General features: G+C 67.3%; 98 protein-coding genes, 2 tRNA genes and 1 pseudogene (1 of these 101 running past the window's edge). 39 read left to right on the forward strand and 62 right to left on the reverse strand.

The window, feature by feature from the left end; translation table 11 throughout:
* Window positions 1–85 precede the first annotated feature (85 nt).
* On the forward strand, window positions 86–1,069 hold the full coding sequence (locus tag DX912_RS00265) for a magnesium transporter CorA family protein (RefSeq protein ID WP_115840470.1): 984 nt from the start codon (window positions 86–88) through the stop codon (window positions 1,067–1,069).
* Between the two features lie 68 nt (window positions 1,070–1,137).
* Here DX912_RS00265 and DX912_RS18265 read toward each other — a convergent pair whose 3' ends face one another.
* Window positions 1,138–1,818 (reverse strand): DUF4142 domain-containing protein, encoded by a 681-nt coding sequence (locus DX912_RS18265; protein ID WP_181902646.1) that lies wholly within the window; start codon window positions 1,816–1,818, stop codon window positions 1,138–1,140.
* Between the two features lie 44 nt (window positions 1,819–1,862).
* Window positions 1,863–2,096: a hypothetical protein gene (locus tag DX912_RS18270; RefSeq protein ID WP_181902647.1), complete on the reverse strand. Its 234-nt coding sequence runs from the start codon at window positions 2,094–2,096 to the stop codon at window positions 1,863–1,865.
* Between the two features lie 336 nt (window positions 2,097–2,432).
* On the opposite strand from DX912_RS18270, the gene DX912_RS00275 reads away from it, so the two are divergent.
* Window positions 2,433–3,053: a DUF892 family protein gene (locus DX912_RS00275; RefSeq protein ID WP_115840472.1), complete on the forward strand. Its 621-nt coding sequence runs from the start codon at window positions 2,433–2,435 to the stop codon at window positions 3,051–3,053.
* 67 nt (window positions 3,054–3,120) lie between these two features.
* Here the strand turns inward: DX912_RS00275 and DX912_RS00280 are convergent, their stop codons facing one another.
* Entirely contained in the window at window positions 3,121–3,762 is a 642-nt protein-coding gene (locus DX912_RS00280) for a response regulator (RefSeq protein WP_115840473.1), read from the reverse strand.
* A gap of 159 nt (window positions 3,763–3,921) precedes the next feature.
* Between DX912_RS00280 and DX912_RS00285 the strand changes: the two genes are divergently transcribed.
* From DX912_RS00285 to cueR, 5 genes are all read left to right on the forward strand, one after another.
* Entirely contained in the window at window positions 3,922–4,326 is a 405-nt protein-coding gene (locus DX912_RS00285; protein ID WP_115840474.1) for a CopL family metal-binding regulatory protein, read from the forward strand.
* A gap of 97 nt (window positions 4,327–4,423) precedes the next feature.
* Window positions 4,424–6,256, forward strand: a complete 1,833-nt coding sequence (locus tag DX912_RS00290) for a copper resistance system multicopper oxidase (RefSeq protein WP_115840988.1) — start codon at window positions 4,424–4,426, stop codon at window positions 6,254–6,256.
* Window positions 6,253–7,173: a copper resistance protein B gene (locus DX912_RS00295; RefSeq protein ID WP_115840475.1), complete on the forward strand. Its 921-nt coding sequence runs from the start codon at window positions 6,253–6,255 to the stop codon at window positions 7,171–7,173. Before DX912_RS00290 ends, DX912_RS00295 begins: the two co-directional genes overlap by 4 nt.
* A gap of 127 nt (window positions 7,174–7,300) precedes the next feature.
* A complete protein-coding gene (locus DX912_RS00300; protein ID WP_115840476.1) occupies window positions 7,301–9,724 on the forward strand; it encodes a heavy metal translocating P-type ATPase in 2,424 nt (807 codons plus the stop codon).
* A 17-nt stretch (window positions 9,725–9,741) separates the two neighbouring features.
* A complete protein-coding gene (gene cueR, locus DX912_RS00305) occupies window positions 9,742–10,281 on the forward strand; it encodes a Cu(I)-responsive transcriptional regulator (RefSeq protein WP_115840989.1) in 540 nt (179 codons plus the stop codon).
* Between the two features lie 223 nt (window positions 10,282–10,504).
* On the opposite strand, the gene DX912_RS00310 is transcribed toward cueR, so the two are convergent.
* From DX912_RS00310 to ppsR, 4 genes are all read right to left on the reverse strand, one after another.
* Window positions 10,505–10,580, reverse strand: a tRNA-Glu gene (locus tag DX912_RS00310).
* A 33-nt stretch (window positions 10,581–10,613) separates the two neighbouring features.
* Window positions 10,614–10,689: transfer RNA gene (locus tag DX912_RS00315), tRNA-Ala, on the reverse strand.
* Window positions 10,690–10,737: 48 nt separating this feature from the next.
* A complete protein-coding gene (locus DX912_RS00320) occupies window positions 10,738–11,250 on the reverse strand; it encodes a DUF1249 domain-containing protein (RefSeq protein ID WP_115840990.1) in 513 nt (170 codons plus the stop codon).
* A 136-nt stretch (window positions 11,251–11,386) separates the two neighbouring features.
* Window positions 11,387–12,208: a posphoenolpyruvate synthetase regulatory kinase/phosphorylase PpsR gene (gene ppsR, locus DX912_RS00325; protein WP_115840477.1), complete on the reverse strand. Its 822-nt coding sequence runs from the start codon at window positions 12,206–12,208 to the stop codon at window positions 11,387–11,389.
* Between the two features lie 189 nt (window positions 12,209–12,397).
* Between ppsR and ppsA the strand changes: the two genes are divergently transcribed.
* Both ppsA and DX912_RS00335 read left to right on the forward strand, forming a co-directional pair.
* A complete protein-coding gene (ppsA, locus tag DX912_RS00330) occupies window positions 12,398–14,782 on the forward strand; it encodes a phosphoenolpyruvate synthase (RefSeq protein ID WP_115840478.1) in 2,385 nt (794 codons plus the stop codon).
* Window positions 14,783–14,871: 89 nt separating this feature from the next.
* Complete coding sequence (locus tag DX912_RS00335; RefSeq protein ID WP_115840479.1) at window positions 14,872–15,918, forward strand: mechanosensitive ion channel family protein; 1,047 nt, start codon at window positions 14,872–14,874, stop codon at window positions 15,916–15,918.
* A 3-nt stretch (window positions 15,919–15,921) separates the two neighbouring features.
* Here DX912_RS00335 and orn read toward each other — a convergent pair whose 3' ends face one another.
* Window positions 15,922–16,497, reverse strand: coding sequence for an oligoribonuclease (orn, locus tag DX912_RS00340; protein ID WP_115840480.1), 576 nt, complete (start codon window positions 16,495–16,497; stop codon window positions 15,922–15,924).
* Between the two features lie 86 nt (window positions 16,498–16,583).
* On the opposite strand from orn, the gene DX912_RS00345 reads away from it, so the two are divergent.
* Entirely contained in the window at window positions 16,584–17,066 is a 483-nt protein-coding gene (locus DX912_RS00345) for a DUF2721 domain-containing protein (RefSeq protein ID WP_115840481.1), read from the forward strand.
* A gap of 15 nt (window positions 17,067–17,081) precedes the next feature.
* On the opposite strand, the gene tadA is transcribed toward DX912_RS00345, so the two are convergent.
* On the reverse strand, window positions 17,082–17,600 hold the full coding sequence (gene tadA, locus DX912_RS00350; RefSeq protein ID WP_115840482.1) for a tRNA adenosine(34) deaminase TadA: 519 nt from the start codon (window positions 17,598–17,600) through the stop codon (window positions 17,082–17,084).
* A gap of 205 nt (window positions 17,601–17,805) precedes the next feature.
* On the opposite strand from tadA, the gene acnD reads away from it, so the two are divergent.
* The 3 genes from acnD to prpF all read left to right on the forward strand — a co-directional run bounded on the left by acnD (window position 17,806) and on the right by prpF (window position 22,347).
* A complete protein-coding gene (gene acnD, locus DX912_RS00355) occupies window positions 17,806–20,418 on the forward strand; it encodes a Fe/S-dependent 2-methylisocitrate dehydratase AcnD (RefSeq protein WP_115840483.1) in 2,613 nt (870 codons plus the stop codon).
* A gap of 61 nt (window positions 20,419–20,479) precedes the next feature.
* Window positions 20,480–20,929, forward strand: coding sequence for an SRPBCC family protein (locus DX912_RS00360; RefSeq protein ID WP_115840484.1), 450 nt, complete (start codon window positions 20,480–20,482; stop codon window positions 20,927–20,929).
* A gap of 230 nt (window positions 20,930–21,159) precedes the next feature.
* Window positions 21,160–22,347: a 2-methylaconitate cis-trans isomerase PrpF gene (gene prpF / locus DX912_RS00365; RefSeq protein ID WP_115840485.1), complete on the forward strand. Its 1,188-nt coding sequence runs from the start codon at window positions 21,160–21,162 to the stop codon at window positions 22,345–22,347.
* Window positions 22,348–22,416: 69 nt separating this feature from the next.
* Here prpF and guaA read toward each other — a convergent pair whose 3' ends face one another.
* The 3 genes from guaA to folD form a co-directional block, all read right to left on the reverse strand.
* Window positions 22,417–23,982, reverse strand: a complete 1,566-nt coding sequence (gene guaA, locus DX912_RS00370; protein ID WP_115840486.1) for a glutamine-hydrolyzing GMP synthase — start codon at window positions 23,980–23,982, stop codon at window positions 22,417–22,419.
* 127 nt (window positions 23,983–24,109) lie between these two features.
* Entirely contained in the window at window positions 24,110–25,567 is a 1,458-nt protein-coding gene (gene guaB / locus DX912_RS00375; RefSeq protein ID WP_115840487.1) for an IMP dehydrogenase, read from the reverse strand.
* A gap of 328 nt (window positions 25,568–25,895) precedes the next feature.
* Entirely contained in the window at window positions 25,896–26,801 is a 906-nt protein-coding gene (gene folD, locus DX912_RS00380) for a bifunctional methylenetetrahydrofolate dehydrogenase/methenyltetrahydrofolate cyclohydrolase FolD (protein WP_115840488.1), read from the reverse strand.
* A 110-nt stretch (window positions 26,802–26,911) separates the two neighbouring features.
* On the opposite strand from folD, the gene DX912_RS00385 reads away from it, so the two are divergent.
* Together DX912_RS00385 and DX912_RS00390 are read left to right on the forward strand one after the other, a co-directional pair.
* Complete coding sequence (locus DX912_RS00385) at window positions 26,912–27,223, forward strand: DUF1244 domain-containing protein (RefSeq protein ID WP_115840489.1); 312 nt, start codon at window positions 26,912–26,914, stop codon at window positions 27,221–27,223.
* Window positions 27,220–27,999, forward strand: coding sequence for an alpha/beta hydrolase (locus DX912_RS00390; RefSeq protein ID WP_115840490.1), 780 nt, complete (start codon window positions 27,220–27,222; stop codon window positions 27,997–27,999). Before DX912_RS00385 ends, DX912_RS00390 begins: the two co-directional genes overlap by 4 nt.
* Before the next feature lie 4 nt (window positions 28,000–28,003).
* On the opposite strand, the gene moeB is transcribed toward DX912_RS00390, so the two are convergent.
* From moeB to ndk, 10 genes are all read right to left on the reverse strand, one after another.
* Entirely contained in the window at window positions 28,004–29,140 is a 1,137-nt protein-coding gene (moeB, locus tag DX912_RS00395) for a molybdopterin-synthase adenylyltransferase MoeB (RefSeq protein WP_115840491.1), read from the reverse strand.
* A gap of 17 nt (window positions 29,141–29,157) precedes the next feature.
* Window positions 29,158–30,375, reverse strand: coding sequence for a molybdopterin molybdotransferase MoeA (locus DX912_RS00400; protein ID WP_115840492.1), 1,218 nt, complete (start codon window positions 30,373–30,375; stop codon window positions 29,158–29,160).
* Entirely contained in the window at window positions 30,372–30,977 is a 606-nt protein-coding gene (gene mobA, locus DX912_RS00405; RefSeq protein ID WP_115840493.1) for a molybdenum cofactor guanylyltransferase, read from the reverse strand. The genes DX912_RS00400 and mobA overlap by 4 nt, the downstream gene beginning before the upstream one ends.
* A 363-nt stretch (window positions 30,978–31,340) precedes the next feature.
* The gene (der, locus tag DX912_RS00410) at window positions 31,341–32,741 is read right to left on the reverse strand and encodes a ribosome biogenesis GTPase Der (RefSeq protein ID WP_115840494.1); all 1,401 of its coding nucleotides are present in this window, start codon (window positions 32,739–32,741) and stop codon (window positions 31,341–31,343) included.
* Between the two features lie 218 nt (window positions 32,742–32,959).
* Complete coding sequence (bamB, locus tag DX912_RS00415; protein WP_115840495.1) at window positions 32,960–34,159, reverse strand: outer membrane protein assembly factor BamB; 1,200 nt, start codon at window positions 34,157–34,159, stop codon at window positions 32,960–32,962.
* Complete coding sequence (locus tag DX912_RS00420) at window positions 34,159–34,791, reverse strand: YfgM family protein (RefSeq protein WP_115840496.1); 633 nt, start codon at window positions 34,789–34,791, stop codon at window positions 34,159–34,161. The genes bamB and DX912_RS00420 overlap by 1 nt, the downstream gene beginning before the upstream one ends.
* A gap of 105 nt (window positions 34,792–34,896) precedes the next feature.
* Window positions 34,897–35,700, reverse strand: a complete 804-nt coding sequence (locus DX912_RS00425; protein ID WP_115840497.1) for a helix-turn-helix domain-containing protein — start codon at window positions 35,698–35,700, stop codon at window positions 34,897–34,899.
* On the reverse strand, window positions 35,697–36,533 hold the full coding sequence (gene pilW, locus DX912_RS00430) for a type IV pilus biogenesis/stability protein PilW (RefSeq protein ID WP_115840498.1): 837 nt from the start codon (window positions 36,531–36,533) through the stop codon (window positions 35,697–35,699). The genes DX912_RS00425 and pilW overlap by 4 nt, the downstream gene beginning before the upstream one ends.
* An 18-nt stretch (window positions 36,534–36,551) precedes the next feature.
* Window positions 36,552–37,682 carry a dual-specificity RNA methyltransferase RlmN gene (gene rlmN / locus DX912_RS00435; RefSeq protein ID WP_233433446.1) on the reverse strand — a complete coding sequence of 377 codons (1,131 nt, stop codon included), beginning with the start codon at window positions 37,680–37,682 and terminating at the stop codon, window positions 36,552–36,554.
* A 132-nt stretch (window positions 37,683–37,814) separates the two neighbouring features.
* Window positions 37,815–38,240, reverse strand: a complete 426-nt coding sequence (gene ndk / locus DX912_RS00440; RefSeq protein WP_115840500.1) for a nucleoside-diphosphate kinase — start codon at window positions 38,238–38,240, stop codon at window positions 37,815–37,817.
* 255 nt (window positions 38,241–38,495) lie between these two features.
* Here ndk and DX912_RS00445 point away from each other — a divergent pair, with 255 nt between their 5' ends.
* The 4 genes from DX912_RS00445 to DX912_RS00460 all read left to right on the forward strand — a co-directional run bounded on the left by DX912_RS00445 (window position 38,496) and on the right by DX912_RS00460 (window position 43,449).
* Window positions 38,496–39,116, forward strand: a complete 621-nt coding sequence (locus DX912_RS00445; protein ID WP_115840501.1) for a TetR/AcrR family transcriptional regulator — start codon at window positions 38,496–38,498, stop codon at window positions 39,114–39,116.
* Window positions 39,117–39,167: 51 nt separating this feature from the next.
* Window positions 39,168–41,543 (forward strand): 3-hydroxyacyl-CoA dehydrogenase/enoyl-CoA hydratase family protein, encoded by a 2,376-nt coding sequence (locus DX912_RS00450; RefSeq protein WP_115840502.1) that lies wholly within the window; start codon window positions 39,168–39,170, stop codon window positions 41,541–41,543.
* 24 nt (window positions 41,544–41,567) lie between these two features.
* Window positions 41,568–42,776 (forward strand): acetyl-CoA C-acyltransferase, encoded by a 1,209-nt coding sequence (locus DX912_RS00455; protein ID WP_115840503.1) that lies wholly within the window; start codon window positions 41,568–41,570, stop codon window positions 42,774–42,776.
* Between the two features lie 220 nt (window positions 42,777–42,996).
* Window positions 42,997–43,449: an outer membrane lipoprotein gene (locus tag DX912_RS00460; protein ID WP_115840504.1), complete on the forward strand. Its 453-nt coding sequence runs from the start codon at window positions 42,997–42,999 to the stop codon at window positions 43,447–43,449.
* 71 nt (window positions 43,450–43,520) lie between these two features.
* On the opposite strand, the gene DX912_RS00465 is transcribed toward DX912_RS00460, so the two are convergent.
* From DX912_RS00465 to cmk, 10 genes are all read right to left on the reverse strand, one after another.
* Window positions 43,521–43,856, reverse strand: coding sequence for a tRNA-binding protein (locus tag DX912_RS00465; protein WP_115840505.1), 336 nt, complete (start codon window positions 43,854–43,856; stop codon window positions 43,521–43,523).
* Complete coding sequence (locus DX912_RS00470; protein ID WP_115840506.1) at window positions 43,853–45,157, reverse strand: NAD(P)/FAD-dependent oxidoreductase; 1,305 nt, start codon at window positions 45,155–45,157, stop codon at window positions 43,853–43,855. The genes DX912_RS00465 and DX912_RS00470 overlap by 4 nt, the downstream gene beginning before the upstream one ends.
* A 96-nt stretch (window positions 45,158–45,253) precedes the next feature.
* Window positions 45,254–46,153 (reverse strand): UTP--glucose-1-phosphate uridylyltransferase GalU, encoded by a 900-nt coding sequence (galU, locus tag DX912_RS00475; RefSeq protein ID WP_115840507.1) that lies wholly within the window; start codon window positions 46,151–46,153, stop codon window positions 45,254–45,256.
* Window positions 46,153–48,063: a polysaccharide biosynthesis protein gene (locus DX912_RS00480; RefSeq protein ID WP_115840508.1), complete on the reverse strand. Its 1,911-nt coding sequence runs from the start codon at window positions 48,061–48,063 to the stop codon at window positions 46,153–46,155. The genes galU and DX912_RS00480 overlap by 1 nt, the downstream gene beginning before the upstream one ends.
* A gap of 39 nt (window positions 48,064–48,102) precedes the next feature.
* Entirely contained in the window at window positions 48,103–49,071 is a 969-nt protein-coding gene (locus DX912_RS00485) for an MraY family glycosyltransferase (protein WP_425477885.1), read from the reverse strand.
* Window positions 49,072–49,077: 6 nt separating this feature from the next.
* On the reverse strand, window positions 49,078–50,256 hold the full coding sequence (gene lapB / locus DX912_RS00490) for a lipopolysaccharide assembly protein LapB (protein ID WP_115840510.1): 1,179 nt from the start codon (window positions 50,254–50,256) through the stop codon (window positions 49,078–49,080).
* Between the two features lie 3 nt (window positions 50,257–50,259).
* Window positions 50,260–50,523 carry a lipopolysaccharide assembly protein LapA domain-containing protein gene (locus DX912_RS00495; RefSeq protein ID WP_181902648.1) on the reverse strand — a complete coding sequence of 88 codons (264 nt, stop codon included), beginning with the start codon at window positions 50,521–50,523 and terminating at the stop codon, window positions 50,260–50,262.
* A 104-nt stretch (window positions 50,524–50,627) separates the two neighbouring features.
* On the reverse strand, window positions 50,628–50,930 hold the full coding sequence (locus DX912_RS00500; RefSeq protein WP_115840512.1) for an integration host factor subunit beta: 303 nt from the start codon (window positions 50,928–50,930) through the stop codon (window positions 50,628–50,630).
* A 144-nt stretch (window positions 50,931–51,074) separates the two neighbouring features.
* On the reverse strand, window positions 51,075–52,763 hold the full coding sequence (gene rpsA, locus DX912_RS00505) for a 30S ribosomal protein S1 (protein ID WP_115840513.1): 1,689 nt from the start codon (window positions 52,761–52,763) through the stop codon (window positions 51,075–51,077).
* 196 nt (window positions 52,764–52,959) lie between these two features.
* Complete coding sequence (cmk, locus tag DX912_RS00510) at window positions 52,960–53,652, reverse strand: (d)CMP kinase (protein WP_115840514.1); 693 nt, start codon at window positions 53,650–53,652, stop codon at window positions 52,960–52,962.
* 201 nt (window positions 53,653–53,853) lie between these two features.
* Here cmk and ykgO point away from each other — a divergent pair, with 201 nt between their 5' ends.
* The 9 genes from ykgO (at window position 53,854) to DX912_RS00555 (ending at window position 60,616) form a co-directional block, all read left to right on the forward strand.
* A complete protein-coding gene (gene ykgO, locus DX912_RS00515) occupies window positions 53,854–53,979 on the forward strand; it encodes a type B 50S ribosomal protein L36 (protein ID WP_010342887.1) in 126 nt (41 codons plus the stop codon).
* 216 nt (window positions 53,980–54,195) lie between these two features.
* Window positions 54,196–54,525, forward strand: a complete 330-nt coding sequence (locus tag DX912_RS00520) for a hypothetical protein (protein ID WP_115840515.1) — start codon at window positions 54,196–54,198, stop codon at window positions 54,523–54,525.
* 4 nt (window positions 54,526–54,529) lie between these two features.
* A complete protein-coding gene (locus DX912_RS00525) occupies window positions 54,530–55,585 on the forward strand; it encodes an agmatine deiminase family protein (RefSeq protein ID WP_115840516.1) in 1,056 nt (351 codons plus the stop codon).
* 173 nt (window positions 55,586–55,758) lie between these two features.
* Window positions 55,759–55,920: a hypothetical protein gene (locus DX912_RS18275; RefSeq protein WP_181902649.1), complete on the forward strand. Its 162-nt coding sequence runs from the start codon at window positions 55,759–55,761 to the stop codon at window positions 55,918–55,920.
* Between the two features lie 72 nt (window positions 55,921–55,992).
* Window positions 55,993–56,880: a carbon-nitrogen hydrolase gene (locus DX912_RS00535; protein ID WP_115840518.1), complete on the forward strand. Its 888-nt coding sequence runs from the start codon at window positions 55,993–55,995 to the stop codon at window positions 56,878–56,880.
* Between the two features lie 196 nt (window positions 56,881–57,076).
* Window positions 57,077–57,634: a GNAT family N-acetyltransferase gene (locus DX912_RS00540; protein WP_115840519.1), complete on the forward strand. Its 558-nt coding sequence runs from the start codon at window positions 57,077–57,079 to the stop codon at window positions 57,632–57,634.
* Window positions 57,635–57,684: 50 nt separating this feature from the next.
* The gene (locus DX912_RS00545; RefSeq protein ID WP_233433424.1) at window positions 57,685–58,308 is read left to right on the forward strand and encodes a TetR/AcrR family transcriptional regulator; all 624 of its coding nucleotides are present in this window, start codon (window positions 57,685–57,687) and stop codon (window positions 58,306–58,308) included.
* A 165-nt stretch (window positions 58,309–58,473) separates the two neighbouring features.
* A complete protein-coding gene (locus tag DX912_RS00550) occupies window positions 58,474–59,259 on the forward strand; it encodes an alpha/beta hydrolase (RefSeq protein WP_233433425.1) in 786 nt (261 codons plus the stop codon).
* 151 nt (window positions 59,260–59,410) lie between these two features.
* The gene (locus DX912_RS00555; RefSeq protein WP_115840521.1) at window positions 59,411–60,616 is read left to right on the forward strand and encodes a TraB/GumN family protein; all 1,206 of its coding nucleotides are present in this window, start codon (window positions 59,411–59,413) and stop codon (window positions 60,614–60,616) included.
* A 21-nt stretch (window positions 60,617–60,637) separates the two neighbouring features.
* On the opposite strand, the gene DX912_RS00560 is transcribed toward DX912_RS00555, so the two are convergent.
* The 4 genes from DX912_RS00560 to DX912_RS00575 form a co-directional block, all read right to left on the reverse strand.
* Window positions 60,638–61,474, reverse strand: coding sequence for a DUF817 domain-containing protein (locus DX912_RS00560; RefSeq protein ID WP_115840522.1), 837 nt, complete (start codon window positions 61,472–61,474; stop codon window positions 60,638–60,640).
* 162 nt (window positions 61,475–61,636) lie between these two features.
* Window positions 61,637–64,750 carry an efflux RND transporter permease subunit gene (locus tag DX912_RS00565; RefSeq protein ID WP_115840523.1) on the reverse strand — a complete coding sequence of 1,038 codons (3,114 nt, stop codon included), beginning with the start codon at window positions 64,748–64,750 and terminating at the stop codon, window positions 61,637–61,639.
* A 12-nt stretch (window positions 64,751–64,762) separates the two neighbouring features.
* Window positions 64,763–68,236 carry an efflux RND transporter permease subunit gene (locus DX912_RS00570; protein ID WP_233433426.1) on the reverse strand — a complete coding sequence of 1,158 codons (3,474 nt, stop codon included), beginning with the start codon at window positions 68,234–68,236 and terminating at the stop codon, window positions 64,763–64,765.
* A 15-nt stretch (window positions 68,237–68,251) separates the two neighbouring features.
* Window positions 68,252–69,385, reverse strand: coding sequence for an efflux RND transporter periplasmic adaptor subunit (locus tag DX912_RS00575; RefSeq protein WP_115840524.1), 1,134 nt, complete (start codon window positions 69,383–69,385; stop codon window positions 68,252–68,254).
* A gap of 299 nt (window positions 69,386–69,684) precedes the next feature.
* Between DX912_RS00575 and DX912_RS00580 the strand changes: the two genes are divergently transcribed.
* On the forward strand, window positions 69,685–70,086 hold the full coding sequence (locus tag DX912_RS00580) for a c-type cytochrome (RefSeq protein WP_115840993.1): 402 nt from the start codon (window positions 69,685–69,687) through the stop codon (window positions 70,084–70,086).
* An 8-nt stretch (window positions 70,087–70,094) separates the two neighbouring features.
* A complete protein-coding gene (locus DX912_RS00585; RefSeq protein ID WP_115840525.1) occupies window positions 70,095–70,550 on the forward strand; it encodes a c-type cytochrome in 456 nt (151 codons plus the stop codon).
* A gap of 166 nt (window positions 70,551–70,716) precedes the next feature.
* Here the strand turns inward: DX912_RS00585 and DX912_RS00590 are convergent, their stop codons facing one another.
* The 12 genes from DX912_RS00590 to DX912_RS00645 all read right to left on the reverse strand — a co-directional run bounded on the left by DX912_RS00590 (window position 70,717) and on the right by DX912_RS00645 (window position 82,015).
* On the reverse strand, window positions 70,717–71,430 hold the full coding sequence (locus tag DX912_RS00590) for a YiaD family glycine zipper/OmpA-like lipoprotein (RefSeq protein ID WP_115840526.1): 714 nt from the start codon (window positions 71,428–71,430) through the stop codon (window positions 70,717–70,719).
* Window positions 71,431–71,534: 104 nt separating this feature from the next.
* The gene (locus tag DX912_RS00595) at window positions 71,535–72,953 is read right to left on the reverse strand and encodes a WS/DGAT/MGAT family O-acyltransferase (RefSeq protein WP_233433427.1); all 1,419 of its coding nucleotides are present in this window, start codon (window positions 72,951–72,953) and stop codon (window positions 71,535–71,537) included.
* 112 nt (window positions 72,954–73,065) lie between these two features.
* Window positions 73,066–74,502 (reverse strand): cryptochrome/photolyase family protein, encoded by a 1,437-nt coding sequence (locus DX912_RS00600; RefSeq protein WP_115840528.1) that lies wholly within the window; start codon window positions 74,500–74,502, stop codon window positions 73,066–73,068.
* Window positions 74,503–74,582: 80 nt separating this feature from the next.
* On the reverse strand, window positions 74,583–75,695 hold the full coding sequence (alr, locus tag DX912_RS00605) for an alanine racemase (protein ID WP_181902650.1): 1,113 nt from the start codon (window positions 75,693–75,695) through the stop codon (window positions 74,583–74,585).
* A 173-nt stretch (window positions 75,696–75,868) separates the two neighbouring features.
* On the reverse strand, window positions 75,869–76,210 hold the full coding sequence (locus DX912_RS00610; RefSeq protein WP_115840530.1) for a glycine zipper 2TM domain-containing protein: 342 nt from the start codon (window positions 76,208–76,210) through the stop codon (window positions 75,869–75,871).
* 71 nt (window positions 76,211–76,281) lie between these two features.
* Complete coding sequence (locus DX912_RS00615) at window positions 76,282–76,512, reverse strand: KTSC domain-containing protein (RefSeq protein ID WP_233433428.1); 231 nt, start codon at window positions 76,510–76,512, stop codon at window positions 76,282–76,284.
* Between the two features lie 73 nt (window positions 76,513–76,585).
* Window positions 76,586–77,998: a replicative DNA helicase gene (locus DX912_RS00620; protein ID WP_115840532.1), complete on the reverse strand. Its 1,413-nt coding sequence runs from the start codon at window positions 77,996–77,998 to the stop codon at window positions 76,586–76,588.
* A gap of 195 nt (window positions 77,999–78,193) precedes the next feature.
* Entirely contained in the window at window positions 78,194–78,502 is a 309-nt protein-coding gene (locus DX912_RS00625) for a hypothetical protein (protein WP_115840533.1), read from the reverse strand.
* Window positions 78,503–78,667: 165 nt separating this feature from the next.
* The gene (rplI, locus tag DX912_RS00630) at window positions 78,668–79,120 is read right to left on the reverse strand and encodes a 50S ribosomal protein L9 (RefSeq protein ID WP_115840534.1); all 453 of its coding nucleotides are present in this window, start codon (window positions 79,118–79,120) and stop codon (window positions 78,668–78,670) included.
* 151 nt (window positions 79,121–79,271) lie between these two features.
* The gene (gene rpsR, locus DX912_RS00635) at window positions 79,272–79,502 is read right to left on the reverse strand and encodes a 30S ribosomal protein S18 (RefSeq protein WP_031372470.1); all 231 of its coding nucleotides are present in this window, start codon (window positions 79,500–79,502) and stop codon (window positions 79,272–79,274) included.
* Window positions 79,503–79,525: 23 nt separating this feature from the next.
* Window positions 79,526–79,948, reverse strand: coding sequence for a 30S ribosomal protein S6 (gene rpsF, locus DX912_RS00640; protein ID WP_115840535.1), 423 nt, complete (start codon window positions 79,946–79,948; stop codon window positions 79,526–79,528).
* 261 nt (window positions 79,949–80,209) lie between these two features.
* A complete protein-coding gene (locus DX912_RS00645) occupies window positions 80,210–82,015 on the reverse strand; it encodes a DUF885 domain-containing protein (protein WP_115840536.1) in 1,806 nt (601 codons plus the stop codon).
* A gap of 137 nt (window positions 82,016–82,152) precedes the next feature.
* Here DX912_RS00645 and xth point away from each other — a divergent pair, with 137 nt between their 5' ends.
* From xth to DX912_RS00670, 5 genes are all read left to right on the forward strand, one after another.
* Window positions 82,153–83,079, forward strand: a complete 927-nt coding sequence (gene xth / locus DX912_RS00650; protein ID WP_233433429.1) for an exodeoxyribonuclease III — start codon at window positions 82,153–82,155, stop codon at window positions 83,077–83,079.
* Window positions 83,080–83,160: 81 nt separating this feature from the next.
* Window positions 83,161–83,742 carry a BON domain-containing protein gene (locus DX912_RS00655; RefSeq protein ID WP_115840538.1) on the forward strand — a complete coding sequence of 194 codons (582 nt, stop codon included), beginning with the start codon at window positions 83,161–83,163 and terminating at the stop codon, window positions 83,740–83,742.
* Window positions 83,743–83,961: 219 nt separating this feature from the next.
* Window positions 83,962–85,827: an ABC transporter ATP-binding protein gene (locus tag DX912_RS00660; RefSeq protein ID WP_115840539.1), complete on the forward strand. Its 1,866-nt coding sequence runs from the start codon at window positions 83,962–83,964 to the stop codon at window positions 85,825–85,827.
* Between the two features lie 71 nt (window positions 85,828–85,898).
* Window positions 85,899–87,095, forward strand: coding sequence for a PQQ-dependent sugar dehydrogenase (locus tag DX912_RS00665; RefSeq protein ID WP_115840540.1), 1,197 nt, complete (start codon window positions 85,899–85,901; stop codon window positions 87,093–87,095).
* A 180-nt stretch (window positions 87,096–87,275) separates the two neighbouring features.
* Window positions 87,276–87,710, forward strand: a complete 435-nt coding sequence (locus tag DX912_RS00670) for a nuclear transport factor 2 family protein (protein ID WP_115840541.1) — start codon at window positions 87,276–87,278, stop codon at window positions 87,708–87,710.
* A gap of 3 nt (window positions 87,711–87,713) precedes the next feature.
* Here the strand turns inward: DX912_RS00670 and DX912_RS00675 are convergent, their stop codons facing one another.
* Entirely contained in the window at window positions 87,714–88,262 is a 549-nt protein-coding gene (locus DX912_RS00675) for a DUF488 domain-containing protein (protein ID WP_233433430.1), read from the reverse strand.
* A 106-nt stretch (window positions 88,263–88,368) separates the two neighbouring features.
* Here DX912_RS00675 and DX912_RS00680 point away from each other — a divergent pair, with 106 nt between their 5' ends.
* Window positions 88,369–89,178 (forward strand): ferredoxin--NADP reductase, encoded by an 810-nt coding sequence (locus tag DX912_RS00680; RefSeq protein ID WP_115840543.1) that lies wholly within the window; start codon window positions 88,369–88,371, stop codon window positions 89,176–89,178.
* A 1-nt stretch (window position 89,179) separates the two neighbouring features.
* Here the strand turns inward: DX912_RS00680 and DX912_RS00685 are convergent, their stop codons facing one another.
* From DX912_RS00685 to DX912_RS00700, 4 genes are all read right to left on the reverse strand, one after another.
* Window positions 89,180–92,464 (reverse strand): hypothetical protein, encoded by a 3,285-nt coding sequence (locus DX912_RS00685; RefSeq protein ID WP_147298531.1) that lies wholly within the window; start codon window positions 92,462–92,464, stop codon window positions 89,180–89,182.
* Between the two features lie 145 nt (window positions 92,465–92,609).
* A complete protein-coding gene (locus tag DX912_RS00690; protein ID WP_115840545.1) occupies window positions 92,610–93,092 on the reverse strand; it encodes a glutathione peroxidase in 483 nt (160 codons plus the stop codon).
* 281 nt (window positions 93,093–93,373) lie between these two features.
* Entirely contained in the window at window positions 93,374–95,698 is a 2,325-nt protein-coding gene (locus DX912_RS00695) for a TonB-dependent receptor (RefSeq protein ID WP_425477886.1), read from the reverse strand.
* Between the two features lie 318 nt (window positions 95,699–96,016).
* Window positions 96,017–98,083: an amidohydrolase family protein gene (locus DX912_RS00700; protein ID WP_233433431.1), complete on the reverse strand. Its 2,067-nt coding sequence runs from the start codon at window positions 98,081–98,083 to the stop codon at window positions 96,017–96,019.
* A gap of 166 nt (window positions 98,084–98,249) precedes the next feature.
* Here DX912_RS00700 and DX912_RS00705 point away from each other — a divergent pair, with 166 nt between their 5' ends.
* Window positions 98,250–100,460 carry a M3 family metallopeptidase gene (locus tag DX912_RS00705; RefSeq protein WP_115840547.1) on the forward strand — a complete coding sequence of 737 codons (2,211 nt, stop codon included), beginning with the start codon at window positions 98,250–98,252 and terminating at the stop codon, window positions 100,458–100,460.
* A gap of 74 nt (window positions 100,461–100,534) precedes the next feature.
* Here the strand turns inward: DX912_RS00705 and DX912_RS00710 are convergent, their stop codons facing one another.
* The 5 genes and pseudogenes from DX912_RS00710 to DX912_RS00730 all read right to left on the reverse strand — a co-directional run bounded on the left by DX912_RS00710 (window position 100,535) and on the right by DX912_RS00730 (window position 108,636).
* The gene (locus tag DX912_RS00710) at window positions 100,535–100,933 is read right to left on the reverse strand and encodes a hypothetical protein (protein WP_147298532.1); all 399 of its coding nucleotides are present in this window, start codon (window positions 100,931–100,933) and stop codon (window positions 100,535–100,537) included.
* Window positions 100,934–100,990: 57 nt separating this feature from the next.
* Window positions 100,991–102,301 carry a glycerophosphodiester phosphodiesterase family protein gene (locus DX912_RS00715; RefSeq protein WP_220340742.1) on the reverse strand — a complete coding sequence of 437 codons (1,311 nt, stop codon included), beginning with the start codon at window positions 102,299–102,301 and terminating at the stop codon, window positions 100,991–100,993.
* Window positions 102,302–102,397: 96 nt separating this feature from the next.
* Complete coding sequence (locus tag DX912_RS00720; protein ID WP_115840549.1) at window positions 102,398–103,279, reverse strand: DUF72 domain-containing protein; 882 nt, start codon at window positions 103,277–103,279, stop codon at window positions 102,398–102,400.
* A pseudogene (locus tag DX912_RS00725) lies at window positions 103,276–103,950 on the reverse strand (UdgX family uracil-DNA binding protein); the annotation flags it as partial. The gene DX912_RS00720 and the pseudogene DX912_RS00725, both read right to left, overlap by 4 nt.
* A gap of 132 nt (window positions 103,951–104,082) precedes the next feature.
* Window positions 104,083–108,636, reverse strand: coding sequence for a DEAD/DEAH box helicase (locus DX912_RS00730; RefSeq protein ID WP_425477867.1), 4,554 nt, complete (start codon window positions 108,634–108,636; stop codon window positions 104,083–104,085).
* Between the two features lie 145 nt (window positions 108,637–108,781).
* Here DX912_RS00730 and DX912_RS00735 point away from each other — a divergent pair, with 145 nt between their 5' ends.
* A complete protein-coding gene (locus DX912_RS00735; RefSeq protein ID WP_115840552.1) occupies window positions 108,782–109,618 on the forward strand; it encodes an NAD-dependent protein deacetylase in 837 nt (278 codons plus the stop codon).
* Window positions 109,619–109,853: 235 nt separating this feature from the next.
* On the opposite strand, the gene DX912_RS00740 is transcribed toward DX912_RS00735, so the two are convergent.
* On the reverse strand, window positions 109,854–111,293 hold the full coding sequence (locus DX912_RS00740) for an amino acid permease (protein WP_115840553.1): 1,440 nt from the start codon (window positions 111,291–111,293) through the stop codon (window positions 109,854–109,856).
* 175 nt (window positions 111,294–111,468) lie between these two features.
* Here DX912_RS00740 and DX912_RS00745 point away from each other — a divergent pair, with 175 nt between their 5' ends.
* Window positions 111,469–112,026 carry a DUF2939 domain-containing protein gene (locus tag DX912_RS00745; protein WP_115840554.1) on the forward strand — a complete coding sequence of 186 codons (558 nt, stop codon included), beginning with the start codon at window positions 111,469–111,471 and terminating at the stop codon, window positions 112,024–112,026.
* 2 nt (window positions 112,027–112,028) lie between these two features.
* Here the strand turns inward: DX912_RS00745 and DX912_RS00750 are convergent, their stop codons facing one another.
* The 3 genes from DX912_RS00750 to DX912_RS00760 all read right to left on the reverse strand — a co-directional run.
* A complete protein-coding gene (locus DX912_RS00750; protein ID WP_115840555.1) occupies window positions 112,029–112,946 on the reverse strand; it encodes a 5'-nucleotidase in 918 nt (305 codons plus the stop codon).
* A gap of 69 nt (window positions 112,947–113,015) precedes the next feature.
* Window positions 113,016–113,786, reverse strand: coding sequence for an NAD kinase (locus tag DX912_RS00755; RefSeq protein ID WP_115840556.1), 771 nt, complete (start codon window positions 113,784–113,786; stop codon window positions 113,016–113,018).
* A 286-nt stretch (window positions 113,787–114,072) separates the two neighbouring features.
* Window positions 114,073–115,343: the 3' end of an NAD-glutamate dehydrogenase gene (locus DX912_RS00760; protein ID WP_115840557.1), read on the reverse strand. It continues 3,769 nt past the right edge of the window; only the last 1,271 of its 5,040 coding nucleotides appear in the window; the start codon falls outside the window, past its right edge; its stop codon occupies window positions 114,073–114,075.

Consider the following 115,343-nt stretch of genomic DNA (forward strand, 5'->3'; position numbering starts at 1 on the left):
ATGCAGGCTGGTCGGCCGCGGCGCTGTCACGCCGGAGCGACGTCGCGGGAAGCAGATTCATGGCGTCGTCACTTCCGTTACCGCCATGCAGGAACCCGCCGGCACGCTGGATATCCGTCGTTTCGAGAGCAGCGGAAGCGTCCACACGATCGAGCTGGGCGAGGCAAGCCTGGACGATCTGACCGAAGACCAGCTGCTGTGGATCGACCTGGAAGGCGGCAGCGAGCCGACCATTACCGATGTGCTCGGGCGGCTGGGGATCGACGACGAGGTCGCGGCCTGGTTCCTCGACCGCAGCGCGATGCCCGAACTGCGCGTGCGCAACGGCTGGTTCTTCGTGCGCGTGGTCGCGGTGCGCAACGATGGCGAGCTCGCCTATAACGGGACGGTCCTGGCGATCCTGGCCGGTCGCAATTTCGTGATCACGTCGCACAAGGACCCGGTGGACTTCCTGACCAAGCTGCGTGAGCGCGAATCGCACGATTCCGGCCTGGGCATGCTCGGCGCGGACAGCTTCACCGCGTCGCTGCTGGACTGGCACGTCAATTCCTATTTCGACGCGGTGGCCGATTTCGAAAGCGCCGACGAGCGCCTGGAGACGGACATCCTCGACGATCGCCATGGCGAATGTCTGCACAGCCTGCGCGGCCTGCGCAAGGCGGCATCGCGATTGCGACGGATGCTGTCGGCGCATCGCGGCGTGTTCGCCGCGATCGCGCGGCCGGACTTCCGGCCCGGCACCGACGGCGAAGTGAACCGGCACTTCCAGACCGTCGACATGCATTTCCAGCGCGCCATGGAAGCGGTGGAGAACGCACGCGAGGTGGTGATCGGCTCGTTCGAACTCTTCAGCAACCAGACTGCGCTGCGCACGAACGCGATCATGCGCGTGCTGACCATCCTGGCGGCACTGATGGGTGGGTTGGCGGTGATCGCGGGCGTGCTGGGAATGAACTTTGAAGCGCCCTTCTTCAAGACCGGCCTGACGGGATTCGTCATCGCCGTTTCGCTCATGACCGGGCTGGCGCTGGCGGGACTCGCACTGGCGTGGTGGCGAAAGTGGCTGTGAGTCCATGAAGAAGCGGGAACGGCGTGGCGCCGTTCCCGCTCGCGAGAGACGGCCGTTGTCGGCGACCGTTATTGCGCAGCGCCGCCGAGCTTGCCCTGCAATGCCCTGCCGCGCTCCAGGTGCATCGCGACGTGTTCGCGCGAGGTGGTGAGGAACGCACGGATGTTGTCGTCGGTGGCGGCCGGCAGCAGGCGCGTGTCGATGAGCGTCAGCGCGTCCTGATGGCCCTTCACCATCGCATCGACATAGGCCTTCTCGTACTCCTTGCCGGACTTCTGGTCGAGCGTCGACAGATCCGAGCGGCCCTTCTCCTCCAGCGCCGTCACTTCGGGGCTGCTCTCGTTCGGATTGAGCTTCTTGCCGGCTTCGAGGTTCTTCGAATGCTCGCGATGCAGCATGTCGGCGTATTGGGCCACCTCGCCCGTCACCTTCTTGCTCTTGGCCTGCTCGGCGGCGGCGACTTCATGCTTGTCGACGGCGCCGACCAGGGCCACTGCGTCGGCCTGCGTCAGTGTGCCCGCAGCCGGGACGCCAGCAGCGGGGGCGGCCGGATCGTTCGCCACCGCGCTGGTGGCGTCGCCCGTGGTGCCGGTGGTGTCGGCGGGCTTTTCGGTCGGATCGGGGGCGTTCGCCTGCGGGCCCGAAAGCGCGGTCGAATCCGGATTGGCGTCGTTCTCGTCGCGCTTGCAGCCGGCCAGCGCCAGCATGGCGATCGAGATCGCGAGGGAGAGCTTCAATGCATGGTTCATGTCGATTTCCTGTCGGTGGTTGCTACAAGGCGGGAGCGAGGCGATCAATGCAGGCGGAGCGATCCGTCGATGCGCGTGAACAGGCTTGCGCGTTCCCACGCGGCGCGTACGTCGGGCTCGACCTCTTCCCACGACAGTCCCGTCGCCTGCTCGTACGATTTCCACAGCACCGACGCGGCACGTTCGGCCGTCGTCCAGTCGGCGCCATAGATCTCGCGCGCACCTTCGCCGATGACGGCGACCAGCTGCTCGTAGCTGACCATTCGAGTGACGGCCATGGCTGTCCTCCCGCGATGCCTCGCAACGCAACGCGTGGCCCGCGCTGCTTGTATCCATGTCACCGCAAGTGTCATGCCATGGCGGCAAGCCGCCGTGCCGGCCTCGACGGCGCATCGGCGCGAAAAACCTTCCGGGCGCGCGCAGCAATTCGCCTGTTCACGGCATGCACGTGAGCTTCACGTGTGCCAATCGCGACTGAAGAAGACTGAATTCGATGCGCGCGGCACACACGAACGCAGAGCACGTTCCAACGATGCGCTGCACGATTCTTCACGAAATCTGGCTGCGCCAATTCCTATAAGGGACGGACGCTTTCAACGACAGGAATCCGTCCAATGGCACGTACGTCGAACTTCGATCAGGCCCAGGTCCACGAACTGCTGCTGCAGGCGCTGGAGACCGAGCGCGGCGGCATCCAGGTCTACACCGCGGCGATCAAGGCCGCACAGAACGAGGACCTCAAGAAGGAATTCCAGGAATACCTGGAAGAAACGCGGACGCACGAGGAAATCCTCACGCGCGTGTTCCAGCAACTGGGAATGGACACCGAAGAGCAGAGCCCCGGCCGCAGGGTCGTCGCGCACCAAGGCCAGTCGCTTGTCGCAGCCATCGAGATGGCGATCGAGAGCGCCGAGCCTGCCGCCGCCGAAATCGTCGCCGCCGAATGCGTGGTGCTCGCCGAAACGAAGGACCACTCGAACTGGGAGCTCATCGGCCAGGTCGCGCTGAAGGCGAAGGCCGAATATGCGGACGCGCTGAAGCAGGCCTATCAGGCGGTCGAGAAGGACGAGGACCATCACCTCTACCACACCAAGGGCTGGGCACGTGAGCTGTGGATCCAGTCGCTCGGGTTCCCTGCCGTGCTACCGCCCCCGGAAGAGGTCAAGCAGGTCGAGACCGCCATCGGTGCCGCGCGTGCCGAGCAGGCCCGCGACGAGATGCTGAAGCGGCATTGAGTCCACCCGTCGCGCAACGAAAAACGGCCGGAAAATCCGGCCGTTTTTCATCTACGCGTAAGCGGGCTCAGGCCCCGAGGCCGTGCTCGCGCGCGTAGGCGTAGAACTCCAGGTCGCTTTTCACTCCGAGCTTGCGCATCGCCTCGACCTTCTGGCTGCTCACGGTCTTTACGCTGCGGTTGAGCTGGCGTGCGATCTCCGACACCGTGTGCCCCAGCGCGAACAGACGCATCACTTCGGCCTCGCGCTTGGACAGCGCCGTCGTCGAATCGGGACTTTCGCCCTGCACCGAATCGATCTGCTTGCGCACTGTGGCGCTCAAGTAACTGCGGCCAGCCGTAGCGGCGGTCACCGCCGTCGGCAGTTCCTTCATCGCATCCGATTTGCTCACCACGCCGCGCACGTTGCCCAGGCGCGCGATGTTGTTGAGCACGCCGGGGTTGGCCAGCTGCGTCAGCACCACGATGCCGAGCTCGGGCCAGCGACGCCCGATCAGCTGCAGCAGGCTCAGGCCGTCGGCCGCCTGCTCGCCCGGCATGTTGAAGTCGGTGACCAGCAACTGGCAGGCGGTGCCGTCCAGCACGCGCAGCAGTTCGTCGGGCGAGGTCGCCTCGGCGACGACGCGAAAACCCGGACTCTGCTCCAGCAGCGCACGCACGCCACTGGACACGATCGGGTGGTCATCGGCGAGAACGATATGGAAAACCAAGCGGGCACCTCAGCTTCGATCGCAACGGAGCTTCACTTCCGGCCGCCGTGGGCGGTGTCCGGTGGCGGCCGCTGCCGGCCCTCGCATCCGGCCGGAGTATATACCCGCCCGTTCAGGCATCGTGATCCCGCATTTCATCAATCAGGCTAGACTGTTTCCATGCGTCGCATCGCGTTCCGCCTGCTCCTGTGCCTGATGCTCGTCCTGAACGGGATGGGCTACGCCGTGGCGGGCACGCAGATGAACATGACGCATGTGGCAATGGCGGTCGCGGCGTACGAAGCCGCCAACAACCCGCCGTGCCACGAGGCCGCGCCGGTCGAAACGGTCGCCGGGATGGCGCATTCGCACGACGCGCAGATGGCCGATGCGTCCGATCCGGGCGTTCCTTCGTGCTGCCAGTCCTCGCAGTGCAACTGCGATTGCCTCCAGCACGCCACGGCGGCCATGTCCGTCGTCGCCGTTCCCGCCGATGCGCCCGCGGGTGCCGACATCGCGCAACCGCGCGTCGTGAACCGCATCGCGCCGCCGCTGCCGAATCTGCTCCGACCTCCCATCGCCTGACTCCGGGCGCGCCCTGGCGCGCCGATCCCGCCGCGTGCGCGAGCGGTCGCCCTGACCGCCATCGCGCCGCATCCCGATGATCTGCACGGAGCAGTCCATGACATCCGATGTTTTTCGCCGTCGCGCGGCTTCGCCGTCGCGACGACGTTTCGTCACCGGCCTGGCGGCCGGGGGCGTCGCCACGGGCGCGGGCCTGTGGCATCTGCCGGGTACGGCCGTCGCGGCACCGGCGCATTCCCCCAACGTGCTCACCGGCACGCAGTTCGACCTGTCGATCGACGCCTCGCCGGTCAACTTCACTGGCCGCACGCGTCCTGCGGTCACCGTCAACGGCTCGCTGCCGGCGCCGATCCTGCGGTGGCGCGAAGGCGACACCGTCACGCTGCGCGTGGCCAACCGCCTGCCCGTGCAGAGCTCGATCCACTGGCATGGCCTGGTCCTGCCCGCCAACATGGACGGCGTGCCGGGCCTGAGTTTCGACGGCATCGGTCCGGGCGAAACCTTCACCTACCGCTTCGACATCCGCCAGTCCGGCACGTACTGGTACCACAGCCATTCGCTGTTCCAGGAGCAGGCCGGCCTCTACGGCGCGATCGTCATCGACCCGCGCGAACCGGCGCCGTACGCGTTCCATCGCGAACACGTCGTGCTGCTGTCGGACTGGACCGACCTGGGACCGGCCGCGCTGTTCCGGCGCATGAAGAAGATGGCCGGCTACGACAACTTCCATAAGCGCACCGTCGGCGACTTCTTCGACGACGTGTCGCGCGATGGGCTGTCGGCCACGCTGCGCGACCGCGGCCAGTGGGGGCGCATGCGCATGACGCCCACCGACCTGTCCGACGTCAACGCGAACACCTACACCTACCTGCTCAACGGCACCGCGCCGTCGGGCAACTGGACCGGCCTGTTCCGCAGTGGCGAGAAGGTGCTGCTGCGCTTCATCAACGGCTCGGCGATGACCTATTTCGACGTGCGCATTCCCGGCCTGAAGATGACCGTCGTCGCCGCGGACGGCCAGTACATCCATCCGGTGACAGTCGACGAGTTCCGCATCGCGGTGGCCGAAACCTTCGACGTGATCGTCGAACCCTCCGGGCAGGACGCGTACGCGATCTTCGCCCAGGACATGGGCCGCACCGGTTACGCGCGCGGCACCCTCGCGGTGCGCCACGGGCTGGAAGCGCCGCTGCCCGCGCAGGATGCGCGCCCGATCCTGACGATGGACGACATGGGCCACGGCGGGATGGCCGACGCCGGCATGGGGCACTCCGGTTTGAAGCCCGGCGCCAAAGGCATGGAAGGCGGCTGCGGCGCGAACATGGGCATGAAGGGCATGGAAGGCGGTTGCGGCGCCAACATGGGCCACGACATGGCCGGCATGGACCACGGCGGCGACATGCAGTCGCATCCGGCAAGCGAGCGCGGCAATCCGCTGATCGACATGCAGACGATGTCGCCGACGCCGAAGCTCGACGACCCCGGCATCGGCCTGCGCGACAACGGCCGCACCGTGCTCACCTACGGCGCGATGCGCAGCCTGTTCGACGATCCGGATGGCCGCCAGCCCTCGCGAACAGTCGAGCTGCACCTCACCGGGCACATGGAGAAGTTCGCCTGGTCGTTCGACGGCCTGAAGTTCATGGACGCCGAACCGCTGCGCCTGAACTACGGCGAGCGCATGCGCATCGTGCTGGTCAACGACACGATGATGACGCACCCGATCCACCTGCACGGTATGTGGAGCGACGTCGAGAACGAGAGCGGCGAGTTCCACCTGCGCAAGCACACCGTCGACATGCCGCCGGGCACGAAGCGCAGCTATCGCGTGCGTGCCGACGCGCTCGGCCGCTGGGCGTACCACTGCCACCTGCTCTACCACATGGAAGCCGGGATGATGCGCGAAGTGCGCGTGGAGGAACGCGCATGACCGGCCTCCGTTCCCTGCTCGCCTGCGCGCTGTCGCTGGCGCTCGCGCCCGCGTGGGCGCAGGACCATTCGCACCACCATGCGCCGCCGCCCTCCGAACCGAAGGCAACGGCCACGCACGATCACGCATCGATGGACCATGCCGCGCATCAGCAAGGCGCGGTGGATCACGCCGCGATGGGCCACGGCACGCCCTCGCAGGCTGCGCCCGTCGAGCCGATACCGACGCTCACCGACGCCGACCGCGCCGCGGCGTTCCCCGACCTCGCACACGGCATGCACCACGCGCCGGAGCGCAACAGCTTCGTGATGTTCGATCGGCTGGAAGCGGTCGATCTGGACCACGGCCGTGGCGAAGCGTGGGAAGCGCAGGCGTGGATCGGTTCCGACCTCAACCGCCTGTGGCTTCGCAGCGAAGGCGAACGCGAACGCGGCCACACCGAAGCGGCCGACCTGGAAGTGCTCTACGGCCGCAGCGTCACGCCGTGGTGGGACGTCGTCGCCGGCCTGAAGCACGACTTCAAGCCCGGCCGCTCGCGCGACTGGGCCGCGTTCGGCGTGCAGGGACTGGCGCCGTACAAGTTCGAAGTGAGCGCGACGGCCTACCTCGGCGAAAGCGGCGCGACGGCCGCGACCGTGGAGGCCGAATACGAGGTGCTGCTGACCAACCGGCTGATCCTGCAGCCGCGCGTGGAAGTGGAAGCGTTCGGCAAGGACGATCCAGCGCGTGGCATCGGCTCCGGCCTGTCCACGGTCGAAGCCGGATTGCGCCTTCGCTACGAGTTCACGCGACGGTTCGCGCCCTACGTCGGCGTCGCGTGGGAACGCGCGTACGGCGGAACGGCCGATCACCGTCGCGACGATGGCGAAGCGGTCGAGGACACGCACCTCGTTGCCGGCGTGCGGCTCTGGTTCTGACCATGTGCGACACGACGCACCGCCGACCCGCCCTGCCCCGCACCCGGTGTGGCGGGCGGCGGTGCGTTGACCTTCCCACCATGGGAAGGCCCACGCTGCCTCCATCGAATCGTCGAATGGAGTCCGCATGAATACCGCCGCCACCGCCGACCTGCGCCTGCCGATCGCCGGCATGACCTGCGCGTCGTGCGCAGGCCGCATTGAACGCGCGCTCGCCGCCGTTCCAGGCGTATTTCGCGCCGAGGTGAACCTCGCGACGGCGACCGCCAATGTCGCCACCGACGGCAAGGTCGGCGCGACCGTCCTCGCCGATGCCGTCTCGCGCAGCGGATACCGCGTGCCCGAGCGCACGCTCGACCTGGCGATCGGCGGCATGACCTGCGCCTCGTGCACGGGCCGCGTCGAGAAGGCCTTGCGCGCGGTGCCGGGCGTGATCGACGCCAGCGTCAATCTCGCGACCGAACGCGCCCAGGTGCGCGCGTTGCCGGATGTTTCTGCCGACGATCTCATCGCTGCCGTCGCGACCGCGGACTATCGCGCGCATTTGCCGGATGCCGACATCGCTGCCGTGACCTCCACCGAGTCGCGTGACGCCGAAGCGGACAAGGCTGACGCGCGTGAACGCCGCCACCTCTGGCTCGCGCTCGCGTTCTCGCTGCCTCTGGTGCTGCCGATGCTCGCGATGCCCTTCGGCGCACACCTGGCGCTGCCGGGCTGGGTGCAGTTCGCGCTGGCCACGCCGGCGCAGTTCTGGCTGGGCGCGCGCTTCTATCGCGCCGGCTGGGGCGCGCTGAAGGCGCGCAGCGGCAACATGGACCTGCTGGTCGCGCTCGGCACGAGCGCTGGCTACGGATTGAGCGTCTGGCACCTGATCGCCGGCGGCCATCGCGCCCCGCTGTATTTCGAAGCGTCCGCGGTCGTGATCGCGCTTGTGCTGCTCGGAAAGTGGCTGGAAACGCGCGCGCGCCGCCAGACGACGGCCGCGATCCGCGCCCTGCAGGCGCTTCGTCCGGCCACCGCGCGGGTTCGTCGCAATGGCGTGGAAACCGACCTGCCACTCGCGCAGGTCCGCGTCGGCGACGAGGTCGTCGTGCGGCCCGGCGAACGCATTCCCGTCGACGGTCGAATCGTGGAAGGACGCACGCACGCCGACGAATCCATGCTGACGGGCGAGTCGTTGCCGGTCGCGCGTTCGGAAGGCGACCGCGTCACCGGCGGCGCGGTCAACGGCGAAGGCCGCGTGGTGGTCGAAACCACGGCTATCGGGGCGGAAAGCGCGCTGGCGCGCATCATCCGGCTCGTCGAGGACGCGCAGGCGAAGAAGGCGCCGATCCAGCGCATCGTCGATCGCGTCAGTGCCGTGTTCGTACCGGTGGTGATCGCCATCGCCTTCATCACGCTGCTGGGTTGGGGACTGACGACCGGCGACTGGAGCGGCGCGCTGCTCAACGCCGTCGCGGTGCTCGTCATCGCCTGCCCTTGCGCCCTCGGACTCGCGACGCCCACGGCCATCATGGCCGGAACCGGCGTCGCCGCGCGCGCCGGCATCCTGATCAAGGACGCGCAGGCGCTCGAAACGGCGCAGCGCATCGCCATCGTTGCCTTCGACAAGACCGGAACGCTGACGCAGGGCAAGCCGACTCTCGTCGAAGCGATCGCGCTTGATGGCGACACGTCGTCGCTGCTCGCGCACGCCGCCGCGGTGCAGCGCGGCAGCGAACACCCGCTCTCGGCGGCCGTGATGCAAGCCGCGGGCGAGGCGCCGTCGCTCGTCGCGAGCGACATCCGCGCGGTACCGGGGCGCGGCGTGCGCGGAACGATCGGCACCTACGACGTGCTCATCGGCAGCGAGCGGATGATGCGCGAGGCCGCCGTCGATCTGGCGCTGCTGTCCGCGCGCGCCGAAACGCTGCTTGCCAGCGGGCATACGGTGTCGTGGGTGGCGGTCGCAGAACGCGAACAATCCCCTCGCCTGCTCGGCCTGCTCGCCTTCCGCGACACACCGCGACCGGGTGCGCGCGAGGCCATTGCACGACTGCACGGACTGGGCCTGCGCACGGTGATGGTCTCGGGCGACCAGGAAGGCGCCGCGCGCGCCATTGCCGCGCAGCTCGGCATCGACGACGTGCGCGCCAACGTGCTGCCCGAAGAAAAGGCAGCGACGATCGAACGACTGCGCAGCAACGGCGTGGTGGCGATGGTCGGCGACGGCATCAACGATGCGCCCGCCCTGGCCGCGGCCGACGTCGGCATCGCGATGGGCAGCGGCACCGACGTCGCGATGCACGCTGCCGGCGTGACGCTGATGCGCGCAGAACCGGCGCTGGTCGCCGACGCCATCGGGATCTCGCGCCGGACCACGCGAAAGATCCACCAGAACCTCTTCTGGGCCTTCATCTACAACGTCGTCGGCCTTCCGCTGGCGGCGTTCGGACTGCTCGACCCGGTGATCGCCGGCGCTGCGATGGCGTTTTCGTCCGTCAGCGTCGTCACCAACGCCCTGCTGCTGCGCCGCTGGCGCCCGCATCGCCTTTTGAACTCGCACGATTGAATCGCAAGGAGCCGACCATGCCCCGGATGCCAAGACCCGAACTCGCCGACGCACGCCAGCAGGGCCTGCACAACATCGGCGAAGCCGCGCGGCACAGCGGCGTCAGCGCGAAGATGATCCGGCACTACGAAAGCATCGGCCTGATCCCGCCGCCCAATCGCACGTTCGCCGGGTATCGCCTCTACAACGATGCCGACCTGCACCGGCTGGGCTTCATCCGTCGCGCGCGCGGACTGGGGTTCTCGATCAAGCAGATCGAAGCGCTCCTGGGGCTCTGGGACGATCGCTCCCGCGCGAGCGCCGAAGTGAAACGTCTGGCGGAATCGCACGTGGACGAACTGGCGACGAAGATCGCCGAGATGCAGGCCATGCAGCGGACGCTGCAGGATCTTGCGCGCCGCTGCCACGGCGACGACCGACCGGACTGTCCGATCCTGGAGGATCTGGCGAAGACGACCGACGCACGCGATGCGCATTTGCCATCGCGCCACGAACCGGACGATGCGCCGCTTTCGTTCGAAGCGGGGAACCAGCTGCGCCGCGTGGGTGGGCGTTGATCCCGGATCGGAGTATTTGCAGGCATTGCGGAGTGCAGGAAGGCGCTGGATCCCCGCTTTCGCGGGGATGACGACGCTGGTCTCGGCTGATCGAACTCCGGCTCGTCTCGTCTCGTCCCAAATCCCGAACCGCGAATCCCGACGCACGAATCGCGATACGGAAAACCAGACGCCCACAACGAAGCAGGGCCCCGTTTCCGGAGCCCTGCTGCGTTTCACTATTTGGCGTCCCCACGGGGATTCGAACCCCGGTCGCTACCGTGAAAGGGTAATGTCCTAGGCCTCTAGACGATGGGGACAAAACTGGTTTTTCAGCATCATCTCCGAAGAGATGGTGGAGCCAGCCGGGATCGAACCGGCGACCTCCTGCATGCCATGCAGGCGCTCTCCCAGCTGAGCTATGGCCCCACGTGCTGCTGGAAAGACGAAAATTCTAGCGGGCGTTCAGCGATGTCGTCAAGCGTTCGCTGCCAGATTTTTTTCGTCGCGTCCGCCGGTGCTGGTACCGGCGTCAACGGGGCGCAATGTTGCCACACCATGTCCCCGCTCCGCTAGATACTCGAGCCACTTTCCAAGAAACGTGTTCATCCGCGTGCGGTGGTCGAGCACTTCCGCCGCGGGCGGGTACATGCCGATGACGTCCTGCCAGCGACGCCCGACGTAGCAATTGGTGACCTCGAGCTGCCGCGCATCGTGGTACAGCCGCAGATATGCCGAAGGATCCTGCTCCCCGGTGACCGGATCGCGCATCGCGTACGTCAGACGCAGCTCCGTGGTGTACGGATGGCGTTCGATCACGTCCAGCTGCAGGTCCAGTCCGTCGCCGACGCTGGAGTGGTATGTGCCGACCGCCAGCGCCTCCGACGGAAACAGGCGCGCGAAGCGGACATGGTTTTCGGCATACAGCCCCATTAGCCAGCCGAAGCGGCTGAGGCGGGGAATGCGTGCTTTGCGGGTCGCGAGAGACATGGGCATGGGCATCGATATGGAGTCGATGCTACACGGCACAACCTCCCCGCGGCAGCGTTGACGCACGCCGGTGGCAGGCATACGGTAAGGGTTCCTCGCGAGCGCGTTTTCCGGGGTTTTCCCGCTACGCCGCCGTTCAGAACATCTCGCGATGGATCCCCAGCGTGGTCAGGACCTTGCTCGAGATCTCCTCGATCGAGGTATTGGTCGTGCTCAGGGTCGAAATCCGCTCCGCACGGAACATCGCCTCGGCCGCCGCGACTTCCCGCTTGCAGGTTTCCAGCTGGGCATAGCGGGAGTTCGGCCGGCGCTCCTGGCGGATCTGCTGCAGCCGGACCGGATCAATCGTCAAACCGAAGAGCTTGTTGCGATACGGCCGCAGGCGCGGCGGCAGGCGGTCGTGTTCCAGGTCTTCCTCGGTCAGCGGGTAGTTCGCCGCGCGCACGCCGTAATGCAGCGCCAGATACACGCAGGTCGGCGTCTTGCCCGCGCGCGATACCGCGACCAGCACAAGGTCCGCGTCGTCGTAGTTGATGGCTTGGCCGTCGTCGTGCGTCAGCGCGAAATTCATCGCGTTGATGCGCCGGTGGTAGGTGTCGAAATCCACCATGCCGTGCGCCTGGCCGATGCGGCGTTCGCGCGTCTGTTCCAGCTCGCGCTCCAGCGGTTCGATGAAGGGCGCGAAGACGTCGAGCATCAGCGCGCCGCTTTCTGCCAGCGCGTGGCTGACATCGACGTCCATGCACGAGTTGATCACCACCGGGCGAACACCGTACGACTCCGCGGCGACGCGGATCTTCTCGCCCACTTCACGCGCGCGCTCGACGCTGTCGACGAACGGGATGCGGTCGGTCACGAAGCGCGTCTGGGTGAACTGGGTCAGCAGACTGTGGCCGATGGTCTCGGCGGTGATACCGGTACCATCGGATACGTAGAAGACGGGACGCACGCCGGCCATCGGTTTTCTCCTGAACTGGGCGTTCACAATACAAAAAACGCCGATGAATCAAGCTTGTCTGCCCCCGGCGCCCGGGCGATCATATCCGGATCGCTGCGCGTCACGCGCCTGGGCGCGCCGGCCTTGTTCCGCCATTCCTTCGAATCGCTTGCTGTCCTTGCCTGCTGTAACTGCCTGGAGATCGCCCGCTTGAACGAGAACATCCTCTGGCTGCACGCGCTGCGCCTCACCGATCTGGCCCGCGTCGGCGGCAAGAACTCCTCGCTCGGCGAGATGATCGGCAACCTCGCGAACCTTGGCGTGTCGGTCCCCGGCGGCTACGCGACCACTGCCGAAGCCTTCAAGGACTTCATCGCGCATAACGACCTGCACCAGCGCATCTACGACAAGCTGGCGACGCTCGACGTCGAGGACGTCAACGCGCTCACCGCCGCGGGCGCCGAGATCCGCAGCTGGGTGATCGACGCCCCGCTGCAGCCGGAGCTGGATGCCGACATCCGCAAGGCCTACAAGCAGTTGTGCGACGAAAACGGCGGCGGCGACGTCGCCGTTGCCGTTCGTTCCTCCGCCACCGCCGAAGACCTGCCCGACGCGTCCTTCGCCGGCCAGCAGGAAACCTTCCTCAACGTCACCGGTGCCGACGACGTCGTGCACAAGGTCAAGGAAGTCTTCGCTTCGCTCTACAACGACCGCGCGATCGCCTACCGCGTGCACCACGGCTTCAAGCACGAGGACGTGTTCCTCTCGGCCGGCGTGCAGCTGATGGTGCGCTCGAACGTCGGCTCCTCCGGCGTGCTCTTCACGCTCGACACCGAATCGGGTTTCCGCGATGTCGTCTTCATCACCTCCAGCTATGGCCTGGGCGAGATGGTCGTGCAGGGCGCGGTGAATCCGGACGAGTTCTACGTCTACAAGCCGACGCTGCTGCAGGGCAAGCAGGCCATCCTGCGGCGCGGCATGGGCGCCAAGCAGCTGCGCATGGTCTATTCCGACACGCCCGGCGAGCGCGTGCGCACCGAGGAAACGCCGGCGGATCTTCGCAACACGTTCTCCATCAGCGACGAGGACGTGCACGAACTCGCGCGCCAGGCGCTGACGATCGAGAAGCACTACGGCCGCCCGATGGACATCGAATGGGCGAAGGACGGCGTGAGCGGCAAGCTCTTCATCGTGCAGGCGCGACCGGAGACGGTGAAGTCGCGCGGCCATGCCACGCAGATCGAGCGCTACCAGCTCACCCAGCGCGGCGAAGTCGTATGCGAAGGCCGCGCAATCGGCCAGAAGATCGGCACCGGCGTCGCGCGCGTCGTGCGCTCGCTGGCCGACATGAACCGCGTGCAGCCGGGCGACGTGCTCGTGGCCGACATGACCGATCCCGACTGGGAGCCGGTGATGAAGCGCTCCGCCGCGATCGTCACCAACCGCGGCGGCCGCACCTGCCACGCGGCGATCATCGCGCGCGAACTCGGCGTGCCGGCCGTCGTCGGCACGGGCAACGCACTGGACACGATCCAGGACGGCCAGGAAGTCACCGTCAGCTGCGCCGAAGGCGATACCGGTTTCATTTACGCCGGCACCCTGCCCTTCGAGCGCCACGTGGCCGACCTCGACAAGATGCCCGAGGCGCCGCTCAAGGTGATGATGAACGTCGCCAACCCCGAGCGCGCATTCGACTTCGCGATGCTGCCGCACGCGGGCGTGGGCCTGGCGCGCCTGGAAATGATCATCGCCAGCCACATCGGCGTGCATCCCAAGGCGCTGCTGGAATACGACCAGCAGGATGCCGCGACGAAGAAGAAGATCGACGAGAAGATGGCCGGCTACGCCAGCCCGGTTGATTTCTACGTGGACCGCCTGGCCGAAGGCATCGCGACGATCACCGCGTCGTTCGCGCCGTATCCGGTCATCGTTCGCCTGTCGGACTTCAAGTCCAACGAGTACGCCAACCTCATCGGCGGCTCGCGCTACGAGCCGCATGAAGAGAACCCGATGATCGGCTTCCGCGGCGCCAGCCGTTACGTCGATCCGAGCTTCACCGAGGCGTTCGCGCTGGAATGCCGCGCGGTGCTGAAGGTGCGCGAGCAGATGGGCCTGACCAACTGCTGGGTGATGATCCCGTTCGTGCGCACGCTGGAGGAAGGCCGCAAGGTCGTCGAGGTGCTGCGTTCCAATGGCCTCGAACAGGGCAAGGACGGGCTGAGGATCATCATGATGTGCGAAGTGCCGTCCAACGCGCTGCTCGCCGACGAATTCCTCGAGATCTTCGACGGCTTCTCGATCGGCTCCAACGACCTGACGCAGCTCACGCTGGGCCTGGACCGAGACTCCGGCATCGTCGCCAAGCTCTTCGACGAGCGCGATCCGGCGGTGAAGAAGCTGCTGTCGCTGGCGATCAAGTCCGCGCGTGCGAAGGGCAAGTACGTCGGTATCTGCGGCCAGGGCCCGAGCGACCACCCGGATCTGGCCGAATGGCTGATGGACCAGGGCATCGAATCAGTGTCGCTCAATCCTGACACCGTGGTCGACACGTGGCTTCGACTGGCGAAGGCCAAGGCGAAGAAGGCTGCAGCCTGACGGCTCGCGCTGTACCCTGCGATGAGCCATCGACGCCCCGCTTATGCGGGGCGTCGTATTTTGTAGACGTTCACGCACATCGCGCATCCATGCGCGTTCGCAAGGAGGTTGCTTTGCTCGCCGATCCGAAGACCCAGGCCGAAGTGCAGGATTCGCTGTCGAACCTCACGCGCCAGTTCGACCCTGACGTGCCGTTCCACTTGATGACTGCCGAGCAGTTCTGGGGCTGGGCGATGGACGTCGGCATTAAGCTCGGCGGCGCGTTGCTGGTGTTCTACATCGGCATGCACCTGGCGAAGTGGGCCGTTCGCGCGGCGGGCCGGGCCTTGACTCGCGCGCATGTCGAACCGACCTCGTCGCAGTTCATCGGTCGCGTGCTCTACATCGCGCTGATGATCGTGCTGCTGCTGGCGATCCTGCAGGGCTTCTTCGGGGTGGCGCCAACGTCGTTCATCGCGATCATGGGCGCTGCGGGCCTGGCGATCGGCCTGGCACTGAAGGACTCGCTGTCGAACGTCGCCTCCGGCGTGATGCTGGTGACGCTGAAGCCGTTCCGCGTGGGCGACGTGGTGCAGATCGGCGGCAGCAGCGGCACGGTGGAAATGGTCCGCATCTTCCAGACCCAGCTGCGCGGCGCGGACAACCAGACGATCGTGCTCCCGAACAACCTGATCACCACCGCCCCGATCATCAACCTCACGCCCGACACGCGCCGTCGCATCGAACTGGTCATCGGCATCAGCTACGAGGACGACATCGACGTGGCGCGCGCGGCGATCATGGACATCATGCAGGCCGACAAGCGCATCCTAGACACGCCTGCGCCCGACGTCGTCGTTTATGAACTGGCCGACATCGCGGTGCGCCTGGGCGTGCGCTGCCACGTGAGCAACGCCGACCACTTCGCGACCAAATGCGATCTCAACGAGCGCATCAAGAAGGCGTTCGACAAGGCCGGCATCAGCATCCAGCAGGCGCAGCGCGACATCCGTGCGCAGCGGCGTGTGCTCGAAGCGGTCCAATCCTCGGCAGCCAGCGCGGCCGGCGTTACCGATACCGCGCAGTCGTCACCCGATCAGCAATCGCCGAGCCCGTCGCCCTCGCCCGACCAGCAGTCGCAGCCGGACCAGCGCTGAGGCCTACTCGTGCGCGTCGCCGCCGAGGCGACCCATGAAGCCGCGGTAGTGGCGCAGTTCGGCGATGGAGTCGCGCACGTCGCTCAGCGCGGTGTGGCGGGCGTCCTTGTTGACGCCGGCCAGCACATCGGGCGCCCAGCGGCGCGCGAGTTCCTTGATCGTGCTGACGTCGAGGTTGCGGTAGTGGAAATGCTTCTCCAGCCGCGGCATCAGGCGATGGAGAAACCGGCGATCCTGGCAGATCGAGTTGCCGCACATCGGCGACTTGCCCGCCGGCACCCAGTTCTGCAGGAATTCCAGCGTCTGCTGCTCCGCCTGGGCGATGTCGACGCGGCTGTCGAGCACGCGCTGCCACAGGCCCGAACGGCCGTGCTGGTTGCGGTTCCACTCATCCATCGCTTCGAGGCGCGACAGCGGATGCGAGATCGCGAGTTCCGGGCCTTCGGCCAGCACGTTGAGCTGCTTGTCGGTCACCACCGTGGCGATCTCCAGGATGGAATCGCGATCGGTATCCAGACCCGTCATTTCGAGGTCGATCCAGATCAGGTGTTCGTCGTTCGGAGAAGGGACGGCCGCCATGCGCTCGCACTGGAATGAGGACCGGCGCATCATACAGCCAGCCCGCCCCGCGGCTTCGCGCCGCGCTCACGGAACGGAAACGCTACATGCCCTCGCCCGTCGCGATCGATCCCACGCACTACGCCGTCGTCTCGGCGATGATCACCCCGGCGTTCTTCCTCACCGCCGCCAGCTCCCTGCAAATCTCGTCGAACAACCGCCTCGCGCGTGTCGTCGACCGGATGCGCGCGGATATCGAGATCCTGCGCGGCCTCCCGCAAGGCCCGGCGCGCGTGGAGCAGGAAGCGCGCATCGCGACCCACCGGCAGCGTTCGTACCTGGTGCTCGCCGCGGTGCGCATGCTCTACGCCTCGATCAGCGCCTTCGTCGGCACGAGCCTGGGCATCGCGGTGGACGCCTTCTTCGGCTACCGGCTTGACCTGGTGCCGACGGGACTGGCGGTCGTCGGCGTACTGCTGATGTTCGCCGCGTCGGTGTGCCTGGGTTACGAGGCGACGCTGGGCCTGCGGATGCTGGATCGCGAATTGAACGAGCAGCTGGCGAAGGACCGACTCGAAGTGAAGGAGTGAGGTCGCGCGAGCGCCCTACTCTTGCGGCGCCGCAGGCGCGCCCTTGCCCCGCTTGCTCCTGAAATACGCCGTCAGCTTCGCGCCCGATTCCTCGCCCAGCACGCCGCCGGTGACCTGCACCCGGTGGTTATGGCGCGGATCGGCGAGCAGGTCGAACACGCTGCCGGCCGCACCGGTCTTCGGATCGCTCGCGCCGTACACGACCCGGGCGACGCGTGCGTGCACCATCGCCATCGCGCACATCGCGCACGGCTCCAGCGTCACGTAAAGCGTCGAGCCGAGCAGCCGATGATTGCCCACGCGCAGGCCGGCCTCGCGCATCGCCACGATTTCGGCGTGCGCGGTGGGGTCGCGCAGCGTGATGTTGCGATTCCATCCCTCGCCCAGCACCTGCCCGTCGGCGGACACCAGCACCGCGCCCACCGGGATCTCATCGTCCTCGCGCTGCGCGCGTTCGGCCAGCGCCATCGCGTGGCGCATCCAGCGCACGTCCGTGTCGTCCACGGGCTGCGCGTTCGTCGTTTCCTGAACCATCGCGACAGGATGCCCGAGGCCGCGCGGCCGTGCCACGTCGCATCGGGATTTCGGGCACGTCATGCCGTATTCGATCAGCCTTCACGCGCCTGAAACCGCTAAAATTGGCGTTCCCCGCGCCTGCGCGGACAGCCAGCCACCGACGGCCCCGCGCCACGGCCGCCCGCCACTCCAGGACCGCGCTTCGTCCATGAATTCCACGCCCATGAATTCCCAACACCGCAAACCGCTTCCCGGCACGTCGCTGGAGTATTTCGACGCGCGCGAAGCGGTCGAAGCCATCCAGCCCGGCGCTTGGGCCGGACTGCCCTACACCTCGCGCGTGCTGGCCGAGAACCTGGTGCGTCGCTGCGATCCGACCACGCTGGTCGCGTCGCTGAAGCAGCTCATCGAACGCCGCCGCGACCTCGACTTCCCTTGGTTCCCGGCGCGCGTGGTGTGCCACGACATCCTCGGCCAGACCGCGCTGGTCGACCTCGCCGGCCTGCGCGACGCCATCGCCGACCAGGGCGGCGATCCGGCGAAGGTGAACCCGGTCGTGCCGGTGCAGCTGATCGTCGACCATTCGCTCGCCGTCGAATGCGGCGGCTACGACCCCGATGCGTTCGCGAAGAACCGCGCCATCGAGGATCGCCGCAACGAAGACCGCTTCCATTTCATCGAGTGGACCAAGCGCGCGTTCGAGAACGTCGACGTGATCCCGCCGGGCAACGGGATCATGCACCAGATCAATCTGGAGAAGATGTCCCCGGTCATCCAGTCGCAGGGCGGTGTCGCGTTCCCCGACACCTGCGTCGGCACCGACAGCCACACGCCGCACGTCGATGCGCTGGGCGTCATCGCGATCGGCGTGGGCGGCCTGGAAGCGGAGAACGTCATGCTCGGCCGCGCGTCGTGGATGCGCCTGCCGGACATCATCGGCGTCGAACTCACCGGCAAGCGCCAGCCGGGCATCACCGCCACCGACATCGTGCTCGCGCTGACCGAATTCCTGCGCAAGGAAAAGGTCGTCGGCGCGTACCTGGAGTTCCGTGGCGAAGGCGCATCGAGCCTGACGCTCGGCGATCGCGCGACGATCTCGAACATGGCGCCCGAGTACGGCGCAACCGCGGCGATGTTCTTCATCGACAACCAGACGCTGGAGTACCTGCGACTCACCGGCCGCGACGACGCGCAGGTGAAGCTGGTGGAAACCTATGCGAAGACCGCAGGCCTGTGGGCCGACGACCTCGCGCACGCGCAGTACGAGCGCACGCTGACGTTCGACCTGTCGAGCGTCGTGCGCAACATGGCCGGCCCGTCGAATCCGCACAAGCGCCTGCCGACGTCGGATCTCGCCGAGCGCGGCATCGCGGTGAACCTCGACGCGGCGCTCGCGCAGGAGGCGCAAGGCCTGATGCCCGATGGCGCGGTGGTCATCGCCGCCATCACCAGTTGCACGAACACCAGCAATCCGCGCAACGTCATCGCCGCCGCGCTGCTGGCGCGCAATGCGAACGCGCGCGGGCTGACGCGCAAGCCGTGGGTGAAGACTTCGCTTGCCCCGGGTTCCAAGGCCGTGCAGCTGTACCTGGAAGACGCGAAGCTGCTGCCGGAACTGGAGAAGCTGGGCTTCGGCATCGTCGCCTTCGCCTGCACGACGTGCAACGGCATGTCGGGCGCGCTGGATCCTGCGATCCAGCAGGAAATCATCGATCGTGACCTGTACGCGACGGCCGTGCTGTCGGGCAACCGCAACTTCGACGGCCGCATCCATCCGTACGCGAAGCAGGCTTTCCTCGCCTCGCCGCCGCTGGTGGTCGCCTACGCCATCGCAGGTACCGTGCGTTTCGACATCGAACGCGACGCGCTGGGCCTGGACGCCGACGGCAAGCCGGTCACGCTGAAGGACATCTGGCCGAGCGACGAGGAAATCGACGCCATCGTCGCGCAGAGCGTGAAGCCCGAGCAGTTCCGCCGCGTGTACGAGCCGATGTTCAACATCCGCGTCGAACACGGCGAACGCGTGAGCCCGCTGTACGACTGGCGCCCGCAGAGCACCTACATCCGTCGTCCGCCGTACTGGGAAGGCGCGCTGGCCGGCGAGCGAACGTTGCGCGGCCTGCGTCCGCTGGCCGTGCTCGGCGACAACATCACGACCGACCATCTGTCGCCCTCCAACGCGATCCTGATGAACAGCGCGGCCGGCGAATACCTGCACAAGATGGGCCTGCCGGAAGAGGACTTCAATTCGTACGCGACGCATCGCGGCGACCACCTCACCGCGCAGCGCGCGACGTTCGCCAATCCGACGCTGGTCAACGAAATGGCCGTCGTCAATGGCGACGTGAAGAAGGGATCGTTGACGCGCATCGAGCCGGATGGCCAGGTCGTGCGCATGTGGGAAGCGATCGAGACCTACATGGAGCGTCGCCAGCCGCTGATCATCATCGCCGGCGCCGATTACGGCCAGGGTTCCTCGCGCGACTGGGCGGCCAAGGGCGTGCGCCTGGCGGGCGTCGAAGCCATCGTCGCAGAGGGTTTCGAGCGCATCCACCGCACCAACCTGATCGGCATGGGCGTGCTGCCGCTGGAGTTCAAGCCGGGCTTCAACCGCACCGTGCTGCGCATCGACGGCACCGAGACCTTCGATGTGACCGGCGAGCGCAAGCCGCGCGCCGACCTCACGCTGGTCATCCACCGCCGCGACGGCGAGCGCGTGGAAGTGCCGGTCACCTGCCGTCTAGACAGCGACGAGGAAGTGTCGATCTACGAAGCCGGCGGCGTGCTGCAGCGCTTCGCGCAGGACTTCCTGGAATCCTCGGCGCGCGCGGCCTGATCGCCGCGCCGGTTCCGCTTTCGCGACACGCACCTCTTCCCACCACGCAAGGAGTAGCGAAATGCCCGGAACCGTCACCCTGCACCGCGTGATCCGCGCGCCAGCCGAACGCATCTACCGCGCCTTCATCACGCCGGCGGCGATGGTGAAGTGGCTCCCGCCGCATGGCTTCACCGGCGAAGTGCACGCGATGGACGCACGCGTCGGCGGCAGCTACCGCATGTCGTTCACCAACTTCGGCACCGGTGGCAGCCACTCCTTCGGCGGCACGTACCGCGAAATGGTGCCCGGCGAGAAACTGCGCTACGACGACCAGTTCGAGAATCCCGACATGCCCGGCACGATGGAAGTCGACGTGACGCTGAAGACCGTCATGTGCGGCACCGAAGTGAGCATCGTCCAGAAGGGCATTCCGGACGCGATCCCGGTCGAGTTCTGCTACCTCGGCTGGCAGGAGTCGCTGGAGATGCTGGCGAAGCTGGTGGAGCCCGAGATTCCGGACGGGGCGTGATGCATCCGGCTGTCGCTCCGATGCCGGCTGTCATTCCCGCGAAGGCGGGAATACATCCTTCCGCGGTATCAAGACCTCCGAATGGCGTGATCCATCGGATGCATGGATCCCCGCCTTCGCGGGGATGACAGCTTCAAGCGGCGTGGCTTCAAGCGGCGACGCAGCCTCAGACAGCAAGACAGCTTCAGATCGCACGACATCCTCAAACAGCAACGCGGAACGAACTACCCATGACCCACGCCCCCCAGATCCGTATCCCCGCCACCTACATGCGCGGCGGCACCAGCAAGGGGGTGTTCTTCCGCCTCGACGACCTGCCCGAACGCGCGCGCGTGCCCGGCAATGCGCGCGATGCACTGCTGATGCGCGTGATCGGCTCGCCTGATCCGTATGGCAAGCACACCGACGGCATGGGCGGCGCGACGTCGAGCACGAGCAAGTGCGTGATCATCTCGACGTCGTCCCAGCCCGGGCACGACGTCGATTACCTCTACGGCCAGGTGTCGATCGACACCGCCTTCGTCGACTGGAGCGGCAACTGCGGCAACCTCAGCTCGGCGGTCGGGCCGTTCGCCATCGCCAACGGCCTCATCGATCCGGCGCGCATTCCGCGCGACGGCGTCGTCACGGTGCGCATCTGGCAGGCGAACATCGGCAAGACCATCGTCGCGCACGTGCCGGTCACGAACGGCGAAGTGCAGGAAACCGGCGACTTCGAGCTGGACGGCGTGACCTTCCCGGCAGCCGAGATCGAGCTGGAATTCCTCGATCCGTCCGACGACGGCGAAGGCGGCGGCGCGATGTTCCCGACCGGCAACCTCGTCGACGACCTCGACGTTCCCGGCGTGGGGACGTTCAAGGCCACGCTGATCAATGCGGGCATCCCGACGATCTTCCTCGATGCGTCGGACCTGGGCTTCACCGGTACCGAGCTGCAGCCGGCCATCAACGACAACCCGAAGACGCTGGCGATGTTCGAGACCATCCGTGCGCACGGCGCGGTGCGCATGGGGCTGATCGAACGCATCGAGCAGGCGGCCAAGCGCCAGCACACGCCGAAGGTCGCCTTCGTCGCGCCGGCGCAGGACTACACCGCCTCCAGCGGCAAGCACATCGCGGCCGCTGACATCGACCTGCACGTCCGCGCATTGTCGATGGGCAAGCTGCATCACGCGATGATGGGCACGGCGGCGGTGGCGATCGGCACTGCGGCGTCGATTCCCGGCACGCTGGTTAACCTCGCCGCGGGCGGCGGCGAACGCGAGGCGGTGCGTTTCGGGCATCCGTCCGGCACGCTGCGCGTGGGCGCACAGGCCCGACTCGTGGACGGCCAGTGGACCGTCACCAAGGCGATCATGAGCCGCAGCGCGCGCGTACTGATGGAAGGCGCGGTGCGGGTTCCGGGCGATTCGTTCTGACGTCGGGCCAATGCGGATAAGAAAAGCCCCGCTTTCGCGGGGCTCTTCATTTGCCTCATCGGCGCAGGATCACTCCCACTCGATCGTCGCCGGCGGCTTGCCGCTGATGTCGTACACCACGCGCGAGACACCGCGCAATTCGTTGATGATGCGGTTGGACACGCGACCGAGGAAGTCGTAAGGCAGGTGCGCCCAGTGCGCGGTCATGAAGTCGATGGTTTCCACCGCGCGCAGCGCGATCACCCATTCGTAGGCACGCGCGTCGCCGACCACGCCCACCGACTTGACCGGCAGGAACACGGCGAATGCCTGGCTCGTGCGGTCGTACAGGTCGGCCTTGCGCAGCTCGTCGATGAAGATGTGATCGGCACGCGCCAGCAGTTCGGCGTATTCGCGCTTCACTTCGCCCAGGATGCGCACGCCCAGGCCCGGGCCCGGGAACGGATGGCGGTAGACCATCGCGCGCGGCAGGCCGAGTTCGACGCCGAGGCGACGCACTTCGTCCTTGAACAGCTCGCGCAGCGGTTCGACGAGGCGCAGCTTCATGTCTTCCGGCAGGCCACCGACGTTGTGGTGGCTCTTGATGACGTGCGCCTTGCCGGTCTTGCTGCCGGCCGACTCGATCACGTCCGGGTAGATCGTGCCCTGCGCCAGCCACCTGGCGTTGGCGAGCTTGGCCGACTCCTCGTCGAAGATCTCGACGAACAGGTTGCCGATGATCTTGCGCTTGGCTTCGGGATCCTCGACGCCGGCCAGCGCCTTGAAGTAGCGGTCGGCGGCGTTCACGCGCACGACCTTCACGCCCATGTGCTCGGCGAACATCGCCATCACCTGGTCGCCTTCGTTCCAGCGCAGCAGGCCGGTGTCGACGAACACGCAGGTGAGCTGCTCGCCGATCGCCTTGTGCAGCAGCGCGGCGACGACGGAGGAATCCACGCCGCCGGACAGGCCGAGGATCACCTCGTCCGAGCCGACCTGCTCGCGCACGCGCGCGATCTGGTCCTCGATGATGTTCGCCGCGGTCCACAGCGTCTTGCAGCCGCAGATGTCGGCGACGAAGCGGCGCAGCAGCGTCTGGCCCTGCTTGGTGTGCGTGACTTCCGGATGGAACTGGACGCCGTACCAGCGCTTGTCCTCGCGGGCCATCGCGGCGACGGGGATGCGGTCGGTCACGGCGGTGACGGTCCAGCCCGGCGGCGCCTTGGCGACGTGGTCGCCGTGGCTCATCCACACGTCGATGCGCGGCTCGCCGTCGTGGTCGGTCAGCCCGCCCAACAGCGCGTCGTGCGCGACGAGTTCGACTTCAGCGTGGCCGAATTCGCGCGCGTCGGCCGCTTCGGTCGCGCCGCCCAGCTGCGCGGCGAGCGTCTGCATGCCGTAGCAGATGCCCAGGATTGGCAGGTTCGAATCGAAGACTTCCTGCGGGGCGCGCGGCGCACCTTCCTCCGTCGTCGATTCGGGACCGCCCGACAGGATGATGCCCTTCGCACCGAACGCCGCGATCTCCGCCGGATCGTGGTCCCACGCCCAGATTTCGCAGTAGACGCCGATCTCGCGGATGCGGCGGGCGATCAGCTGCGTGTACTGCGCGCCGAAATCGAGGATGAGGATCTTGTCGCTGTGGATGTTGGTCATTGATGGCGTTCGGTTGTGATGTCCTTGCCGTCCATGGCGTCACGCATCGGCTTCGGAACGCCCGGCCCGGCCGTCCATGGCCGGGCGTTCGCATGCGCGCGAGCCAGTGGCTCGCGAGCGCGCATGCTCACCCGGCGCGATAGTTCGGCGGTTCCTTCGTGATCTGCACGTCGTGCACGTGGCTCTCGCGCGCACCGGCGTTGGTGATGCGCACGAAGCTCGGCTTCTTGCGCATGTCCTCGATGCTCGCGCAGCCGACGTAGCCCATCGTGGCACGCAGGCCGCCGGCGAGCTGATGCACGACGTTGCGCAGCGGGCCGCGATACGGGACGCGACCTTCGATGCCTTCCGGCACGAGCTTGTCGGCGTCCGAGGCATCCTGGAAATAGCGGTCCTTCGAACCCTGCTCCATCGCGCCCAGCGAACCCATGCCGCGGTAGCTCTTGTAGCTGCGGCCCTGGAACAGTTCGACTTCGCCCGGCGCTTCCTCGGTGCCGGCGAACAGGCCGCCGATCATCACCGTCGAGGCGCCGGCGACGATGGCCTTGCCGATGTCGCCCGAATAGCGGATGCCGCCGTCGGCGATCAGCGGGATGCGGTCCTGCAGCGCTTCGGCGACCATCGCCACCGCGGTGACCTGCGGCACGCCCACGCCGGCGACGATGCGCGTGGTGCAGATCGAGCCCGGGCCGACGCCGACCTTCACCGCGTCGGCGCCGTTGTCCATCAGCGCGAGCGCGGCGTCGCCGGTGACGATGTTGCCGCCGATCACCTGCAGCTGCGGGAAGTTCTTCTTCACCCAGTTGACGCGATCGAGCACGCCCTGCGAATGACCGTGCGCGGTATCGACCACGACCACGTCCACGCCGGCCGCGGCGAGCGCTTCCACGCGCGCCTCGGTGTCGCCGCCGACACCCACGGCCGCGCCGACCAGCAGGCGTTCGCTGGTGTCGTAGGCCGCGTTGGGGTTGTCGGACTTCTTCTGGATGTCCTTCACGGTGATCAGGCCGCGCAGCTCGAAGCCGTCGTTGACCACCAGCACCTTCTCGATGCGGTGTTTGTGCAGCAGGCTCAGGACTTCCTCGTCGGTGGCGCCTTCGCGCACCGTCACCAGGCGGTCCTTCTTGGTCATGATGTGGCGGACCGGATCGTCGAGTTTCTTCTCGAAGCGCATATCGCGACTGGTGACGATGCCCATCAGCTGGCCGCCTTCCACCACCGGCACGCCGGAGATGTTGCGCGCGCGGGTGAGCTTGAGGACTTCGCCGATGGTCGTGTCGGGCCCGACGGTGAAGGGCTCCTTGATCACGCCGGCCTCGAACTTCTTGACCTGCGCGACCTGCGCCGCCTGGGCTTCCAGGCTCATGTTCTTGTGGACGATGCTGATGCCGCCGAGCTGGGCCATGGCGATGGCCAGACGGGCTTCGCTGACGGTGTCCATCGCGGCCGAGAGGATCGGCAGCCGGATGTTCAGGTCGCGGGTGAGTCGGGTGGTGAGCGAGACGTCCTTGGGCAGGACCGTCGAGTGGGCCGGGACGAGCGAAACGTCGTCGTAGGTCAGTGCTTCAGCCTGGATGCGCAGCATGGGCGGGGGCCGGGAGGCGGATGAAGCGCGTTATTGTAACGCTTTCGGCGGTCTCTACGCCTTTGTCGCATCGGACGTGTCGTTCTACGGACGGTGCGGGACGCGCTTGACGCGATTTGCTTCGCAAATCACGTCCCACACGTGCTCCATACCCGCCCCTCGCGGCTCCGCCGCGACCGCCCCTAACTTAGGGGCTGGGGCAAAAGCCCGGCTTCGTTCGCCACTGCTGCCTCGCTTTTGAGCCCCTCTCGCTACGGGAGAGGGGTCGGGGTGAGGGGCAACGAAGCGAAAGCGTAACCGGTCGTCTCAACCGAGCAGCGCTGCGCGACTACTTCACCGCGTGCCACCCCTGCCCCGAATCCGCCGCCTCCGCCGCTTCCAGCGTGTTCTGCATCAGCGTGGCGACGGTCATCGGGCCTACGCCGCCCGGGACCGGCGTGATCCAGCTGGCGCGCTGGGCGGCCGCTTCGAAGCCGACGTCGCCCACCAGTCGGCCGTCATCGAGGCGGTTGATGCCCACGTCGATCACCACCGCGCCCGGCTTCACCCATTCACCCGGGATCAGGCCCGGGCGACCCACCGCAACCACGAGGATGTCGGCGTTGCGGATGGAGGCTTCGAGGACCTCGGGCGGCGTGAACTTGTGGCAGCTGGTGACGGTGCAGCCGGCGATCAGCAGCTCCAGCGCCATCGGCCGGCCTACGTGGTTGGAGACGCCCACGATCGTGGCGCTCTGGCCGCGCACCGGGCGGTCGGTGTACGCCAGCAGCGTCGTGATGCCCCGCGGCGTGCACGGGCGCAGGCCGAACTGGCGCAGCGCGAGGTGGCCGACGTTCTCGGGATGGAAACCATCCACGTCCTTGCGCGGGTCGATGCGGTGAATCAACTCGGTCGCGTCGCGACGGTCCGGCAACGGGAGCTGCACCAGGATGCCGTGCACGTCGGGATCGGCGTTGAGCGTGTCTATCAGCGCCAGCAGCTCCTGGTTGCCCGTGTCGGCCGGCAGGTCGTAGTCGATCGCGCGGATGCCCACTTTCTGCGCCGCACGCCGTTTGTTCTTCACGTAGACGCTGGACGCCGGATCGTTGCCGACCAGCACGACCGCCAGCCCCGGGCGCGACTTGCCGGAGGCGACGCGCGCGTCGACGCGGCTCTTGAGCGTATCGAGCAGGTCTTCGGCGATGCGCTTGCCGTCGAGAATGCGGGCCGGAGCCTGGGTCGTGGAGACGGTCATGCCTTGGGCTGGAGTACATTCGGGCCGGGCATTATCGCTCAAGCCATCCCGGAAGGCCGGCCCATTCCGCAGGCTCCCGACTCCCCCGCTCCGGAACGAAGACAGTCCCCATGACCGAACCCGATTTCGAAACCACCCAGATCGAGGCTGCTGCCTTCCGGCGCCTGCTCCAGCACCTGCTCCAGGAACGCCCCGACGTGCAGAACATCGACCTGATGATCAACGCCGGCTTCTGCCGCAACTGCCTGGCTGACTGGTACCGCGAGGCCGCCGAGCATCGCGGCATCACGATGACGAAGGACGAGGCGCGTGAGGTGATCTACGGCATGCCGTTCGCGCAGTGGAAGGCGCAGCACCAGCGCGAGGCGACGCCCGAGCAGGTGGCCGCATTCGAGGCGGCGCAACGCCGTCACGCGCAATGAGCTTCGTGCGCCGCCAGTGGCTGGGCTGGGCGGCGCTGCCGGTCATCGGTTATGCCGGCATCGTCGCATGGCTGTTCTCCAAGCAACGCGACCTGATCTACCTGCCCGAAGGCACGCGCATCGACGTCGCGCAGACCGACTTCACCCTGGCGCGTGACGACGTCCAGCTGCACGGCTGGGTGCTGCATCCGCAGGCGTCGCGACCGGTGATCTATTTCGGCGGCAATGCCGAAGGCATCCAGCACCGGCGCGAGATGCTCGACCGCCTGCTGCCGGATCGTCCTGTGTACCTGGTGTCGTACCGCGGCTATGGCGCCAGCGGTGGCGTGCCGAGCGAAGCCGCGCTGCTCGGCGACGCGCTCGCACTGTTCGACGAAGTGCGTTCGCGCCATCCGAACCAGCCCATCGCGGTGATCGGCTCCAGCCTCGGCAGCGGCGTTGCCAGTTACGTGGCGAGCCAGCGCGACGTGTCGCAGCTGGTGTTGATCGCCCCGTTCGACAGCCTCGCCGCGGTCGCGCGGGTGCACTATCCGGCCTTGCCGATCCGCTGGATCCTTCGCGACCGCTTCGATTCGATCGACCGCCTGCGCGGCTACGAGGGCGACGTCATGGTCATACGTGCCGCGCTCGACACCGTCGTGCCGCCGGCCAACACCAACCGGCTGATCGCCGCGCTGGGCAAGCCGCCGAAAGTCGTCGACCTGCCGCAGGCCGGGCACAACACGATCAGCGGCAATCCGGAGTTCGAACAGGCGCTGGCGGACTTCCTGCGCTGACGCGTCAGGCCGCGCAGAATTTCGCGTAGTCGATGTAGCCCGGAAAGTCGCGTCCGGCAGCGCACACCGGGCAATCCGGATCGGCCGACAGCCGCGTTTCGCGGAACCGCATTCCCATTGCATCGAAGTGCAGCAGCCGACCCGCAAGCGGCTCGCCGATGCCGAGGATCAGCTTGATCGCCTCGGTCGCCTGCAGCAGGCCGATCACGCCTGGCAACACACCCAGCACGCCGGCTTCGGCGCAATTGGGCGCCGCTTCCGGCGGCGGCGGCTCGGGAAACAGGCAGCGATAGCACGGCGCATGGCCGCGGCGGCGGCCGGCATCGAACACGCTCACCTGCCCTTCGAAACGATGCACGGCGCCGTAGACCAGCGGCTTGCCGAGCTTCACGCAGGCGTCGTTGAGCAGGTAACGCACGGGGAAGTTGTCGGCGCCATCGACGACGACGTCGGCCCCTTCGATCAGCCGCTCGACGTTTGCGGCGGTGATGCGCTCCTGGAACGTCTCGATGTTGACCGTCGGATTCAGCGCCGCCAGCGCGATCCTCGCCGATTCGACCTTCGGCACGGCGATGCGGTCTTCGGTATGGAGGATCTGCCGCTGCAGGTTGCTGCGATCGACGATGTCATCGTCGGCCAGCACGATCGTGCCCACTCCCGCGGCGGCCAGGTAGAACGCCGCCGGCGAGCCGAGTCCGCCCGCGCCGACCATCGCGATGCGCGCGGCCTGCAGTTTGCGCTGCCCGGCTTCGCCGACTTCCGGCAGGCGCAGGTGACGCGAGTAGCGGTCGTAGAAATCGAAGTCGCGTTCGTCGCGGGCGACCGGCAGGCCTTCGGCGATCCAGCGCGTCGTGCCGCCGTCGACCGACGCCACGCGCGTGTAACCGGCGGCAATAAGCGCCTGCGCGGCCTTCATCGAGCGCGCGCCCGATTGGCAGATCACCAGCACGTCGGCGTTGCGGTCGGGAAGCGCGGCCTGGGGATCGGCTTCCAGATCGCCGCGCGCGATGCCGAGCGCGCCTTCGGCGAAGCCCGTGGCGCGTTCGTGCGACTCGCGCACGTCCACGATCACCGCGCCGTCGCGCTGGCGTCGCAGGGCGTCGGCGGGGGCGATGATTTCGATCCGGGAGGCAGTGTTCATGGCCCGATTATCCCCCCTCACGCGTAACGCAGGATCTCCACGACGGTGCCGGCCGCCAAACGCTGCGGTCCATCCGGTACCACGATCAACGCGTTGGACTCGCCAACCGCGCGCAAGCGATGGGAGCCGACCGCGGGATTCGGATCGGCGCGCAGCACGCCGTGTTCGTCGCAGAACACCGTGGCACGCTGGAATTCGCGGCGAGCGTGGGATTTTTCGATCGGCGCGACGAGCTGCGCGCGCTCGGCCGGGCGCGGTTCCGTGCGGCCCTGCAACGCGTCGATGAGCGTGCGGCCGAAACCCAGGAACGTCGCGAACACCGACACCGGATTGCCCGGCAACGCCAGCACGCGCGCCTGGTCGAGACTGCCGAACAGCACCGGCATGCCCGGCTTCATGCGCACCTTCCAGAAATGCACTTGGCCGAACTGCTGCACGACCGCCGGGATGTGGTCCTTCTCGCCCGCCGAAACGGCGCCGCAGGTGACGATCAGGTCGAACGCGCAGCCCGCATCGCGCAGCGCGATCTCCACCCGTTTCGGATCGTCGGGCAGTCGCGGCCACGCAGTCGGTTCCAGGCCTTCGGCGCGCAGCAGGCCCATGAGCAGTTCGCGATTGCTGTCGTAGATCTCGCCGGGCGCGAGCGACAGCCCGGGTTCGACGAGTTCGTCGCCGCTGCTGAACACCGCCACCGTCGGCTTGCGGAACACCGTGAGCGACGGCACGCCGAGCGATGCGGCGAGCGACACGCGCGCAGGCGTGAGGCGCTTGCCGGCCTGCAGCACGCATTCGCCAGCCCGCACGTCCTCGCCTTCGCGGCGCAGGTTCGCGCCGGCATCGGGCGGCGTCAGGACAACCACGCGGTCACCGTCGACGCGCGTGTTTTCCTTGATGACGACGGTATTGGCACCGGCCGGCATCGGCGCGCCGGTGGTGATGCGCACGCATTCGCCCTCGCCCACGCGGATCTCGCGGGCGCGGCCGGCGAACTGTTCGTCGATCAGGCGCAGCGTCGTCTCGCCTTCGCGGAGATCGGCATGGCGCAGCGCGAAGCCGTCCATGGCGCTGTTGTCGAACGGCGGCAGCGCAATGGGCGCATGCACGTCGGTGGCGAGGATGCGCCCGTGCGTGCGCGACAGCGGCAGGGTTTCGGTATCGAGGCGGTGCTTTGCCGCGACGTCGCGGACGATCGCGACGGCGTCGTCGAAGGCGAGCTGGATCGGGAAGTCGGTCATGCGGGGGAGTCGGTTTCGCCGGGCACCGCGCCGGCGGCGGCGAGGTCCTGCGGCGTGTTGAGGTTGCCGAAGCGTACGCCGTCCAGTCGGACGGCGACCATGCGCAGATGACGTTGCAGCGAATGGATCGCCAGGTCGTTCGCGGCGATGGCGCGCGCCGCGGCCTCGCGCAAGGATGCCGTGGGCCATAGCGCGACGAGCGGCTGCGGGCCGTCGTCGTCCACGGCGTATGCGCCGTGCGCGCTCGCGGCGGCACTCAGGCTGGGGACGAGGCAGTCGTTCACGCCGACCAGATCGACGGGGAGCGTCAGCAACCACGGCGTATCACAGGCGGCGGCGAGCGCATCGAGGCCGGCGAGCGGGCCGAGATCGCCGTCGTGGCGATCGGCCACGGCGCGAAGGCCGAGGCGCTCGTAGCGTTCGCGGCAACGGTTGGCGCTGATCAGCGTGGCGCTGGTTTCGGATGCGAAACGTCGCCGCCAGCGCTCGACCTGCGCGACGCCGTCGCGCTGCAGCCAGGCCTTGTCGATACCGCCGAGCCGGCTCGCGCGGCCGCCGGCGAGGATGCCCAAGGTGATGTCGCTGGCGGGGATGGGCGGCATTCGGGGAGTTTAAGGCCCCGCCGGCTGTCGTCCTGGAGTACTAAGGGTTCCGATTCGGGCCTTGGTCGGACGACGGCGCTGCAAACGCAGGCGCGCTGCGCGCGGAAGCGTTACAGGCCTGGATCCCGGCCTTCGCCGGGATGACGCAACCGCGCTGCGCCTGAAGCGTTACGGGCCTGGATCCCGGCTTTCGCCGGGATGACGCAACCGCGCTGCGGCTGAAGCGTTACGGGCCTGGATCCCGGCCTTCGCCGGGATGACGCAACCGCGCTGCGCCTCAAGCGTTACGGGCCTGGATCCCGGCTTTCGCCGGGATGACGCAACCGCAAAGGCGTTGGCGCCTGGCGCCAACGCGCGGTTGCGTCACTTGCCCTTCTTTACGTGGCGGATCATGCGGCGCTTCTTCGCGACCTGCCGCTCGGTGAGCACGTTCTTCTTGCCTTCGTACGGATTGGCGCCTTCCTTGAACACGAAGCGCACCGGCGTGCCGACCAGCTTGAAGCGCTTGCGGAAGAAGTTCTCGAGGTAGCGCTTGTAGCTGTCGCTCAGCGTGCGAAGGCGAGTGCCGTGCACCACGAACGTTGGCGGATTGTTCGCCGCCGGGTGTGCGTAGCGAAGCTTGGCGACGTGACCGCGCACGGTCGGCGGCGGGTTGGTTTCGTATGCGACTTCCAGCGCCTTGTTGACTTCGCTGGTGCTGAATTCGTGCGTGGCGGAAGCATGCGCGCGATGGATCGCTCGGAACAGCTCGCGCAGGCCGGAACCGTGCTTGGCGCTGATGCGCACCGCTTCGGCCCATTCCACGAAGCCCAGCTTGCGCGTGAGCAGCGCTTCGGCCTGCTGGCGCTGGTAATCAGTCAGGCCGTCCCACTTGTTGACGGCGACAACCAGCGCGCGGCCGGCGTCGAGCGCCAGGCCCAGCACGGTCGCATCCTGGTCGGTGATGCCCTCGGATGCGTCGAGCATCACCACCGCCACCTGGCACTGCTCGATAGCCTGCAGCGTCTTGACGATAGAGAACTTCTCCACCGCCTCTTCCACGCGCGCCTTGCGGCGTACGCCAGCGGTATCGACCAGCCGGTACAGCCGGCCGTCGCGCTCCATGTCGATGGAAACCGAATCGCGCGTGGTGCCCGGCACTTCGGAGGCGATCATCCGCTCCTCGCCGAGCAGGCGGTTGACCAGCGTCGACTTGCCCACGTTCGGGCGGCCGATGAAGGCCACGCGGATGCGCGACGGATCGGTGTCCAGTTCGGTCGCCGTGCCCTCTTCCGGCACGCGCTTGAGCACGGCGTCGATCAGCTCGTCGATGCCCTGGCGGTGCGCCGACGACACGGCGATGACGTCGGTGATGCCGTAGCGGGCGAACTCGTTGATCGCGGCCTGCGCGTCGAGGCCGTCGGTCTTGTTGACCACCAGCATCGCCGGGCGCGCGGTCTTGCGCAGCCAGGCGAGGATGTCGTCGTCCAGCGCCGAGGCGCCTTCGCGGCCATCGACGACGAACAGCACCAGGTCGGCTTCCTCGGCCGCCGAACGGGCCTGCCGCGCGGTGGCGCCGGCCAGTCCTTCGTCCTCCCCGGCGATACCGCCGGTGTCGACGATGGCGAACGGGCGCTTGCCCTCCGGCCGCGCCACGCCGTAGTTGCGGTCGCGCGTGACGCCCGGCTGGTCGTGGACCAGGGCGTCGCGGGTGCGCGTCAGCGCGTTGAACAGCGTGGATTTTCCAACGTTGGGACGGCCAACGAGGGCGACGAGCGGAAGCATGCTGGGAACCGGTGCGGTATGGGGAACGGAAACGGAGCGCCGTGACGGGCGGCGGGAAGCCGCGCGGTGGCCGGCTCCGGGGCCCGGTCCGTGGGTCATCGGGGTACGGCATGATGACGGGCCGGGCGACAAAAGGGAAACCGGGGCCCGCAATCCACATGAAAAACGGCCCGGACTCTCGCCCGGGCCGTTCGTCGTGTGCTGCCCTGCGCAGGCGCTTACTGCAGGCGGAAGGCCGTCAGCTCGCCGTTGACGTTCTGCACGATGGCGATGCCGTCGGCCACGACCGGGGCGGCCTTCACGGCCTTGCCGCCGACGCGCTCGCGCGCGGCGAAGGCGCCGTCGTCCAGCTTCAGCCAGTGCACGTAGCCGTCGAAATCGGCCACGACGGCGAAATCGCCCTGCACCGCCGCGCCCGTCACGTTGCGACGTGCCAGCGCCGGCTGCGACCAGAGGGCTGCGCCGCTGTTCTTGTCCAGGCCGAACACCGAGCCCGTCGGGTCGGTCACGACCAGGCGGTCGGACGCCATGCCGATGCGACCCGCTCCGCCGTGCTCCGCCGACCACATCGGGCGGCCGCTCGGGGCATCGATCGCCAAGGTCTGCTTCTTGAAGCTCGTGGCGAACAGCGTGGTGCCTTCGAGCACGGGCGTGCCGTCGACGTCGGCCATGCGATCCAGCTCGGTGCGGCCTTCCGGCTGCGCGATCGGCTGCTCCCACATCGGGCGGCCATCGTTCGCCGACAGCGCCGACACCGTGCCGTCGTCATTGCCGATGAACACGAAACCCGGGCCAAGCACCGGGCCGTCGTTGCCACGCAGCGACAGCATCGGCACTTCCTGCACCCAGAACCAGCGACGCTCGCCGCTGGCGGCATCGAACGCGGTGACACGGCCGTCGTTGGAACGCACGAACACGGAGTTCATGCCGATGGCCGGCGCCGCGATGACCTCGTTCGGCACGTGGGCCTTCCACTTCTCTTCACCGGTGCTGGCGTCGAGGGCGATGACTTCGCCATCCAGCCCGCCGACCACAACCAGGCCCTCGCCCACGCCCGGACCGCCGGACAGGCGGATGTTGGCCTTCTTGTCGGGGCGGTATTCCCAGACCTGCTTGCCGGTCTGCAGATCGAATGCGTGCACGCCGCCTTCGATCGCTGCCGCGAAAACGCGGCCGTCGGCGACGACCGGGCCCTGACGCACGCCGATGCGGCCTTCGCCCTTGCCGGCGTTGGCCGACCAGATCTTCTGCACCGTCACCGACGGGGTGATGTCGGTCAGTTCGGCCGGCTCGTTCGGCTTGCCGTCGTCCTTCTTCTTGTCGCCACCGAACCAGCCCTTGATGGTGGAGCAGCCGGCGAGCGAAGCCGCGCACAGCAGCACGACGGAGGTACGCAGCAGCATGGAACGGTGCTTCATCAGGACTTGGCCTCGGGCTTGGCGGGCGTGCCGCCGACTTCGGTGAGCTTGAGTTCGAGCAGGCGGCGATGCGGCGATGCCACATCGAGCTTGGCCATGGCCTCGGCGTAGGCAGTGCGTGCCTGGTCCTTCTGGCCGAGCGCGAGGTGCGCGTCGCCACGCACTTCGATGCCCGCCGCCGTGTCGGCATCCGCGACGAGCTTCAGCGCGGCGTCGGCCTGCTTCTTCTCGATCAGCAGGCGCGCGGTGCGTTGCTGGATGATCTGCCGGATCGCCGGATCTTCGGTCTTGATGCCCTGGAGCGTCGCGAGCGCGGCGTCGTTCTGGTTGGCTTCCACCTGTGAACGGGCCAGTTCGAGCGCGGCAAGGGCGCGATAGCTCGAACCTTCCTCAAGTGCCTTGACCTTGGCGTCGGCCGTCTTGTCCTTCGCGTCGATGGCGTCGATGGCGGCCTGGTACTGCGTGGCCATGCCCATGCGCGCCTGCTCGTGCCGCTGGTCCCACCACTTCCATCCACCGATGGCCGCCAGGCCCAGCGCGATGCCGCCGATCAGGCCCGCACCGTTGTTGCGCAGCCACTGCAGGACGCGTTCGCTTTGTTCGTGTTCGTCGAGAAGATCGTCAATCGCCATCGGTACCGGCTGCCGTGCTCTGTGGCCCACCGTGAGGCGGGAATCCGAAATAGGAGCACCGGCCCGCGTTGCGGGCCGGTGCGTGTGGATTTCCCGTACCGCCGGTCAATCGCCCGGCGTGAGGGAACCGTCAGAGGATAGCGTAAAGCGCGCCACGTTCGCGCGGCTGAACGGCGTCAGATCGACCGTCCTGCCCGCGTTGCGGACTTCGACCGCGGAGGAATTTCCCAGCACCACGCGCGAGACTTCGCCCGCGGAATAGGTGCGCTGCTGCCCTGTGCCAAGTTCGCCGCTTTCGATCACGCGGCCGTCGGCTCCGCGCACTTCCACCCAGCTGTTGCCGGTGAAGTTGAGCGACAACGCCGGCTGCGTGGCGGCCGGCGCAGGCAGCGTCGCCATCGAAGCGACCAGCGGCGTGCGGTGTACGGGTTCGGATGCCGTCGGCTGCATGGTGCTGGCCGGCGCGGCCGGCGCAGTCGCCACGTCGAGCGACTCGACCTTCGCGTCGTCCTTCTTGAGTTCGCGCGAGGCCATCCAGATCGGCACCGCGATGGCCGCCGTCAGCACGATGTAGATCGCGCGACGCGTGGCCTGTTCGAACACGCGGCGGTAGCGCGGCGTATGCGTGTGGCTGACCAGCTCCGACGGCGCGATCGGGCGTGCGCCCTGACCGAGTTCCTCGTCGAAGTGCACGCCGAGCAGGCGCGCATAGCTGCGCATCTGTCCGCGAACGAAGACCGGCGCACCCAGCTGGCTCGAGTCCCCCGATTCGAGCTGCCGGATTCCCTTGACCGGAATCTTCAGGCTGGCGGCGACGTCTTCCTGCGACAGGCCCGCCGCTTCGCGGGCCTGCTTCAGACGCACGCCAATGCTGGCGCCCATCTCAGGCGCGAGTTGGTTCGAGTTCATCGCTTTCCGTCATCCCCCATGCCGGAGCCCAGCTTCTGCGGGAACTCCGCCCTCATTCGCTGAACGTATCTTGCGGCGGCTGCCCTGTCGCCGAGTTTCTCTTCGATTTGTGACGCCAGCTGCAACGCGCCGGGGTCCGCGGGAGCAGCCGCCAGGCGGCGCTCGGAGAATGCGCGCGCTTCGAAGGCATTTCCTTGACGGAACTCAAGCTCTGCAAGCGCGCCCAGCGCCGTGGCGTTGTTCGGATCCAGTTCGATCGCCCGGCGCAGCTCGCGGCGGGCGCGATCGTCCTGGCCGGCACGGGCGGCGCAACTGCCGGAATTGGCCAGAGCCACCGCCGGCGTCGTGTAGCTCGGGTCGTGCAGCGCGCGCTCGAACCAGCTCAGCGACTCGGCCGCGCGACCTTCGCGGCACAGCCACACGCCGTAGTTGTTCTGCGCGGCACCGTTGCCCGGCGCGAACTCGGCGGCGCGCAGGTAGTGGCGTCCCGTTTCGGCGGTATCGCCGCGACTGGCGGCGACCAGGGCCAGCACCGTCTCGGCATCGGCGGATTTCGGATCGAGCTTCAGCGCCTTGAGCGCTTCCTTCTCGGCGGCGGCGTAATCGCCGGCCATGAGACGCGCGCGGGCCAGTTCGAGCGGCCGGCTCGCGGCGATGGCGGCGGTGTTGCGGCCGTTTCCGTTGACGTTGACCTCGGGCGCGGTGCGCTCGAAGTCCTGACGCTTGAAGTCCTGCCGCACGAAGGTCATGCGGCTGCACGCGCCGGTCGCCAATACCGCGACCGCCAGGACGGTCGTGATCGTGAGGCTCAGCGGGCGGCCGCGGACGTCCATGCTAGCGGGCTCCTGACATCACGCCGCCTCGTTGCCGAGGCCGCGTGCCTGCAGTTGTTTCTGGAATTCCGCCTGCCGCCGGGTGCGGTCCATGACCTGCCCCTTGAGCTGGCCGCAGGCGGCGTCGATGTCGTCGCCGCGCGTGCGCCGCACCGGGGCGATCATGCCCGCTTCGTTGAGCAGCTTCTGGAAGGCGCGGATGGCCGCGTCGTCCGGACGCTCGAAGCGCGTGCCCGGGAACGGGTTGAACGGAATGAGGTTGACCTTCGCCGCGTCCTTCATCTGCACGGCGTTGTCGAACTGGCGCATCAGGCGCAGCAGCTGGCGCGCGTGCTGCGGCTGGTCGTTCACGCCCTTCATGAGCGTGTACTCGAAGGTCACCGACGTGCCGCGCTTGCGCAGCGCGTAGCGCACGCAGGCGTCCATCAGCTGTTCGATGGGGTACTTCTTGTTGAGCGGCACCAGCTCGCTGCGCAGCTCGTCGTTGGGCGCATGCAGCGACACGGCGAGCGAGACGTCGCTTTCCAGCGCGAGGCGGTCGATCATCGGCACCATGCCGGCGGTCGACAGCGTGACGCGCTTGTTCGCAAGGCCATAGCCGAGGTCGTCGCGCATGATGCTCATCGCGCGCACGACGTTGTCGAAGTTCGCCAGCGGCTCGCCCATGCCCATCATCACCACGTTGGTGAGGCGGCGCTGCTGGTGCGGCACGTTGCCCAGGTGACGCGCGGCGACCCACACCTGGCCGATGATCTCGGCGGTCGACAGGTTGCGGTTGAAGCCCTGGGTGGCGGTGGAACAGAACTGGCAGTTGAGCGCGCAGCCCACCTGCGACGACACGCACAGCGTGCCCCGCCCCTTGTCGGGGATGTAGACGGTCTCGATGGCGTTCTTCGGGTCCATGCCGAGCAGCCACTTGTGCGTGCCGTCGGTGGACGCCTTGTCGAACACGACCTGCGGCACGCGCACTTCGGCGCTCGCCTCGAGCTTGGCGCGCAGTGCCTTGCCCAGGTCGGTCATCTCGGCGAAATCGGTCACGTACCGGTGATGGATCCACTTCATCACCTGATGCGCGCGGAACTTCTTCTCGCCGAGCGTCTCTTCGAAGAAACGCTCAAGCGAAGCGCGGTCGAGGTCGAAGAGGTTCATCTTCCCCTCGCCCGCGCCCTTCGCGACCACGCCCGCTTCCACGCGCGCAGCCGATTCCGTCGCGGGCGTGTCGCCAGCGAGTTGGATGTCGATGCGGTCGCGTTGCGTGGTCATGGCCTTTTCTTCAGTCGCTTAGCGGGCGTACACGTCGGTCGCCGGGAAGAAGTACGCGACTTCGATCGCGGCGTTCTCCAGGCTGTCCGAACCGTGCACGGCGTTGGCGTCGATGCTGTCGGCGAAGTCGGCGCGGATCGTGCCCGGCGCGGCGTCCTTCGGGTTGGTGGCGCCCATCAGGTCGCGGTTCTTCAGCACGGCGCCTTCGCCTTCCAGCACCTGGATCATCACCGGGCCGGAAATCATGAACTCGACCAGCGCGTTGAAGAACGGACGCTCGCGATGCACGGCGTAGAAGCCTTCGGCTTCCTGCTTCGACAGCTGCTTCATCTTCGAGGCGACGACCTTCAGGCCGGCCTTCTCGAAGCGGGTGTAGATCTCACCGATGACGTTCTTGGCGACGGCGTCGGGCTTGATGATCGAAAGGGTGCGCTCCAGCGCCATGGAATCTCTCCGGGTAGGCGGGCCGCCGAACGTGGTGACTTGACCAGGGTTCGCGCCCGAGGATAACAGAAAAACCCGCGTACGGACGCGGGTTTAGCCCACAAGGCTCCGGTAATTCTAGCGGATCGTTGGGCTTTTTTGCAGGGTCTGGCGGCGGGTTTTGCGCGATGTCCGTTGACGGTTCAGGCCGCGTCGGACTAGCATCAAACAAGCGTTTGATTCACCCACCGCAGCCGCAGGACCCACGCAGTACCCATGGCCACCACAGCCCACTTCTCCACCAAGGACAGGATCCTTGGCGCCGCCGAGGAACTGTTCGCCCAGTTCGGCTTCACCGGCACCTCCCTTCGCCAGGTCACCAGTCGCGCCGACGTCAACATCGCGGCGGTGAACTACCACTTCGGCAGCAAGGAAAACCTCGTCAACGAGGTCTTCCGCCGCCGCATGGACGACATGAGCGCCCAGCGCCTCGGCGCCCTCAAAACCGCGCTGGAAACGCATCCCGGCGAGCTCGAGCCGATCCTGGCCGCGTTCGTCCAGCCCGCGCTGGCGATGGCGCAGGACCGCCACGGCGGCGGCGCCTTCGTACGCGTGGTCGCCCGCGCCTACGCCGAAAAGAACGACCGCCTGCGCAAGTTCCTGTCCGATCACTACGGCCACGTGCTGCGCGAGTTCGCCAAGGCGATCGCCGGCTGCGTGCCGGGGCTGAGCAAGGAAGAGCTGTACTGGCGGCTCGACTTCCTGGCCGGTTCGCTGACCTACGCGATGGCCGATTTCGGCCTGATCAAGCGCCCGGCCGGTGTGACCGAGGCGGCCCATCGCGAGCGCGCGGCCCGCGAGCTGATCCGCTTCGCCGCGGCCGGCTTCAAATCCTGATTCGTTGAACCCCACGCTTCAAATTACTTGTCAGACAAGGATTTGCAAAACATGCCTAAGAAACTGCTTGCACGCCGAGTGGCCGTGCTGGGCGCCGGCGTCATGGGTGCGCAGATTGCCGCCCACCTGACCAACGCGGGCGTCGACACCGTCCTTTTCGACCTTCCGGCCAAGGAAGGCGACCCCAACGGCGTCGTCGGCAAGGCCATCGCCAACCTGGCCAAGCTCAGCCCCGCCCCGCTCGCCAGCAAGTCGCTCGCCGAGCGCATCACGCCGGCGAATTACGAAACCGGCCTGGAGCAGTTGCGCGACTGCGACCTGATCATCGAGGCCATCGCCGAACGGATGGACTGGAAGCAGGATCTCTACAAGAAGATCGCGCCGTTCGTGTCCGAGCACGCGATCCTCGCCAGCAACACCTCGGGCCTGGGCATCAACAAGCTGGCCGAAGTGCTGCCCGAGCAGCTGCGGCACCGTTTCTGCGGCGTGCACTTCTTCAACCCGCCGCGCTACATGCACCTGGCCGAGCTGATCCCGGCCAAGACCACCGACGCCGACGTGCTGACGGCGCTGGAAACCTTCCTGACCACCGCGCTCGGCAAGGGCGTGGTGATCGCCAAGGACACCCCGAACTTCATCGGCAACCGCATCGGCGTGTTCTCGATGCTGGCCGCGATGCACCATACCGAGCAGTTCGGCCTCGGCTTCGACACCGTCGATGCGCTGACCGGTCCGTCGATCGGCCGCCCGAAGTCGGCGACGTACCGTACGGCGGACGTCGTCGGCCTGGACACCATGGCGCACGTCATCAAGACGATGGCCGACACGCTGCCGGACGACCCGTGGCACCAGTACTTCAAGGCGCCCAAATGGCTGACCGCGCTGATCGAGAAGGGCGCGCTCGGCCAGAAGGCCGGCGCCGGCGTATACACCAAGCGCGGCAAGGACATCCTCGTGCTCGACCTGAAGGCGCAGGACTACCGCGTCTCGGCCGGCGAACTGGACGCCGAGGTCGCCGCGCTGCTGAAGGAACGCGACCCGGCGAAGAAGTTCGCCGCGCTGCGTGCCAGCCAGCATCCGCAGGCGCAGTTCCTGTGGGCGATCTTCCGGGATTCGTTCCACTACGCCGCGTATCACCTTGAATCCATTGCCGAAACCGCACGCGACATCGACTTCGCGATGCGCTGGGGCTACGGCTGGTCGCTCGGCCCGTTCGAGACCTGGCAGTCGGCCGGCTGGAAGCAGGTCGCCGACTGGATCGCCGAGGACATCGTCGGCGGCAAGGCGATGAGCAGCGCGCCGCTGCCGGACTGGGTGTTCGACGGTCGCGACGGCGTGCACGACAAGGACGGCAGCTTCAGCCCCTCGCGCAAGGCGCAGGTGCCCCGCTCGTCCAACCCGGTCTACGCGCGCCAGCGTTTCCCCGACCCGCTGCTGGGTGAGAAGTTCTCGCAGGGCCGCACGGTCTTCGAGAACGACGGCATCCGCATGTGGGCCGGCGAAGGCGACGACATCGCCGTGGTCTCGTTCAAGACCAAGATGCACACGGTCAACGACCACGTGCTCAACGGCCTGCAGGAAGCCATCACCATCGCCGAGCGCGACTTCGCCGGCCTGGTGATCTGGCAGCCGAAGGAACCCTTCTCCGCCGGCGCCGATCTGGCCGGCGCGCTCGGCCTGTTGCAGGCGGGCGACGTGAAGGGCTTCGAGGCGATGGTCGCCAACTTCCAGGCCACCAGCCAGCGCATCAAGTACGCACTGGTACCGGTCGTCGCAGCCGTGCGCGGCCTGGCGCTGGGCGGCGGCTGCGAGTTCCAGATGCATTCGGCCAAGGCCGTGTTCGCGCTGGAAAGCTACATCGGCCTGGTCGAAGCGGGCGTCGGCCTGCTGCCGGCCGGCGGCGGCCTGAAGGAATTCGCGGTGCGCGCCTCCGAAGCAGCCGGCCCGGGCGGCGACGTGTTCGCGCAGCTCAAGACGGCGTTCGAAAGCGTTGCGATGGGCAAGGTGTCGGCGTCGGCGTTCGAGGCGAAGGAGCTCAAGCTCGCGCGCGAGAACGACGCCGTCGTCTTCAACGCATTCGAACTGCTGCACGTCGCCAAGGCACAGGCCCGTGCGCTGGCCGAATCCGGCTACCGCCCGCCCCTGCCCGCGCGCCGCATCCAGGTCGCCGGCGACGTCGGCATCGCGACCTTCAAGATGATGCTGGTCAACATGCTGGAAGGCCGCTTCATTTCGCCGCACGACTACGAGATCGCCACCCGCATCGCCACGGTGATGTGCGGCGGTGAAGTCGACCGGGGCGCGATCGTCGACGAGGAATGGCTGCTCAGGCTCGAACGCGAACACTTCGTCGCGCTCGCGCAGATGCCCAAGACGCAGGAACGCATCGCGCACATGCTCAAGACCGGCAAGCCGCTGCGTAACTAAGCGACGAACACAGGACACAGAACCATGACCAAGCAAGTTCAAGACGCCTACATCGTCGCCGCCACCCGCACCCCGGTCGGCAAGGCGCCGCGCGGCGTGTTCCGCAACACCCGTCCCGACGAGATGCTCGCCCACGTGCTCAAGTCCGTGGTCGCGCAGGCGCCGGGCATCGACCTGGGCCGCATCGACGACGCGATCATCGGCTGCGCGATGCCCGAAGGCGAGCAAGGCATGAACGTGGCGCGCATCGGCGCGCTGCTCGCCGGCCTGCCGAACACCATCGCCGCGCAGACGATCAACCGTTTCTGCTCGTCGGGCCTGCAGGCCGTGGCGATGGCGGCCGACCAGATCCGCCTGGGCAACGCGGACCTGATGCTCGCCGGCGGCACCGAATCGATGTCGATGGTGCCGATGATGGGCAACAAGGTGGCGCTGAGCCCGCAGGTGTTCGCGAAGGACGAAAACGTCGCCATCGCCTACGGCATGGGCATCACCGCCGAGAAGGTCGCCGAGGAGTGGAAGGTCTCGCGCGAGGAACAGGACGCCTTCGCGATGGCCTCGCACCAGAAGGCGATCGCGGCGATCCAGGCCGGCGAGTTCAAGTCGGAGATCACGCCGTATGAAGTGATCTCGCGCATTCCGGACCTCGCCGGCAACGCGGTGCGCGTGAAGAAGTCGATCGTCGAGATCGACGAAGGCCCGCGCCCGGATTCGTCCATCGAAGGCCTCGCCAAGCTCAAGCCGGTGTTCCGCAACGGCCAGTTCAGCGGCAGCGTCACCGCGGGCAACAGCTCGCAGATGAGCGACGGCGCGGCCGGCGTGCTGCTGGCCTCCGAGCAGGCCATCAAGGACTACGGCCTGACGCCGCTGGCGCGCTTCGTGAGCTTCTCGGTCGCCGGCGTGCGCCCGGAAGTGATGGGCATCGGCCCGATCGCGGCGATCCCCAAGGCGCTGAAGCAGGCGGGGCTGACGAAGGACCAGCTGGACTGGATCGAGCTCAATGAAGCCTTCGCCGCGCAGGCGCTGGCGGTCATCCGCGACAGCGGGCTGGATCCGTCGAAGGTCAATCCGCTCGGCGGCGCGATCGCGCTGGGCCATCCGCTCGGTGCGACCGGTGCGATCCGCACCGCGACCATCGTCCATGGCCTGCGTCGCCGCCAGCAGAAGTACGGCATGGTGACGATGTGCATCGGCACCGGCATGGGCGCGGCGGGCATCTTCGAAGCGCTCTAAAGCACCCGTGTCGTTCGATCGAAAGGGCAGCCTCCGGGCTGCCCTTTCTCGTTGCAGGCCGGCCTTCTCGCCGATTTCACGTCCCTGTCGCGCAGCTGAGCACAGCATCGCAACGCGTCGCCGTTTCGCGATGGCCGGCGCGGGGCGTCGGCACGTCCACAGCAACGCGATGCCCTTGTTCGTTCCCGGCTCGTCCGATCCCCCGACAAGGAGAACGCTCATGTCCCTGCGCACTATCGCCGGCGCTTCGCTGGCCCTGCTGCTCACGCTGTCGTTGGCTGCCTGCCAGACCACCACGCCCGGATCGATGCAGGGCGCCGTGGAAGTGCGTTCCGGGGTGATCGAACAGATCACCGACGTGCAGATTTCCAATACCAAGACGCGGGGCCTCGGGGCCGTGGTCGGCGGTGCGCTCGGCCTGGGCGTCGGCAGCCTCATCGGCGGCGGCACAGGGCGCGACGTGGCGATGGTGCTGGGCACGATCGGCGGTGCGGTCACCGGTAACGCGGTGCAGCGTCGCAACCAGGAACCGATCCCGGGGCACGACATCATCGTGCGCCTGACCAATGGCGTGCTGGTGTCCGTCACGCAGGAACCCACGAATCTGCGCGTCGGGCAGAAAGTCTTCATCCAGGGCAGCGGCGAAGACGCACGCGTCACGCCGGCGAAGTAAGCGCCGCAGTCCGCCCCTGAAAGAGAAGGCGGCTTCGAGCCGCCTTCTTGCTTACCGCGCGCCGATCGCGCTCACGCCATGCGTGTCCCGTTCGGCACCGGCCGTTCGATCGTGGTGATGACCACGCCCTCCTCCGTCGGGAATCCCGTAAGCAGGAATTCCGAGATGAAGGGCCCGACCTGCTTGGGCGGGAAGTTGATCACGCCGACGATCTGCCGGCCGACCAGTTCTTCTGCTGCGTAGAGGTGCTTCACCTGCGCGCTGGTCTTGCGCACACCGTGCGGCCCGAAGTCGACCCACAGCTTCCACGCCGGTTTGCGCGCCTCCGGGAACTCCTCCACGCGCTGCACCGTGCCAGCGCACAACATCACTTTTTCGAAATCCGCCCAGCTGATCGTCTCGCTCATCCTGTCCTCGTTTTTCCTTCCATCCTGTCCTTCCATTCGTCCTTGAACTCGGCCCACCAATAGCTGAGCTGCGCGCCGACGAAGCCCACCGGCTTGATCGCCGACACCAGGCCATAGCCGCTCAGTTCGCGCCACCGCCGGTCGCCGTGTGCGATCGCGCTGGCGAGCAGTTCACCGGCGAACGTGGTGGGCGCCACGCCATGGCCCCCGAAGGCCTGCGCCAGCCAGAGCCCGTCATCGATCGCGCCGATCTGCGGCATCTGGTGCCGCGCGTAGCTCATCAGTCCGGACCACGCGTGATCGATGCGCACGCCATCCAGCTGCGGGAACACCTTCAGCATGTCGCCGTACAGGAGCTTTTCGACTTCCGCGGCGGACCGGTCGAGCACCGAAATCCGCCCGCCCCACAACAATCGCGTGTCGGGCAGCGGCCGGTAATAGTCGAAGGCGAAGCGTGTGTCGTAGACGGCGGCGCGCGTGCTCATGATCTCGTCCAGCCGCGCGCCGAGCGGCTGCGTCACCATCACGTACGTCGCGATCGGCAGTACGCCCGCATCGACTTCGGCGCGCAGGCCGGCGAGATAGCCACCGCACGCGAGCACGACGTCCTCGGCTTGGACCACGCCATCGGGCGTACGCACACGCCAGCCGCGGCCCGCGCGTTCGAGCGCGATGGCCGGCGTCTCTTCATGGATCGCCACTCCCTGCGCCATGGCGGCACGCGCGACGCCGCGCGCATATTTGAGCGGGTGGAAATGGAACGCGCCGGGTTCGAACAACCCGTCGTGATAGCGCTCCGTGTGGACCAGCGAACGCAGGCGCTCGCGGGGCATCCATTGCCAGTGCACGCCGTAGCGTTGTTCGAGCAGTTGCTGACGATCGCGAAGCACCTGCGGATCGCGGAACCAGTTCGCCCAGAGCACGCCGGCGTCGACGCGGTCGCACTCGATGTCGTAGCGCTCGGTGCGGGCGCGGATCAGCTCGACGGCGTTGATCGTGCCGGAATACAGGTCGCGGGCGCGCTCGGGGCCGAGGTCCTGCAACAGGCTCTCTTCGCCGCGCGAGAAGCCACCGAACACGAAGCCTCCGTTGCGTCCTGACGCGCCGAAGCCGACGCGTTGCGATTCAAGCAGCACGACATCGCGGACGCCACGTTCGGCCAGGCCGAGCGCGGTGTTCAGACCGGCGAAACCGCCACCGACGATGCAGACGCTGGCATCCACGAGCCCACGCAGCGGCCCGAACCCGAGCTCGCGGTCGGGAACGGTCGCCACGTAGTAACTGGAATCCAGGCCGCTCATGTCCGCACGACGCTCCGGCGGCGGACAGATCGCCGCCGCGTATCCAGAGTCTAGCGGTGCCGGCGCCGCGTGGCGGCGCACTGCGTCATGCCGACGTCAGTTGAGCTCTTCGACGCCCAGTTCGGCCAACGCGTTCTGCATCAGCTGGCGCGCGGAGTCGCTCAGCTTCTCGTGGTCGAGCGCGTAGCGGATGGTCGCCTCGATCAGCCCGATATGCGTACCGCAGTCGAAGCGCGTGCCTTGGAAGCGGTAGGCATTGACGGCCTCCTCTTCCAGCAGCGCAGCGATCGCGTCCGTCAGCTGGATCTCGCCGCCGGCGCCCGGCGTGGTCGATTCAAGCAGCGAGAAGATGCGCGGGTTCAGCACGTAGCGGCCGACAACGGCGAGATTGCTCGGCGCGTCCTCGGGCTTGGGCTTCTCGACGATCGCACGGATGCGGCCCTGCCGCTTGGCAAAGCCCTCGGTGGCGACAATGCCGTAGCTTGCGGTCTGTTCGCGCGGCACGTCTTGCACGGCGATCACGCTGGCGCCCGATGCTTCGGCGGCGTCCGCCATCTGCTTCAGCGCACCCGGACCGCGGTTCCAGATGAGGTCATCCGGCAAAAGCACGGCGAAGGGCTCATCACCGATCACCGCCTTCGCGCAGAGCACGGCATGGCCCAGGCCCAGCGCTTCGGCCTGGGTGACGAACACCGCACGCACGCCTTCGGGCAGCACGTTGCGGACGAGTTCGAGCTGCTCGGTCTTGCCGCTTCGTTCGAGCTTCTGTTCCAGCTCGTAAGCCTTGTCGAAGTAGTCGGCGACCGCGTGCTTGTAGCGGTTCGTCACGAAGACCAGCGTGTCGCAGCCGGCCTCGATGGCCTCATCGACGGCGTACTGGATCAGCGGCCGATCGATGATGGGCAGCATCTCTTTCGGGACGGTCTTGGTGGCTGGAAGAAAGCGGGTGCCGAGGCCGGCGACGGGAAAAACGGCCTTGCGGATTCGTGCGGACATCAAACCTTCCTGGCGTTGCGTGCGGGAAAGGCCACTACTGTCGCCGATTCCCGGTAATCCGGATGTGTACCTACCGGCTGGAATTCGGGAACGGCCATCCGCAGCAGGTTATTCAGCAACTCCAGGTCGTAACGGCTGCTCGCCTCGCGCAGCTGGGCGATCGAGCTTTCAAGGTGCGCCGCGGTCACGTCGCGCGGCTCGGCCTGGAGGATCTTCGGGTGCGTCGTCTGGCGGTAGCGCTCGTCGGCATGGAAGAGCGTTTCGTGCAGCTTCTCGCCCGGGCGCAGGCCGGTGTAGACGATCGCGATGTCCCGACCGGGATGCTTGCCCGCCAGGCGGATCATCTGCTCGGCAAGCAGCCTGATCGGTACGGGCTCGCCCATGTCGAGCGTGTAGATGGCTTCATGCGTTCCCAGCGCGGAGGCTTGGAGGATCAGCTGGCAGGCTTCCGGAATGGTCATGAAGAAACGCGTGACTTCCGGATCCGTGACCGTCACCGGACCACCGGCGCGGATCTGCTCGCGGAACAGCGGCACGACGCTGCCGGCCGAATCGAGCACGTTGCCAAAGCGAACCGTGACGAAGCGCGTGGCGAACTGTCCGGCCAGTGCCTGGCACGCCATTTCCGCCAGACGCTTGGTCGCCCCCAGCACGTTCACCGGGTCGACCGCCTTGTCTGTGGAAATCAACACGAACGTGCCCACGTCCGCGAGGCAGCACGCGTGCGCGACGGTTTCCGTCGCCAGCGAATTGTTGCGGACGGCTTCGCGAAGCTGCAGTTCGAGCAGTGGCACCTGCTTGTAGGCGGCCGCATGGAAGACGGCGTCCGGTTCGGCGCGCTTGAGCGCGTGCGCGATGACCGCCGGGTCGCCGCAATCGCCGAGCACCGAGATGTATTCGACGTCCGGGAAGTCGCGCTTCAACGCCGCTTCGGTGGTCGTCAGTGCAAGTTCGTCGACTTCGATGAGTGTGATGCGACGGGCACCGTGTCGCGCGCACTGACGGCAAAGTTCCGAACCAATCGAACCGCCCGCGCCGGTCACCAGCACCGAGCGTGCGCCGAGCCAGCCACGGATCGCTTTCCAGTCCGGCAGGACCGGCTTGCGGCCGAGGAGGTCTTCGATCGCCACTTCCTTCAGTTCGCCCGGCAGCGACCGGCCTTCGAGCACGTCCTGCAGCTTGGGCACCATGCGGAACGGCAGGCCCGTTCGCTCGCACGACACCACCACGCGCTGCAGCGCGTTCGCGTCGGCCGACGGCATGGCGATCACGAGCAGCTTGGCCGCGGTCTCGCGGGCAATCTCGGCGACATCCTGCACGCGCCCCAAAACCGGAACGCCCTGCACCTTGCTGCCGCGCAGACGCACGGCATCGTCAAGGAAACCCACTGGCTGGTAGGCGCCGGAGCGGCGAAGATCGCGTACCAGGGCCTCACCGGCGTGGCCGGCCCCGAGGATCAGGATGCGAACAGAGGACTTGGACGCGGATTCGACACGGCTGTCCTTCCACGCCCGATACAGCAGCCGCGGCGCACCGAGCATGCCCATCAGCACGAGCGGATACAGGACAAGGACCGTGCGTGGCACGGTGCCGAGGCGGTTGTAAAGGAACAGGCCCAGCACGATGGCGAACAAGCCGAGCACCGACGCCTTCAGAATGTTCCAGAGATCGGGCACGCCAGCGAAGCGCCACAGGCCGCGGTACAAACCCACCTGCCAGAACACCAGCCCCTGGGCCGCCAGGACCAGCGCGATCTCGGCCGACCAGAGTGGAATCGCGGGCGCGTTGACTTCTATGCCCCAACGCAGGCGATGCAGGGCTTGCCAGACGACCCAGACCATTGCGAGATCGTGCGCGACCACCGCCAGGCGCGGCAGTCCACTCTTCAAGCGATCACGCCATGAGCTCATCCATCGCCCCTTTTATTGCCTTGCAGACTGCCAACTAATTCAATGAGGAAGCTGCGCCTGAAACTTCTTCTGCAGGACCAGCCAAAAAAAAGCGCAGCACATATACCACGCGACCGTAGTACCGGCGATGAAGAACGCATCACGCGGCATAACGCCCCAGCTGGCGATTATGACCACCAGCGAAACAGCCGCATAGCACACGGTTACCCGACCGTGACCGGCCGCACGGGACCATGCCTGGTACGCATGCTGGGTATGGGGTGACCACCAGCGTTCGCCGCGCAATACGCGGCGCAGAAGAGTCAGGCCGGCATCGACGAGAAACACCGAAACCGGTAGCAGGGCCAGCGCAAACCTGTCTCCCATCCGTCCGCCCGCCACGGCGCAGAGCGCCCCCAGCGCGAAGCCGATCGCCCCGCTGCCGACGTCGCCCATGAAGATGCGAGCCTTGGGAAAATTGAAAGGCAGGAAGCCCAGGCAGGCCGCCGCCAACGCCAGGGCTAGAAGTGTCCAGGCGCCACCGGCGAACCAGGCCAGACCGACGGCCGCGATCAAGGCCTGGCTCGCGGCCAGGCCGTTGATGCCGTCCATGAAGTTCCAGACGTTGGTCAGCACCAGCGTGGAGACGAAGGCGGCCAGGCCGAGCCACATCGAGTCGTAGAGATCCCCGATCGCAATCGCCAACAGGGCCGACGCGAGTACATGCACGCCCAGGCGAATCCACGGGGACAGCGGCCGATGGTCGTCCACCCAGCCGATGCCCGCCACCATCAGCAGCCCGACGCCGAACGCCAGCATCAGCGGTGCTTGGTCGGGTTGGCGCACGCCAAGTGCGACAGCCGCCACCAGCAGCGAGATCACGATCGCGATGCCGCCGCCGCGAGGCGTCGCCACGCTATGGCTGCGACGTTCGCCGGGCTGGTCGATCAGCGACCGCATGAGCGCATAGCGCCGCGCGAGCCAGGTGCCCGCGACGCCGATGCAGAAGTGCACCACCAGCCATTCCAGCATCCGTCAGACCACCGCGTAGTTCAGCAGCGGCTTGATCGTGCCCCACTCCTTGCAGCTCGGGCACTGCCAGTGGTGGCTGCGCGCGCCGAAGCCGCAGCGGTTGCAGCGGTAGCTCGGGTTGCGAACCAGCAACTGGTCGGTGATGTGCTTGAGATCGTGCAACGTAGCGGCCGGGTCGGCGCCCTCCGCAAGCGTCAGGTCGATCAGCGCCGCTTCGCCGCGTACGGACGGGCGATCCTTCAACTGGCGTGCGAGATAGGCGCGCGCCGAAGGAACGCCCTCCTCGCTCTCGACCATGCGCGTTAGCGCGAGCACCGGCGCGATGCCGCGGTAGTGCTCGGTCATCTCGGCCAGGAACGCGCGCGCGCCCGGCGCATCGCCGACACGGGCATAGCAGTCGAGCAGCAGCGGCAGGATTTCCGGCAGGTAGTCGGGATCCACACGCGCCACGCGCTCGAATGCGCGGATCGCACCTGCATCGTTGCCCGCATCCACTTCCAGGCGGCCTTCGATCATGCCCGCGCGAACGGAATTGGCATCGGCTTCATACGCGCGCGCGACCGCGGCGCGCGCCGCGTCGGTGTCGCCGGCGGCGCGATGGCGATCCGCCAGCTCGCACTCGAACTGCGCGATGAGCTTGCCCATCGGCTCGCCCGTGGCTTCCTCGTAACGACGCGCGTTCTCGATGGCCTTGTCCCAGTCGCGCTCGGACTGGTAGATGCCGATGAGATGGCGAAGTGCGAGCGGCGCGCGCATGTCGAGCGCGACCAGGTCGGAGAACACGGTCTCCGCCCGATCGAGCAGGCCCGAACGCATGTAGTCCTCGCCCAGCGCGAGCAGCGCCTGCACGCGTTGCTGGTCGCTGAGACCGGGCCGCTGCACCAGCGCCTGGTGCAGGCGGATCGCGCGATCCACTTCGCCACGTCGGCGGAACAGATGGCCGAGCGCGACCTGCGTTTCGAATGTGTCCTTGTCGAGTTCGGCGATATGCAGAAACAACTCGATCGCCTTGTCGGGCTGTTCGTTGAGCAGGTAATTCAGGCCGCGGAAGTACGTCGTCGACAGCCGACTGACCTGCGTATCGCTGTGACGCTCGCCGCCGCGACGGCCGATGATCCAGCCGCTCACCGCCGCAATCGGCAGGAGGAGGAAGAACCAGAACCACTCACTGATGAAAGCCATGCATCAAGGTCCGGAAGTGGGTGCGGTCGTCGCGCCCGTGCGTTCGGCGCGCGCCAGTCGGCGGCGCATGGGAAGGACTACGCTGGCGCTGATCGCAAGGCCGCCGATGAGCACGCCAAGCAGCAGCGCGACCAGCAGCGACACGCCGAGGTTGGTCGGCAGCCGCGAGAATCCAAGATCGATCACGACCGGAGCGCGGTTCAACGCGCCGATGATGGCGCCAGCCGCAAGGCATGCGATCGCGATCAGGAAACGGAGCAGGCGCATCACGGCCTCCATCGGCCGCTGTGGTCTGCTTTAGCTTAACGGACCTACTTCGAAGGTCCAGTGGAACGACGATGCGCGCGTGGCGCCGCATGCGTCGCCGGCAATCAGTCGGCTTCTTCCAGCGGCACGACGCCGCTGACGCGCTCGCGCAATTCCTTGCCGGGCTTGAAGTGCGGAACGTGCTTGCCGGGCAGCGCGACCGACTCGCCCGTCTTCGGGTTGCGACCCAGGCGCGGCGGACGGTAGTGCAACGAAAAACTGCCGAAGCCGCGGATTTCGATCCGCTCTCCGGTGGCGAGCGACCCGCCCATCATTTCCAGGAGCGCCTTCACCGCCAGATCCACGTCCTCGCCCTTCAGGTGGGCCTGACGCTGGGAAAGGATCTCGATGAGTTCGGACTTGGTCATGCAGGCTCTGGTTGGCGGCGCGCCGGTTGTCACGCTTCTTTGTCGCAAACCGCCGCACGAGACGTGCAGCGGTTGCGGGGTCTTGCATATCGAAGGCGGCCCGGACGAGCCGGACCGCCTTCGGGTACCACGCTACAGCGGCTGTTACTCGGACTTGCTGCCCAGCTGCTCGCGCAGCAGCGCGCCCAGCTTGGTGGTGCCGCTGGAGGCTTCCGAGGAGGCGCGGTTGTAGTCGGCCAGCGCTTCCTGCTGCTCGGCCTCGTCCTTCGCCTTGATCGACAGCTGCATCGAGCGGCCCTTGCGGTCGTTGCCGATGATCTTGGCTTCGACTTCCTGGCCGACCTTCAGGTACTGCGAAGCGTCTTCGACGCGCTCCTTGGCGATGTCGCGGGCGGCGATGTAGCCCTCCACGCCATTGTCCAGCTCGATGGTCGCGCCCTTTGCGTCGACTTCCTTCACCTTGCCGCGGACGATCGAGCCCTTGGCGTTGGACGCCACGTACTGGCCCATCGGGTCCTGCTCAAGCTGCTTGACGCCCAGGCTGATGCGCTCGCGCTCCGGATCCACGGCCAGGACGACGGCTTCCAGCGTGTCGCCCTTCTTGAAGTTGCGGACCACGTCTTCGCCGGTTGTGTTCCAGCTGAGGTCGGACAGGTGCACCAGGCCATCGATACCGCCGTCCAGGCCGATGAAGATGCCGAAGTCCGTGATCGACTTGATCTGGCCCGACACCTTGTCGCCCTTCTTGTGGATGGCGGCGAAGGTTTCCCACGGATTGCTGGTGACCTGCTTCATGCCCAGCGAGATGCGGCGACGCTCCTCGTCGACGTCCAGGACCATGACCTGAACCTCGTCGCCGACCTGCACGATCTTCGACGGGTTGACGTTCTTGTTGGTCCAGTCCATCTCGGACACGTGCACCAGGCCTTCCACGCCCGGCTCGATCTCGACGAACGCGCCGTAATCGGTGACGTTGGAGACCTTGCCGAACACGCGGGTGTTGGCCGGGTAGCGACGGGCGATGTTGTCCCACGGATCCTCGCCCAGCTGCTTCAGGCCGAGGCTGACGCGGTTGCGCTCGCGGTCGTACTTGAGCACGCGGACATCCAGCTCCTGGCCGACTTCCACGACTTCGGACGGGTGACGCACGCGCTTCCACGCCATGTCGGTGATGTGCAGCAGGCCATCGATGCCGCCGAGGTCGACGAACGCACCGTAATCGGTGAGGTTCTTGACGACGCCCTTGAGGATCGCGCCTTCCTGCAGCTTCTCGAGCAGCTGCTCGCGCTCGACGCTGTACTCGCTCTCGACCACCGCACGGCGGGAGACGACGATGTTGTTGCGCTTGCGATCAAGCTTGATGAGCTTGAACTCGAGTTCCTTGCCTTCGAGGTAGGCCGAGTCGCGCACCGGGCGCACGTCGACCAGCGAGCCCGGCAGGAAGCCGCGCACGTCCTTGATGTCGACGGTGAAGCCGCCCTTGACCTTGCCGCTGATGCGGCCGGTGATGGTCTCGTTCTTCTCGAGCGCCTGCTCGAGTTCGTCCCACACCATGGCGCGCTTGGCCTTCTCGCGCGACAGGACGGTCTCGCCGAAGCCGTTCTCGATCGAGTCGAGCGCGACCTTGACCTCGTCGCCCACGCCCACGTCGATTTCACCGGCGTCGTTCCGGAACTGTTCGATCGGCACGATGCCTTCGGACTTCAGGCCGGCGTTGATCACCACCACGTCGCCGCGGACTTCCACGACGACGCCGGTGACGATGGCGCCCGGCTTCAGCTTGGCCAGGTTGGTCTGGCTCTGTTCAAACAGTTCGGCAAATGATTCGGTCATTGGAAAAATTACTCGGTTGAACACACGGGCCGCACCGGCTGTCAGGGCCTAACTGAGTTAGAAGGCATCAAGCAGCGCGTGGTCGACCCACCCGTTGTGTGGCGCGATGCAACTGCGCCATGTGTTGTGGTTGAACCATCGCGGGATTGCGATGGCACGATCTGCTACGGTGGAAACACGCCCGCTTGAAGCGCGCTCAGCGTGCAGGCAACAAGGCCAGCACGCGTTCGACCACGTCATCGATGCCGAGGCCGGTGGTATCGATGCGGACGGCGTCTTCGGCCGGCCTCAACGGAGCCACCGCGCGATTGGCATCGCGCGCGTCGCGGGCAAGGATCTCCCGCAGCAGACCGTCTAAATTAACGGAAACCCCCTTGTCTTTCAACTGCTTATAACGCCTTTCGGCCCTTTCGTCGGCACTGGCGGTCAGAAAGACCTTGTAGGGGGCGTCCGGGAAGATCACCGTGCCCATGTCGCGGCCGTCGGCGACCAGCCCCGGCTCCCGGCGGAAGGCGCGCTGGCGGTCCTTCAGGGCGGCCCTGACCTCGGGGATTGCGGCGATAGCTGAAGCCGCGGCGCCGGCGGTCTCGGTACGAAGCTCGTCGGTGGCGTCCATGTCGTTGACGAGGATGCGCAGTTCCCGGGAAACCGGGTCTTCCTGGAAGTCGATGCGGGTGTCGAAGGTGCAACGGACCAGTGCCGCCGGGTCGGCGAGGTCCAGGTCGGCCCATCCTGCCGCGACGCCGACGGCGCGATACAAGGCGCCCGAATCCAGGTAATGCCAGCCCTGGCGGGCGGCGACCAGGCGGCTTATGGTCCCCTTGCCGGAGCCGGAAGGACCGTCGATGGTGAGGATGGGAACGCTGGAGCTGGAGTGTGGGCTGTTCATGCGGGCATTATGCTTGCTCGGCGCCGGGAGGCCCGAAACGCGCTGGAAACACCCAACTCTTCGCGCCAATGCCGGGCCTCACTGTGGAGCCGCCGGGCGAATTTTCGCCTCGTGCGCGCAAACACTTGATCCACGGGGAATTTACCCGTTAGAATCGCAGGCTTCGTTCGTTATCCCATTTACCTGTAGCCGAGGTCTGTCATGAAGGTCCTGTCCTCCCTGAAGTCGGCGAAGGCCCGTCACCGCGACTGCAAAGTCGTTCGCCGCCGTGGCAAGGTCTTCGTGATCTGCAAGTCGAACCCGCGTTTCAAGGCGCGTCAGCGCTGATCCACGCTCCGGCGTCCTGCGCCGGGTCGTAACGCGAGTAAGGAGGCCGCCCCCGGGCGGCCTTCTGCATTGTGGCTTTCCCTCTACGTCGAACCGGCGTCGAGGCCCGTTCGGCGAGCGCAAACCTCCAAAACGTGACGGCCGCGCGCTGCCGGGCCATCAGGGGTTGTGCGTACAATCGCGCACTACCACGAGGGGGCTCGAAGGGGACTGACCATGAAGCATCTTGTTAAAGCCGTTCCGCTGTTCGCTGCGCTCGCCCTGTCCGGTGTCGCCTCGGCCGACACCCTGCTGGTCGAGCGCGTCCAGGAAGAAAACCAGGCAACCCTGCCCGCGCGTGGCCAGACCATGGCGCAGGTGGAAGCCAGCTACGGCGCGCCCGCGCAGAAGCTGGACGCCGAAGGTGGACAGAAGCGGCAGTGGCCGACCATCAACCGCTGGGTCTACCCGTCCTTCACCGTCTACTTCGAGAAGAACAAGGTGATCGACGCGGTGGCCAACAAGGCCAGCGCCGAGGAAGTCGGGCCCAAGCCGCCCATCCGATGAGGCTATGAACCAGAACACCCGCGCCCAGAGCACGCACGCACGCTTTCCTGCCGAGTGGGAACCCCAGTCGGCCGTCCTGATCGCATGGCCCAACGCCGATACCGACTGGGCCGACCGCCTGGGCGAGGTCGAGGAGACCTACATCGCGCTCGTCGCGGCGATCACCCGCTTCCAGGACGCGATCGTGTGCGTGGCGGACGAGGACGTGGAGGCGTACGCACGCGCGCGGCTTTCGTCCGCACGCGTTGACATGGCGAAGGTGCGCTTCATCGAGGCGCCCTACGACGACACCTGGCTGCGCGATTCCGGTCCGATCACCCTGCGTGACGGCGATGGATTCCGGCTGCTCGACTTCCGCTTTACCGGCTGGGGCGGCAAGTTCGACGCCAGCCAGGACGACCTCCTCGTCGAGCGCCTCACGGAAGCGGGAATCTTCTCGAAGAGTGCGCGCCAATCCATTGATTTCGCTCTGGAAGGCGGCGCCATCGACACCGACGGCGACGGCACGCTGCTGACCACCTGGCAGTGCCTGCACGAGCGCCATCCCGATGCCTCGCGCCAAGAACTGACGACCAGGCTGGCCGACTGGCTGAAGCAGGATCGCGTGCTGTGGCTCGACCACGGCTACCTGGAAGGCGACGACACCGACGCCCACGTCGACACCCTCGCCCGCTTCGCGCCGGGCGACGCCATCGTCTTCCAGGCCTGCGACGACGAATCCGATTCGCACTACGCCGAGCTCAAGGCGATGGGCGATGAGATCGCCGCGCTGCGTACGAAAGACGACAAGCCATATCGTCTGTTCCCGCTGCCGTGGGCGCAGCCGATCCTCGACGACGGCCGTCGCCTCGCCGCGAGCTACGCCAACTTCCTGATCGTCAATGGCGCCGTGCTGATGCCCGCGTATGGCGACGACGCCGACGCGAAGGCGCAGGCGGTCCTGGCCGAAGCCTTCCCGGGTCGCGAGATTGTTCCGGTTCCGTGCCGGTCGCTCATCTGGCAGAACGGCAGCCTGCACTGCATCACGATGCAGTTGCCGCAGGGCGTGGTTGCCGATTGACGCCTCGTTTGGCTGGCGTATCCGCAAACCAGGCGTTTCCGATCGCTGCCTGCATCCTGATGGCGTTGTATGCAGTCGGCCTTCTCTGCGCGGCTTGGATAAAGCCTGAACTGCAGAAGTTCTTCCTTTTCCGTCCACGCTGGCGGCACGGACTCCGCGCGAGTCCTCTAGGAATGACGGCCCAAGCCACTGTCGCGCTTTCGCTATCCCTCATGCTAGGCAGCCGACTCACCGGCGTCGACATGCGCTATGCGCTATGGCTGTTCCTGGCCTCGGGTGCTTTCAGCGCCATCGCGTGGTCAAACGACGCTGTTGCCAATCGCGAGCGCCGTTGAGCCAGCGTCCATGGGTCAGCCGCTAGAATGTGACATCTCGTCTGTTCTGACGCGCCACAGCTCCCGCCTCCAATGAAGAAGACCACCCTCCCCGTCGCGCTGATCCAGGAGCGCAACCACGGCGACGCCGAAGCGAACCTCGCGGTGATCGAACAGCGCGTGGCCGAGGCCGCCCGCCAAGGCGCGAAGCTCGTGCTGCTGCAGGAACTGCACAACGGCCCGTACTTCTGCCAGCACGAGGACGTGTGCGAGTTCGACCTCGCCGAAACCATTCCCGGCCCGAGCACCGAACGCCTCGCGCCGCTCGCCAGGAAGCATGGCGTCGTGCTGGTGAGCTCGCTGTTCGAAAAGCGCGCGACCGGCCTGTACCACAACACCGCGGTGGTTTTCGAAGCCGACGGCAGCGTCGCGGGTAAGTACCGCAAGATGCACATCCCGGACGATCCGGGCTTCTACGAGAAGTTCTATTTCACGCCGGGCGACATCGGATTCGAGCCGATCAACACGTCCGTCGGCCGCCTCGGCGTGATGGTGTGCTGGGACCAGTGGTATCCCGAAGGTGCGCGCCTGATGGCGCTGGCCGGCGCGGAACTGCTGCTGTACCCGACCGCCATCGGCTGGGACCCGGACGACCAGCAGGCCGAGAAGGATCGCCAGCGCAACGCGTGGATCCTGAGCCATCGCGGTCACGCCGTCGCGAACGGCCTGCCGGTGCTCAGCTGCAACCGCGTCGGTCATGAGCCTTCGCCGCTCGGCGCGTCGGGCATCCAGTTCTGGGGCAGCAGCCACGTGCTGGGACCGCAGGGCGAATTCCTGGCCGAAGCGAAGACCGACGATCCAGAAATCCTGATGGCCGAAGTCGATATGGAGCGCAGCGAGCACGTGCGCCGCATCTGGCCGTTCCTGCGCGACCGTCGCATCGATGCTTACGGCGATCTGCTGAAGCGTTATCGGGATTGAGTCCTAGCGAGCGCGACGGCGAGGTCGCCGTCTCCTGAGCCGTCATTCCCGCAAAGGCGGGAATCCATCGATTCACGGCGTCACGTCTTACGTCTGACGTGCTGCATGCAGGGTTGGATCCCCGCCTTCGCGGGGATGACGTCAAAGCCGGTTCGCGACCAGCGACGCAAGCCATGGCCGCGGTTACGCTTGGGCCATGCCAACGCCAACCGCCCCCGCTGCGACCCCATCCGCGCTGCACCTTCGCAGCGCCGTCGCCACCGATCTTTCCGCGATCACCGCGCTGTATGCGCAGGAAGTCCGCGATCACGTCGCGACCTACGAGTACGACGAGCCCGACGAGGCGGAGATGACCCGCCGCTGGCAGGCGGTGGTCGCGCAGGGCTATCCCTATCTTGTCGCCGAACGCGGTGGCCGCTTCGCGGGCTACGCCTACGCCAGCACGTACCGCACGCGCGAGGGGTATCGATGGACCGTCGAGGACACGGTCTACGTGCATCCGGACTTCGTCGGCCAGGGCATCGGACGCGCGCTGCTGCAGCGACTGATCGACGATTGCACCGCGCTCGGCCTGCGACAGATGGTCGCCGTCGTCGGTGACGTCACGAACACCGCCTCGATCGCCCTGCACGAGAAACTGGGCTTCAGGACCGTCGGCGTGTTCCAGGGCCTGGGCCGCAAGCACGGGCGATGGCTGGACACGGTCCAGATGCAGCTGGCGCTCGGACAGGGCGACGAGTCCGATCCGGTCTGAAACCGACGAACGGTCGGAATAAAACGAACGGCCGTGCTATTTTCTCGGCCGTGAACGCTCTGACCGCCACCAGCAAGGGTGCAGCCACCCGCGAAGCCATCATCGACCGCGCCTACGGGATCGCCTGCGCAGCGGGTCTGGAAGGCCTGTCGATCGGCCCCCTTGCCCAAGCCGTCGGAATGTCGAAGAGCGGCGTGTTCGCGCATTTCGGCTCGCGCGAAGACCTTCAGATGGCCGTGCTGGACGAAGCCGGCGTACGGTTCGTCGATCACGTGCTTCGCCCGGCGCTGAAGCATCCGCGCGGCCTGGCCCGCCTTCGCGCCATCCTGGAAGCCTGGTACGACTGGGTCCGCCAGTCCGAAGGCAGCTGCCTGCTGCTGAGCGCCGCCAGCGAGTACGACGACCGCCCCGGCCCGTTACGCGACCGCCTCGTCGCGCACGACCTCCGCTGGCGCCAGGAAATCGCCCGCGCCATCACGCTCGCCGTCGACACCGGCGAGCTGGCCGGCGACACCGATCCGGACCAGATGGCCTTCGAGCTGTACGCCCTCGCCCTGATCGTCCACCACGACGCCGGACTGTTCGGCTTCGACACTGCCGCCAATCGCGGCCGACGCGCGATGGAGCGGCTGTTCCGTTCCTACGCGCCCAGCGCCGCCGCCCCCGACGCCTGACTCCACCCCACGGAGGGATCCACCGTGTACCCGCTCATCGCCAAAATTAGCACGACCGTTCGTAAGCTCTTCGCCCTCTACGGACTCCGCCTGTGGTTCGCGATCGGCGGCCTCGTCGCGCCTCGGCGTGCGGTCGCCCGCGCCGCGCGGATCTTTTGCACGCCGATGCCCTCCTCCCGTACTCGTGCCCTCGCGGCCCCGACTTTCGATGCCCGGGAGGAAAGCGTCGCCGTCGACGGGCACCCAATCACCGCCTACGTCTGGGGCGACCCGAAGCGCCAGCCCTACGTGCTGTTCGCGCACGGCTGGTCGAGCCATGGCACGCGCGTCGGCGCCTGGTTGCCGCGCCTGCGGGCGGCGGGCTATGCCGTGGTCGCCTTCGACCAGCCGGCGCATGGCCGCAGTCCGGGCGAGCGCGCGACGCTGCCCTGCTTCACCCGCCACCTGATGGCCGTGGGCGAACACTTCGGCCCGGCAGCGGTCGTGATCGGGCATTCGCTCGGCGGCGCGGCGACGGCCAATGCGCTTTCGCGTGGCCTCAAGGCCGAGCGTGCGGTTCTGATCGCGCCTGCGGCCGATCCCGTCGCCGCCGCCGAGCGCTTCGCCGACCTGCTGTGGATCGGCCAGACCCTGACGCAGCGCATGTTCAAGTATTTCGAAAGCCGCATCGGCATGAGCTTCGACGAACAGCAGGCGCACCGCACCGCGCCGGTGATCGGCCGCCCTGCGCTGATCGTGCACGACCTCGAAGATCGCGACGTGCCGTGGTCGGAAGGCGAGCGTTACGCGCGTTACTGGCCCGACTCGCGCCTCCTGACCACGCGCGGGCTCGGTCACCGGCGCGTGCTCGACGACGAGGTGGTCATTGCGTCGGTGATGCGGTTCCTGCGCGGCGAAACCGTCGGCGAACGCGCGGTTTCGTCTCCGAACCTGCCCTTCGGCGTCGCATGAGACGGGCGTTCATTGCCCCGTCCCCGGTCAGGCCCTAAGCTTCCTGCAACCGATTTCCCACGACGGCGCCTGCGGGCGCCGTCTTGCTGCAGGACCGCCCGATCCATGCCGATTCACGCTGCACTGTCCGTTTCCGCCGAAGGGCGCCTCGATGTCTGAGTCGCTACAGGGTTTGCTCGAACGCCAACCGCACGCGATCGTCGAACGCGACGGCGTGCGCTACACCCTGCTCGGCACGGCGCACGTGTCGCAGGCGAGCGTGGAAGCGGTGCGCGACGCCGTCGGCAGCGGTGCGTTCGACGCGATCGCGGTCGAACTGGATCCGCAGCGCCTGACGGCGTTGACCGACCCGGACGCGATGGCGCGCATGGACCTGGTCGAGGTCATCCGCAAGGGCAAGACCGCCCTGTTCGCCGCGAACCTCGCGCTGGCCGCATACCAGCGCCGGCTGGCCGAACAGCTCGACGTCGAGCCCGGTGCCGAACTCAAGCGCGCCGTGCTCGAAGCACGCCAGCGAGACCTGCCGGTGCACCTCATCGATCGCGACGTCGGCCTGACCTTCCGTCGCGCCAGCGCGGGGCTCGGGTTCTGGGGCCGCATCAAGCTCGGCGCCGGGCTGATGACCGCGCTGTTCGTCGACGAGGAAGTCGGCGAGGCGGACATCGAAAAGCTCAAGCAGGGCGACATGCTGGAATCGAGCTTCAGCGAGTTCGCCAGCGACAGCCCCGAGCTGTACGAAGCCGTCATCGCCGAACGCGACCGCTACATGGCCGCGCGCCTCCGCGAGACGCACGGCGACGCGCGCGAAGTGCTCGCGGTCGTCGGCGCGGGACACCTGCAAGGCCTCGCGCGTCACCTGCGCGAGGAAACGCGAGATCCGGAAGCGATCCGCACTGAACTCGAAACGGTTCGCAAGAAGAGCAAGACGCCGTGGCTGGGCATCGCGATCGTCGCGTTCATCGTCGCCGCCATCGGCGTGGGCATCTGGCGCGGCGGTTTCGCGATGGGCGCGGACCTGCTGCTGCAATGGGTCGTGTGCACCGCCGGTTTCGCCGCACTGGGCTGCGCGCTGGCGACGGCGCATCCTTTGAGCATCCTCACCGCTGCCCTGTTCGCACCGCTCAAGCCGTTCCGCCTGGGCGTGCCGACCGGCACGTTCAGCGCGCTGACCGAAGCGCGCATCCGCAAGCCGACCTATGCCGATTTCATGTCGCTGCGCGACGACGTGCAGACCGTCCGCGGCTGGTACCGCAACCGCGTGGCGCGCGTGCTGCTGACGTTCCTGCTCACCAACCTGGGGTCGATGATCGGCGCCTGGACGGGCCTGTTCCGCATCGGTGGGCGGCTGTTGCACTGATCGCTACTACTGCGCGGCCGCTCATGGCGAATCGGATCGTCTTGGTGGATGCACCAGCGTCACCAGCACCACCGAGATGATCATGAGCAGGAACCACGAGCCGAGCTTGGCCGGAGAGACCGGTATCCAGGTGTGCATCTGGTTCGGATAGAGCCAGATGCTCGACCACGTCGCCACGTTTTCTGCGATCCAGATAAATGTCGCCACCAGCACGAACGCGAGCAGCTGCGGCATCGCGAGCGTCCCTTCGAGCAGGCGAAACTGCATCCGAACGCGGCCGAACGTCAGCGCCGTCGCGATGAACAGCCCGATCCGCAGATCGGGCATGAAGTGATGCGCGAAGAAGTTGACGTAGATTGCAGCGGCCAGTGCGATCGTGATCGAGCGTTGCGGATAGCGGTCGAGGCGGATGTCGAAGATACGAACCACGCGTGCCATGTACGAGCCGACCGCGGCATACATGAACCCGCTGAACAACGGCACCGCGCCGATGCGAAGCACGCTCTCCTCCGGATAGGTCCAAGAACCCATGTGGGTCTTGAACACTTCCATCGCCGTGCCGACGACATGGAAAACGAGGATGACGATCGCTTCGCGCGGGCGTTCGAGTCCGGTCGCCACCAACGTGATCTGCATAGCGACCGCCATCAAGAACAGCGCGTCGTAACGGGCGAGCGGCATCGTATCGGGCCAGTACACGCGCGTGGCCAGCACGGCGGCCAACAGCAGCGCGCCGAACAGGCTCGCCCACGCCTGCCGGACGCCGAACACGAGGAGTTCGACCAACGCGCGCCGTGCGAGGCTCGCCGGCCGCTTGTCGAGGAAGAACCCACCCCATTGCCGCAGTACGACGTCCACTTCGCCTCTCCGATGGCTGACGTCGGCATGTTGGCCGGCATGCGCGAAGTGGCGAGGTCGACGCGGTGAAGCGAAAGTGAAGTGGCACGGGCATCGCGCGGGTAGAAAAGGAAAGGGAGGCCAGTCGGCCTCCCTTTCAGTTTCACCCGACGGCAGGTGCGCTTACTCCACGTGTACCGCCGTGATCGTCGCCCCACCCATGGGGCCTTCCACCTGTTTGCCGCGTGCCCGGCGGATCATGCGCGAGGTGCTGTTGCGCAGGTCGTCGAGCATCGCGTAGATCGTCGGCAGAAACAGCAGGCTGACGACGGTGGAGAACGCCAGGCCGCCGGCGATGGCACGGGCCATCGGGTAATACGGCGGGCCGTCGCCACCGATCTGCGTCTGCGTCAGCGAGATCGGCACCATCGCCAGGATCGCCGTACCCATCGTCATCAGGATCGGGCGCAGTCGCTCCTTGCTGCCTTCCACCAGCGCGTCGGTGCGCGAGTAGCCGCGACGACGCAGGTTGTTGATGTGCTCGATCATCACGATGCCGTTGTTCACCACCACGCCCATCAGCACCAGGATGCCGATGAAGGCCATGATGTTGAACTCGGTGCCGGTGAGCCAGAACAGCCAGAACACGCCGAAGACCGAGAACAGCACGCCGGTCATGATCGCCGACGGGAACAGCAGCGACTCGAACACCGCCGCCATCACCACGTAGATCATGATCAGCGCAATCAGCAGGTTGAACATCATCTGCTTGTTCGCCTCGGCTTCGTCCTCGAACGCGCCCGACTCGAAGGTGTAGTTGTAGCCAGCCGGGAATGCGACGGCCTTCAGCACGTCCTCCATTGCCGTACGCGCTTCGGGCACGGTGATCTTGTCGCCGAGGTTGGCCTGGATCGCCACCGTCGTCTGCCGATTCGCGCGCTGGATCTGCGTCGCCGACGGCTTCACCGCCACGTCGACCATCGCCAGCAACGGCACGGTGCGGCCGTCGGGCGCGCGCACCGTGAAACTGGCGACGTCCTTCATGCCGAAGTCTTCTGCGCCCGCAAAACGCACCCACACCGGCACTTCGGTGTCGCCGCGACGGAACTCGCGCAGCGGCGCGCCGCGCAGCGCGAGGCCGACGAAGCTGGCCACTTCCTGCGCGCTGAAGCCGAACGATGCCGCACGTTCGCGATCCACGCGCACCGACAGCTCGCTGTTCTGGTCGCCGATGTCCACGCGCACGTCGCGCAGTTCCTTGCGCTTGGCGAGGATGGGCACGATGTCGTTGGCCAGTTCGACCAGCGTTTCGGTCGAATCGCCCACCAGCTGCACCTGCACGTTCTGGCCCGGGCCGCCGCCACCGCCGCCGCCACCGCCCTGGTTGCCGATGCCGATGTTGGCGCGCGCCGACTTCGGCAGGTCCTTGCGGAGCTGTTCGACGATGCCCTTCGACTCGCTGATCTTCTTGGTGTCGAAGGTGATGCGCGTGCCGCCCCAGCCCTGCTCGCTGTAGTACGAGTAGATCTGGGTGATGTTGTACTTCTTGCGGTTCGCGTCCAGGAACTTCTCGATCTTGAGGATCTCGTCGGACATCTGCTCCTTCGTGTACGCGCCCTTCCACTGGTAGAAGATGTTCGTCTCGGTGCCGTCATCGCCGCCGAACATGTTCTTCTTGGTGAGCTGGAACGGCACGATGCTGACCGCGATGATCATCAGGATGCCGAGCACCGCCTTGCCGCGGTGTTCCAGCGTCCAGCGCAGGAAGGTCGCGTAGCGCTTCTGCATGCGCGGGATGATGCCGCGGTCGGAGCGCACCGCCGGCGGCGTCTTCAGGCGCGCGGAGATCATGGGGATCAGGCTCACCGCGACCAGCCACGAGGCCAGCAGCGAGACCGAGATCGTGATGGCGATCTGCGACAGGTAGATCGACAGGAAGTTGCGCTCGCCGAACAGGTTCGGCAGGAACACGATGCAGTGGCACAGCGTGCCGGCCGACAGCGCGATGGCCACGTGCTTGGTGCCCAGGATCGACGCCAGCACCGGCTGGTCCGGCATGCGCTCGCGTTCCTGGTAGATGCTCTCCACCACGACGACTGCGTTGTCCACCAGCATGCCGACCGCCAGCAGCAGGCCCATCATCGACAGGATGTTGAGCGTGACGCCGGCGAAGTACATGAAGCCCAGCGTCATCACGAAGCAGATCGGGATGGCCAGCGTCACCATCAGCGTCGACGGCCAGTGGCGCAGGAAGAAGAACAGCACCGCGATCGACAGCACCAGGCCGATCGCGCCGGCTTCGGCCAGTTCGAGCAGCGACTTGGTGACGTTGTCGCCCTGGTTGTCGATGATGATGATGCGGATGTCGGACAGCTCGGGCTGCTTGCGGATCGCCTCCACTTCCGCCAGCGCCTTGCTGGAAACATCGACGAGGTTCGCGTTGCGTTCCTTGAAGATGTCCAGGCCGATCGCCGGACGCCCGTCGAGGCGACGCCCATAGTTCATGCGCTGGGGCTTCAGCCGCACCTGCGCGATATCGTCCAGCCGCACGCCCGTGTTGTTGATCACCAGGTCGCGCAGCTGCTGCAGGTCGACGATCTCGCCCACAGGCTGCACGCGCAACCGGCGGCCGCCGTCGTCGATCTGGCCGGCGGAGATCGAGAAGTTCACCGCCTTCAGCCGCTCGTTGAGATCGTTGAGGCTGAGGTTGTGCGCGGTGAGGCGGTCGGGATCGATCGCGATCTCCACCTCGTTCGGCGCCGCGCCGGTCACGTCCACGCGCGCCACGCCCGGGATGCGCTCGATGCGGCGCTTGAACTCGCGCTCGATCATGTCGTACGAGCCGGTCAGGTCGCTCTTGCTGGCCAGTCGGACGCGCAGGACGGGCTCGTCCGTCGTGGAGAACTTGAAGACGTTGAAGCGCTGCAGGTCGTCGGGCAGGTCGTCGCGGATCGCGTCGATGCGTTCGCGCGCCTCCGACGCCGCGATGGCCACATCGCGGTTCCAGTCGGAGAACTGCATGAAGATCTCGGCGCCGTCGGCACGCGCGTTCGCGTCCATGCGCTTGATGCCGGTCATCGTCGACAGCGCCTCCTCCACCGGACGCAGCAGCGTGCGCTCCACCTCCTCGGGGGTGGAGCCGGTGTAGGGCAACTGCACGAAGATGAAAGGCGGTGAGACTTCGGGAAAGGCCTCAAGCGGCAGGCGGATCGCCGCGATGAGGCCGATCACGAACAGCGACACGAAGAACATGATCGCCGTGACGGGCCGCTTGATGCTGAGCTCGGCAATACTCATCGCGCGCGCTCCTCAGACCGGCTCGGCGTGGCCGCCGGCGCCTTCGCCCGTGGCGACCGCCCCGTGCGTGCGCTTGGCGCGGTTGACGTAGTAGTCGTCCGCGCGGCGATCCAGCAGGTCGTACACCACCGGGATCACCACCAGCGTCAGCAGCGTGGAGACCAGCAGGCCGCCGATCACGGTGATCGCCATCGGCGAGCGCACTTCCGCGCCCTCGCCCACGGCCACCGCCAGCGGCAGGAAGCCGAACAGCGTGCAGGTCGTGGTCATGATGATCGGGCGCAGTCGCGAACGCGCGCCTTCCACCAGCGCCTCGCGCTTGGCGACGCCCGCCTCCCGCAGCTGGTTGACCTTGTCGACCAGGATGATCGCGTTCTTCACCACCAGGCCGACCAGCAGGATCAGGCCGATGAACACCACCACCGACACCGGCGAATTGGTGAGCAGCAGCGCGAGCACCGCACCGACCAGCGCCAGCGGGATGGTGAACAGGATGACGAACGGATGCAGCAGCGATTCGAACTGCGAGGCCATCACCAGGTACACCAGGAACACCGCCAGTCCGAACGCGAACAGCAGCGCGTTGACCGATTCGGCGAGTTCCTCGCCCTGGCCGCCGATGTGCATGCTCACGCCGGCGCCGAGCGGCTCCTTCGAGACCATGTCCTGCACTTCGCGAACGGCCGTGCCGAGGTCGATGTCGCGCAGGTTCGCCGAGACGATCGCCACGCGCACCTGGTCGGCGCGGTGGATCTCGCTCGGACCGGTCGTGGCGACCACGTCGGCGACCGAGTCCAGCGTCACCGGACGGTTGCTGCCCGGGTTCACGATGAGGCGACGGATGCTGTCGACGGACGCACGGTCGGTTTCGCGGGCGCGCACCAGCACGTCGATCTTGCGATCGCGGAAGCTGTAGCGCGTGGCGACGTCGCCGCGCACCTTCTTCACCACGACGTCGGCGATCTGGCGCGTGGTCAGGCCGAGCGCACCGGCGCGATCCTGGTCGAAGCGGATCTGGATTTCCGGGAAGCCCTCTTCCACCGTCGACTTCACGTCGGCGTAGTGCGGATTGGCGCGCAGCAGCTTGGCCATGCGCTGACCCGCCTGCTGGATGCTTTCCAGGTCCTGCCCGCGCAGCTCGATTTCCAGCGGCGTGGAGAAGCTGAAGAGCTCCGGACGGGCGAAGTCGACCTGCGCACCGGGATGCGCCGTCATCGTTTCGCGCAGGGCTTCGGTCTCGCGCGCCTCGACTTCCTTGCTGCCGCCGTTTTCCATCACGACGGTGAGCTTGCCGATGTTCTCGCCGCTCTCGGTCGGGTTGGCGTCCAGTCGCGTGCCGCTACCGCTCACGCCATACAGCGCGCGGATGCCGTCGTCCTTCGCGTGCTTGAGCTGCAGCTCGCGCACCAGGGCGTCGGTCTCGCGCAACGGCGTACCGGGCGGAAGCTTCACGGTCATCTCGAAGCGGTCCTGCGCCAGCTGCGGGATCAGGTCAGCACCCAGCAGCGGCACGGCGAGCAGCGTCAGCGCGAAGGCCACCGCCGCCGAACCGAGCACCAGCACCGGACGGTTCAACGCGTTCGGCAGCAGCTTCAGGTAGCCGCGTTCGGCACGGGCGTAGGGCGCCATCGCGAGGTCACTGAGCTTGCGCATGACCGGACCGACCACGGCGACCAGTCCGCGCCATGCACGCACGATCAGCCAGGCGATGCCGAAGAAGAACGATCGCAAGGTCCAGCCGATGCCGCGCTTGGTGTACGCCAGCGGCATGCCCAGCTTCGTCTTCGGCTCCCAGCGCGGATGCGGCGCTTCTTCCGGGAAGGCCATCGGCGGGCGGCCCTTGAGCGCGCTCAGCATCGGGATCAGCGTCATCGAGACGATCAGCGAGATGCCGATGGCGAGCGCCACCGTCAGCGCCTGGTCGCGGAACAGCTGGCCCGCGATGCCCTGCACGAACACCAGTGGCAGGAACACGGCGATCGTCGTCAGCGTGGACGCGACCACGGCCATGCTCACCTCGCGCGTGCCGGCAATGGCGGCGTCGAGGATTCCGAGGCCTCGCTCCCGCGCCTTCGCGATGCTTTCCAGCACGACGATGGAGTCGTCCACCACCAGGCCGGTCGCCAGCGCCAGGCCGCCGAGCGACATGACGTTGAGGCTCAGGCCCATCTGGCCCATGAAGAAGAACGTCGCGATGATCGACACCGGCAGCGACAGGCTGATGACGAACGTGCTCCAGCCATCGCGCAGGAACAGGAAGATGATCAGCACCGCCAGCGCGCCGCCGATCACCGCATCCTTCTTGACGTCGGAAATCGCGTGGCGGATGAACTGCGACTGGTCGTCGATCGTCGTCAGTTCGACGTCCGGCGGCACCTGCTGCTTGAGTTCGTCCAGGCGCTTCTGGATCGCGTCGGCCGTGGCGACCGTGTTCGCGTCGCCTTCCTTGTAGATCGCCAGTTCGACCGCTTCCTTGCCCGCCAGGCGGATGATCGCCTCGCGTTCCTTGAAGCCCTGCCGCACGTCGGCGATGTCCTTCAGGCGCACCGGCATGCCGCCGGCGACGGTCGCGCCGCCACCGGAATTGGCGCTCTGCACCGAGGCCGCCGCCGCCATCGCTTCGGCCGAACCGGTCTGCGCCGCGATCGCCGCCATCTGCGCCGCCGCCGAAGCCGCCGCACTGTCGCCGCCGCTCTGCGTGGTGACCAGCATCTCCCGCATTTCCGGCACGCTGGCGAACTGGTTCACCGTGCGCACGAGGTAACGCTGCGAGCCCTCTTCAAGACGGCCGCCCGAGATGTTGATGTTTTCCTGCTGCAGGCGCTGGATGACGGTGTCGATCGGCAGGTTCAGCTGCGCGATCTTCTGCTGGTCGATGTCGACCTGGATTTCGTCTTCCAGGCCGCCGCCGACCTTGACCGCGGCCACGCCTTCGACGGGCTCCAGCTTCTTCTTCAGGTCGTCGTCGGCATAGCGGCGCAGCGCGGTGAGCTGGCGCATGGCCTCGGTGTCGCTTGACGCGTCGGTCTTGGGCGACAGCGCGATGCGGAGGATCGGTTCGGTCGACGGATTGAAGCGCAGCAGCACCGGGGCCTTGGCTTCAAGCGGAAGTTGCAGCACTTCCATCTTGTCGCGGACTTCCAGGCTGGCCTGGTCCATGTCGGTGCCCCAGGCGAACTCGAGCACGACATCGCTCTGGCCCGTGCGCGAGACCGACTTCAGCTTGCGCAGCCCCTTGACCACGCCGACGGCTTCTTCCACCGGCTCGCTGATCAGAGTCTCGATTTCCGACGGCGCCGCACCGGTGTATTCGGTGCGGACCGTCAGCGTGGGATAGCTCAGATCCGGCAGCAGATTGACCTTGAGGTCGCCCAGCGCGATCAGGCCGAAGAGGACGAAGGTGAGGGTCACCATCGCCACCGTCACACGGCGGCGCGTGGAGAACTCCACCAGGTTGAAACCGGGCGTGTGCGCGTGTTGCGTCACGTGGGTTCTCCGCGATTACCGCTTGGTTTCGGGTTTGGCGACGGAAGCGACTTCCTTCTTCGCCTGCGGCTGGCCCAGCACCTGCACGACCGAACCGTCGCGCAGCGCGGTCTTGCCGGCGACGACGACCTGCTCGCCTTCCTTCACGCCGTCGCGCACTTCGGCCCATGAGCCGTCCATGTAGCCCAGCTTGACCGGCACGCGCTTGGTCTTGTCGCCGGTGACGACGAACACCGCCGGATCGCCGTCGTCTTCCAGCAGCGCCACGCGCGGCACGACGAGCGCATCGGCGCGCTGGTCGTAGTCGATCTTGATGCGGCCGAACATGCCCGGCTGCAGGATGCCGTCGCCCTTGAACGCGCAGACCACGCGGAAGGTGCCGCTGCCCGAGTCCACGACCGGCGATACGCGATCCACCGTGCCCTGGAACGTCTTGCCCGGCAGCGCGTCGACGACGAGCGCGACCGGCAGGCCGGCCTTGAGCGTCACCAGTTCGCGCTCGGGCACGTTGAGCGTGGCTTCCAGGCGCGAGGTGTCGACGATGCGGAAGATCGGCGTGTTGATCTGGACGAAGTTGCCGGTCTTGATCGAACGTGAGGCGATCACGCCGGAAATCGGCGCCTCGACGTTCGCGTACGACAGTTCGAGATTGGCCAGGCGATTGGCGGCGCGCGCGTTTTCCAGGTCGTAGCGCAACTGGTCGTTGTCGTTGGCGCTGAGCAGCTTCTGGTCGGCCATCTGCCGGGCGCGGTTGTAGTTCGCTTCCAGCTTGCGCATCGCGGCGCCGGTCTGGGCGGCCTGCAGCTGCGAACGGGCGGAATCGAGGCGAACGAGCGTCTGGCCGGCGCGGACCGGCTGGCCTTCCTCGACCATCACGTTGAGCGCGACGCCCGAGGTCTTGGCGACCACCTGCGACTCAGCCACCGGCTCCAGCGGCGCGGTGCCGGTGTAGCTGGCGGCGACGGCGCGGCGGGAGGCCTTGGCGACCTCGACCGGCACGGCTTCAGGGCCCTTCTTGTCTTCCCCGGCCTTGGCCTGGGCCTCGCCCTCGCCCCCGCCCTTGCAGGCGCTCAGCAGCAACAGGCACGGCAACAGGACGACAGCGGCGCGGGCAAAACCACGGCTGCGATTTCGGGTGAAGTGACGCATGAATTGGACCCCAAGGTGGCTGAGACCGGTGCTTGTGCCGGTGTTGTATGTAGGTATATCACCGCCCCAGTCACCTTCCATCCGCCGAAGGTCATGGTGACTGGAGCCACGTCGTTCGAACGCGCCCGAAAAGCGCGACGCCGGTACGCAAGAACCATCGATGCAAAAAGGGGCGGCTTCGTTGCAATCCGAACCATGGCTATACTTGCCGACTCTTGCGCGGCCGCCTTAATGGGGAGGTGCCACGCAGCCAGCACTGAACCTTTCGCTAGCCATTCGAGATTGCGGACTACGACATGATGCGACCGCTGATGATCGCCGCCTGCTTCCTGCTGACCGCCACCGCATTCAGCGCGTCGGCACAGGACGCCCAGGCTCCCGCCGCCCCGGCCGCTGCTCCTGCAGCCGCGACCCCGACGGCACCGGCTCCGACGGCTCCTGCCCAGCTCAAGGGCGATGCCGCCCGCGGCAAGCAGCTCACCTACACCTGCCAGGGCTGCCACGGCGTCACCGGCTACAAGAATGCGTATCCGAACTACCACGTGCCGCGCATCGGCGGGCAGTCGGAGGTCTACCTGACCAACGCGTTGACCGAATACAAGAAGGGCACGCGCAAGCACCCGACGATGCAGGCCCAGGCGCAGAGCTTCTCGGACCAGGACATCGCCGACATCGCCGCCTTCCTTTCGACCGTGAAGTGAGCAGATCCATGACGAACCCGGCCTTGACCAACAAGTTCCTCGCCATCGCCCTGCTCGCCTCCATCGCGCTCGCCGGTTGCTCCGGCGGCGACACGCCGGCCGAGCATTCGGCCGCCGATCGCGCCGAAGGCCACACCTCGTCCTCCGCGGGCCTGCCGGCCGGCCACATCGCCGCGGGCGAGAAGCTGGCGCAGACCAAGGGCAAGGCCACGGGCCAGTCGTGCTTCGACTGCCACGGCGCCGAAGGCAATGCGCCGATCGACGAGACCTACCCGAAGCTCGCCGGCCAGTACTACGACTACATCGCGCACTCGCTGCAGGCGTACCGCGACGGCGACCGCGACCATCCGCTGATGTCGAGCCAGGCGAAGGACCTGACCGACCAGCAGATCGCCGACCTCGCCGCCTACTTCGGTTCGCGAAAGGGATCGCTGCAGGACCTGCACGGCATGCACCACGACTGATCGCGTCCTCGCGACCGGTACGACAAGGCCCGCGCAAGCGGGCCTTTTTGCTTGCGTCTGGATCGCCGCCCGTGTCGAACTGCATTGCGTGCCGGCTGGATCAGTCGCCGGAAAAAGAAACGGGCCGCATGGGCGGCCCGTTGCTTCGTGCATGCCGTGGTGGCGATCAGGACTCGATCGGCACCAGCGTGATCTCGACGCGGCGGTTCTGCGCGCGGCCGGCTTCGGTGTCGTTGCTGGCGATCGGACGGCTCTTGCCGGCGCCGACCACGATGAAGCGCTCGCGGTTCAGGCCGCGGCTCTGCAGGTAGCTCGACACGGTGTTTGCGCGCTGCTCGGACAGCTTCTGGTTGTAGGCATCGCTGCCGACGCTGTCGGTGTGGCCGGCGACTTCGATCACCGTCTGGTTGTACTCCTGCAGCGTGCGCGCGACGTTGTCGAGCACCGGGTAGAACTCGGGCTTCAGGTTCGACTTGTCGAAATCGAAGGTGATGCCGCTCGGCATGTTGAGGGTGATGTTGTTGCCCTGGCGGACGACGTCCACGCCGGTGCCGGCGGTCTGCTGGCGCAGCGCGGCTTCCTGACGGTCCTGGTAGTTGCCGATGGCCGCACCGGCGAGGCCACCGACGCCCGCGCCGACGAGCGCGCGCTGGCGACGTTCGGTCGCGTCATCGCCACTGAGCAGGCCCGCGGCGACGCCGGCCAGCGCGCCGATGATCGCGCCCTTGCCCGTCTTGCTCATGCCCTGCTGCTGGCCCTGCTGCTGCGGTTGCTGCTGCGGATACGGCTGGCCGTAGTAGTTGCCGCCGCCGGTGGCGCAACCGGCGAGCAGCGCGGTGGTCACGACGGCCACACACGCGGCCTTGACGAAATTCTTCATGGAGTGGTCCTTGCTGGAAGACTGGCTTTTAAGCCGGGAGATCGATGAACGCGCACAAGCTAACCGCGTTCACGTCTCGCGCAAGTGATCGTCGCGTCCGATGTTCAGTCGGCGGCAGGGATCAGCGCCCGTGCCGCATCCGCATCGAGGCGCACGTCCCAGTTTCCCATCAGCGCCAGGTACAGCAGTTTGTCGAACTCCGCCCCGAAGCGGCGGATCACCGCATCGGGATCGGGGATCAGGCGACCATCGGAGATCAATCCGAAATGCACGCGGCCGTTGTAGCTGAGGATCGAGATGCCGATGCCGATCGAACCGGTCTGTGGCACCCAGAACATCATCTCGCGCAGCATGCAGCCCGCCAGGTACAGCGGCTGCTGCGGACCGGGCACGTTGGTCGCCACGGCGGTCGCCTTGCGACTGAACAGTTCCAGCGCCAATCCCTGCACCGACGCGGGCGCCATGCCGAGTGCGGCGAGCAATCCGTAGGCGACGATCGCCTGACGCGAGCGCTTCAGGTCTTCCATGCATTGCGCAACACGTTCTAGGCGCCGGATCGGATTGTCCTCACCGACGGGAAGATCGAGGAACACCAGACCGAAGTGATTCCCGAGCTTGCGCGCATGTTCGAGCGGACGCAGGTTCACCGGTACCGTCGCACGTAGCGTGAGTCCGTCGACGTGGTCGCCGCGCTCGATCATGTAGCTGCGCAGCGCGCCGGCAGCAGTCGCCATCAGCACGTCGTTGACGGTGCAGTCGCAGGCGCGGCCGACGGCCTTCACTTCCTCCAGGTCCAGCGGTTCGGCCCATGCGACGCGCTTGCTCGTGCCGAGCCGGCCGCGCAGCATCGACGGCGGGTCGTCGGAGAGCGACAGCGCGTGCAGCAGCTCGCGGGCGATCTCCCCGCCCTCCTTCGCCAGCACCGCGGCGAGTGAAGGGTCGCGGTACATCTCCAGTCCCTTCTCCACGACCTTGCTGCCCAGCTGCACATAGCGATCAACCGCACCGACGCGACGCGCGACGCCGGCGTGCTCCTTCTTGAGCCAGGTGCGCGGCAGTTCGCTTCCGTCTCCCTCGTCGGGTTGCGTGTCGGTCAGCGACAACAGCACCTGCACCAGCGCGATGCCGTCGGCGTAGCTGTGGTGGATGCGCGCGACCAGCGCCGAGCCGCCGCCGTCGAAACGTTCGACCAGGTGGAACTGCCACAGCGGTCGATCGTGATTGAGCGGCGAGGACGCAAGCTGGCTGACGAAGCGCTCCAGCGCGCGCTTGTCGGCGCGACCGGGCAAGGCGGCGTGCTGCACGTGCCAGTCGAGGTTGAAGTTCAGGTCGTTTTCCCACTGCGCGCCGGCCGGCGTGACCACGGCCTTCTGGCGGAATCGCCGGTAGGAAAGGAAGCGCTGCTTCACCACGCGCTTGAGCCGTTCCAGCGACATCGGTTCGGCGAACATCAGCACGCCGGTGATCATCATCGGGTTGGTCGGCCGCTCCATGCGCAGCCACGCCGTGTCGACCCGCGACATCGGTTCGCGGCGACCGCGCCGGCGTGCTCCAGTCCGTGTCGCCATGGCCGTCGGCTCTCCCGTGCGTGACCGGCCGAGTGAATCACGGCCTCGCGAGCAGCGTCAACGCGGCTCAGCCGCGCAGCTTGCGGTACGCCGCCAACGCCGAATCGCGCCCGGCGCCCATGTCGACCAGCGGCTGCGGCGGATAGTCGGGCGCCACGCGACGCAGCGCCTGCGGGTCCTGCCAGGGCGAGAAGCGCAGCGGCACCGGCAGCCCGGCGAGCTCCGGCACCCAGCGCGCGATATAGCGCCCGTCGGGATCGAACTTCGTCGCCTGCAGCACCGGATTGAACACGCGGAAGTACGGCGCCGCATCCGCCCCCGTGCCGGCGACCCACTGCCAGCCGAGCGTGTTGTTCGCCAGGTCCGCGTCGACCAGCGTGTCCCAGAACCAGCGCGCGCCGTGGCGCCAGTGGTAGCGCAGGTGCTTGGTCAGGAAGCTCGCGACGATCATGCGCACGCGGTTGTGCATCCACCCGGTGTGCCATAGCTCGCGCATGCCGGCATCGACGATCGGCACGCCGGTACGTCCCTGCTGCCAGTCGGCCAGCTGCGCCTGCGACAGCTTCGACCACGCGAAATCGTTGAAGCGCTCGTCGAAATTGCGGTCCGGCGTTTCCGGGAAGTGATGCAGCAGGTGATGCGCGAACTCGCGCCATCCCAGTTCGCGGAGGAAGGCGTCGATGTCCGCGCCATTTCCGGCCGTGCGTTCGCGTTCCAGCACCGACGCCACGCGCCACGGTGCGATCTCGCCGAAATGCAGGTGCGGCGAAAGGCGCGACGTGCCGATGCGGTCGGGCCGGTCGCGCTGGTCGCGATACCCGCGCAGCGCGCCGTCGACGAAGGCGTCCAGCGCCGCGTACGCGCCGGCCTCGCCGGGCGTCCATTCGTCCCAGAAGGTGCGATCCCAGCCGAGCTTTGGTGCGAGCTTGAGCGCCGCCAGCGGCACGCCCGCCGGACCTTCGTCGCTGTCGGGCAGGTGCTTCGGCGCATCGATGCACAGGCCGAGCTGCCACTGCGCCAGCAGCGTCTTCCAGTACGGCGTGAACACCTTGAACGGCAGGCCCTGCTTGTTCCGCACCGTCCACGGTTCGAACAGCAGCGCGGCGTTGAAGCTCTCCACGCGGACGCCCTGCTGGCGCAGCGTGGTCTTGATGTTCGCGTCGCGGCGCTCGCACGCCGGCTCGTATCGGCGATTCCAGAAGACCGCTTCGGCACCGGTGGTGGCGATCAGCGACTGCAGCGTCGCCAGGCTCGGCCCGAAGAAATGGCGCAGGTGCGAACCGCGTTCGCGCAGCGCGGCGTCGAGCGCGGCCAGCGAACGGTGGCGCCACGCGTCCGATGCCGCACCGGGCGCCCAGTCGCCGCCTTCATCGGGCGCGTGGATGTAGACCGGGATGGGCACGTAGCCGTTGTCGAGCGCCGCCTGCAGCGCCGGGTTGTCGTCCAGGCGCAGGTCGTTGCGGAACCACACCAGCGCAAGCGCGTTGGATTCGCCAGCGGACATCGGCCACCCGGGAAAGCGGAACGGAATCGTTCCGCAAGTATGCCCAAGGCACGCAACGGCGCGTCAATGCGCCGCCGGGGTCAGCCGCCGCGGTATTCGCGCGGAATGCGGTCGTTGAGACCGACCAGGATCTCGTAGGGAATCGTGCCGGCGAGCGTCGCGACGTCCTCGGCGCGGATCGCGTCCCCGCCCTGCTCGCCGATCAGCACGACGTCGTCCTCGTTGAACGCGCTGTCGCCGCCGATGTCGACCATGAACTGGTCCATGCACACGCGCCCGACGATGGGATACCGGTGCCCGCGGATCAGCACCGAGCCGCGCGAGGAGAGCGAGCGCGGGAAGCCGTCGCCATAGCCGATCGGCACCGTCACCACGCGCGTGTCGTGGTCGGACCGCCAGGTCGCGCCATAGCTCACCGGATTGCCCGCCTTCACCACCTTGAAGTACACGACCTGCGAGCGCAGCGACATCGCCGGCTTCACGTCGATGGTGCATTGCGAGGCGGGATCGGGCAGCACGCCGTACAGCACGATGCCGGGGCGGACCATGTCGAGCCAGGTCTGCGGGAAATGGAGCACGCCGCCGGAATTGGCCAGATGGCGCAGCGGCATTGGTGCGCCCAGGCGTTCGATGTGCGCGCAGGCGTCATGGAAGCGCTCGACCTGCTTGCCCGTCATGTCCGACGACGGGTCGTCCGAGCACGCCAGGTGCGAATAGATGCCCTTCAGCACGCACCACTTCGACGCCACCGCCGCTTCGACGAATGATTTCGACGAATAGCTGTGGACGCCGATGCGCTCCATGCCGGTGTCGATCTTCAGGTGAATCACGGCCTTGCGCCCCATCGCCTCGGCGGCGGCTTCCACCTGCCGGAGCTTGTCGAGCGAGGACACCGTGATTTCCAGGTCGTGCGCGATGAACTGCGCCACCTGCGGCCCGAAGATGCCGCCGAGCACCAGCACCGGCGCGGTGATGCCGGCGCGCCGCAGCGCGATGCCTTCCTCGACGAACGCGACGCCCAGTTGCTCCACGCCCTGCGCCTGCAGATGCAACGCCACCGGCACCAGCCCGTGGCCGTAGGCGTTCGCCTTCACGATGCCCATTACAGGCACGCCGACGTGCGCTCGGATGGCGCGGAGGTTGTGCGAAAGGTTGTCCAGATCGACCGTGATGCGAGTCGGACGCTCGCTCACGGCGGGAGGCATGCCAGGCGTGGAGTGCACTGCGTATCCGGTGCGGGGGCTCGGATTCGCATTCTAACGAGGGATGGCGCTACTCAACTCGACTAGAGCCCCTCTCCCGCATGCGGGAGAGGGGTTGGGGTGAGGGCTGGAACGATGATGCTCGGGCCTCGATTCACGGCGCCTCAGTCGCACCGCCGCTCGATCACCGTCTCGGTCTTCTTCTGCTGGTTGTCCTGGATCTTGCGGCCCGCGAACGCACCGCCGACGGCGCCTGCCGCCGTGGCGATCTTCTTGCCGCTGCCGCCGCCGACCTGGTTGCCCAGCAGACCGCCGACGAGACCGCCGGCGACGGTGCCGGTGACCTTGTGCTCGTCCTTCACTTCCTTGGGCTTCTGCACTTCCACGTCGTAGCAGTGCTTGCCCTTCGTGGACGAACTGCCCGACTGCCATGCCATCGCGGGCCCGGCAAGCGCGAAGGCGGCGACCGACACGATGAGGATGCGGGAGACAGGGAAACGAGGCATGACGGCTCTCCTATGGCGACCGCATTCACGCTGCGCCGGACGCCGTTACGGGGGCGTCAATCCGCGCCGGTTCACCGCCTGCGCGTTCGCAGGGCTTCATCTTCGTCCACGTGTTCGTAGTCGAAGCCCGCGTTCCGGATGCGTTCCGCGAAAAACTGCCCGTGAGAATCGGCGGCCATGAGGCCGGCGTGCAGATGCGGCGGAACGTCAAAGTAGCGGTATATCTCGCCGCTGGTGAACTCGACCTCGAGCACGCGCTGGTCGGCGTCGTAGCCGACGCTCGTCATGGCTTCCGATTCCACGCGTACCCGTTCCATCGGCAGCGGACGTTACCGCTGCGCGCGTTAGATCGACGTCGATGCGGCGCGGCAGGAGTTATTCGAAGCTGCCGACCGAATCGTGCGACAGGTTGTCGAAACGCGTGTACTCGCCGAAGAACTTGAGCTTGATCGAGCCGGTCGGGCCCGAACGCTGCTTGCCGATGATGACTTCGGCCAGTCCCTTGTCCGGCGAGTTCTCCTTGTTGTAGTAGTCGTCGCGGTAAATGAACATGATCATGTCCGCGTCCTGCTCGATGGCGCCCGATTCGCGAAGGTCGGCCATCACCGGGCGCTTGTCGGTACGCGTTTCCAGCGAGCGGTTGAGCTGGGACAAAGCGATCACCGGCACCTGCAGTTCCTTCGCCAGGCCCTTGAGCGAACGCGAGATCTCGGAGATTTCCGTCGCGCGGTTCTCGCTGTTGCCCGGCACCGACATCAGCTGCAGGTAATCGATGACGATCAGCCCCAGGCCGTGTTCGCGCTTGAGGCGGCGCGCCTTGGCCGACAGCTTCACCGGCGACAGGCCGGGTTCGTCGTCGATGAAGATCTTCACTTCGCGAAGCTGGCGGATCGCGCCGGTGACGCGGCTCCAGTCCTCGTCTTCCAGCTGGCCGGTACGCAGGCGCTGCGCGTTGACGCGGCCGACCGAGGAGATCAGGCGCATCGCCAGCTGCGAGGCCGACATTTCCATCGAGAACACCGCCACCGGCAGCTTGCTGCGGAAGGCGGCGGTCTCGGCCATGTTCAGCGCAAGCGTCGTCTTGCCCATCGCGGGACGCGCGGCAAGGATGATCAGGTCGGTCTTCTGCAGGCCGGCCGTCATCATGTCCAGCTCGGTGTAGCCGGTCGACAGGCCGGTCACGCCGCTGCCGTTGGTGTAGCGCGTCTGCAGCGTGTCGAAGGCTTCCGACAACGCCTTGGTGACCGGCGTGAAGTCAGTCTTTCCGTTGGTGTTGGCCTGCGCGATCGCCAGCACCTGGCGCTCGGCTTCCTCGAGGATTTCAGCCGAGTCGCGACCGTCCGGCTGGAAGCCGTCGTTGACGATGCCGGTGCCGACGTCGATGAGCTGGCGCAGGATCGCCTTGTCGCGGACGATCTCGGCGTAGGCGGCAATGTTGGCGGCCGACGGCGTGTTGGTCGCCAGTTCGATGAGGTAGGCGCCACCGGCGACCTGCTCGCTCAGGCCCTGCGATTCGAACCATTCGCCGAGCGTGACGGCGTCGAACGGCCGGTTCTTCTCGGCCAGTTCGCTGATGGCGCGGAAGATCAGCTGGTGATCCCGGCGATAGAAATCCTGGTCGCTGAGCTGGTCGGCGATGCGGTCCCAGGAATCGGGCGCGAGCATGAGGCCGCCAAGCACGGCCTGTTCGGCTTCGATCGACTGGGGCGGCACGCGCAACTGGTCCATGCGCTGCTCGTTGCGCGTCTCGAACCGTTTTTCCCTGCGAAAACCAGGTCGTGCGCTCATGCCCTCAGTCACCTTTTCCGTGCGCCGTCGCGCCGGCCGTGTCGTTATCGCGGGTCGGGCATCGTAGACGCGGAACGTGTCGGGGCGTTGCAGATAAGTCTGTGGATATCGCGTGGATACTCATGACGGGCATGGAGCCACGGCCTTGTCGCAGCAGGTGCGACGCCCGCCACGCGACGGGCGGTTGGATCGACGTCAGCCGACGGTCGCAATTCCGGCGCGGCTGCGCATCCCGGGCGAGATGACCGACAGCAGGTCGTCCAGCGCCTCGTCGCGCCAGCGGCCGATGCGCCGCGGCTGCAGCGCACCGGCGATGTGCTGGTCGATCAGGCGGGCGATGATCGGGAATACCGTGTCGGCGTCGGCTTCGCAGGCGTCGCGAAGGCTGGCGGCGATGAGGTCGGCGAACGAGAGCGGTGCCGACGGGAGCGTGCAGTCCTGCAACGAAGCCAGGGTGAGCTCGAGCGACGGGTCGAGCGCGGGAAGGTCGAGGCGCTGGTCCATGGCGGCGGCGATATCGGGAGAAGTGCCGCGACTGTGTCACGCACTATCCCGACGCCCTATCGGATTAATCCGAAAACACCCCCCGCTCTTCCTACGCGGAAGTTGACGCAAAAAGAAAGGGCGCCCGGAGGCGCCCTTTCCTTCAAGCTCGCGCGGTGACCGCGATCAGGCGACTTCGCCGACCACGATGACCTTGACGGTGGCTTCGATGTCGGCGTGCAGGTGCACGACGATCTCGTATTCGCCGGTGCGACGCAGCGGGCCTTCGCCCAGCACGACTTCCGACTTCTCGACCTTGTGGCCGTGCTTGGTCAGCGCATCGGCGATGTCGCGCGGCGTGATCGAGCCGTACAGCTTGCCTTCGGTCGAGGCGTTCGCGGTGATGGTCACCTCGACGCCTTCCAGCGCGGCCTTGCGGCCTTCGGCGCCTTCCAGGGCGGCCTTGGCCTTGGCTTCGTACTCGGCGCGGCGCGCTTCGAACTCGGCCAGGTTGGCGGCGGTCGCCGGGGCGGCCTTGCCGTACGGGATCAGGTAGTTGCGGCCGAAGCCCGGCTTGACGTTGACCTTGTCGCCGAGCTTGCCGAGGTTCTGCACGTTCTGCAGGAGGATCAGTTGCATGGTGTTGCTCCGTATTCGTTAGCGAGCCGGGGGCCCGCAGCGGGTTGCGCTGTCCGAAGACCGCGGCGTCTTTCCCTCACCCCTGCCCTCTCCCGCACGCGGGAGAGGGGGACAAGGTGTTTCCTCCCTCGCGGGAGGAAACGACGTCGCCTTAGGCGTTGTGGTTGTCGGTGTACGGGATCAGGGCCAGGAAACGGGCGCGCTTGACGGCCGTTGCCAGCTGGCGCTGGTACTTCGACTTGGTACCGGTCACGCGGCTCGGCACGATCTTGCCGGTCTCGGTGAGGTACTGGCGCAGGGTGTTGAGATCCTTGTAGTCGATCTCCTTCACACCCTCGGCGGTGAACTTGCAGAACTTGCGGCGACGGAAGAACTTGGACATGAGTGTGTGCTCCTAGGGCGTGATCAGGCGGCTTCGGCGTTGTCGTCGGAAGACTCGTCGGCCGTGCCGACGCCTTCCTCGTCACGGCGGCGACGCTCGCCACGCTCGGGCTTGTCGCCCTTCTCGTCCTTGTACTTCATGATCAGCGACTGCTCGGTGTCGGCTTCGTCGCGCTTGATCACCAGGTGGCGCAGGACGGCGTCGTTGAAACGGAAACCGTCGACCAGCTCGTTCAGGACGTTCTGGGTGCACTCGATGTTGAGCAGCACGTAGTGGGCCTTGACCAGGTTCTCGATCGGGTAGGCCAGCTGGCGACGACCCCAGTCTTCCAGACGGTGGATCTTGCCTTCGCCGCCTTCGATCAGGCCCTTGTAGCGCTCGACCATGGCCGGCACCTGCTCGCTCTGGTCCGGATGGACCAGGAACACGACTTCGTAATGACGCATTGTGTGATTCCTTGTGGATGATGGCCGCGGGCGTTTGCCGCGTCCGGATCAGCCCCCCGGCACCCGGAACTGGGCGCGGTGGAGCAAGGTCTCCCGCCGACCGGGGTCGTGGGAGCCGGAAAGTATGGCGGATCAAAGGGTTGAAGGCAAACGGGCAGCTACTTACCGGGGGGGCCACTACCGCCATCCTTGGCAGGACACATCCGGCTTCGGAGAGCCCTGGCCGGCCATCCCTGGCCGGGCGTTCGCAGCCGCGCGAACCTACGGCTCGCGAGCGCGTCGGCTCATCCAGTCGTCGATATGCGCCTCCAGCGCCTCCAGCGGGACCGAGCCCGTCTCCAGCACCGCGTCGTTGAACTCGCGCAGGTCGAACTTCGGGCCCAGCTGCTTCGAGGCCTTCTCACGCAGCTCGGAGATCTTCAGCTGGCCGATCTTGTACGCCAGCGCCTGGCCCGGCCAGCCGATGTAGCGGTCGATCTCGTTGACCACGTCCTGGCGGGTCTTGGGCGAGTTGTCCATGAAGAAGGCGATGGCTTGGTCGCGGGTCCAGCCCTTGCTGTGCATGCCGGTGTCCACGACCAACCGCACGGCGCGCCACATGTCGTAGGCGAGCTGGCCCATCCGGTCGTACGGGTCGTCGTACAGGCCCATGTCGTAGCCCAGGCGCTCCGCGTACAGGCCCCAGCCCTCGCCGTAGGCGACGAAGTACCCGACGCGGCGGAACATCGGCACGTCCGGCAGTTCCATGCCGCGCGCGAACTGGAAGTGGTGCCCCGGCACGGCCTCGTGCAGCGACAGCGGCATCATTTCCCACTTCGGCCGCACTTCCGGCTTGTAGAGGTTCACGTAGTAGAAGCCCGCCCGCGTGCCATCGACGGCGCCGGGCTGGTAATACGCGGTGGTAGTGTCGGGCGCGATGTTGTCCGGGATCGGCCGCACGCCGTACGGCAGGCGCGGAATGGTCTTGAAGACCTTCACCAGCTCCGGATCGATGCGCTTTGAGATCGCCTGGTAGGCGGTGAACAGCTCCTGCGGCGTCTTGTAGAAGAACTTCGGGTCGGTGCGCAGGTGTTCGAAGAACTCCGGCAGCGTGCCCTTGAAGCCGACTTCGGCCTTGATCTTCTCCATCTCCGCGCGGATGCGCGCGACTTCCTTCAGGCCGATCTGGTGGATCTGGTCGGCCGACAGGTCCGTCGTGGTGAAGTAGCGCGCCACGAAGTCGTAGTAGGCCTTGCCATCGGGCAGATCGACCGCGGCGATCGACGTGCGCGTCCTGGGCAGGTAGTCGTCCTTGAAGAACGTCGCGAACTGGCGGTACGCCGGCACGATGTCTTTCGCGATGACCTGCTTCGCCTCGGCCTGCAATGCGGCGCGATCGGCCGGCGAGATGGCGTCGGGAAATTTCGCGAACGGCTTGTAGAACGGGCTCTTGGCCGGATCGTCGACCAGCTGCGACTGGATCTGCGCCGGCACGCGCTCCATCAGCACGCGCGGCGGCGTGTTGCCGCTGGCGGCGCCCTCGCGCAGCAGGGCCTGGTTCTGCTCGATCAGCTTCGGCAGCGCGCGCATGCGGGCGAGCCAGTCGCGGTAGTCCTTCACCGTGGCGAACGGCAGCACCTCGGCGATGCCTTCGGCGGTCTGCACGCCGCCGCTCAGGCCGATCGGCTGCAGGTATTCGCGGTACTTCTGGCGTTCGACCGCCTTCTCTAGGCTCAACGCGAACACGTCGTAGCTGAGGCGGTCGTCTTCGGTCAGCGCATTGCGGTCGATCGCCTTCAGCCGCTGCAACGCCTTGCGGTCGCCTTCCATGCGCTGCTCGATCGCCGGCAGGCTCATGTCGGTCCACCGGTCGTTGTAGCGCTTGTCGCCGCGCCAGCTCGCTTCTTCCGGGTTCTCGCGCATGCCGCGCTCCCACTCCTCGTCGAACAGCGCGTGCAGCGCCTTCGCTGCGGGAGACTGGACGGAAGCGGTCGGCGCGACGCGCGTCGTGGAAGGCGCCTGCGCGAAGGCCGGCGAAGCGGAGAGGCAGGCGGCGACGGCCGCGGCGAGCAGTGCGTGTCGAAGCATGGGCAATCCCCCGGAAGATCGTTGGCCGAGTCTAGCCGCCCTCGCCTTCCACGGGTTTGATGGCGATTGCCGGGAACCGAGCCTTCACGACAGGCCGGCTAGCGTGCAACGCGTCCTCATCGACGGCGGCATCGCACGTGAAAATCGCCACCTTCAACATCAACGGCGTGAACACGCGCCTGCCCGCGCTGCTGGAGTGGCTGCGCCGCGAGCAGCCCGACGTCGCCTGCCTGCAGGAACTGAAGGCGCCCGAGGAGGCCTTCCCAGCGCAAGCCATCGCCGAGGTCGGTTACGGCGCGATCTGGCACGGGCAGAAGTCCTGGAACGGCGTGGCGATCCTCGCGCGCGACGCCGAGCCGGTGGAGATCGGCCGCGGCCTGCCGGGCGATCCGGACGACGTGCAGAGCCGCTACATCGAAGCGGCCGTCGGCGGCATCGTCGTGGTCTGCCTGTACCTGCCCAACGGCAATCCGCAGCCAGGACCGAAGTTCGACTACAAGCTCGCGTGGATGGACCGCCTCCACCAGCGCGCGCAGCACTGGTTCGACAGCGGCCAGCCGGTGGTGATGGCCGGCGACTACAACGTCGTGCCCACCGACGAGGACATCTACAACCCCAAGTCCTGGCGCAAGGACGCGCTGCTGCAGCCCGAAAGCCGCGAACGCTACCAGCGCCTGCTCGACCAGGGCTGGACGGACGCGGTGCGACACGTGTTCGGCGAGGAGCGCGTGTACACGTTCTGGGACTACTTCCGCCAGCACTGGGAACGCAACGCCGGCCTGCGCATCGATCACCTGCTGCTCAACGCCGAACTGCTCCCGCGCCTGCGCGCGGCCGGCGTGGATCGCTGGGTGCGCGGCCAGGTGAAACCCAGCGACCACGCGCCGACGTGGATCGAACTGGGGCCGGCGAAAGCGGCGAAGAAGGCGGGCAGCAAGTCGGCTAAGAAATCTGCGAAGAAGACCGCAAAGAAGGCGACGAAGAAAGCCGTCAAGAAGGTCGCGAAAAAAGCGACGAAGAAGGCCACGCCGCCGTCGAAGCGGACGCGACGCGCAGCCGGATGAAACGAAGCGATTACGACGCGTTGCCGCCGCGCTAACCCGCTCCTTCGCAGCATCGGTCCATCGAACACGACAGGAGCGATCATGGCCAGGCATCCGGACGACAAGCATCGACAGGAGCTCTACCGCGGCATGCCGTCGGTAACGAACCGCTCCTGGGGCACGCCGAAGCAGGACGACGGGTTCGGTTATCCGGGCCAGAGCGGCTACGGCGAATCGCGGCCGGACGCAAAACGCGGCGCTAATGCGGAGCGGACGGGCGGTCATCGCGGGCGCGGGCCACGCAACATCCTGCGTTCGGACGAACGCATCGCCGACGACCTGATCGAGCGCCTCACGCGCGACGAGGAAATCGATGCCAGCGAGATTCTCGTCGCCGTCGAGGCCGGCTCGGTGACGCTGACGGGGGAGGTGCCCGAGCGTCGCATGAAGCATCTGGCGGAAAACCTGGCCGCCGAGGTCCAGGGCGTCCGCGAAGTCCACAACCGCATCCACGTCGACAAGGGCGCCCGCTCGTTCGGCCCTCCGGGCCGGGCCGTGCGCAGCGGCTACGACCAGCAGGGCAGCGGCTTCTCCAGTTCCGAATTCGACAACTGGGACGACAGCAACGACGACGCGCACGACGAGAACCGGCGTGCACCGATGCGTCGGCCTCGGGAGCACTGAGGGCCCAAACACCGAGGGCTTGAATAAGCCAGCGCCTGAAATGCCGTCATTCCCGCGAAGGCGGGAATCCATCGGTCCGACGCATCACCCTTCGGCCAGCGTGCCGTCGCGTGGAGATGGATCCCCGCCTTCGCGGGGATGACACCTCAAACCCGCGAGATCCTTGCGCCCTGTAACGCACTGACATCGCCCCTGCACGTCCCGGTGCACAATCGCCGCATGAGCGATCCCCACGCGGCCGGTGCCGCCCCACGTCCCAGCCTGCGCGAGCGTTTCAACGCGTTGCGCAACCTGCCTCCGTTCCTCCGGATGGTGTGGTCCACCAGTCCCCTGCTCTCGCTGATGACCATCGGCCTGCGTGTCGTGCGCGCGCTGCTGCCGGTCGCCACGCTGTACGTGGGCAAGCTGATCATCGACGAAGCCGTGCGCCTGGTCGCGGCGGGCAACGGGTTCGACACGCTCGGGAATGCCTGGCACAGCGGCCAGCTCGATACGTTGCTTTCGCTGCTCGCGCTGGAATTCGCGCTGGCCATCGGTTCCGACCTGCTCGGCCGGCTGGTGAGCTACGGCGACGCGCTGCTGTCGGAGCTGTTCACCAACGCCACCAGCGTGCGCCTGATGGAACATGCGGCGACGCTGGATCTTGAGGATTTCGAAGATCCCGACCTGCAGGACAAGCTCGACCGCGCGCGCCGCCAGACGATGGGCCGCATGAACCTGATGAGCCAGCTCTTCGGCCAGGTGCAGGACGCGATCACGGTGGTGAGTTTCGCCGCGGGCCTGCTGGTGTATGCGCCGTGGCTCATCGTGTTGCTGGCGGTCGCGCTGGTGCCGGCATTCGTCGGCGAGGCGCATTTCAACGCGCTGGGCTACTCGCTCAATTTCGCCTGGACGCCCGAACGCCGCCAGCTGGAATACGTCAAGCAGATGGGCGCCAGCGTGGACACCGCGAAGGAGGTGAAGATCTTCAACCTCCACCGGTTCCTGATCGCCCGCTATCGCGAACTCGCCGACGCGCTGTTCCACGCGAATCGCGCGCTGGCGCGGCGGCGTGCGATGTGGGGCGCGCTGCTGGCGGCGCTGGGCACGCTCGGCTACTACGTCGCCTACGGTTACATCGCGTGGCGCACGGTGCGCGGCGATTTCAGCATCGGCGACCTCACCTTCCTCGCCGGCAGCTTCCTGCGACTGCGCCAGTTGCTGGAAGGACTGCTCGTCGGCTTCTCGCAGGTCGCCGGGCAGGCGCTGTATCTCGACGACCTGTTCTCGTTCTTCGAGATCCAGCCGGAGATCGCATCGCCCGCCAACGCGGCGGCGGTGCCGCGGCCGATCGCACGCGGCTTCACCTTCGAGAACGTCGGCTTCCGTTATCCCGACGCCGAGAAGTGGGCGCTGCGCGGGCTCGACTTCGAACTGCGTGCCGGCGAAGTGCTGGCGCTGGTCGGCGAGAACGGCGCCGGCAAGACGACGCTGGTGAAGCTGCTCGCGCGGCTCTACGACCCCGACGAGGGCCGCATCCTGCTCGACGGCCGCGACCTCCGCGACTACGACCTGGATGACCTGCGCGGCAACGTCGGCGTGATCTTCCAGGACTTCGTGCGCTATCACCTCACCGCCGGCGAGAACATCGGCGTGGGCCGCATCGACGCGATGGACGACGCCGACCGCATCCGCGACGCCGCACGTCGCGCGATGGCCGACGAGATGATCGAGCGCCTGCCCAACCGCTACGACCAGCTGATCGGCCGGCGTTTCAAGACCGGCGTGGATCTGTCCGGCGGCCAATGGCAGAAGCTCGCCATCGCCCGCGCCTACATGCGCGACGCGCAGGTGATGATCCTCGACGAACCGACGGCGGCGCTCGACGCGCGCGCCGAATTCGAGGTGTTCCAGCGTTTCAAGGAACTCTCGCACGGGAAAACGGCGGTGCTGATCTCCCATCGCTTCAGCAGCGTGCGGATGGCCGATCGCATCCTCGTGCTGGCCGACGGACGCCTGGAGGCCAGCGGCACGCACGAACAGCTGCTCGCGCAGGGCGGCCGCTACGCGGAATTGTTCGAGCTGCAGGCGGCCGGTTATCGTTGAGCCCGACGCGCCGGCACTTACGCCACAACCGGCAAACACCCCACGCACGACCGGACAGGAGCCCTGCCCCCATGCGCCACGCCTTGCACTGCACCACGCTCGCCCTCGCCCTCTCGATGAGCCTCGTCGCCTGCCAGGCGCGCCAGGGCGAGGACGCCGCACCGGCCAAGGCCGCGACCGCCGCTCCCAAGGCGTTGCCGACGCAGACGGTGACGAGCCAGAGCGGTCCGGTGACCGTCACCACGATCGCCAGCGGCCTCGAGCATCCGTGGAGCGTCGCGCTGCTGCCGGACGGCGGTTTCCTCGTCACCGAACGCCCGGGCCGCCTGCGCCATGTGTCGGCCGACGGCGCGGTGTCGGCACCGATCACCGGTGTCCCGCAGGTCTGGGCCGAGGGCCAGGGCGGGCTGCTCGACGTCGTGCTCGCGCCGGATTTCGCCACGTCGAAGAAGATCTTCCTCAGCTACGCCGAACCGGGCCCGGACGGCAGCGCCGGCACGGCCGTCTCGACGGCGACGCTCGGCGACGGCGCGCTGTCGGACGTGAAGCTGTTCTACCGCCAGGAGCCCAAGCTCGTCGGCCCGAACCACTTCGGCTCGCGCATCGCCTTCGACGGCAAGGGCCACGTCTTCATCACGCAGGGCGAGCGCAACGACCGCCCGACGTCCCAGAAGCTCGACATGCTGCAGGGCAAGCTCGTGCGCCTGAACCTCGACGGCAGCGTGCCGGCCGACAACCCGTTCGTGGGCCGCAAGGACGCGCGTCCGGAGATCTGGAGCTACGGCCATCGCAACATGCAGTCGCTGGCGACCGATCCGCGCACCGGCACCGTCTGGGAAGCCGAGCACGGGCCGAAGGGCGGCGACGAGATCAACCTCCCGCAGCCGGGCAAGAACTACGGCTGGCCGATCATCACCCACGGCATCAACTACTCGGGCCTGAAGATCCCCGAAGCCGTCGGCAAGGAAGCGCCGGGCATGGAGCAGCCGTACCACGTGTGGGAAATCTCGCCCGGCCTGTCGGGCATGGCCTTCCTCACCGCGCAGCCGGCATCGAAGTGGAACGACAGCCTGTTCCTCGGGGCGCTCGCCGACGGCAGCCTGATCCGCCTGTCGCTCGACGGCGACAAGATCACCGGCGAGGAGCGCCTGCTGAAGGACGTGGGCGCGCGCATCCGCGACGTGCGCGTGGGCAGCGACGGCAAGGTGTACGTGCTGACCGACGAAACGGACGGCAAGCTGCTTCGACTGGATCCGCCGAAGGGCTGAGCCGGGACCCAGGCCCGCAACGTGCGGGCACTGCGGATCGCAAAACCGTGTGTCGTCATTCCCGCGACGGGAGTCGAATGGTGAACGCGTCACGCCGTCCAAGGCGTGACGCGTCGGAACGATGGATCCCCGCCTTCGCGGGGATGACGACCAGAAACAGATGATTTCCCAAGGACACCCATGATCCGGACGATCCTTCTCACCCTGCTCCTGCTCGTCTCCTCGCCCACGTTCGCGAGCGAAAGCGAGACCGAACTGCTCGCGATGGACGCGACCTGGAACGAGCTGCGCATGAAGCCGGACGTGGCCGGCCTCGACCGCATCCTGGCCGACGACTGGATGCTCACCCACTCCGACGGCCGCGTGCAGTACAAGGCCGATTACCTGGACGAACTGCGCACGAGCGCGCGTCGCAATTCCGGCATCGGCAACGAGGACGTCCGCGCGCGCCGCTACGGCGACACGGTCGTGGTCACCGGCACCAGCGTGCAGTCGGGCGTCAGCAATGGGGTGCCGTGGAATGGCCGCTTCCGCTTCACGCGCGTGTGGGTGCAGCGCGATGGCGCGTGGAAGATGATCGCCTCGCATTCCTCGCGCATCGCCGAAGCGAAGTAACGCTCAGAACAGGTCGCCCTGCGGCGCGGGCTGCGCGACCGCAGCGTAATCCAAGCGTCCATCCACGATCCGCGCCGCCTTCGTGTACGGATGTTCTTCGATGCGGTTGGGGGCGATCAGGTGCACGACGGTCCAGCCGCGCGACTTCAGGTCGTCGCTGATGAGGCTGCGGTGGCACTGCGTCCAGTACGCCTCGGCGCACATCACGGCGGTGCGGCGCGTGGCCACGATCGCCTCGAGCCGGTCGCGCGCCTCGCGGTATTCATCGGTCCCCATGTAATCCGCGTAACCGCGGAAGGACGCGTTGCGCCACGCGGTGTTGGACGAATCCTTGCGCGGAGTGCGCCGGCCGCCCAGTTCGACCATCGGGATGTAGTCGATGCCGGCTTCGGCCAGCCCGCCGGCCATCGTCGCGGCGGCGAACTGCGGATGACGACGCGACGCCGGATAGCGCCGGACGTCGGCCACCGCCTCGATCCCCGCCTGCATCAGCAGGCTAAGGAATTGCGGCCATTCGCGCGTGGAATGGCCCACGGTCCAGATCGTTCGCATGGGCCGGAGCATAGTCGGCGCCATGTCGCCCAGATGAGAATCAATATCAAGTGAAGGCGTCTGGGCTACAATGGCCGCGCTTCCCCCACTCGCCCCAGACACCCCGATGTCCTCCGCTTTTGGCACCGAGACGGTGCTGGATGTCCGTCACTGGACGGACGATTACTTCAGCTTCACCACCACGCGCGACGACGGCTTCCGTTTCGAGAACGGCCAGTTCGTGATGATCGGCCTCCAGGTCGAACAGCCCGACGGCTCGCACAAGCCGCTGCTGCGCGCGTATTCCATCGCGAGCGCGAACTGGGAAGAGCAGCTGGAGTTCTTCAGCATCAAGGTGCCCAACGGCCCGCTGACCTCGCGCCTGAAGTCGATCAAGCCCGGCGACGAGGTGCTGATCGGCCGCAAGCCCACCGGCACGCTGTTGATCCACGACCTGCACGTGGGCCGCAATCTCTACCTGCTGGGCACCGGCACGGGCCTGGCGCCGTGGCTGGCGGTGATCAAGGATCCGGAAACCTACGAGCGTTTCGACAACGTCATCCTGACCCACGGCGTCCGCAGCGCGCAGGACCTCGCGTATCGCGACTACTTCGTCAACGAACTGCCGCGACACGAGTTCCTCGGCGAGCAGATCGCCGCGAAGCTGAAGTACTACCCGGCAGTGACGCGCGAGGCGTTCGACTTCGACGGTCGTGACCAGCGCGGCCGCCTCACCGAGCTGTTCGACAGCGGCCGGATGATGGAACACCTCGGCCTGCCCGCGCTGGATCCGGAGCACGACCGCGCGATGATCTGCGGCAGCCCGCAGATGCTGGCCGATTTCCGCGACATCCTCGACCGTCGCGGCTTCACCGCCGCGCCGCGCATCGGCACGCCGGGGCAGTACGTGTTCGAGCGGGCGTTCGTCGAGAAGTAGGTCAACCGAACGAGTTGATCGAACGCACCAGGCCGTACATCCACGACCACACGTCGGGCGCGGCCAGCGGCACCAGGATCAGCCCCATCGCCACGAACTTCGGCCACAACGCGCGCAGCGCGCCGCCGAAGGTGAGCGTGTTGCCGTCGTTGGTGAACATCAGGCCGAGCATCGCGTCCTTCTCCAGCCGCAGCACGACCAGGATCGTGGCGGCGAAGCTGAGCAGCAGCAGCATGATCGCGATGGACGTCAGCAGGCGCTCGTAGACCGGCGGATAGACCGACATCGCGACCAGCACCGAGACCGGCGCCAGCATCGCGCACCATGCGCAGGTCCGGATCGGGACGACACACAGTTTCAGTTCGGCCACCAGCTGCTCGGTCCAGCGCTCGAACTGCCAGGGATTCATCGCGTCCGGACCGCTGGTGCCTGCATCGCGCATCACCTGCAGCGTGCGCTTCGCCCACGCGCGCGGCGAGGCGCGCAGCAGCGCCGGCATGTCGCGCCGGTATTCGCGCAGCGACAGGTTGAACGGTGTCTGCGGCGCTTCGCGGATCGCCGAGGGCTTGGGCCAGTCGCGGATGGCGCGCTGCGCCTGCACCGGCGCGATGGTCCGCGCCAGCGACAACGACAGGTTGCCCAGCAGCCGCACCTGCCAGAACAGGTTCACCAGGAACGCCAGCCCCGTAGCGAGCACGATGCCGGCGATCCACCACACGTCGTTGTTGTCGATGCTAACCGCGCGCCCGTGCACGAGCAGCACCAGCCCCATCGCCGCCAGCCCGCAGACGACCGGCACCGCCCACGACACGCCCGTGATCACCCGCGTGCGGTTCGCGGTGCGGCGTGCGTTGCGGGTGAACACGGCGTTGTAGAACGCGTAACGGCGATTGGACACGTTGAGCCGCATGTACGCGACGATGCACAGCCCGGCGTACAGCAGCCAGATGCAGGCCAGCGCGTGCAGGTCGCGGCCGTGCGCGAGCATGAAGTAGCACGGCTGGCGCGTCGCATCCTCGGCGCTGGACTGCAGCAACTCGGCCAGCCGGCGTGTGGCGATGACCAGTGCGGCGGCGCCTACCGCGGTCATCGCCGCCAGCCACGCCGTTCGACAGGCCGGCTGCAGCGAAGCCGCGGCGGTGGGGTTCTGGCAGGGTGTCGCTTCGACGCGACGTCCATGCCGCCAGCGGCGCCACGCCGTCGCGGTCGTGGCGCGGAAATCGGAGACGAGCCCGCGCAGGAATGGCAGCATCACGCGGCCGCGGCATTCGCCCAGCCAGAGCCAGACGGCCGCGACGACGAAGAACAGGCCGCCCAGCATCAGCGCGAGGTACGCCGGCTCCTGCATCGCGAGCCGAACGTCGGCGACCGCGACGAGGCTGCGCTGCTCGTAGGATTTGCGGCCCAGGCCCTGGAAGCCGGCCATGGTGGCGACGTAGGCGACGGGCTCCCCGGGCTCGGCAAGCGCCCGCTCCTTGCGCGCCATGAACTGACCGAACGGCGCGTTGCCCTCGCGGAACTCGTCCAGCAACACCACCGCACGGAACGTGTTGGCGGCGTGGTCCGTGGCGAACGGGAAACGCGTCTTCTGCGTCCTGCCGCGCGCGTTTGCCGCGCCGGCACCCGCGACATCGTCCTGCCGCGGCGCGTGGCAGCGCTCGTCCTTCACGACCGCACGGCACGCCACCAGGTCGCCGTCTTCGCTCAGGCACGCCACGGGCTCGCCCGCCGCCAGCACCACGGCGCCGCGGCTGGCCTTGCGGTAGTCGGGATGCACGGCGAGGAAGTCCAGCTCGACCATCACCGGCAGCGCGCCGGGCAACGCCTTGCGCACTTCGCCCAGCAGGAACAGTCGGTCGCGGATGTCGGTGGCCACGATCACCACGACGTTCGGCGTGCGATACACCTTCATCGTGTCGAAGCCGCGATAGAGCATCAGCTCGTCCGATCGCGACGTCAGGCTGGGCTGGTACACCGGTGGGCGTTCCGACGCCGCTTCGGCACCGCCCATGTCCAGTTCGAGCAGGCGTCGCGTGGCCGGCAGCGCGGCCTCGGCGTGCTCGCGCTGCGCGCCGCGCAGGATGGAATGCTCGGCGCGGATCGAGGCGATGTTGGGCGGGAATTGCCGCGCGGAAATGCGCAGGCGCTCGCCGCAGCCGATGGCCGACGGGTCGTGGCGGGCCAGCCGCAATGCCTCGCCGCCGAAGGTGGATTCCTCCGCGAGGATCGTGACGTTCTCCACGGGAATGCCTTCGTCCCGGCACAGGTGGCCCAGCAAGCCGGCTACCTGCGTCGCCAGATTCCTGGCAAGCGAGTGGTACTCGACCGGCGCGGTGCCTTCGCCATCGCGACGCGCAAGGAACGGGTGCGCCACGATCGCCCGATTGCTTCCCACCGACGCCGACGGGCTGAGCATCGTCACGCGTACGCGTTCGTCGCACGGGCCGTTGCACAGGTTGCCCAGCGCCACGGCCATGGACTGCATAGAACCTGAGAAGCTGGGCCCGATGATGTCGAGCCCGCGCTCGCGCGTCCCAGGCGGCACGGCGGCCAGGTCGCAATCGACGAGTCGCGCGGCCTGCAGTTCGTCGGGGCCGATACCGTTGAACAGCAGCGCGCAACGCGCCGCCCGGGCGAACGCGGCCGGCTCCACGCCGAAGGTCTGCGAATCGCCCACCAGGAACACGGCGTAGTACTCGACATCGCCGCCGCTGCGCCATCCATCGCGGCGGAAGAGCATCACGCCCGGGATCTCGCGATGCAGATCGCGGCCGGCGTCGGCGTCGGACTTCCTGCCCGTGTTTGCGGCCTCCGCGTCGCGCGGGTGCCATGCCAGCGCGAACCCGTCGAGCACGTAACCTCGCGCCTGGAACGCGGTGATCATCGCCGCCATTTCCATGTCGAACGAGCGTCCGAGCCGTGTTTCCCACGGATCCGGCGCGGTGGCCACCGCGGCGTGCACCCTCGCCCGCGCGTTCGGCGGCAGGTGCGCCAGCGGCCGCAACGGCCTCAGTTGCGGCGTCGCCGAGAAATAGCTGGAGGCGCCGAAGCGCTCCTCGTCTGGCGCGTCGTCCGGCTCCCGGGCGTCATTCGCGATGGGGGCCGACGCGAGTGGCGCCGGCGCGCCGACCGCCGGGGACGAGGCGCAGGCCAACGCGAGCAGCAGCGCGACGATGAACGCGACGCCACGCCCTGCACCCGCCTCACGTGCCCCGCCCCGTCCACGCTGCGCGACGCAGGTGGATGCGGCCCAGGCACTCCAGCCCGGCCAGCGACCACTGAACATGCGACACCTCCAGACGAGGCAACGCCGGGGCTTTCGGGCAACGGCCAGCCGCCGCCGCGCGCGCGCCTACGCGGGGCCGCGGTCGCAGCGTGCTATGCGAATGCGCTGTTGCGACGTCAACGGCATGACGCCGCGGACATCGACATCAGGCCAGCGCGGCCTCGATGTCCTTCGCGATCGACTCGGGCTTGTCGGTCGGCGCGTAACGCTTGAGCACGCGACCGTCGCGGCCGACGAGGAACTTGGTGAAGTTCCACTTGATGGCATCGATGCCGAGCAGGCCGCCCTTCTCGTCCTTCAGCCACTTCCACAGCGGATGCGCGGCGTCGCCGTTGACGTCGACCTTGGCGAACATCGGGAAGGTCACGTCGTAGGTGAGCGAGCAGAAATTCTTGATCTCCGCCTCGTCGCCCGGCTCCTGGTGGCCGAACTGGTCGCACGGGAAGCCCAGCACGTCGAAGCCGCGCGCGGCGTAATCGCGCTGCAGTTTTTCCAGCCCCGTGTACTGCGGCGTGAACCCGCACTTGGACGCGACGTTGACGATCAGCAGCGCCTTGCCCTGGAACTCGCCCAGCGAGCGCGGCTGACCGTCGATGTCGGTGGCGGTGAAGTCGTAGGCGGTGGTCATGGGGGCGCTCCGGTTGGGTGCAGGTTGAAGGGAGGATACCTCCAAGGTTCCGCGACCTCGAAGGGCAGCCGTCATCCCGGCGAGGGCCGGGATCCAGGCTGTCACGCATTCCGAAGGGCGCGCATCGCAAGAACGAGCGGTACGAGCCTGGATCCCGGCTTTCGCCGGGATGACGGAGATGATGTGCTCGATGCAAGCGTCGCGGCCCCAACAACGAATCCAAAAAACAACAACGCCGGGACAAGCCCGGCGTCGCTGCGTGCAACCTTGTGGACGTTCGATCAGAACGAGGCGCGGAACTCCGCACCGAAGGTGCGCGGCTCGTTGATCATGCCGGTGAGGTTGTTGAAGTCGATCGCGCCCACCACCTGCACTTCGTCGGTGATGTTGCGGCCGAACAGCGCCACGTCGTACTTGCCGTAGTTCCAGCTGTAGCCCACGCGCAGGCCGCCTTCGACCAGCGACTTGGCGGTGAACTCCACCGAGTCGTACAGGAAGAAGTTCAGCTCGCCGCGATACATCCAGTCGGTGTAGACGTAGAACTCGTTGCCGTTGTCCATCGGCAGACCCCAGCGCGCGGTGAGGTTGTGCGTCCACTTCGGCGCCTGCGGCAGGCGGTTGCCGTCGATGTAGAAGCTGCCGGTCGGCAGGCCCGTGACCGGGTCGAGCACCGGCGCATCGGTGACGGTGCACGCCGCGCACCCGGCGACGTTGAGGTCGCTGTCCTTGATCTCGGTGTCGTTGTAGCTGCTGCCCAGCGTGACCAGCAGGGTGTCGGTCAGGTACGCCTGGAAGTCCATCTCGAAGCCCTGGCCCACCGACTTGTCGGCGTTGAGCAGGATGTTCGCGTTGGCGGCGCCGCCCACGGCGGTGAGCTGCTGGTCCTTCACTTCGTAATAGAACACGTTGGCGTTGATGCGCGCGCGGTTGTTCCACAGGTCGGCCTTCACGCCCGCCTCGTACGAGGTCGAGGTTTCCGGACCGGCGACCGACATGCGGTTGAACGCGCCGGCGGCCTGGATCGAGCTGCCGCGGTAGCCGGTGGCGACGCGGCCGTAGAGATTCACGTCGTCGTTGATCTCGTACGTGGCCGACACGTCCCAGCTGAACTTCTTGTCTTCCGGCGCCGCCGACAGCGTACCGCCGGGGCCTTCGGCCGCGAGCAGGTCCTCCTTCGTGCAGAGAACCGGGCCCGGGATGATGCCCAGCGTCGGGCCGATGCACGGCGCGAAGCCGGTGTTCCAGTAATCCAGGACGTTCAGTTCCTTCTCGTCCCAGGTGTAGCGCATGCCGGCGCGCAGTTCGAGCGCGTCGGTGGCCTGCCACGTGGCGGCGGCGAAGATCGCCCACGAGTCGTTGGTCTGGCGAACGCGCTCGTAGCCGTCCTGCTGGCCGTTGTTGAGCGAGTCGTAGCTGAAGCTTTCGACGTCGTAGTCCTCGTTGAAATAGAACACGCCGCCCTGCCAGTTCCACGGCGTGCCGGTGTTCGATTCGATGCGGAATTCCTGCGTCCACTGCGAGTGGCGCGGGATGCCGTCGGCGGTTTCGGACTGGAACGGGATGAAGCCCGGGCCGTCCGGCGTGCCGCCGTCGATGTCGCCGCGGCTGTAGGTTTCCACCGACTCGTAGCCGGTGATCGCGTACAGCGTGTAGGTGTCGCTGAGGTTCCAGCTCAGGCGCGCGCTCGCGCCCTGGCTGTCGAGCTCGGAGTGGTTCAGGCCGTTGAGCGAGACGCGGTCTTCGTCGAAACCCGAGACCAGGTCGTTCGTGCCCGGCTCGATGATGTTGGCGCGGAACAGGCGCGCGGTGCCGTTGAGGTGGCGCGCGTGCGCGTTGAGCAGCAGGTCCCAGTCGCCGCCTTCGTACAGGAACTGCACGCGGCCGGCGGATTCGTCGTAGCCCTCGAAGCCGTCGTTCGGGCCCGGGTAGTCGTTGGTGACCCAGTCGTCGCGGCGCTGGTACAGCACCGACGCGCGTGCCGACAGGTTCTCGGTCAGGCCGCCGCCGACGGCGCCTTCGAAGTTCACCATGTTGTCGGTGCCGACGCCGAGCTTGCCGTAGCCGCTGGTTTCCTGCGACGGACGGGCCGATTCGAACTTCACCACGCCGGCCGGGCTGTTGCGGCCGAACAGCGAGCCCTGCGGGCCGCGCAGCACTTCGACGCGATCCAGGTCGAAGATCGGGAAGCCCTTGAGGATCGGGTTTTCCTGCACGACGTCGTCGTACACCAGCGAGACCGGCTGCGAGGTGTTGAGGCGGAAGTCGGTGTTGCCGTAGCCGCGGATGTAGAAGCGCGGGAACGCGCGGCCGAAGGAGGATTCGATGTTGAGGCTGGGCACGCGGCCCGACAGCGAACGCACGTCGCCGCCACCCGAACCCAGCACGTCGAGTTCCTGCGCGTTGATCGTGCTGACCGAGACCGGCACGTCCTGCAGGTTCTCGACCTTGCGCTGCGCGGTCACCTGCACGGTGTCCAGCGTGGTGGCCGAGGTCGTTTCGCTCGGCGTGGTCTGCGCATCCTGCGCGAAGGCGGCCTGCGCCGGCAGCATCAGGGCGATGGCGACGGTCAGGGCGTGGCGGGGGAGCTTGCGCGGAGCGAGCGGCATGGACATGGGGCGGTCTCGATGAGCGGCGCCGAAAAGGTGGAGGCGCCAAGGGTTCGAAGGCCGACGCAGCGCGGCTTCTCTCCGGCGCGCACTACGGCGATGCGATGAGCGAAAAAATCTACTCAGGGCCGTCCCTTGACGGCCTCGGCGCGGACCCGGTCCCGCGCCCTGGCAGCTCGACATGACGCGGGAATGTTACCAGAGTGTTAAAGGGCCGTACCGGCGCGTATCGGGCGCCTGGTTCCCCTCATGACCAGCCCGCGTTTAGCCCTCTCCCGCTCGCGGGAGAGGGGGCAAAAACCCAGGCACCTGGTCGCCTCACCTCGAATTCATCACCCGGACCGCCGGCGCGAACGGCTTGATCCCCAGGGCCTCATGGATCTCCTCCGGGTAGTAGGCCGTATCGCCCTTCAGGACCAGCGCCACCTTGCGGATATCGGCGATGTTCTTCGTCGGATCGCCGTCGATCAGCACCAGGTCCGAGCGCTTGCCCGGCGTGACCGAACCGCGCTCGGCCAGCGTCCGGCTGTACTTGGCGCCGTTCCAGGTCGCGACCTGCAGCGCCTGCGACGGCGTCAGGCCGGCCTGCACGTAGAGCTCCAGCTCCCGCTGCAGGGTGAAGCCGACCATTTCGTCGGTGCCGGCGACCATCGGCACGCCCGCCTTGTAGGCGCGTCCGACGAACTCGACCATCTTCGCGTACGAACGCGTGTACTTCGCCGCGGTGGCGTCGTCGGGGATGTTCATCTCCGCCGCGCGGCGGCCGCGCTGCACGTCCGGCGGGAGGTGGTCAGCGACGTCGGCCACGATCGGCGACATCTCGCCTTCGCGCTGGTGCAGGAACTCGAACGTCGCCAGCGTCGGATCGATCACCACCTGCTTGCTGGCGAGGGTGTGGATGAAGTCCTGTACCGGCTTGCTGTCGAGATCGAGCCCGTCGGTCTTCTCGGCTGGCAGGTAGAAGCGCGCCAGCGTGCGCGTGTCGGTCTTGTCGTCGACGAAGAAGTTCAGCATCAGCTGGTTGATGTGCTGGATCTCGTCGAAACCGTCGTCCACCACGTCCTGCGCGCGCAGGAACGCCGGCACGTGGCCGCTTACGCGCAGGCCCTTGGAATGTGCGTAGGCGACGGTGTCCTTGAGGATGTCCTTCGGGAAGGAGTTGTAGATCTTGATCTGCGGGTAGTGGTGCCCGGCGTACCAGTCCACCGCTTTCTTCGCGTCGTCGAGGTTCTTCACCACGAAGCCGTTGCGCGCGGAGAACTTGCTCTCGCCCTCGATGAAACCGGCCGGCACGACGTCCGGCGACATCAGCGTGCCGGCCTTGATCTCGCCCAGCATCTGCTGGAGCGTCGCGTTGTCGTTGCCCATGTCGCGCACGGTGGTGACACCGGCGGCGAGGTTCAGCCCACCGTCCCAGCGGCCGACGTGCCCGTGCATGTCGAACAGGCCCGGCAGCAGCACCTTTCCGTTCGCGTCGATCTCGTGGTCGGCGGCGGCGGGCTTCTTCGAGGTCGGCGTGATCGACACGATCCTGCCGTCCTTCACCAGCACGTCGCTGGCGGCGCCGAGCGTCGCCTTCTCGCTGTCGAACACGCGCGCGTTGCGGATCAGCGTCGTGCCGGCCAGCGGATGGCCGAGGCGCTTGGCCAGTTCGACGAGCGCGTCGCCTTCGGCCTGCTTCTGCTGTTTTTCCAGATCGGCGGCGATGGCCTGGCAACCGTCCTCGACCAGCTGCACGAAGCCCGGATAGATGTAGGCGAACAGGCGCGGGTTCGCGTCGGTCGTCGCCCATACGAACGTCGGCACCAGGCCCACGCCCGTCACGGCAACAAGCTGCACGTCGCGCTTGTTCGCGCCGCACTGCACCTGCGCCTGGCCGACCTTGCGCGAGGTGAGCGTGCCGCTCGGGATCAGCGGCAGCTTGCCGTCGGCCCGCTTCGACAATGCGTTGAACGCCACCGAATACCCGGCCGGCGAGCCGCCCAGCGGCTGGTACAGCGCGGTGCCCTGCACCTTCTGGCTGCCCTCGTCGGAGGTCGACTTCCACTGCGCCTGGTCGCCGTCGCGGCGGAAGCTCTCGTCGATCTTCGCGCCGAAGGTCGAGGTGCCCTGCACCTTGTAGGTCTGGTACGTACCGTCGGGCGCGAGGGTGTATTCCTCCTTCAGCTCCGGACCGCGTCCGTTGTCCTTGAAGATGAACTCGACCTTCGTCGTGCCGTCGGTGCCCGTCGTCACGACCTGCTGCCCCGCCTGCTTGCCGCCGTCCACCAGGGCCACGTAGCGGAGCGTTTCGGCGGCCAGTGCCTGTGGTGCCAAGGCGAGCAGGCCAAGCGCCAGCGGCACCAGGGCGAGCGGGGCCAGCGCCATCCGAGTCTTCGTGTTCATGTCCATTCCCGTCCCATCCGTTGTCCGGACCGGCGGTCCGACTGTTCGGCGAGTGTAGCCAGCCTGTGCCGGTGGAGGCCGTTCATTCCCCCATGCCTTTCGTCATGGGTCCGCCTACGGGCCATCGGGTAGGCTTCGGGCTCCCTTTGACGAGGTTTCCAAGTCCATGAAGCACCCTCTCGCGCTGGCGCTGGCCGTGGCAATCGCCGCGACCGCCCCCACTTACGCCAAGACCCCCAAGCAAGGTACCGCCGTGAGTGCGCAAGCCGACGCCGCCAAAGGCACCAACCCGTTCTTCGCCGACAGCACGCTGCCGCTGCACTACCCACAGTTCGACAAGATCAAGGACAGCGATTTCGCGCCCGCCTTCGACGCCGGCATGGCGCAGCAGCTGAAGGAAATCGACGCCATCGCGAACAACCCCGAGAAGCCGACCTTCGAGAACACCATCATCGCGATGGAGAACTCGGGCCGCACGCTGGGCCGCGCCACGACCGTGTTCTTCAACCTGGTCGGCACCGACACCAACCCGACGCGCGAGAAGCTGCAGGGCGACTACGCGCCGAAGTTCGCCGCGCACCGCGACGCCATCAACCTCAACGGCAAGCTCTTCGCTCGCGTGAAGGCGCTGTACGACACGCGCGACTCGCTGGGCCTGGACGCGCAGGGCGTGCGCCTGGTCGAGCGCTACTACACCGATTTCGTCCGCGCCGGCGCCAACCTGTCGGACGCCGACAAGGCCAAGCTGAAGCAGATCAACGCCGAACTCGCGGGCCTTGGCACCAAGTTCAGTCAGAACGTGCTGGCCGAAGTGAACGCCTCGGCGATCACCGTCGACACGAAGGGAGAACTCGACGGCCTGTCGGACGAGCAGATCGCCGCCGCCGCCGAAGCCGCCAAGGCACGCAACCTGCCGGGCAAGTACGTCATCGCGCTGCTCAACACCACCGGCCAGCCGCCGGAGGCGCAGCTGACCAACCGCGCGCTGCGCGAGCGCCTGCACAAGGCCTCCGTCGCCCGCGGCAGCCGCGGCAACGAGTTCGACAACACCGGCATCGTCGCGCGCGTGACCAAGCTGCGCGCCGAGCGCGCCAAGCTGATGGGCTATCCGAACTACGCCGCCTACGTGCTGGAAGACGAGACCGCCAAGACGCCGCAGGCCGTCAACGCGATGCTCGGCCAGCTCGCCCCGGCCGCCGTCGCCAACGCCAAGCGCGAGGCCGCCGACCTGCAGGCGATGATCGACGCCGAGCAGAAGGCCAAGGGCCAGCCGACGTTCAAGCTCGAGCCGTGGGACTGGTCCTTCTACAGCGAGAAGGTCCGCCAGCAGAAGTACAGCTTCGACGAATCGCAGCTCAAGCCGTACTTCGAGATGCAGAACGTGCTGGAGAACGGCGTGTTCTACGCCGCCGGCCAGCTGTACGGCCTGAAGTTCAAGCAGCGCACCGACCTGCCGAAGTACCACCCGGATACGTGGGTGTACGACGTGTTCAACGAGGACGGTTCGCAGCTGGCCATCTTCATCTGGGATCCGTATGCGCGTTCGTCCAAGCGCGGCGGTGCGTGGATGAACTCCTACGTCGACCAGTCGGGGCTGACCGGCTTCAAGCCGGTGGTGGCCAACCACCTCAACATCCCCAAGCCGAGCGAAGGCAAGCCGACGCTGCTGACCTGGGATGAAGTGACCACCGCGTTCCACGAGTTCGGCCACGCGCTGCACGGCATGTTCTCGGACGTGAAGTACCCCTACTTCAGCGGCACCAGCGTCCCGCGCGACTTCGTCGAGTACCCCTCGCAGGTCAACGAGATGTGGGCCGACTGGCCGTCGATCCTGGCCAACTACGCCAAGCACTACCAGACCGGCGCGCCGATGCCGAAGGAGTTGCTCGACAAGGTCATCGCGGCGTCGAAGTTCAACCAGGGCTTCGCGACGACCGAGTACCTGGGCGCGGCGATGCTCGACCAGAACTGGCACCAGGCCACCGAAGGCCAGCTGCCGCAGGCCTCGGGCGTGATGGCGTTCGAAGGCGCGGCGCTGAAGAAGGACGGCGTGGACTTCTACGCGGTGCCGCCGCGTTACAAGACGCCGTACTTCAGCCACATCATGGGCGGCTACGCGGCCGGCTACTACGCCTACATCTGGTCGGAAGTGCTGGACGCCAACTCGGTGCAGTGGTTCAAGCAGAACGGCGGCCTGAGCCGCAAGAACGGCGACCACTTCCGCCAGACGCTGCTCTCGCAGGGTGGCAGCACCGACGCGCTGCAGCTGTTCCGCAACTTCGCCGGCCACGATCCGAAGATCGAGCCGCTGCTGGAGAAGCGTGGCCTGACCACCGCGCCGGCCGCACAGCCGACGGGCAAGGCGGCGAAGAAGTAAGCCGCTTCAGCCTCGCGTGAAACGAAGAGCCGCCCGGGAAACCGGGCGGTTTTTTTTCTTCGTTGATCGCGCCGCTAGAAACCGATGCCTAGCGCCCTCTGCTCCACCCGTACCAGACGCCCATCCTCGAACGTTGCTTCGAACCGGAGGAACCACTCCGGCAGCAAGCCGAAGCGTTCCTTGTCGGTCCCGTAGCACGTCGCGATGCGTCCACGCGCATCACAGCCGAGCACGATTCCGCGCCCGGCGAACAAACGCTCCACATCCGCCTGCGACGTGCCCGGCGGCGCCTCGCGCGCAATGACGCCGGCCCATTCGTGAGCATGCCGGTCGAACATCCAGCGTCCGCCGAAGTGCGCGGCGATCAGGTAGACGACCAACGCCAGCGGCAATGCACCGAGGACCATCAGCACACCGACGATCGCGCGGATGAAGCGCGATCTCTTTCTGCCCTCAACCATCCCTACCCCCATCCAACTCCTTTCGTAGATCGTTGGAGGCCGGAGGGGGATGCGTCAAGACGCGCTGCGTCAGCGCCCGCGCAGTCGATTCACCTCCAGAAAAATCTCCCGCGCCAGCACACCCTGATCCGGCTGGTCGATGAAGAACCCCTGCGCGCCCAGTCCATAGAGTTGCAGCGCCTCGGCGACGACCGACTGCGGAACGCCGCCCGGCGTCTGCGCGAGGAAGGACTCCTCCGCACGCAACGTGTACGGATGCACCTGCAATCCCGCCTTCAGCGCCCACGCCAGCATCGGATGCACGACGCCGGTGTTCTGCGCGGCGAGTTCCGCCTTGCCATCGCCGTTTGCATCGACCGGCGCGGGCAGCGTCGTGCGCGGCAGCAGGCTGCCCTTCCACGGACCAACGCCGCTCGCGTAGTTCGCGCGCATCCACGTCAACGCCGCCTCGCTCGCGAACGCGCCGTACCGCGTGTTCGCGTCGATGCCGCCCGCCGCCTGCACGAGGCCGCCGTAGATCGACGCCAGGTTCGCACCGTGCGCCAGGTTGTACGTGAGGTCGTAAGGCGTGGCGCTGTGGAAGTCGTCGTAGAGCTGCACCAGCGGCAGGTCGATGCCGGCAGCCGGCATCAGCGATTTCTTCAGCTCGATCAGGTTTTCGAACTCGAAGCTCTGCACGTAGATGCGGCGCGAATCGGTGAACCCCTCGGCGACCAGCGTTTCGACCAGCTTCGCGCCGAGCGAGGTGTGGATCGGCGTGCCATCCAGACGGCGGCCTTCCCGCGCGAAGTACGTCGGGTGCTTGGTTTCCGGATAGATGCCGATGCGGCGGCCGTTTCGGCTCTCGCGCTTCACCAGCGCGATGACCTCCGCCAGCGTCGGGATCGGATACAGCCCGTCGAAGCGCGTGTTATTCGGGCGAATCGCCGGAATGCGCTCCTTCGCGCGAAGCGTCTTCAGCTCGGCGAGGGTGAAGTCCTCGGTGAACCAGCCGGTCATCGCCACGCCGTCGATCGTCTTGGTCGTGCGGCGGTTGGCGAATTCCGGATGCGAGGCGACGTCGGTGGTGCCGGAAATCTCGTTTTCGTGCCGCGCCACCAGCACGCCATCCTTCGTCGCGACCAGGTCGGGCTCGATGAAATCCGCGCCCTGGCGGATCGCGAGGCGATAGGACTCCAGCGTGTGCTCCGGCCGATAGCCGCTGGCGCCGCGGTGGCCGATGACGATCAGGCCCATGCGGCCGGGCGGATCGGACGGACGTTGGCGATCGGACGAAGCGCTCATCGCCGCATCATCGGCGAAAGCGGCGGGCGTGGCGATGCCGAGAGCCAGCAGCGTGGCCGCGGCAAATCGGAACATCCGGTGGGTGAACACGTGCATGGGCTCGCTCCTTGCGGACAGGGGACGCCGGCTCCCCCGTGCAACCGGCCGCGCCATCCTCGCGGTCGAAGGTTGCGGTGCGTTGACCGTCCCGCGTCAGCCGCCCAGGCGATGCATCAGGCCGCGCGCGTCGAAGGGCGCGTGCACCTTCGCGTCGTTGTCGAAGTAGCAGTAGACATCGCGCGGGCGGCGCTCGGGCCGCGAGCGTTCGATGCGCGGCACGTCGTTCGGCACGCCGCCGGAACGCCACGCGCGGATGCGCCGCGCCCAGTCGTCGAGCGCCTTCTCGCCGTAGCCGCTGGCGTAGAGTTCCTCGTCGCCGTGCAGGCGAATGTAGACGAAATCGGCGGTGACATCGCCGACGAACGGGAACTTGCGCGCGGTGTCGGCCACCACCAGCGCGACGTTGAACTCGCGCAGCAGCGCAGTGAATTCGGGCACGAGGAAGCTCTCGTGCCGCACTTCCAGCGCGTGGCGCAGCGGATAGTCGCCCGATGCGCTCAGCACGCTGCGTCCTTTCATCAACGACACTTCGCGTCGACGCGCGAACTTCGCTGCTTCCGTCGTGTTCGTCGGCAGCTTCTGGAAGAAGGCACGCAGCCGCTCCGCATCGAAGTGGAAGTTCGGCGGCAGCTGCCAGAGGAACGGCCCGAGCTTGGGGCCCAGCGCGAGCACGCCCTGCGCGAAGAACGACGCCAGCGGCGTCTCGAAGTCCTTCAGGCGCTTCATGTGCGTGAGGAAGCGGCTTCCCTTCACGGCGAAGACGAACTCCTCCGGCGTTTCGTCGCGCCACAGGCGGAAGCTCTCGGGCCGCTGCAGCGAATAGAACGTGCCGTTGACCTCGATGCTGTGGAAGCAGTGCGCGGCGTATTCGAGCTCGCGTCGCTGCGCCAGGCCCGGCGGATAGAACACGCCGCGCCACGGCGCGTAACGCCAGCCGGAAATGCCGATACGCACCCTGCCCTGCTTCACCGTCATGTCCTGCCCCTCGCGCGCTTGAGAAGCGACAGGTCCGCGACGAACTGCGCGTAGGCCGCGTGGCGCTCCTCGTCGCCGCGCTGCCGCAGCACGAACGACGGATGCACCGTCGCCAGCACGCGCGTTCCATCCGCAAGCGCCTGCCACCTGCCGCGCTCCGCCATCAGCCGGAACTTGCTTCCCAGCACCGAGCGCGCCGCGATCGCGCCAAGGCACACGATCACGTCCGGCTTCACCGCGGCGAGTTCGCGTTCCAGCCAGATGCGACAGGCCGCGCGTTCGGAGCCGTTGGGACTACGGTGCAGGCGCACCTTGCCGCGCACTTCGTACTTGAAGTGCTTCACCGCATTGGTGACGTAGAACCTGGCGCGATCCAGCCCGAGTTCGGCGAGCGCGCGATCGAACAGCTTGCCGGCAGGGCCGACGAAGGGATGCCCGCTCAGGTCTTCGGCGTCGCCGGGCTGTTCGCCTATGACGAGCACGCGCGCATCGTCGGGCCCTTCGCCAAATACCGTCTGCGTCGCGGGCTTCCACAGCGGGCACCGTTTGCAGCCCATCGCGGCCTCGCGCATCGCGGCGAGGCCGTCGTCGACGGGCTCCGGCGCTTCACCGTCCCGCACGGCCGCGCGTTTGCGGACGCGCTTGGCAGGCGCTTTCGAAGGCAGGCGTTTCGACGGCGACTTGCGCGTGGCCAATGTACGACGTGTCCGTGGCAGATACGGACGCATCTTCGAATCGGGCCGGTCAAGGCGGCCTGAAGACATGAACGGCGAGACGACGCCGCCGCGATCAAAGCCGGCGCATCAATGCGTCGTGCGAACCACCGGCGCCAGCGACGGCAGCGAGATCGGCGCGGTGAAGCCCGCGATCGAGCGCTCCGGCTCGCGCAGCAGCATGCGGCGCACCTTCGCTTCCTCGTCGTGCGGCAGTTCGGCCAGTAGGTTCACTTCGCCCGAGACGAGCGTTCCCAGCGGTACGCCATCGCGATAGAGCACGCGCGACCCGGCCAGGCGCGGCACCTTTTCGCCGCTGATGATCGTGCCGACGAGGTTCAACGGATCGACTGCCGACACGCACACCATCGCGCCGTCCTGCGGGCGCTGGCGGATCTGGCGCATCAGGCCGATCGCCTCGGGCAGCGCGAACTGCTCGCCCGACAGGCCGGAGATAAAGCGGCCGCCGCGGATCTCGCCGCGCGCTTCCAGTCGATGGTAGACACGCACCAGTTCGCGCCACGGCGGCAGCCATTGCGCCTCGCGTTCGAGCAGGCGCCAACACACCACGCCGTAGCGGCGCAACAACGTGCGCGCGACGTGTTCGACGTCTTCGGCCGTATGCGCCTGCGGCGTCGACGCGCGACGGATCAATGCCCATCGGCCGGCGTCCTCGATACCGAACAGCGCGGCACGACGGCGACGCCCGTGATTCGACGCGCTCGGCCGCTTCGATGCAGGCACGAGCAGCGCACGCAGGCCCGCGTAGCTGTCGCAGTGCACGCGGCCGCGCGCGACGAGTTCGGCCAGCGCGTCTTCCAGTTCCGTGCGCAGCAGATGCGCGCCACCGACGAGTTCGTCGAAGAACGATGCGCCGTGTTCGCCGAGGTAATCGACGACCTTCTGCGCGCGGGAGGACAACGCTTCGTCCGCGGCCGGCGGCGGCGCCAGTCGTGTCCACACGGCGGCATCGCGACGCGGCAACAGCACGACCGGCGTCGCGCGGACCGGCGTGCTGCCCTTCGCCGCGCCGGCGTCGGTGGCACCCGCGCGCAAACGCGTCCACAACGTGCGGCCGGCGGTGCACAGGTCGTCCAGCCAGGAGATCGAATAGTCGTTGATGCGCGCCGGCAGCAGCTCGGATTCCCACGCGGCCGCGGGCGCTTCGAAACCCTCCAGCTGCGAGACGATACCGGCCAGCGCTTCGGGGCCGTTGACGCGCGCACTCGGCGCGACGCGTTGCCAGTCGAACAGGAAGCGCATGAAATCGCGCGGCGCGACGGGCTCGATTTCGCGACGAAGCCGCTTGAGCGTATAGCGGTGGACGCGCGCGAGCAGATGCCTTTCGCACCACTCGTCCACGCCGATGCCGGGCGTGAAGCGCCCCTGCATCACGTAGCCCTCGTTCTGCAGACGCAGCAACGCCAGTTCGGTGTCGGACTTCGACAACGACAGATCGTCGGCGATCACCTGCGACGGCGTCGGCCCCAGTCCGGTCAGGCGCGAACGCAGCAGCTCGACCAGCGCGTCCTCGCGATCCCACGGCTGCGCGGCGTACTCCGCCGGCGCTTCGATCGGCGGATGCATCGCGACGTCGGCGAACACCGCCTGCAGCTGCGGCAGGCGTTCGGCGGCGACCCACAGGCCGTTGCCGTCGCTGCCGCGCTGACTCACGGGTTTGTCGAGCGCGGGCGGCGCCAGCTTCGTCGCGCGATGCGCCTTGACCAGGCGTTGCAGCCAGTCGGCCCAGCCGTTCTCGCGCACCTCGCGTTCGGTGACGACGCCCAGGCCCATCAGCGCCTCGTGCATCTCGTCGGCGTTGCGCACTTGCGGCCAGCATTCCTCGCGCACGGCGTCGATGGCGTCCGCATCGAGACGGCCGAGGTCGTCGGCACTGCCGGCATCGGTGTAGCGGCGCGTCTGCACGGCCTGCGTGCGGCGCTCTTCCAGTGGCGCGTCGTCGAGGAACGCGTACGGACGCGCGTTGAGGATCTCCGCGGCGAACGGCGACGGTGCGCTGAGATCGCGCGCGACGATCTGGACTTCGCCCGATTCCATCGCACGCAGCACGTCGAGCCAGCCGTCGATGTCCATCGCCTCGTGAAGGCAGTCGTGCAGGGTCTGCGCGACGAGCGGATGGTCGGGCACTTCGCGCTCGCCGACGAGGTTTTCCGCGCACGCGACCTGGTCGGGGAACACGGTCGCGAGCAGGTCCTCGGACTTCATGCGCTGCAGTTGCGGCGGCACCTTCTTGCCGCCGACGAAGCGCGGCAGCGCGAGCGCCGTCGTCGCGACCCAACGCCAGCGCACGCCGAACAGCGGTGCGTCGAGCAACGCCTGGATCAGCACGTGCTCGGCCGACGCCGAATGCAGGTAACTCGCCACTTCGATCAGCGGAAAGCTGTGGCTGGTGGACAGCGACAGGATGATCGCGTCCTCGGTCGCCGCCGCCTGCAGTTCGAAATTGAACTTGCGGCAGAACCGCTTGCGCAGCGCCAGGCCCCACGCACGGTTGATGCGGCTGCCGTAGGGCGTGTGGATGATGAGCTGCGTGCCGCCGGATTCGTCGAAGAAGCGCTCCAGAACCAGCGTGTTCTGTGTCGGCATCGCGCCCAGCGTGGCGGCCGTGCTGCCGAGGTATTCGATGATCTGGCGCGCGGCTTCGGGGGGAAGCTGAATGTCTTCGGTGAGGTGGGCGAAGGCGGCGGTGGATTCGATGTGGGCGGCGAGTTGCGCGTTCGATGAACCCACATCGACATCGGCCGCGTCATTGCCTTGCTCGTCCCGACCCTCACCCCAACCCCTCTCCCGGGGGGAGAGGGGCTCAGTCACCGGCGTCAGGCGCGCGACGACTTCCTCGCGCAGACGCGACACGGCCACGGAGAGTTCATCCGTACGCCCCGGCGCCTCGCCCAGCCAGAACGGAATGCTCGGCGGCTGGCCCTGCGCGTCCTCCACGCGGACCTTGCCCGGTTCGACGCGCAGGATGCGGTAACTCGCATTGCCCAGCTGGAAGATGTCGCCGGCCATGCTTTCGATGGCGAAGTCTTCGTTGACCGTGCCGATGAAGACCGACTCCGGTTCCATGATCACCGAGTAGTCGCCGGTATCGGGAATCGTGCCGCCCGACATCAGCGCGGTGGTGCGCCCGCCCTTGCGGCCGCGCACGACGCGGTTCACCGCATCGCGATGCAGGTAGCCGGCGCGGATGCCGCGACGCGTGGTGAAGCCGTCGGCGAGCATGCGCACGATCGCGTTGAAATCCTCGCGCTTGAGCTGCGCGTACGGCCACGCGCGACGCACCCAGTCGAACAGCGCGTCCTCGCTCCATTCCTGGCAAGCCGCTTCGGCGACAATCTGCTGCGCCAGCACGTCCAGCGGCGCCTCGGGCATGATCAACGCGTCGAGTTCGCCGCGCCGCACGCCGTCGAGCAGCGCCGCGCATTCGACCAGCTCGTCGCGCGTCTGCGGGAACAGCCGTCCCTTCGGCGTGCCGCCCACGTAGTGGCCGGAGCGACCCACGCGCTGCAGGAACGCGGCGATTGAACGCGGCGAACCGAGCTGGCAGACCAGGTCCACGTCGCCGATGTCGATGCCCAGTTCCAGCGATGCCGTCGCCACCAGCACGCGCAGTTCGCCGCGCTTGAGGCGTTGTTCGGCGTCCAGGCGCAGTTCCTTCGACAGCGACCCGTGGTGCGCGGCCACCGCGTCCTTGCCGAGCTTTTCGCCCAGATGGTGCGCGGCGCGCTCGGCCATGCGGCGCGTGTTGACGAAGACGAGCGTCGTGCGGTGCTGTTCGACCAGTTCGCACACGCGCGTATAGACCTGCTCCCACTGGTCGGACGACATCACCGCGCTGAGCGGCGTCGGCGGCAGTTCGAGCGACAGGTCGCGCTGGCGCGTATAGCCGATGTCGACGATCTCGCAGTCCGGCGTGCCGTCGGGCGCGACGTTGGCCGAGCCGACGAGGAAACGCGCGACTTCCTCGATCGGCTTCTGCGTGGCCGACAGCCCGACACGCGTGAGGCGATGGCCGCACAGCGCTTCCATCCGCTCCAGCGAGAGCGCGAGATGGCTGCCGCGCTTGCTCGCAGCCACGGCGTGGATTTCATCGACGATCACCGAACGCACCGTCGACAACATCGCGCGGCCGGATTCGGAGCCGAGCAGCACGTACAGCGATTCGGGCGTGGTGACGAGGATGTGCGGCGGCTTGCGACGGTTCGCCGCGCGCTCGGCCTGTGGGGTGTCGCCGGTGCGCACGGCGGTGCGGATCTCGACGTCGGGCAGGCCCATCGCCGCCAGCTCCTCGCGGATGCCGGCGAGCGGTGCCTCGAGGTTGATGCGGATGTCGTTGGACAGCGCCTTCAGTGGCGAGATGTAGACGACGAAGGTCTCGTCGGGCAGCGCGGCCGCCTCGTCGAAGAGGGTTCCGTTGTTCGCATGCTCCAGCCCACGGCGGACCAGCATGTCGATGGCGGTCATGAACGCCGTCAGCGTCTTGCCCGAACCCGTGGGCGCGGCGACGAGGGTATCGCGGCCGCTGCGGATCGCCGGCCACGCCTGCATCTGGGCCGGGGTGGGCGCGGGGAAGGCCTTGGCGAACCAGGCGGCGACGGCGGGATGGAAGGCGCTCAAGGGCATGGGATCGATGGTGCGGGAGGCGTGTCTCAGGTTGTGAGACGACGATCGGCCAGACGTTCAGGTCGGCCGGGCTTGGGACGGCAGGACGGAGCGCGTTCAGGCTCGCGGGGCTTGGGCCTTCTCCCCTCGCCCATAAGATGGAGGCATGTCCGCCCTGCCCAACCCCACCGACTCGCCGGCCGATGCGCTGCGCGAATGGCTCGCCCCGTTCCGGCGCGTCTTCGTGCTGACCGGCGCCGGCTGCAGCACGAACTCCGGCATCCCCGACTACCGCGATGCCGACGGCCAGTGGAAGCGAACCCCGCCCGTCACCTATCAGGCCTTCACGGGCGATGCGCGCGTGAACGCCCGCTACTGGGCGCGGAGTTTCATCGGCTGGCCGCGCATCGACGACGCCAAGCCCAACGGCGTGCATCTCGCGCTGGCCGACTGGGAATCGCGCGGCGCCGTCTCGATGCTGCTGACGCAGAACGTCGATGGCCTGCACCAGCGCGCCGGCAGCCGCCACGTGATCGACCTGCACGGCCGGCTCGATGGCGTGGTTTGCCTGCAATGCCGGGCCGAATCGCCCCGCGCGGCGTTGCAGGCGCGGCTCGCCGAGGCGAATCCCGATTGGGCCCACCTCGACGCGACCACCGCGCCGGACGGCGACGCGGACCTCGACGGCCACGATTTCACCCGCTTCACCGTGCCGGTCTGCGAAGCCTGCGGCGGGATGCTCAAACCCGACGTGGTGTTCTTCGGCGAGAACGTGCCGAAGGATCGCGCGGTGCGCGCCGGCGAGGCGCTTAAGGCGTCCGACGCGATGCTCGTGGTCGGTTCGTCGCTGATGGTGTATTCGGGCTTCCGCTTCGCGCGGATGGCGCACGAGACCGGCATTCCGCTGGCGATCCTCAACCGCGGGCGCACGCGCGCGGACGAGCTGGCGGCGTTGAAGATCGAAGAGGAAGCCGGGGCGGTGCTTTCGGCGGCGCTGGGATAGTGGGGCGCCGTTCCGCGTTCCCGGTTTTTGCTGTCATTCCCGCGTAGGCGGGAATCCATCGTTCCGACATCCCACGCCTTACGGATGAGTTGATGCCGCTGACGGATGGATTCCCGCCTTCGCGGGAATGACAGCTGAAAGGAGGCGCAATGACCGCTGAAGAAGAACGGCAATGACGCTGAAAAAGAAAAGGCGCCCTGCGGCGCCTTTTCTTCGTCGACAGGAAGAAACGTCCTCAGACGTTCTGCCCCTTCGCCAGCAGGCTCGCACGACGGCTGTAAAGCACGTAGACGATCACGCCCACCACGTTCCACACCAGGAACCACTTCTGCGTGGTGTGCGGCAGGCTCCAGAACAGGTACAGGCAGCCGAAGATCGCCAGCGGGCCGACGACCCACGCCATCGGCGTGCGGAACACGCGCGGGCGGTTCGGATCGCGCTTGCGCAGCACCAGCATGCACACCGACACCGCGATGAACGCCACCAGCGTGCCGGCGTTGGCCAGCGCGGCGATTTCGTCCAGGCGTGCCACGCCCGCCAGCGCGGCGACCAGCACCGCGGTGAACAGCGTGATCGCCACCGGCGTGCCGGTGCGGGGGTTCACCTTCGACAGGCTGCGCGGCAGCAGGCCGTCGCGCGACATCACGAAGAAGATGCGGCTCTGGCCGTAGAAGAACGCCAGCAGCACCGTCGGCAGCGCGATCACCGCCACGATGCCGATCACCAGCGCGGCCTGCGGATGACCCAGCTCGCGCATGATCAGCGCCAGCGGTTCGGCGCTCTTGCCGAACACGGTGAAGGTCATTGCGCCCACCGCGGCCAGCGCGACCAGCACGTAGATCAGCGTGCAGCCGACCATCGAACCGATGATGCCGATCGACAGGTCGCGGCCCGGGTTCTTGGTCTCTTCGGCCGCGGTGGAAATCGCATCAAAGCCGTAGAAGGCGAAGAAGATGATCGCCGCCGCGGCCATGACGCCGCGCTCCACGCCTTCGGCATCGATCGACTTCGGGAAGCCGTAGGGCATGAACGGCGTGAGGTTGGCCGAATCGAACGCCGGCAGCGCGACGACGATGAACACGGCGAGTGCGATCAGCTTGAACACCACCAGGATCGCGTTGAGCGTGGCGCTCTCGCGCGTGCCGGCGATGAGCATGCCGGCGACGAGGAAGGTGATGACGATCGCCGGCAGGTTGATCACGCCGCCAGCGTGCGGGCCCGCCATGAGCGCCGTGGGCAGCATGACGTTCCACCCTGTCTGCGTGTGCACCCATTGCAGGAAGCCGGCGAAATAACCGGACCAGCCCACCGCGACCGTGCTCACCACCAGCGAGTATTCGAGGATCAGGCTCCAGCCAACGATCCACGCGATCGCCTCGCCCAGCACGGTGTAGCTGTAGGTGTAGGCGCTGCCGGCGGCCGGCATCATCGTGGACATCTCGGCATACGCCAGCGCCGCGCAGGCGCAGACCACGCCGGCGACGATGAAGGACAGCAGCACCGCCGGGCCCGCCTTGTCGGCGCCCACGCCGATCAGCGTGTAGATGCCGGTGCCGACGATGGCGCCGATGCCCAGCGCGACCAGGTGCGGCCAGCCCAGGGTGGGCACCAGCCGCCGCCCTTCCTCATGGACGGTGAGCTTGTCGATGTCCTTGCGCCGGAGCCATGACTGCATGGAAAACCTCGTTCGAGCGGGCTGTGAAGGCGCACATACTGAGCCATCGCCCCGCCGGATGCGATGTGCACTGCAGCTTGCGCGCCGGAGGCCCGATGCGGCACGGCATCCGCCTTCATCGCGCGGGCGACCCGGGCGCCCTACCATCGCCGTTCCTCCGACCGGTTCGTCGCCGATGAAAAAGTGGATCGCCCTGCTCGTCGTCGTCCTGCTGGCGCTGGCCGGCTGGATCGCCGCCGGCCCGTTCCTGACCATCAACGCGATCCGCGAGGCGGTCGCCGAGGAGGACACCGCCGCGCTGGCAAAGCACGTCGATTTCGTCGCGGTGCGGCGCAGCCTTCGGGCGCAGGTCGAAGACACGCTCGCGCGCAAGGCGGGCGTCGACGCGCAGAACAACCCGCTGGGCGCGTTTGCGTTGGGATTGGCGAACCAGGCCGCTGGCGGGATCGTCGATGCGCTCGCCACACCGGCCGGCATCGGCGCGGTCCTGCAGGGGCGCGGCCTGCTGCATCGGCTGACCGGCGGCGGTGTCGATCCCAACGACGGGCTCGCCCATGTCCCGCCGCCCGATCCCCTGCGCGATGCGAGCTACCGCTTCGAGTCGCCGTCGCGGTTCAGCGCCACCGTGCGCAACGCGGACGGGGATCCGGTGGTGTTTGTGCTCACGCGCGAGGGCTTCAAGTGGACGCTGACGGACATCCAGCTGCCGTTGCAGGCGCTGATCGGGCCCTAGCCTTACTTCACGACGAGCGGATTGGCCACGCCGTGCGGCACGTGCCCGGCGGCGACGTGGTCGCGGGCCGAGAGGATGTTGTGCTCGGAATCGTCGAAGAAGATGTCCGCGCCGAACGCCTCCAGGAACGGCCCCTTCGATCGGCCGCCAAGGAACAGCGCCTCGTCCAGCCGGATGTCCCACTCGCGCAGCGTGCGGATCACGCGTTCGTGCGCGGGGATCGAACGCGCGGTGACCAGCGCGGTGCGGATCGGCGATGCCTGCCCGGTCGGGAACGCCTGCTGCAGTCGGTGCAGCGCGTCGAGGAAACCGCGGAACGGCCCGCCCGACAGCGCCTGCGCGGCGTGGCTGCGCTCGTGTTCGGTGAACGCGGCCAGACCGCCCTCGCGCGAGACGCGCTCGCCTTCGTCGTCGAAGATCACCGCATCGCCGTCGAACGCGATGCGCAGCTGGTCGTGGCGTTGCTGCGGCGCGCGGGCCGGCAGCAGCGTCGCCGCGGCCACGCCGGCGGCCAGTGCACTGCGCACGTCCTCGGCGTTGGCCGACAGGAACAGGTCGGCGTTGAACGGCCGGATGTACGGATACGGCGGCGCGCCGTTGCTGAAGGCCGCGCGCTTGATCGCCAGCCCGTAATGCGCGATCGAGTTGAAGATGCGCAGCCCGCTGTCGGCCGAATTGCGCGAGATCAGGATGACCTCGACGCGCGGCGCTTCCGGCCGCGCCCCGTCGTTGAGCGCAAGCAGCTTGCGCACCAGCGGAAAGGCGATGCCGGGCGTGAGCAGGTCGTCCTCGTGCGAACGCTGGAAATCGGCGTAGGCGTCGATGCCCTCGCGCTCGAACAGCGCGTGGCTCTCTTCCATGTCGAACAGGGTTCGCGAGGAAATCGCGACGATCAGCGGATCGGCATCACGGTCGGGCATGGGGCGATTATGCCGCAGCGCCGTCGCGCTGATTGCGACCGACGCGGTCCTTCCTGCGCGCTGTCCGGGCTAGGCCACGAACTGCTCGGCCAGCATGCGCTCTTCCAGGTTGTGCTCCGGATCGAACAGCAGCGTGACGGTCCGGTCGTGCGATTCGCGGATCGTCACTTCCACCACGTCGCGGACTTCGTGCGAGTCGGCCGTGGCGCTGACCGGGCGCTTGTAGGGATCGAGCACGTGGAAGCGCACTTCGGTATCGGCCTTGAGCACGGCGCCACGCCAGCGGCGCGGGCGGAACGCAGCGATGGGCGTCAGCGCGACGACGTTCGCGCCCAGCGGCAGGATCGGCCCGTGCGCGGAGAAGTTGTAGGCGGTGCTGCCGGCGGGCGTGGCGACCATCACGCCGTCGCAGATGAGTTCGTCCAGTCGGGTCTGGCCGTTGAGGTCGATGCGCAGGTGCGCGGCCTGTCGCGTCTGGCGCAGCAGCGAGACCTCGTTGTAGGCCAGCGAGCCGACCGTGGCGCCCGATTCGGTCTGCGCGACCATCTCCAGCGGCCGCAGCACCGCGGGCTCGGCGGCATGCAGGCGTCCGAGCAGGCCCTCGCAGTCGTGCTGGTTCATGAGGAAGCCGACCGTCCCCAGCTTCATCCCGTACACCGGTTTGCCCAGGCCGCCATAGCGATGCAGCGTGGCAAGCATGAAGCCGTCACCGCCGAGCGGGACGAGGATGTCCGCGTCTTCCGGGGCGTGCTGGCCGTGCATGGCGGTGAGGGTTTCGAGGGCGCGCTGGGCGCCGTCGGCGTGGCTGGCGAGGAAGGCGATGCGGGGCGTCGCGGTCATCGGCGGCTCCGGGGTCGAGGGAGGCAGCATAACCGGTGGCGCGTGGTCGTCGCGCTGGCAGGTTGGGCCGCTTCGTTGCAGGGACGTCGATGTCTCCGCCCCCGGGTGAGCGCTGCGACCGGCGAGGCCGCTGGTCAATCGGGAAGAGTCGCTGGACTCCCGCCTTCGCGGGAATGACGTGAGGGACGGTTCGGGCGTGCCGGTCCGGTTTGGCGCCGCGCCAAGCAACAAAGAAAAAAAGCCCGGCCGAAGCCGGGCTTTTCCTCAACACGCGAACCACGAAGGCTTACGCCCCGGCCGCAGCCACCTGCGCCAAACGACGCACCGCCACCGACAGCGTCGGGTAGTCCAGCGCCTTCTGGTTGTGCAGGTCGGCAAACATCGCCAGCGTGAAGCGCAGCGACGAGTCGTCGCGCTTGAGCCAGGCGTCGACCTTCTGCTCGACCGGCTTCTTGCCGCCGTCGGCAAGGATCTGCGAGACCAGCGAACGTGCCTGCGTGGCCAGTTCGTCGCGCAGCGCGCCGCGGGCGAGCGCCTGCCAGCGGCCGTCGACCGGCAGCTGTTCGACCTGCTCGTACAGCCACGGCAGGCTCAGCGCCTGGCCCAGCGAGAAGTACGCCTTCGCCACTTCCACCGGCGAGATCTTGCGGGCGAGCGAGATCTCCACGATGTCGCAGCCGAACTCCAGCAGCGGCAGCGCGGCGAGCTGTTCGGCGAGCTTCGCCGGCACGCCCTTGCCCTTCCAGTCGTTCATGCGCGCTTCGTACGCGTCGCGGCGCATGCCCGACAGCACCGTCGGCAGCGACGCGCGAACGGCATTGAGGCCATCGCTGTAGCGCGCCATCGCCGCGGTGATCTCCGGCATCTTGCCCGGACGCGACAGCAGCCAGCGCGACATCGAGCGCAGCAGGTGCCAGATGACCTGCAGCGCATCGACCTGCACCGACTCCGGCACCTTGCCGTCGAGCGCGTCGATCTGCGCCCACAGGTCGCGCGCGTCCACCGCCTCGCGGGCGATGGTGTAGGCCTCGGCGACCTCGGCCGGCGTGCGGCCGGTGTCCTCGGTCATGCGCAGGGTGAAGGTCGCGCCCATGCGGTTGACCATCGAGTTGGTCACCGCCGTGGCGATGATCTCGCGCTTCAGGCGATGGCCTTCCATCGCCTTGGCGTACTTGGCCTGCAGCGGCTGCGGGAAGTAGCGCACCAGTTCCTTCGACAGGTACGGGTCTTCCGGCACGTCCGAGTCCAGCAGCTGCTGGAAGAGCACGATCTTGCTGTACGACAGCAGCACCGCCAGTTCCGGACGCGTCAGGCCTTGGCCGCGCGACTTGCGCTCGGCGATTTCCGCATCGGACGGCAGGAACTCGATCTGGCGATCGAGCAGCCCCTGCGATTCCAGCGTGCGGATGAAGTGCTGCTTGGAGCCCAGGCGGTGCACGCTCATCCGCTCCATCAGGCTCAGCGCCTGGTTCTGGCGGTAGTTGTCGGTGAGCACCAGCTGCGCGACCTCGTCGGTCATCTGCGCCAGCAGCTTGTTGCGCTCGGGCAGCGTCAGCT

This window comes from Lysobacter soli (assembly GCF_003382285.1).
In the GTDB taxonomy this organism is placed as follows: domain Bacteria; phylum Pseudomonadota; class Gammaproteobacteria; order Xanthomonadales; family Xanthomonadaceae; genus Lysobacter_J; species Lysobacter_J soli.

Bases quoted from the DNA above. Each gene is read 5' to 3' on its own strand.
- orn (WP_115840480.1), bottom strand. From the start codon at position 16,497: ATGGCGGCCGTCCCTTCTCCGAACGACGAACACCTGATCTGGATCGAC.
- DX912_RS00755 (WP_115840556.1), bottom strand. From the start codon at position 113,786: ATGACCGCGACGCCCCGCATCGCCTTCCTCGCCAGCCACGCCGACGGC.
- DX912_RS00460 (WP_115840504.1), top strand. From the start codon at position 42,997: ATGTCCCTGCGCACTATCGCCGGCGCTTCGCTGGCCCTGCTGCTCACG.
- DX912_RS00565 (WP_115840523.1), bottom strand. From the start codon at position 64,750: ATGAGTATTGCCGAGCTCAGCATCAAGCGGCCCGTCACGGCGATCATG.
- bamB (WP_115840495.1), bottom strand. From the start codon at position 34,159: ATGAAGCACCGTTCCATGCTGCTGCGTACCTCCGTCGTGCTGCTGTGC.
- ndk (WP_115840500.1), bottom strand. From the start codon at position 38,240: ATGGCGCTGGAGCGCACCCTTTCGATCATCAAGCCCGACGCCGTCGCC.
- moeB (WP_115840491.1), bottom strand. From the start codon at position 29,140: ATGAACACTGCCTCCCGGATCGAAATCATCGCCCCCGCCGACGCCCTG.
- DX912_RS00320 (WP_115840990.1), bottom strand. From the start codon at position 11,250: ATGTCTCTCGCGACCCGCAAAGCACGCATTCCCCGCCTCAGCCGCTTC.
- DX912_RS00595 (WP_233433427.1), bottom strand. From the start codon at position 72,953: ATGTCGCGGGTCGACACGGCGTGGCTGCGCATGGAGCGGCCGACCAAC.
- DX912_RS00685 (WP_147298531.1), bottom strand. From the start codon at position 92,464: ATGTTCAGTGGTCGCTGGCCGGGCTGGAGTGCCTGGGCCGCATCCACC.
- DX912_RS00290 (WP_115840988.1), top strand. From the start codon at position 4,424: ATGACATCCGATGTTTTTCGCCGTCGCGCGGCTTCGCCGTCGCGACGA.
- DX912_RS00645 (WP_115840536.1), bottom strand. From the start codon at position 82,015: ATGCTTCGACACGCACTGCTCGCCGCGGCCGTCGCCGCCTGCCTCTCC.
- DX912_RS00660 (WP_115840539.1), top strand. From the start codon at position 83,962: ATGAGCGATCCCCACGCGGCCGGTGCCGCCCCACGTCCCAGCCTGCGC.
- guaA (WP_115840486.1), bottom strand. From the start codon at position 23,982: ATGACCAACATCCACAGCGACAAGATCCTCATCCTCGATTTCGGCGCG.
- DX912_RS00610 (WP_115840530.1), bottom strand. From the start codon at position 76,210: ATGCCTCGTTTCCCTGTCTCCCGCATCCTCATCGTGTCGGTCGCCGCC.
- DX912_RS00655 (WP_115840538.1), top strand. From the start codon at position 83,161: ATGGCCAGGCATCCGGACGACAAGCATCGACAGGAGCTCTACCGCGGC.
- rplI (WP_115840534.1), bottom strand. From the start codon at position 79,120: ATGCAACTGATCCTCCTGCAGAACGTGCAGAACCTCGGCAAGCTCGGC.
- DX912_RS00705 (WP_115840547.1), top strand. From the start codon at position 98,250: ATGAAGCACCCTCTCGCGCTGGCGCTGGCCGTGGCAATCGCCGCGACC.
- DX912_RS00445 (WP_115840501.1), top strand. From the start codon at position 38,496: ATGGCCACCACAGCCCACTTCTCCACCAAGGACAGGATCCTTGGCGCC.
- DX912_RS00450 (WP_115840502.1), top strand. From the start codon at position 39,168: ATGCCTAAGAAACTGCTTGCACGCCGAGTGGCCGTGCTGGGCGCCGGC.
- DX912_RS00265 (WP_115840470.1), top strand. From the start codon at position 86: ATGCAGGAACCCGCCGGCACGCTGGATATCCGTCGTTTCGAGAGCAGC.
- DX912_RS00525 (WP_115840516.1), top strand. From the start codon at position 54,530: ATGAACCAGAACACCCGCGCCCAGAGCACGCACGCACGCTTTCCTGCC.
- DX912_RS00385 (WP_115840489.1), top strand. From the start codon at position 26,912: ATGACCGAACCCGATTTCGAAACCACCCAGATCGAGGCTGCTGCCTTC.
- rpsF (WP_115840535.1), bottom strand. From the start codon at position 79,948: ATGCGTCATTACGAAGTCGTGTTCCTGGTCCATCCGGACCAGAGCGAG.
- DX912_RS00710 (WP_147298532.1), bottom strand. From the start codon at position 100,933: ATGGGGGTAGGGATGGTTGAGGGCAGAAAGAGATCGCGCTTCATCCGC.
- DX912_RS00470 (WP_115840506.1), bottom strand. From the start codon at position 45,157: ATGAGCGGCCTGGATTCCAGTTACTACGTGGCGACCGTTCCCGACCGC.
- rpsR (WP_031372470.1), bottom strand. From the start codon at position 79,502: ATGTCCAAGTTCTTCCGTCGCCGCAAGTTCTGCAAGTTCACCGCCGAG.
- DX912_RS00600 (WP_115840528.1), bottom strand. From the start codon at position 74,502: ATGTCCGCTGGCGAATCCAACGCGCTTGCGCTGGTGTGGTTCCGCAAC.
- guaB (WP_115840487.1), bottom strand. From the start codon at position 25,567: ATGCTGCGCATCCAGGCTGAAGCACTGACCTACGACGACGTTTCGCTC.
- DX912_RS00740 (WP_115840553.1), bottom strand. From the start codon at position 111,293: ATGCAGTCATGGCTCCGGCGCAAGGACATCGACAAGCTCACCGTCCAT.
- lapB (WP_115840510.1), bottom strand. From the start codon at position 50,256: ATGGCTTTCATCAGTGAGTGGTTCTGGTTCTTCCTCCTCCTGCCGATT.
- tadA (WP_115840482.1), bottom strand. From the start codon at position 17,600: ATGGTTCAGGAAACGACGAACGCGCAGCCCGTGGACGACACGGACGTG.
- DX912_RS00520 (WP_115840515.1), top strand. From the start codon at position 54,196: ATGAAGCATCTTGTTAAAGCCGTTCCGCTGTTCGCTGCGCTCGCCCTG.
- DX912_RS00455 (WP_115840503.1), top strand. From the start codon at position 41,568: ATGACCAAGCAAGTTCAAGACGCCTACATCGTCGCCGCCACCCGCACC.
- DX912_RS00345 (WP_115840481.1), top strand. From the start codon at position 16,584: ATGCCCTCGCCCGTCGCGATCGATCCCACGCACTACGCCGTCGTCTCG.
- ykgO (WP_010342887.1), top strand. From the start codon at position 53,854: ATGAAGGTCCTGTCCTCCCTGAAGTCGGCGAAGGCCCGTCACCGCGAC.
- galU (WP_115840507.1), bottom strand. From the start codon at position 46,153: ATGTCCGCACGAATCCGCAAGGCCGTTTTTCCCGTCGCCGGCCTCGGC.
- DX912_RS00465 (WP_115840505.1), bottom strand. From the start codon at position 43,856: ATGAGCGAGACGATCAGCTGGGCGGATTTCGAAAAAGTGATGTTGTGC.
- DX912_RS18275 (WP_181902649.1), top strand. From the start codon at position 55,759: ATGACGGCCCAAGCCACTGTCGCGCTTTCGCTATCCCTCATGCTAGGC.
- DX912_RS00715 (WP_220340742.1), bottom strand. From the start codon at position 102,301: ATGCACGTGTTCACCCACCGGATGTTCCGATTTGCCGCGGCCACGCTG.
- cueR (WP_115840989.1), top strand. From the start codon at position 9,742: ATGCCCCGGATGCCAAGACCCGAACTCGCCGACGCACGCCAGCAGGGC.
- DX912_RS00535 (WP_115840518.1), top strand. From the start codon at position 55,993: ATGAAGAAGACCACCCTCCCCGTCGCGCTGATCCAGGAGCGCAACCAC.
- DX912_RS00335 (WP_115840479.1), top strand. From the start codon at position 14,872: ATGCGCGTTCGCAAGGAGGTTGCTTTGCTCGCCGATCCGAAGACCCAG.
- DX912_RS00745 (WP_115840554.1), top strand. From the start codon at position 111,469: ATGAAAAAGTGGATCGCCCTGCTCGTCGTCGTCCTGCTGGCGCTGGCC.
- DX912_RS00495 (WP_181902648.1), bottom strand. From the start codon at position 50,523: ATGCGCCTGCTCCGTTTCCTGATCGCGATCGCATGCCTTGCGGCTGGC.
- DX912_RS00420 (WP_115840496.1), bottom strand. From the start codon at position 34,791: ATGGCGATTGACGATCTTCTCGACGAACACGAACAAAGCGAACGCGTC.
- ppsR (WP_115840477.1), bottom strand. From the start codon at position 12,208: ATGGCCGGCGTGCGTCCCGTCTTCTACGTATCCGATGGTACCGGTATC.
- DX912_RS00690 (WP_115840545.1), bottom strand. From the start codon at position 93,092: ATGACCACCGCCTACGACTTCACCGCCACCGACATCGACGGTCAGCCG.
- DX912_RS00295 (WP_115840475.1), top strand. From the start codon at position 6,253: ATGACCGGCCTCCGTTCCCTGCTCGCCTGCGCGCTGTCGCTGGCGCTC.
- rlmN (WP_233433446.1), bottom strand. From the start codon at position 37,682: ATGAACCTCTTCGACCTCGACCGCGCTTCGCTTGAGCGTTTCTTCGAA.
- folD (WP_115840488.1), bottom strand. From the start codon at position 26,801: ATGACCGTCTCCACGACCCAGGCTCCGGCCCGCATTCTCGACGGCAAG.
- der (WP_115840494.1), bottom strand. From the start codon at position 32,741: ATGCTTCCGCTCGTCGCCCTCGTTGGCCGTCCCAACGTTGGAAAATCC.
- DX912_RS00360 (WP_115840484.1), top strand. From the start codon at position 20,480: ATGCCCGGAACCGTCACCCTGCACCGCGTGATCCGCGCGCCAGCCGAA.
- DX912_RS00575 (WP_115840524.1), bottom strand. From the start codon at position 69,385: ATGCGTCACTTCACCCGAAATCGCAGCCGTGGTTTTGCCCGCGCCGCT.
- DX912_RS00720 (WP_115840549.1), bottom strand. From the start codon at position 103,279: ATGACGGTGAAGCAGGGCAGGGTGCGTATCGGCATTTCCGGCTGGCGT.
- DX912_RS00730 (WP_425477867.1), bottom strand. From the start codon at position 108,636: ATGCCCTTGAGCGCCTTCCATCCCGCCGTCGCCGCCTGGTTCGCCAAG.
- DX912_RS00735 (WP_115840552.1), top strand. From the start codon at position 108,782: ATGTCCGCCCTGCCCAACCCCACCGACTCGCCGGCCGATGCGCTGCGC.
- DX912_RS00285 (WP_115840474.1), top strand. From the start codon at position 3,922: ATGCGTCGCATCGCGTTCCGCCTGCTCCTGTGCCTGATGCTCGTCCTG.
- DX912_RS00400 (WP_115840492.1), bottom strand. From the start codon at position 30,375: ATGACCGACTTCCCGATCCAGCTCGCCTTCGACGACGCCGTCGCGATC.
- DX912_RS00550 (WP_233433425.1), top strand. From the start codon at position 58,474: ATGCCCTCCTCCCGTACTCGTGCCCTCGCGGCCCCGACTTTCGATGCC.
- DX912_RS00590 (WP_115840526.1), bottom strand. From the start codon at position 71,430: ATGAAGAATTTCGTCAAGGCCGCGTGTGTGGCCGTCGTGACCACCGCG.
- DX912_RS00695 (WP_425477886.1), bottom strand. From the start codon at position 95,698: ATGCCGCTCGCTCCGCGCAAGCTCCCCCGCCACGCCCTGACCGTCGCC.
- DX912_RS00585 (WP_115840525.1), top strand. From the start codon at position 70,095: ATGACGAACCCGGCCTTGACCAACAAGTTCCTCGCCATCGCCCTGCTC.
- DX912_RS00750 (WP_115840555.1), bottom strand. From the start codon at position 112,946: ATGCCCGACCGTGATGCCGATCCGCTGATCGTCGCGATTTCCTCGCGA.
- DX912_RS00675 (WP_233433430.1), bottom strand. From the start codon at position 88,262: ATGCGAACGATCTGGACCGTGGGCCATTCCACGCGCGAATGGCCGCAA.
- DX912_RS00480 (WP_115840508.1), bottom strand. From the start codon at position 48,063: ATGAGCTCATGGCGTGATCGCTTGAAGAGTGGACTGCCGCGCCTGGCG.
- acnD (WP_115840483.1), top strand. From the start codon at position 17,806: ATGAATTCCCAACACCGCAAACCGCTTCCCGGCACGTCGCTGGAGTAT.
- DX912_RS00390 (WP_115840490.1), top strand. From the start codon at position 27,220: ATGAGCTTCGTGCGCCGCCAGTGGCTGGGCTGGGCGGCGCTGCCGGTC.
- DX912_RS00625 (WP_115840533.1), bottom strand. From the start codon at position 78,502: ATGGACCAGCGCCTCGACCTTCCCGCGCTCGACCCGTCGCTCGAGCTC.
- mobA (WP_115840493.1), bottom strand. From the start codon at position 30,977: ATGCCGCCCATCCCCGCCAGCGACATCACCTTGGGCATCCTCGCCGGC.
- DX912_RS00580 (WP_115840993.1), top strand. From the start codon at position 69,685: ATGCGACCGCTGATGATCGCCGCCTGCTTCCTGCTGACCGCCACCGCA.
- DX912_RS00555 (WP_115840521.1), top strand. From the start codon at position 59,411: ATGTCTGAGTCGCTACAGGGTTTGCTCGAACGCCAACCGCACGCGATC.
- DX912_RS00665 (WP_115840540.1), top strand. From the start codon at position 85,899: ATGCGCCACGCCTTGCACTGCACCACGCTCGCCCTCGCCCTCTCGATG.
- prpF (WP_115840485.1), top strand. From the start codon at position 21,160: ATGACCCACGCCCCCCAGATCCGTATCCCCGCCACCTACATGCGCGGC.
- rpsA (WP_115840513.1), bottom strand. From the start codon at position 52,763: ATGACCGAATCATTTGCCGAACTGTTTGAACAGAGCCAGACCAACCTG.
- cmk (WP_115840514.1), bottom strand. From the start codon at position 53,652: ATGAACAGCCCACACTCCAGCTCCAGCGTTCCCATCCTCACCATCGAC.
- DX912_RS18270 (WP_181902647.1), bottom strand. From the start codon at position 2,096: ATGGCCGTCACTCGAATGGTCAGCTACGAGCAGCTGGTCGCCGTCATC.
- DX912_RS00700 (WP_233433431.1), bottom strand. From the start codon at position 98,083: ATGAACACGAAGACTCGGATGGCGCTGGCCCCGCTCGCCCTGGTGCCG.
- DX912_RS00620 (WP_115840532.1), bottom strand. From the start codon at position 77,998: ATGAGCGCACGACCTGGTTTTCGCAGGGAAAAACGGTTCGAGACGCGC.
- DX912_RS00425 (WP_115840497.1), bottom strand. From the start codon at position 35,700: ATGAACTCGAACCAACTCGCGCCTGAGATGGGCGCCAGCATTGGCGTG.
- DX912_RS00680 (WP_115840543.1), top strand. From the start codon at position 88,369: ATGTCCTCCGCTTTTGGCACCGAGACGGTGCTGGATGTCCGTCACTGG.
- DX912_RS18265 (WP_181902646.1), bottom strand. From the start codon at position 1,818: ATGAACCATGCATTGAAGCTCTCCCTCGCGATCTCGATCGCCATGCTG.
- DX912_RS00300 (WP_115840476.1), top strand. From the start codon at position 7,301: ATGAATACCGCCGCCACCGCCGACCTGCGCCTGCCGATCGCCGGCATG.
- pilW (WP_115840498.1), bottom strand. From the start codon at position 36,533: ATGGACGTCCGCGGCCGCCCGCTGAGCCTCACGATCACGACCGTCCTG.
- DX912_RS00540 (WP_115840519.1), top strand. From the start codon at position 57,077: ATGCCAACGCCAACCGCCCCCGCTGCGACCCCATCCGCGCTGCACCTT.
- DX912_RS00275 (WP_115840472.1), top strand. From the start codon at position 2,433: ATGGCACGTACGTCGAACTTCGATCAGGCCCAGGTCCACGAACTGCTG.
- DX912_RS00670 (WP_115840541.1), top strand. From the start codon at position 87,276: ATGATCCGGACGATCCTTCTCACCCTGCTCCTGCTCGTCTCCTCGCCC.
- DX912_RS00500 (WP_115840512.1), bottom strand. From the start codon at position 50,930: ATGACCAAGTCCGAACTCATCGAGATCCTTTCCCAGCGTCAGGCCCAC.